The following is an 85,322-nucleotide window of genomic DNA, read 5'->3' as shown; positions in this document are numbered from 1 at the left end:
GATTTGGCACTTGAATTCAAAAAAGAAGTGGAAGAAGCTTTCCCAAATCATGAAGTCATTTGTGACCCACTTTCATTAAGTGTTGCTTGTCATATTGGACCTCATTCTTTAGCAATTGGCGCATGTAAAAAGATTTAACGGCTACTCAAAGAAGTAGCTTTTTTGTTAAATTCGTATCTTCTATTTGCATTTCACTATATTTTCAGTTATGATACAGTATGTCAATAAGATAGATTTTCATTTTTCAACAGTTTTTTATCATAATAATAGATAAAATAGAGAGCACTGATGAAAAAACATATGAAAAATGGTATAATATATATAAGTATAGATACTTTCATCATGCTGTTGAAAACTATCTCAAAAAGACATTCATTATAAATCAATAGAAAGAAAGGTGAGAATGAATGGCAGATATGCCTCAAAAACGTTCTTTTCAAAGAAGAACATCCTATAATAATAAAAACAAACACAAAAAAGAATCATTATCCACTGATACAAAAGTTTTTGCTTTAGGTGGTCTTAACGAAGTTGGAAAAAATATGTATTGCATTGAACACAATGATGAATTGGTCATTATTGATGCCGGTGTTAAATTTGCAGAAGATGGACTTCCTGGAATTGATTACGTCATTCCAGACTATACATATTTAAAACGTAACCAAAAGAAAATTAAAGCTTTACTGATTACACATGGACATGAAGATCATATTGGAGGAATTCCTTTTCTATTACAGGTTGTGAACATTCCTTTTATATATGCTTCACCATTAGCTTGTGCCATGATTAGAAGAAAGCTTGAAGAAAAACGTTTAACTCAAGCCACAAAATTGATTCAAATCAATAATCTATCACAGGTTAAAACAAAATATTTTAATATTGGTTTCTTTAAAACCAACCACTCTATTCCTGAATCTTTAGGAATTGTTGTGAACACACCTAATGGTCGCATTGTTTCGACTGGAGATTTTAAATTTGATTTAACGCCAGTTGGTGATCCTGCTGATTTTCAGGTTATGTCCTTTTTAGGTGAAACAGGTGTGACTCTTCTTTTAAGTGATTCTACGAATGCTGAAGTTCCTAACTTTTCCATTAGCGAAAAACAGGTTGCTTATAGTGTACAAGAAGAATTCAGAAAGACGGAAGGTCGCTTAATTGTTGCGACATTCGCTTCTAACGTCCACCGTGTTCAACAGATTATTGATGCGGCTGTTAAATTCAATCGTAAGATTTTAGTATTTGGTCGTTCTATGGAAAACAATATTCAGGTTTCTAGAAAACTGGGATATATTAAATGTCCGGACCGTTTCTTTATTAAAAATGATGAAGCTAAAAACTTACCTGATAATGAAATTTTAATTCTATGTACTGGTAGCCAAGGAGAAGCGCTTGCTGCATTAAGCCGAATTGCGAATGGAACACATCGTCAAGTTTCTATTAAACCAGGAGATACTGTTGTCTTTTCATCAAATCCAATTCCTGGAAATGCCAGCAGTGTCAGCAAAGTTATCAATAAATTATACCGTGCTGGTGCCAGAGTTTTAACTAATGAAGCCATCAATAACTTACATACTTCAGGACATGCCTCTCAAGAGGAACAAAAATTAATGTTATTATTAACACGACCTAAATATTTCTTCCCGGTTCATGGGGAATACCGTATGTTAAAAATTCATGCGAAGTTATTTGAAGAAGTTGGACTCACAAAAGGAAACGCCTTTGTTTTATCTAATGGTGATTCTATTCTTTTACACAATGAAGAAGCACGTCTTGGACCACGTATTCATGTTGATGATATCTATGTAGATGGTAATGATATTACTGGTTTATCTACTGCTGTCTTAAGAGACCGTCAGATTTTAAGTGAAGATGGTATGGTTTCAGTCCTTATTTCTATGGACTCTCGCGCTGGATGTTTATTAAATAAACCAATCATTATGTCACGTGGTTTTGTGTATATGCAAGATAGCAAGGATATGATTCGTGAAGCTGAGTTGTTGGTTAGTCGAGAACTTTCTAAATTATTAAAAAGAAAAACAACTTTTGGTGAAATCAAAAATACAATCAGGGATACATTGGCTCCTTATTTCTATCAGAAAACAAAAAGAAATCCAATGATTATTCCTGTCATTATGAATAAAAAAGTATGAAAAAGCTGATTAGACGATTAATTTTATTATTAATCGTCTTTGGTTTATGTTTTCTCGGTTATTATGTTTATGCCATTTCACCAGAAGATTATGAATTTCATGAACAAAAATATATAAGTTCTCTTGTTTCTTCACAATTAAATGGCTTTAAAATTGCTTTCATATCAGATGTTAATCTCACTGACCAAGATAGCATCACACGTTTTGAAAAAATTGTTGATGAATTAAATGAATATCCATTTGATATGGTTATCTTTGGTGGAGATTTATATGATGAACAAGTTTTTAAAGCTGATGAAGTTTCTCAAATCTTAAAAAAGATTCAATGTCAGTATGGTAAATTAGCTGTTCTTGGTGAACATGATGAAGCTTCATCATTAGAAGTCACACAAGTGTTGAATAATGGTGGTTTTGAAGTTCTCAGCAATGAAACAAGACCTATTTATTATAAGGAAACCAATTTTACTTTAGTTGCCTATGATGATGAATATGATTTTTCTCAATTCAAAACATCTCAAGATAAATTGATTCTTGGCATTTCACACCAGCCTGATACATTTACACAAGCCAAAAATGTTGTGGATTTACAATTATCAGGACATAGTTATGGTGGTTCTGTATATCTGCCTTATTTGGGCGCTATGTTCCCAATTGAGGGAGCTAAGACTTATAATCATGGAAAATATGAAGAAAAAAATGCGACATTAATCGTTTCTAATGGATTAAGCGGTCCTTCTTCATTCCCATATAAAGTGTTATGTCCAAATCAGGTGAATTTTGTTGTCTTAACTTCAAAAAGCAACGATACTTCTCAGTAATCGTTGCTTTTTTCATTGCTTTTCATACCGTATTTAAGATGATATAAGGCTTCTAATACTTCAAAGATATATGTAATAGAAAATTTACCAATCAATGAATGATGATCATTTCCTACTCTTAAAATCATATCGACCTTATCACTATATGGAAACTCCTCTAATTGTGTAATAGCAATCACATATGCTTCTGTCTTCACCAGTTCTCTCATTGTTTCAATATGATCTTTGAAAAAACCACCAGCAATAGAAGATACAATAATTAAATCACAATCCTTTAAAGTTTTATAAATGTTTTTTTGTTGTTCCAAAGGATACATAGCCACACAATCTTTACCCAAATAACAAAGTTCAATCTGTAATTGCATTGACACTGACTGAGTAAAGAAATTACCTGCAAAACAGATATGTTTGGCATCATGAATTTTATCTACAATATAGATCAAATCTTCATAACGAATATTATCATACGTATCCTGAAGATTGCGAATTACATTTTGAAAATGATTCTTAAAAATTTCTTTTCCTTCTCCTATTGTTTCAGGTGATGGAAGCTGATGATCGAAAAGTAATCTTTTTGCATCTTGATTAAAATAATGAAGATTCATTGTCACATCTTTTTTAAAATCAGCAAATGATTCATAATTCAATTTACGACAAAGTCTGGAAATAGTTGCTGTGGATACATAACACATTTTCGCAACATCAGTAATACTACTCTCTGGAATCTTATAAATATTCTGTAATATTTTCTTTGCTGCACCCCAATAAACATCATGAATATTTGTCATATTGATGAAGTTTATCAAATTATAGAAGGCACTTCTCATTGAGATTGTCCTTCCTCATATTTAATGACTGTAACCTCACCGTTTGTTAAACACAAACAATTCAGCTGACCTTTATTCCCTACTGCCAAACCACCATCAATTGCAATTTTATTATGATAATCTGGATCATACCAGATATCAAATGAATGATCATCATTAATAAAGCAACAAGGTGTATGTCCAAAGATGTACGTGTAATCTGGATTTGCTTCATTCAAATAGAAATATTCTCGAATCCATGCCAAAATTTCTTCATCATTTTCTTCTAATGGGATTTCTGGGTCTACCCCAGCATGTACCAATACATAGTGTTTTCCATTCAAATCTAATTCATAATAACTTGGCAATGAATCAATAAATGAAATTAATTCTTTGATAAACATACGTTTTAAATCAAAATACTCTTCATAAGGAATGTAATCTTTTTGTAAATACTCTCTAATACTATCAATTGTTTTATGCCCACCATTTTGTTTCCATAAACGATATGGGTTCGATCTTTCTGAATCCAAATCATTATATTTCAAAGCAGCCAGCATAGATTGACGCATCATAATTTCATGATTACCCTTAATCATATGAATATTATCCATCGCCTTTACAAAATAATAAATATCAATACTATTAGGTCCACGATCCATAATATCCCCTAATATATAAAGTTCATCATTTTCAGTAAAACCAATACGCTCTAATAACAATTGAAGCAATACAAATTGTCCATGAAGATCTGATATAACAAATATTCTTTTTTCCATATATCATCACCCCATTACATTCTATCATAATTATATTTTTTTATAAACTAAACCCACTTTTATTTTAAAAAAAATTATGTCTTTAAAAGAGAAATAGAGGTCAAAGACCTCTATTCTGTAATACGCACTTGGAAAACAATTTCAACAGTTGACATTGGATCAATAGATGGAATCACATAATAAAGTGTATGATTATCAATTGCGGGTGTTTGTTCATGACCATTAACATAAAATGAATCTTCCACATATTCCACATTTTCATCCATATAATCACTAAAGACAACTTGTGTTTCTTTTACCAATGATGGATTTTTAATTTTAATTGTATAAGTGAGTGTTTCTCCCTGACATGCTTCTTCTTTATCTACTTTTTTACAAATATGAAGTGGTTTTTTCACTAATGTTTCCACATCATTGCTGACACTTGTATGACAAGACGTTTTCACTTGTGCAGTATTGCACACACGAGAACGTTTCATAAATTTCCCTCCTTCCATTTATAAGTTATGCAAATTCATTGTGTTGTTCTGTTTATTTACAACGTTTCTTTTCTTTTTTTGTAAAAATTATCTATTTTTTAAAAAATAGTATATGATAAAAGAAGTAGGTGAGAAAATGATGTTTGATGAATTCTATCGTACAATTTATAATCAATTATTTTTTAAATGGATTCTGTGTCATGATAAGCAATACCAACAAGATCATATCCAGTATCATGTGGAAACAGAAAATGAAAAATTAAAAGTTATCTGTTTGTCTACAACAAAAGTGAAAGGGAAAATAACGATTTGGTATAATAATATCGTAGAAGAAGAGATTTTGCGTATCAAAGATGAAAAACTTGTCTTTTATTTACATTTTACGATTACTGATTTGGCACAATGTTATCACTTATTCCATAAATTTTATCAAACCATCATTCAGTATACCCAACAAAAAGAATGGAAAATTGCGCTCTGTTGTACTGGTGGTTTATCAACTTCTGTATTCATTGAAGAAATGCAACAAGTCTGTGAACTGGAAAACCTACATTTTCAGCTTGTTTCATTATCATTAGATCAGCTTTATCAAAATTATCAAAACTATGATGCCTTGTATCTGGCACCACAAATTGCACATATGGAACCTGAAATTCTAGCTTATACACAACATCAAATTCCAGTTTATTGTATTGATGCGACTTTATTTGCGACGAAAAACTATCGTGGCATTATTCAAACAATTCAAAAAAACATTCAAGCATAGATATATTCTATGTTTTTTTCATATCATTTTTACATGATTTTCCATATTTACTCTATGATTCTTTGTTATTTATTTTTTATATTTTAATAAAGGAGTTATTTCAATGAAAAGATTTTTACAAATCAGTTTATTATTTCTCTTTTTAATTGGTAGTATCATTTGCTTTATAAACAGGAGACAATATTCATAAACCTTTTGTTTATAAAAAATATTCATAATAAAACGGATAGCTCATTTTATTATAAACTATCCGTTTTTTTCATATATGGAAGATAACGCTGTTTATGTTTTTGATTCACATAAAAGCTGACATAGATTTCTTTTTCTAAATATTCAGTATGAAGTATTTCATATTGATATTCTATTTCACTAAAAATATGCCCTTCTTCATAAGGAATATAAACACTTATCAATTCATAATCTTTAAAGAGAATATCAATGATCATATTTTCTAAATCATCTAAATGCTTTTTCTCTTTCACTGAAACATCTATGCATATACCCTGTTCATGAACAATGGGCTGATGAACCAAATCCATTTTATTATAAACATAAATCATTGGAATATCCAAAGCATCAAGTTCTTTAAGAACTGATAAAGTTGTTTCTATTTGATTATGGTAATAAGGTGAAGACGCATCAATCACATGAATAAGCAAATCAGCATCTTTCACTTCTTCTAATGTTGAACGAAAAGATTGCACAAATGAATGTGGTAACTGATGAATAAAACCAACTGTATCACTCATGATGACATGATGCTTTTTCATATAAACACGTCTTGATGATGTCTGTAAAGTCGCAAAAAGCATATCTTTTTCATAGACCTTTTTAGAAGTCAAAGCATTCAATAAAGAAGATTTACCACTATTTGTATATCCTACTAAACAAACCACTTTTTCCTGGTGATGTTTTCTTAACTGTCTTTGTGTCTGACGCTGTTTTTCAATCATCGCTAATTCACGTTTAGCCTGCGTTAATTGACGACGAATACGACGACGATCTAATTCAATCTGCTTTTCCCCACTACCACGAAAACCCATACCTCCCTGTTGAGAATAAAGATTCTGTTTCATTCCTGCTAATCTGGGAAGTAAGTATTGAAGTCTGGCTATGCCGACTTCTAATTTGGCTTCTTTTGTTTTCGCTCTTGAAGCAAATATACGTAATATCAAATCACTACGATCAGTCACTTCTACCTGACATTGATCAGTTAAGTTTTTGATCTGCAAAGGTGTCAATTCTTCATTAAAAATCACAATATCATCTTGTTCTACTAATTCTTTAATTTCCATGACTTTCCCTTTACCAATATAATATTGAGGAGAAATCGTATCTAAGTTTTGTGTCACCACAGCTTTGACTTCAATATCACAGGCATAAGCCAATTGTTTTAACTCCTGCATAGATATATCAAAATCATATGGCATCTGTGGATATTGAACACCAACTAATATTCCTTTCATCTTTATTCACCTCTTTCAAATAAGGAGTCTTTATGAAAAAAGCTAATTATTATTTTACACTTTGTCTTGTTCTTTTTACAACTCTTTTTTCTTTTTTCAATATGTTCCAGATTGTCAAAGTATCTTCTCAGGTCATTCAGATTGTCCTTACTAATTTATTACCATCTTTATTACCCTTTATGATTTTAATTTCTTTATGTTTATCTTTAGGTATCTTTCAACTCATCAGTTATTTTATCCAATTTCTCTTTTCACCACTTTTTCATTTAACACCACATATGTCTTCTCTTTATTTTGTTTCTTTTTTCTGTGGTTATCCAACCAATGCAAAAATGTTAAGAGAATCCTATGAATTAGGTTATATTAATATTTCTCAACTACAACATCTTCTCTCCATAGCATCCTTTTCATCATTAAGCTTTATCTTTGTTTCCCTAAAACTGCCTTTTTCAGTTGCACTGATGATTTATATAAGTCATATTCTTCCAAGTATAATCAAAGCTGTCTTTTATCGTCAAGATTACCAATGGATGTCTTTTCATGAAAGTATTCAGCCAATCATTCATCCCCAGATGCGATTTGTAGAAGCCCTAAAAAAAAGTATTACATCTTCTTTAACAGCCTTTATATTTATTTTAGGCTATATGCTTGTCTTTCAATTTATTGGTTATAGCTTACAGACCATTGTTCATAACCCATTTCTTTTAAATATCATCAAAGGTTTTTTAGAATTCAGTTCCGGTTCTATTCAATTATTACAATATCAGCATCTGCTTGTCTATCCCTTTGTCAGCTTTTATTTATCATTTTCAGGATTATCAGTTTTAATGCAAGTGGATAATATTTTAGATGGTATCCCCTATTCTTTTAGAAAATATTTCATCGCAAGAGTGCTTCATGGACTCTCTTCATTTATTATTTGTTTACTTTTACAATACTTGATGATATAGAATGATTTCAACATCAGGATTATTTGACAATCATAGGATATATGGTATAATAATAGTAACCATTATTAATAAGGAGTGAGAGTATGTCTGAAACAAAGTTAAGATATTCTAAACAAAGGGAAACAATTTACGAAGTTTTAAAAAATGACTGGTCACACCCTAATGTGGATGATATTTATACACAAGTCAAACAACTGATTCCTGATATTAGTTTGGGAACTGTCTATCGAAATCTTAATTTATTAGCTGATCATAAAAGAATTGCACGCTTAGATATTGGTGATGGAGTTATTCATTTCGATGCACGTATTGAACCCCATTTTCATATGGTATGTGATGAATGTGGAACTATTCAAGATATCGTTTGTCAACAATCTACCCTGGATGAACTTATTAATAAGGTCAACGAACAATTCGAACATGATATTCACGGGGCACATATTTTGTTTCATGGAACATGTTCACATTGTTTAAAGAAAAAATCAAAGGAAGGAGGGCATTATCATGCCAACATTAAAAGGAACAAGAACTGCTAACAATTTATTACATGCATTTGCTGGAGAATCTCAAGCAAGAAATCGCTACACTTATTATTCTTCAATTGCCAAAAAAGAAGGATATGTACAAATTGCTAATATCTTCGAAGAAACAGCAAATCAAGAAAAAGAACACGCTAAAAGATTAATGAAACTATTAAATGCTGAATTAAAGGGAGAAGCTTTACATGTCGAAGGTGATTTCCCAATCATGCTTGGAACAACTGCTGAATGTTTAAAAGCTGCTGCTGCTGGTGAAAATGAAGAATGGACTGACATGTATCCTGAATTTGCAAAAATTGCTGAAGAAGAAGGATTCCCTGAAATCGCTAAAGTATGTCAAAGTATCGCTGTTGCTGAAAAAATGCATGAAGCTAGATACTTAAAATTATTAGAAAACTTAGAAAATGGAACAGTCTTCAAAAAAGACGAAGCTGTTATGTGGAAATGTAATAACTGTGGATTTATTTATGAAGGAACTGAAGCTCCTGAAAGATGTCCTGCTTGCGATCATCCACAAGCTCATTTTGAAGCTTATACTTTCTTTAAAGGATAAGAAATCACCCCAATTATGCTTGGCATAGTTGGGATTTTTTTATACAAAAATAAAATCTCTCAAATCGAGAGATTCATTTATATTAGATCAAATCATGTTGGTGTTTCAAGAAATCTTCAAATTCAGCATCAGTTGCTAAGACATAATGTGTATCCGAAACCTTATGTTGTGTACCAGCTTCATAATCAAGTCCACTATCTTCATAACTATAAGTTAGTGAAACTCTATTTTTTTCAACGTCTGGATTTGGATGAGGGATTGCTGATAACAACGATTTCGTATACGGATGTAACGGATTATTAAAGATTTCTTCTGAAGTTCCTGTTTCAACAAGATGCCCCAAATGAAGTACACCAATACGATTGCTAATATACTTAACCATTGACAAATCATGTGCAATAAATAAATAGGCAATATTTGTCTTTTTTTGTATTTTCTTCATCAAATTGACAACTTGCGCCTGAATAGAGACATCCAATGCTGATATTGCTTCATCAGCAATAATCAAACTTGGATTCATAATCAAAGCTCTAGCAATACCAATACGCTGTCTTTGTCCACCAGAGAATTGATGGGGGTATCTTGAAGCATGTTCTCTTGATAATCCAACCAATTCTAAGATTTGATAGACCTTTTCATTTCTTTCTTCAATACTGTTATAAGCTTTATGAATATCCAATCCTTCAGCAATGATATCTAAAACCTTTCTACGTGGATTTAAACATGCCATTGGATCTTGGAAAATCATTTGCATATTGGTACGTAAATTTGATAAAGCATCTTTATCCATTTTTCCAGAAATATCTTGGCCATTAAAGATAATACTTCCAGAAGTCGGTTTATATAGACGAATAATACTTCTTCCTGTTGTTGATTTCCCTGACCCTGATTCGCCTACAAGCCCATATGTTTCACCAGGATTGATTTCAAAAGAAATCCCATCAACAGCCTTTACAGTAAAATTACGATTGATTTTAAAATGTTGTTTTAAATCTTTCACAACAAGGATTGGTTCTTGCTTATCCATTTGTTAACCCCTCCTTTTTCATTTTTTCAATACGTTTCTTTAAAGATTCAGGCATTTCCACCTTCGGCGCCTTTTCATGCATCAACCAGCTAGCCACCTTATGACTCTCAGAACCAGGCACATCAAACATAGGCGGATCAAGTCTTAAATCAATATTTAAAGCATATTGATTTCTTGGTGCAAAGGCATCTCCTTTGATTTCTTGTGTTAAATTAGGTGGTGTTCCAGGAATCGTGTACAATTCATCATCTTGTGTATCTAAATCAGGCATAGATGATAATAATCCCCAAGTATATGGATGTCTTGGATCATAGAAAATTTCATTGATTGTTCCTGTTTCTACAATCTTTCCTGCATACATAACATTGACAAAATCTGCCACTTTCGCAACAACACCTAAATCATGTGTAATATAAATAACTGAAAGATCTTTCTTCTTTTGAATTTCTTGGATTAATTCCAAAATTTTTGCTTGAATCGTCACATCCAAAGCTGTTGTTGGTTCATCACAGATTAAGACATATGGATCACAAGACAAAGCAATCGCAATAACAATTCTTTGACGCATCCCACCAGAAAGTTGATGTGGATAGTTTTTCATTCTTTTTTCTGCATCTGTAATTCCAACTTCTTTAAGGAGTTCTACCGATTTTTGATAAGCTTCTTCTTTTGATTTTCCATAATGAAACATCATTGGTTCCATGATTTGTTTTCCAATCGTCATTGTTGGATTCAAAGAAGTCATTGGATCTTGGAAAACCATTGCTATCTTACGACCACGAATTTCTTTTTGCATTTCTTTTTGACTTAACTGTACAATATCTTTTGTAATGGCTTCCCCAGTATTTTCATCATGCCAAGTATATTCAATAGATCCTGAATCAATGCTTCCATTATTAGCTAAAATCCCCATAATTGCTTTTGTTGTCACAGATTTCCCTGACCCTGATTCACCAACAATAGCAACAGTTTCACCTTTATATAAATCAAAATTAACCCCTCTAATCGCATTAACCTTACCATTTCCTGTTTTAAAAGATATAGTCAAATCTCTAATTTTCAATATTCTTTCTCTTTCCATAGACTACATCTCCTTCATTGTTGGATCTAAAGCATCTCTTAATCCATCCCCAAATAAGTTGAAACTTAACATTAATACAGATAAGACAACGGCAGGTATTAACATCATATAAGGGTAAACAAGGAAACTTTCAAATCCATCGTTAATCAATGTTCCCAGTGATGCATTTGGAACAGGTAAACCTAAACCAACAAATGATAAATAAGCTTCATAGAAAATAGCATTTGGGATAGACATCATTATCATGATAATCATTTGACTATAAATATTTGGTAATATTTCTTTAAAGATAATAAAGAAACTCTTCGCTCCTAAAGTACGTGAAGCCAAAACAAACTCTTCTTCTTTCACTTTTAAAACCTGTGCTCTAACTATACGACTCATTCCAATCCACTCTGTCAAAGATAAAGCAAAGACAATCGTAGTTAAACTTGATTTCATAACCATTAATAATAAAGTTAAAACAACTAATGTTGGAATAGAGTTAATAATTTCTTGAATTCTTTGCATAACAGAATCAACCATGCCACCAAAATATCCTGAAATTAATCCATAAGTTGTTCCAACAATCACATCTATAAAGACAGCACAAACAGCAATAAACAATGAAATACGCGCACCTGTCCATAAACGTACCCATAAATCTCTACCATTTGTATCTGTTCCAAACCAGTGTTCTAAATTAGGAGAAATAGATTGTAAAGAAGTATTCAAATCATCAAATTCCCATGATGAAAGTATTGGTGCAAAAATAGCCAATAAAACAATGATTATAATCATAATCAATCCAATAACAGCCCCTTTATTTTGAGAAAAGATTCCAATTGCTTCTTTCCATGCTGGCTTAGCAGGAGCTACAACATCTATCGAAATATCCTGCTTATCCCCAACGAATTCAAAATCATCAGGTAAAAATTCAATATTTTTCAAATTTGCATCCATTATGAATCCTCCTTACCTAAACGTATTCTTGGATCAATAATTCCATAAGAAACATCAATAATTAGCATCATCACAATATACATAGCTGCATATAAGAATGAACAAGCCAAAATAATATTCACATCATTAGATAAAATACTATTGATAAGTAGCTTACCTAATCCTGGAACACCACAGATTTTTTCTACAACCATCGTTCCTGTCATCAAGTTAACTAAAATAGGTCCTAAAATAGTGACAACCGGTATCAAAGCATTTCTTAATGCATGCTTAAAAATAAGTGTCTTACTATCTAAACCCTTTGCCTCAGCAAGAGTCATATATTCACTATTCATAACAGAAACCATTTCTGTTCTTGTAAAACGTGCAACATTTGCAATGACTCCCACAGATAATGCCATAACTGGCATAATAGATGACCCAATTGGATTCATAGAACTATATTGCGTTGGAAAAATATGCAATTTTGATGCAAATAGTATTAATATCATCATTGCAAATACAAATGATGGAACAGATACACCAATAACTGAAATAACTGTAGCCAAAGTATCCCAAATTGTATTTTTATGAAGGGCCGCAAATACACCTAATAATGTTCCTAATATTCCCCCAATCACAACAGCACTTAATCCATACAAGAACGAAATTTTTGCCGCTGAACCCACAAGTGAAGATACAGGCATATCTTTATACATATTGTAAGAAACACCAAAATCCCCTGTCAGCATATTTTTTACATAATTCACAAATTGCGTTAATATAGGTTGATCCAACCCATACCTTGCTTCAATAGCTGCCCTTTGTGCTTCAGACAATCTTTCATTATTAATCGGTGACCCAGGCAATAATTTAACAATTAAAAATAAGACAACAAGTATGACAAATAGCGTGACTACTGATATGAGCAATCTCTTGCCAATATATTTTAATGTTGATTTACTCATCAAATCCCTCCTTTTAAAAGATAAACACAATATAGAAAACCATATTGTGTTTATCAGCTTTCATAACTTGAATTGTTTTATTCTGCCTTTTCTACATAAGTAAATGTATAAGGGACACCAACTGGTCTATGAACCAAACCAGAAACTTTTTGATTTTCTAATGCTGAAGTTCCTTTTTCAAAGACTGGAATATTTGGTAAGTCTTCCATAATAATCTTTTCAGCATCAATCATATATTGCCAACGTGTTGTAGCATCTGCTTCAGTTGAAACTTTTGCCATTACATCTTCATAATCTTTACTATAATATTTACCATAGTTATTAGCATTTCCATCTAATAATAAGTTTAAATATGTTGTAGGATCACCATAATCTGGTCCCCAACGTGTACATGCAATGTCAAATTCACCATTAGCCATTTTGTTATAGATTCTATCTTGTTTTGTTGTTGCAACCATTTCAACATTGAATCCATCTAATTTTGTAAGAGCATTTTGTAAATATTCAGCCATCTGATCCATTGGTGATTCATCAGTACCATAAGTTAATCTCACAGTAATTGAATCTTTACCAATTTCTTTTAATCCTTCAGCAAATAATTGTTGTGCTTTTTCCAAATTATATGTTGTGACATCATAATTACCTGCATCATCTCTAAAATCACTTCCTGTAGGACTGACTGATAATTCTCTAGGTACAAATCCTGCTGCAGCTTTAGAACCATCTTTTAAGATATTGTTTGCTAAATCATCTCTATCAATAGCCATTGAAATAGCTTGTCTAATTTTATTATTAGCTAAATCAGTATTCTTTTCATTAATTTCAAGATAGAATAAATAACCTTCATTAAATGAAACATAAGATTCATCATTCTTATATTGATCAACTAATTCAGAATTGATTGGTGCAAAATCAGTTTCACCATTTCCAAAGCTTGTTGCAGCAGTTTGTGGATCCTGAACTAAATTCATAACCAAATTTTGAATTTTCACTGCATCAGCATTCCAGTAGTTTTCATTTTTTTCAAAAGTGGCCTGTTTTCCAGGTTGCCAATCTGTCATGATAAAAGCACCATTAGATAAAACATTATCGGCATTCTTTGCGTATTGGTCACCTTTTTCTTCACAGAATTTTTGATTAATTGGATAATAACATGGGAAGGTCATTAATTCATCAAAATAAGAAACAGGTTTTGTTAATTCTACAACAAGTGTTTTATCATCTTTTGCAGTCACACCCATATTTGCAAAATCATCATCAGTTAATTCTTTTTGGCTACCCATTTTTGCTAAAATTTCATCTACACCTTTGATAGAAGCTGCATCACTACCTAACATATAAGCATAGTTACCATTATTCTTTAAGATTCTTTGCCATGCATAAATGAAATCATCTGCTGTTACAGGATCTCCATTAGCCCAGTTAGCATTTTCTCTTAAATAGAAAGTATAAGTTTTTTGATCAACACTCACATCATATTTTTCAGCGATAGCACCCGTAATATTTCCTTCTTCATCTAATCCCATCAAACCATCGATGCAAGCATGCATTGCATTAAATGACATACCATCATCAGCATCAGAAGAATCCAGATTCTTAATATCTAGTTCGCTTGAAAAAACGTAAGTATCATTAGCAACAGAACCACTGCCGCAACCTACAAGCATAGCTGCTGCCAAACACATCACAATTAAAGCTTTCAACTTCTTCATTTTTTCTCCCCCTTTTTTGAATCACAGGTTTTTCCTGTATGAGGGTAGTATATACTCAACAAATTTAAAAGTCAATATATTTTTATCTAAAAGACAAATATTTATTATAATTTTGTTTTAAACATAAAATATTTTAGAATATATAGACAAATGTATACAATTATTACATAATTCAAAGATTTTTATTCATCAAAAAAGCAATCCATTCAGGATAGATTGCTTAATAATCATATTTCCATTTTCCAATATAATAAATAACATACACCAAAACCAAAGCCCATACAATATCCATAAAAGCATGCTGTTTAATCATGACAGTAGACATACAAATCAATATCGCTAAAACGATAATCAATAAACACAACCATGTATGTTGTTGTATTCTATAACTTTTTAACAGGGATATACACATCATAACACTATTATATACATGAATGCTAGGACAGACATTTGTTGAAGAATCAACAGAATAAATAAAACTCACTAAACATTGAAAAATATTGTCATTATATAACTGAACTCTTAAATTTTGACCAGTAGGTATCAATGCATAAATAAGCAAAGATAAACTCATACCTAAAAACAAATAAAAATATGTTCTTTTAATACCAACCTGATCAATAAAAACAAAATAAGCAAAACCTAATACCATAAACACAAACCATAATATATATGGAATAACAAAATACTCATTAAATGGAATATAAGAATCAATCCATGAATCTGTAATAATCATACGTGATGAATGATGATTTTCTAATAACATAAAACCAATCATATAAGCAATAAAAAAATACAATAAATATTTTAAACCATTATATTTTTCTAAAAATGCTTTCATCTGCACAACCTCCTATGCTAGAATATATAGTAACATGATGGTTTAATTATGTGAATTTGATATGAACGGAGAACAATTTATGAAAAATATTATTTTCGATATAGGTAATGTCCTCTTAGATTTTCAACCTGAAGCATATTTACAAAAACATTTTCAGCCTTCTATTATGGGGGATTTGATGATGATTATCTTTTCCAGTGATGAATGGATAGAATTAGATATGGGGACAATGATGATTCAAGATGCCATCGAATCATTAACTTTAAAGCACCCTCATTACCATGATGAGATTATCTTCGTCATGAAAAATTGGACACATATGATGACACCTTTACAAAAAAATGTGGAAATTGTTAAAGAATTGAAAGAAAAAGGTTATCATTTATATCTTTTATCCAATTTTCACAAAGAAGCGATTCAAACAATGTTTCAAAGATATGAATTCTTTCAATTATTTGAAGGAGGCATTATTTCTGCCAACGAACAACTTGTCAAACCAGACCAAAAGATTTATCAGCTTCTATTACAAAGATATCATTTACAAGCTGAAGAATCACTTTTTATTGATGATATGCTTGCTAATGTGAAAATGGCTCAAGAATTGCATATTCACGGCCTTTATCTTCCTTATCAAAGTGATTTAAGAACAGAACTACAAAAACGTCATATTTTATAAACCTGTTATGTTCAACATAACAGGTTTTATATATTTTGTAGAATATTTTTTCTTTGTCTTAAATAAATCAAATATAATATAAGACTGATGACAAGAACTATACCTATAATCAACATCAAACAATGCATAAAAAATGTTTCTGGTAAAATAGTAATGACTGGATCTGTTGTTTCATCAAAAATCCAATAATCATTTCTAAATACAATTTGATGAAAAAGAATAAAAGCCTTATTAAAATCAATCGCCGCAAAAAATCCAATAACTAAAGGGATACCCACTGAAAACAATGACGTTAATCTTAAAAAACGATATTCATGCTGTTTTATACGATATATTCCCATTATAAGTGTCATGATTCCACTGATGACACAAATGATTTGAATCGCTTCGAAGATTCTTTTGACTTCTTCAAAATGAATACGTCCACTTGTCGACATAACAAAATTTGGTAGATTGAGATCTCCCTGATAAAAAAGACTCTGATATTGAATCAAAACATCATAATTATGACGAATGACATCAGCTGAAAGTCCTGTACTTTCACTCAGATTTAAAAAATCAATATCAAAATAATAAAGCGGTTTAAAGAAAACTGTAAATACTACTGCAAAACTGATAATGAAAATAGCGAAAACAACAGCTAAGAAAATATCACTTTTTCTATTCTTTATAAATGAAGTCAGCACCTTTTTGCACCTCTACTTTAGATAAACCAGGATAGCTTTGTTGGCGTAATACTTCGTAAATACCTATAGCGACACAATTAGAAAGATTTAAACTTCTAGCATCAGCATCCATTGGAATACGAACACATTCATCTAAATGCTGTTTTAAAATATCATGTGGAATTCCATCATGTTCATGACCAAAGATGATATATTGATCCTGGTCAGATACATAATTTTGATCACTATAACATAGTTTTGAATAACGTGTAAAAAAATGATAATCGCCGTGATTTTGACTCACAAAATCTTCCCAGTTTTCATATACCTGCATTTGTAAATCCTTAATATAATCTAACCCGGCACGTTTCATATGTTTATCATCTAAAGAAAAACCTAATGGTTTAATAAGATGCAACTTCGAATGTGTTGCTACACAAGTACGCATAATATTCCCTGTATTTTGAGGGATTGCAGGATGTACTAAAACAATATGATTCATGATTAATCTCCCTCACCTTTCAAAATTGTATATAGCTTTTTAAGTGCTTTGGCACGATGTGAATATTGATTTTTTTCTTCCAATGTCAATTGTGCAGATGTTTTATGAAGTTCTGGCACATAAAAAATTGGGTCATATCCAAAACCATTTTCACCTTCAATTTTATCATAAATTTCTCCATCAAAATATTCTTCAATCAAGATAGGCTGTTGATCAGGTCTGCATAAAGCCATAGCGCAAACAAATCTGGCACCTCTATCTTTACCCTTAACAGCATCAATAATGTACTGATTCTTAATATCATAACTTGTATCATGCCCCATAAAACGTGCTGAATAAATACCAGGTGCTCCATCTAAGGCATTGACTTCCAATCCAGAATCATCTGCCAATACAGGCTTATGAATCATATCACAGATTGTCTGAGCTTTAATTAAAGCATTTTCCTGAAAAGTCTTTCCATTTTCTTCAATATCTATGTCTTGATCAAACACATCTTTTAATGATTTGACTTCGATACCAATTTCTTCTAACATTGCTTTGATTTCTTTAATTTTTCCTTCATTTGTAGAAGCTACAATAATTTCTTTCATTTCTCTCACTCCATTTTCAAACTTTTCTTGACTTCTGATATAGGCATTTTCTGTCCCGTCCAAAATTCAAAAGAAACAGCACCCTGATAAAGAATCATGCCTTCTCCATTCATATATTCAAGACCTTTTTCTTTTGCTAGTGTTAATAACTTTGTTTCTTGAGGATTATAAATAATATCAGCCACCTTTAATGACTTATTGAGATAAGATTCATCAGGAATTAAACATCCATCAGTATGTGGTTCCATTCCTACATTTGTGGTTTGAATAAGCAAATAAGCATCTTTTAAATCATTTTTTAAAGATTGCATATCTTGCAAGGATTTTAATGTTATAGAACAATGACATTGTTGATTCATTTGTTCAACCCAATCCTTATGACTGCGATTATAAACAATAATGTCCTTAGCCTGTTTTGTCAGTGCAGCCACAATAGCTCTAGCAGCCCCACCAGCACCCAAAACAACAATTTTCTGTTGATGAAGATTCCAATGTTTTTCTTCACAGGCCTTGATAAAACCGATTCCATCACTGATATGACCAATCAGCTTACCATGATCATTTTTGACTGTATTGACAGCCTGACAGAGTTTAGCTTCAGGAGTCAATTCATCAAGATAAGATAAAATCTTCACTTTATATGGCATGGATACATTAAATCCCTTGATGGGTAATATTCTGGCACTTGTTATAAAATTGGCAAAATGATTTTCCTCCACCTCAAATGCCAAATAGACATCATCAATACCCAAGTATTGAAAAGCTGTATTATGCATCATTGGTGAAAAGGAATGTTTTATAGGATTAGCAACAATACCATATAATCCTGTATAACCCGTAATCTTATTCATCATAACCCTCCTTGATTTCTTTTCTATTATATAGCAATCATCTACAAGACTCAAAGAATTATTTTAAGAATATGAAAAAAACACTTCTATTTTTATTTTTCGAGTATAATCATGTATAGGAGGTAATTTTTTATGATTAATCAATTAATAGTGAATGCTGATGATTTTGGAATGACACAAGCCAATACCATTGGTATACTTGTAGGGCATAGTCAAGGCATTATTACTTCAACAACATGTATGATGAATATGCCCTATGCTGAGTTTGCTTTAAAAGAAGCTAAAAAATTCCCACAACTGGGAGTTGGAGTTCACCTGGTATTAACCGTTGGTCGTCCTTTAGTAGAAGGAGCTCAATCCTATACAGATCAAAATGGAGATTTTATTCGACCAAAAGATTATCCTGATGGAAAACCACATGCTAATCAAGATGAATTGTATCGCGAATGGAAAGCTCAGATAGAAAAATTTATTGAAATAGCCGGACATAAGCCAACACATATTGATTCACACCATCATGTCCATCTATTACCATGGCATTTGGATGTTACAAAGCGATTAGCTTTAGAATATGATTTACCTATTCGCCAACGTGAACAGGTTCTTGATACATATCCTTATATTCCTGTTTATGATCAGATGTATAATGATGATGCCAATTATCAATATTTTACACATGTTCTTTCATCCTATCATGGACCTTTGGAATTCATGTGTCACCCTGCTTATCTTGATCAGAGGCTCTATGATATGTCCAGCTATAACTTACCACGTATGAAAGAACTTGAACTTTTAACTTCACCAGAAGTCAAAACTTTCATACAAGAAAATCATATTAAACTTATTAATTTTTCTGATCTTCCACATAATCATTTATAATTTGACAAAAGACTCTTGCATTCTTGTAAAAAAATGTTAAAATAGATATGTCCGTAGAGATACGGATATGGTGAGGAAGAAGAGCAAGGTGGAAGTTATTTGGTAGAGAGATGGAGATTGTAGTTCATATAATACAAAACTTTCGAAAAATAATAACACAAAAAAGAGATTGTAAGTCGAACTTATAATCTCTTTTTTCTTTATTGAAAAGATTTTTATAACTTTTCATGACCCTCTATTTGATTTAATACCCCTAATATGGCTAAAAACAATCCTGGAACAATCAATCCCAAATAATCCACTCTTATCACCACCAAGGTTATTTTAACATTCCTTTCAAAAAGAAGTGTTAAAACAAGGTAAAAAGATTTTTCAAATTGTGTTATCTTCCATTTATTCATCTCTTTTTATGTTGCAAGAAACTCAATTTTTTCTTGCAACAATATAAAATCTATGAATTCTTCCTTCGATGACACCATTTTTTTCTAATATTTCTTGTGCCTTATATAAATTTTCTAAGCAAGATTTTACTGAAAAACCTACAAACTCCCATTCTATAATTTTAGCAAACCAAATAAGTGCTCCTACATCATAAAATTTTATTGGTCGATAGACTTCACCACTTTCAAGTATTTCAAAATGATTATCTTCCAATTCTTTTTTCTTGATATTCAAGTATTGATTTGGAAATGGACAAATGGCTTTTTTAGACAATAACAGTTCAACAAGTTCTCTATCATTTTGAGCGCCTACTTGTTGGGTAAGAAATAATCCACCATTCTTTAATACTCTTTTTAATTCTGTTATTCTATAATCTCCATGTTTATTTGTTACTATGTCAAATTGTTTATCTTCAAATGGTAATTTATCCAATCCATCAGCTTCTTTAAAATCAATCCCAAGTGGAAGTAAAACATCTTTACAATACTCTACATTTGGTTTATATCCTTCAATTGCAGAAATTAAATGTTTAGGATGCTCTAAACTTAGCAGAAATTCTCCTCCACCTGTTTCCATATCCAACAATTTCATATCATGAGATAAATATTTTTTTACTATCTCATAAAAATCCCAAGGCAAATCATCCTCTTCTTCATACTTTCCATAAATATGAGAAAAATCCCAGCCTTTTATTTGTGAATTTTTTTCTTCTTCCAACCATTTGTACAATAATTGTTCTTTATTCATTTAATAACTACTCCTTTCATACTTATATATCAATAGGTGCAGTTATCCTGATAACATATCATTTAATCTCGATGCAATCTGTTATCAGCTTTAAAACTGCACCGAGTATTTATCCCGAATAAATACCATAAATATTCTACTCCTTTTAATATTATCATACCTATATTATCAATTTATCTTACATCAATTACCATTTTTTATGAAGATCTTCTTTGGTAATAGGTCGAATCACCTGACATGGATTCCCTGCAGCGATTACATATGGAGGAATATCATGAGTGACAACACTCCCTGCTCCAATGATAGCACCCTGATTAATCTTAACACCTGGCAAAATAGTCACATTCCCACCTATCCAGACATAGTCATAAATTTTAACCGGACGTGCATATTCTAAGCCTTGCATCCTTTGTCCTTCATGAAAAGGATAAGAAGCAGTATAGATATTCACATTTGGTCCCATGACAACATGATCTCCAATCTCTACAAGTCCCTGATCTAAAATAGTGAGATTAACATCACTATAAAAATCAATACCAACCGTAATATGGTAACCATACTGACAATAAAAAGGTGGTTCAATCCATAATTCACCTTTACAATTCAATAATTTCTTTAATAAAACATCTTTTTCTTCTTTTTGAACAGGAGTATAACGATTATATTCATAGAGCATTCTTTTGCAAATTTCTCTTTCATGATATAATTCCTGATCATATGACTGGTATAAATGCCCAGCCTTCATTTTTTCTTTTTCACTCATTTATTTTCATCCTTTATTATTTTTTCTATATGTTCAATCATCGCTTGACAATCATAAGTAGCAAAAATAGAAGCATCTATATTATCTACTAAAACAGGTTTTAATTTTTGCGATAACTCATGTTGTTTATATCTGAGTTGAGGAGCGATGAGAATCAAATCATATTTTTGATAAACATTTTCTAACTGATAAACTGCTGTTGCATCAACATGATAAGGCAAATGATTTAACTGACAATATTTATTTAATTTTTCAGCAAAATATCCCGTTGTCATACCACCTGAACAACATAATAAAATATGAGAGTTTGGCTTTTCATCTTCAAGCAGTTTTTCCATCATATGATGAAACAGATTGGTTGCATAATGAAAGTTATAAAACTGATAATGTAAATAAAATAACAGTTCTTCTCCTTCCATAATCGCTTCTTCTACAATTCCTATAGGCCAAACAACAAATCTGGCAACACGATTTTTATAATAAATTTTATAAGTTCTTGAATCATATTTTTCTAGCTTTAAGCGAGGATCACTTGTCACCTGATAATAAACCCATTTTCTAAAGACTTCTAAATCTTCCTGTTTATAAAAAGTTTCCATTGCCCTCACCACCATATGTCTATTATACTAAACTTTCATCAAAATACCAACTACATAAAAAAGAGAAAATCTCATCTCGATTTTCCCAAATGATTTTTCTTCATCTATTTTCATGTTCCATGTTTTTCACATCTTCTCAAAGACGTTCTGTTGTTTATAAATTCCGTAACTTTACATAATCATTATAATCATAAACGACAAGGTTTCTATTTCCTCGGCAATATTTTATCATTTATACCACTTCTTGTATATTTAGGTATAAAAATGACACCTCTATCTACATCATACATAATGTTTAATCTTTTGATAATCGCATATTTCATATAAAAAAGAATGAATATTGATCATTCATTCTCTGTATCATTTCATATCGTTATGAGTCTTTTTTATGATTTAACTGATAAATCTTTCTTTCCAAAGACACAAAGAAATGTTCTTTGGGACTTTGATCAAAATGTATCAAATAGAAAGATAAAACAAGCCCGCCAATCACAGCAACCAGCATATCTGTCAATGTATCATGGACACCACTTGTCCAATGATTAATAGCATCATAGTTAAAAAAGACTAACAAAGCATATTCATAAAACTCCCATAATAAAGCCACTAAAGCATTAACAGCATTCAAAAATAGAAACATCAGACTTTGACGATGATCTTCTCTCAAAAAATATTTATAGATAAAATATATCAATTCACAAATGACAACACCACTGGCACAATGTATAAATTTATCATAATAGGGCGTTGAATAGCCTCCAAGGCAACTTCCCCAAAGACTGGCAAAATAAACAAAAACAAGATTAATGATATAAAATTCTAATGGAACTTTGATATGTAATATTTTCATGAGTACAGGTAAAATCCACGGTGTCAGACAGGCAACAAAAGTCATTCCAAAATACTTTCCTTGCCAATTGACATAAAAAGCATATATTAAAGTGACAATATAAATGATTAAACAGCTATACCATATGGTTTTTAATTTTTTCATAATGACACCTCTTTTTTATATTGTATCATTATTTCTTAATGTTTGTGACAAAAGAAATTTCTTTTTTGTTTATTTTTTAATAAAATCAATTTTCCAAATTCACCATCCGCTAATAAATCACCCTTTTTAAGATTCTTTGATGCAGCGAACCTTTCAAAGTATGTATATTCTGTTTGATTATCATAACGTTGACACTTAATCATATCATCATTCACAATTTCAACAATATACTGTGATTTTATCCCTATTTGTTTTTTTAACATCTTCATCCTCTTTTCCTGATTATATGTCTATGATTGATCATTCATATTACAATCATAGAATTTTTCAACAATACGCATAAAGAAAGGTGACTCCTGACGATTTTTATGAGCAATCATTTCCAATAGCACTACACATCCACCACCAAGTGCACAAAGCATATCTGTCATGGCATCATGAACACCTGTTGTGTAATGTAGAATACAGTCATTATTGAAAAAGACAAGCATAAAATATTCATAAAACTCCCAAATAACAGCAATTGATAAATTAACTGTCATCATAAATATAAAAAAAAGAATATAATCCTGCTTATTATAAATAGTGCGTTGTTTTTTAATCATGCAATAAAGAATCATTGCGATAATACTGGCAAGAATTCCACTGAAAAAATGGACAATCTTATCATAGAAAGGTAATGTATATCCAGCTAATGAACTTCCTACCAGTGAAGCAAAGTATATAAAAATCACATTAATGATTTTGAGTTCATCTGTCATTTTCAAATGAAACAAACGCATAAGAATTGGAAAAAGCCATGGTGTTATACAGGCAACAAAACACATCATGATATCTTTGAGATTTCCTTTTTGTATATTTAAAACAAAAGCAAATAAAAGCGTCACGATATAAATACCACTAACAAAATACAATAGTTTTGTCTGTTTAGTTTTCATATATCTCCTTCTCACTCCTTATTTACAAAAATAAATTAATAAAAATCTTTTGAATTTAAAACACAAAGAAATCATATCTTTTTGTATCTCAACTTCCATTTAAGGTATACAATATTGCATCACATATAGGCAATCAAATATAAAATGATGAAAATCTTTGACTTTTTTACAAGTACATAACTGATATAAACATAAAGCATACATTCAGTGAAAATACATGAAACTTCAATACTATAAAAATATATTCTTTCTACTTCTATAATTCCCATCTTCTACTATTCTAAGCAAAACGATAAGACTAGTTAAATCAAAAACGTCTTTAGTCTGTTCGCACTTTGATCTGATAACAACAAAATATACGACTGTGATAATCAATAAAACCTTAATCAATTTTTAATTTTCTTCTATCTACCATGGATTTCCTCTGCTTATAACATATAAGAATTTCAAATAAAATATGATACTTGCATTAAATATCTGCATTCAATTTTTCATCTCTCGAATATCAAGAAAAACAATTCCTTTCTCATTATTAATATATGATTATTTTTTTAATTTAATAGAAAAAGATATGAATCTTTCGCAAATTTTTAATCAAATTAGCTCAGTTCATATCTCTTATAAAAATGATTCAGCCCATGTTTTTAATGTATCCACATCAACCTGACTATCAAAGCGACGTCCTTGACATAATTTGGCATTGCCACAAGAAACTTTTAATTCCTGAGTGGTATTTCCCATACCACTGCCTCCTGATGTTGCAAAAGGAATAATTGTTTTACCTGATAAGTCATATTGTTCTAAAAATGTATTGATAATCGTTGGTGCCACATACCACCAGATTGGAAAACCAATAAAAATCACATCATAATCATCTATATTTTTAACTTCATTTTGAATAGCTGGACGATATGCTTTATTTTTCATTTCTTGGCTGCTGCGACTTTGTGGATTGGTCCAATTTAAATCAGCTTGACTATAAGGTTGAGCTGGTATGATCTCATGTAAATCCCCATCAATAGCTTGAGATAGTTTTTGAGCCACTCTTGCAGTGACTCCACTTGCTGAAAAATAAGACACTAAAATTTTTTTCATTTTCATCACTCCTATTCTCCAAAATATAAGGCAATCTCTTCCATTCTTTGCATTTGATCAACATGGAAAGGACAACGATGATTGCAATGTCCACATTGCACACAGGCACTTGCTTTCTTTTCTAAATGGTGATAATGATCTTTGGCTAAATCATCACCTAATAAAGATAAATCATAATATTTATTCATCAAAGCAATATCTAAGCCCATAGGGCAAGGATGACAATGTTTGCAATAAACACATTTTCCTTGATGTTCTACATCATCAAATGTTGAAATAACAGTATAATCCTTATCTTTATCACTGGCCTGTGTATATTTTAAAATTTCTTTTAAATCATCACGATTTCTAACACCAGGTAAGACAGTCACAACACCTGGCTTATCTAATGCATATTGAAGACATTGAATACGTGTTAAAGCCTGCGGGAAAGGTGATTTGTTTGCATCTAAGAGTTGTCCTGCACTAAAGGCTTTCATAACTGAAATAGCGACTCCTTCTTTTTCACAGCGCTGATATAAAGCCATTCTCTCATCAGTCTGTCCAATGGCATATTCTCCATGTTTATGATCATAGGCGGGATTAATACTAAACATCACCATATCTAATATATGCATATCTAAGACTTTATGCACAATTTCAGGAGTATGTGATGATAGTCCAATATGCTTGACAATCCCCTGTTTTTTTAATTCTTGAATATAATCAATAACACCCGCTTTTTCAATCGCTTTTAAATCTGCTTCTTCATCAATACAATGAATAAAACCAAAATCAATATAATTTGTCTGCAACATTTCTAACTGCCATTGAATAGATTGTTTGATCCTATCTAAATTTGTTGTCCATCCATATTCACCTGTTTCATAATTAGCTCCAAAATGAATCTGTAAATAAACTTTTTCTCTTTGTCCTTTGATAGCCTGACCAATTGCCTGAAATGTTTTAGCATGTCCACTTGCTAAATCTAGATAATTCACACCTTGAGCAATAGCTTCTTGAATCGTCGCAATGATTTCTTCATCATTTGATTCTCCAAGTGAACTGGTTCCTAAACCAATCACACTAATTTTTTCATTTCCATGTGGTAATTGTCTATATTCCATGGATTTCAACTCCTTTGCATATAAATAAATTGTAAAATCATCATCTCTTCGATACTGATCTAATCGTTTCATTTGATGATGATCATAAAATTCATAAGAACACCTTGTATCGGTATACAAAATATAATGGGAACAGTTTTCTTTTTTAAATAAATATTCTGCATACTCATAAAGCTTCGTTCCTAATCCCTGATGCTGATATGTTTCATCAACCATAAATAAAACAATCTCACCATCATAGTTTTGATGCATCTTGGGTAATAACTGTTCACAGTTTTGATGATAGTTTTGCATCATTTGACGATAGGAAGAAATCAAATGGAAATCATCATGTTGATGATAGAGATTATTCTGATATTCTTTTGGAATCAGAATTTTATCTTTTTTAGCTAAAGATAATGCTAAAAAGCCAACAATACGCTGTTGTCTGGTTGCTATAAATAAATCTGTGGAATGTAATAAAACATCATAAAAATATTCTTGTGAGAAAATCATACCATTTTTTAAACTTTTAAACATGCGATCTAATTTCCAGACCTGACAGATCATTTCTACAATTCTTGATGTCTCTTTCCATTGAAATCTTTCTATTTGCATAATGCCACCACAACTTTCATCTTTATTTTATATCAACCCTTTCTTCTCTTCAAATACTTATATTTCATATTCAATCATGCTTATAAAGCATAATAATAAAAGAATCACTTATAAAAGCGATTCTTATTCTAAATATTCTTTAATTGAACTCATTTTATCATCTAAATCATTACACATCTGTGCACATTCCAATAACTGATAAGCTATATAACTTTCTTTATCGTCATCAATGACTTTTTTATATCTCAATTTATGTTCTAGACTGGCCCAAAAATCCATCGCTAAAGTACGGAACTGAACTTCGACTTTCACCCATTTTTTCTCATTCTCTAAAAAAATCGGAACTTCAATAATCAAATGTAAACTACGATAACCATTGGCTTTAGGATTTTGAATATAGTCTTTTTTCTTGACCAAACGAATATCATCTTGTTGTAATAAACATTGAGCCAAATGATAGATATCCTGTTTAAATGAACAGACAACACGTAAGCCCGCAATATCATAAAGATATTTTTCCATTGTTTCAACATTAATCGGATAACCTTTTAACTTCAGTTTCTTTGTAATACTTGCATTAGATTTTAAGCGAGAGTGAATAGATTCAATAGGATTACGGTCATAACAAAGAGAAAGTTCTTCATTTAAAACTCTAAATTTTGTTTCTACTTCCATGATGGCACAACGATAATAAGCCATCATTTGTTTAAGTGGCAGAATTTCTTCCTGCCACTCATTGCTCATCACTTCATCAATAAATGCATCTTTAAACTGTTCAATAATCATGTAACTTTCCTTTCTTATGATTGTTTTGTTTGCATTTCTTTCATCTTATTTTTCATTTCAAAATAGAACATTGTTGATGTTGTTAAAACAGCAATTGTATCAGCAATAGGTTCTGCTAAAAAGACTGCAAAAACTTGATCTGATATAAACATAGGTAAAATATAAATCAAAGGAATTAAAACCAAGATTTTTCTAAAGACTGCCAAAAATGCACTCTTTTTTGAATTTCCAAAGGCGATAAATGTCTGTTGACATGAAATTTGGATACCCATTAATAAGACTCCAGCCATATAAATTCTTAATGCCCAAATTGTGATTTCTGTTAATTGTGGATCACTTGTAAAAATCGCAACAAATAAACTTGGGAAAATCATAATCAATAACCATAGTATAGATGAATATGAAAAACATGAAATCGTTTGAAGTTTAAATGCTTTTTGAACACGATCACCTTGTTTAGCACCATAGTTATAGCTGATGATTGGTTGTCCACCTTGTGTTAAACCTTGTAATGGTAACATGGCAAATTGCATAACACTTGATAAGATTGTCATAGCGCCAACAGCTAAATCCCCACCATATTTTAATAATGATGAGTTAAAGCATAATACCAAAACACTTTCAGTGGCCTGCATTGCAAAAGGAGCAACACCTAAAGCAATACATGGTAATAAAATATGAAAATTGATTTTTAAATTTTCTCTTTTTAATTTTAAAATCGTATTTTTTCCTGATAAGAACCAGAATGCCCAAATGGCACTTAAAGCCTGTGACATGACTGTCGCAACTGCTGCACCTTGTACCCCCATATTCAATCCAAAAATGAAAATAGGATCTAAAACAATATTTGCGACAGCTCCAATAACCACTGTTAACATACTGATTTTTGAAAATCCTTGTGCTGATATAAAGGCATTTAACCCTAATGTCAATTGTACAAAGATTGTTCCAATCGCATAAATAGTCATATAATCCATGGCATAACCAATTGTATTTTCACTCGCTCCAAAAAGATATAATAATGGTTCTTGAAAAATCAAAACCAAAACTGTCAATAAAACGGCAATAATCATGAGTGATGTTGTACAGTTACCTAAAATTTTTTCAGCCGTATCATTGTCTTTTTTCCCCATGAAGATACTAGCTCGTGGTGCTCCTCCCATACCAAATAAGTATGCAAAAGCAGAAATAATCATGATAATAGGAAAACAGACTCCTACCCCTGTTAAAGCTGCAGAACCAACTTCTGGAATATGTCCTATATACATACGATCGACCATGTTATATAAAGCATTGACAACCTGCGATGTAATAGCTGGTACAGCCAAAATAAACAATAAATGTCCTACGGGTTCTCTTCCCAAATCGACTTCCTGTGACATTTTTAATTTCATAGACATACCTCCTCATTTTTTTCTTTAAAGTGATCTCTTATTTTTATTAGCGTTTCTTCCATTTTTTGAATATCTTCTTTTGGAATTTCTGATAAAATATCTTCATTAATTTTTCGAATTTCTTTTTTTAAAATCTTTATCTCCTCAATTGCATCGGCTGTTAAATAAATATGTTGAATACGTCGATCAGTGACATCACTTTCTATACGAATCAGCTCTTTTTTCACCAAGCTTTCTACACTACGACTAATGAGTCCCTTAGAAACTCCTAAAAAGACATTTAACTGTGTACTTGTTGTAATACTTGGATTATTTGATAATAAAATTAAGATATTCATTTCATTAGGTGATAATTTCAAATCTTTTAATCTCTCATTTAAAACACGTGCATAATACTTTCTAATCTGTATTGAATAATCTAATAATGTTTCAATGTTCGTTTTCATATCTCACCTCATTAGTTTACTTGTATATTGTTTATAACTAAACAATATACTCTTATTTTATGAAAATTGCAACAAAAAAAGGTGTAACATTTCGTTACACCAATTGCTTTAATAACTTTTCAAATAAATCAATATCATCTTTTATCATATCAATAGAATTTTGCCAGAATGCTGGATCCTGTAAATCAATACCAACACTCTTACCCACATCTTCTAAACTCATTTTTCCTGTTAATGATAAGAAATGTTCATACGTATCAGCAAATGTAGCACCTTGTTTTTGATATAAACCATATAATCCTTTTGCAAGTAATAAACCAAATGCATAAGGAAAATTATAAAACGCATAATCAGCTTCATAATAATGTGGTTTCCATGTCCACATATAGGGATGTAAGTAACGATGATCCAAACCATGACCATAGGCTTCTTTTTGAGCTTCTAACATTAAATCCTTGATTTCTTCAACACTTAATGGTCCTTCTTGACGCTTTTCAATCAATCGACTTTCAAACAAGTAACGTGAATAAATATCCACAATCACCTGTGCACAATCACAGAGCTCATTTTCTAAAATAAACAATTTGTCTTTTGCATCAGCAGATTTGAGCGCTGCCTTTTTGATAATTGTCTCGCAAAATGTCGAAGCTGTTTCAGCAATAGGCATTGGATAGTCAGCATTTAAAGCTGTCTGTGTATTTAAACATTCACCATGAAATCCATGTCCAAGTTCATGACCTAAAGTAATAGTATCACCAAACTCATTTCCATAATTTAATAAGAAACGACTTTCCTGAATACAATGTAAATTATGACAGAAAGCCCCTCCAACTTTTCCCGTTCTTGGATAAACATCAATCCATTGATTTTCAATAGCCTTCTTGGCATAATCTCCTAAATGCTTTGAAAAAGTATAAAACTGTTCTACAACAAATTGACTACCTTTTTCAAAAGGATAAGACATATCACTTTCTACAATTGGAGCATATAATTCATACCAAGGCAATCCATCCGTATAACCTAACGCTTGAGCCTTTAATTGGAAATATCTTTCAAACATAGGTAAAGCTTTTTTCATTGTAGAAATCAAAACATCCAATGTCTTTTGTGACATTCTGGAATCTATCAAAGTACGCTGTAAAACAGAGTCATAACCACGAAGATTGGCACTTGTTATGGCTTCACCTTTAATTGCATTCAAAGCACTCGCAACACCTTGTTCTACTTGTAAATAAGATGCTATCTCGGCTTCATATGCTTTCTTTCTCACCTCTTTATCCTTTGAATAAGCCATATTTAAAACTTCTGTCAAAGGATACTCCTTACCATCCATAGATACTTTCATAAAAGCAATTAACTGATCTTTATATTTCAACCAGGCACTTGAGCCAGTTGTTTTCATTTGTGCCAAAATCTTTTCTCCCTCATCACTTAATAAATAACGATTATGTTCTTGTGTTTCTTTTAAAACAAAAAGATGTTCTTGAATATAAGAATCTTGAATATGATTCAAATCAAACTGACCAATCCAACGATCAATTTTTGCCTGTGCATCTGCAAAACTTGCTAAAAGATTTTCAATAACAGATGAATATTTCAAAGCATTCTGATTCGTTGTATCACTACTCATTGTCAATGATATAAAAGCATATATTTTTTCTACCAGATCCGAAAATTGATTGGATTGTTCTAAATATGACTTTAAATTGTCTTCTGTTTTTTCCTTTTGAGAATATTCCTGCATATCCTCTAACATATGTGTTAATGTTTCAATATCATTTAAAAATGATTGATCTTGAAAAGATAAATATAATTGATCTAAATTCCAACGTTTCTCCATAATAACCTCCTTACTTATATTCATTATATACTTTTTTCGTATTTTTTAATACAAAAAGAAGATGACTTACATCTTCTTTACTTACGATGAATCAAATAATCAATACCTAATGAAATAAAAGCAGTGATTGGAAAAATAATCCATCCTGGATGCCACCAGTTCCATGTCAATCCCATCACACAATATAGCATTGCTGCTAGAGGCATTGTGATTCCAAAAATACTACTTTGCTGCTTTTGAATTTGTTTATCCTTAACATACTCTTTATTATGAACAAGGAATTTATACACACCATCTAAAATTCCATAATAAATAAAGAAGAAAACAGCAATCGCAACACATAACATAAATTGAGCAGGTATCCATTGTGAGTTGGCAAAATGTGTTTCTGTTAATAACGCCACACATGCAAGTGAAACAATAATCAATAAAACACTACCAGCAATAGCTAAAGTCAAATGAGAGTGAAATTGATGATATTGTTCCTGTAACTCTTGTAAATCACTAAAACTCATTTTTATTTCCTGATCTTCAATATTCTGATATGGATTTTTAGAAAGAGCAGCTACCATGATGACAAAAATACTTATACCAATAATGATTAAGAAACCAAAACCACTCCATGTTTCATAAGGTGTATTTGAACATAAAATAGGAATGAGAAGTCCCAAAATCATGAATGATACAGATAATGCCATTTTTAATGCAAAACTTTTTTTGATTTGTATATAGTCGTCTATTTTTTGTTTTGACATTAAATAATAAGAAGTATCTGTTTTTTGAAAAGAATCATCATAATCTTCTTTTAATAAATAATCTAAACTCACTTGAAACAATTCGCTTATTAAAATTATCTTTTCCATCTCTGGATATCCATTTTGCGATTCCCATTTACTGACTGCCTGTCTTGATACATTTAATTGATAGGCTAAATCTTCCTGAGATAAACCTTTTTCTTTTCTTAATTGTTGTAACTTTTCTCCAAAACTCATATATCTCACCTCTTGTCTTAAGCATAGTCAAAATCAGCTCTATAAACCACCAACCTAGAGTTGTTTTTTGTCAACTAGAAGTTGCAAATAAGGGTTGCTACTTTATTTTAACATATTTTAACTCACAAAAATGTAAAGATTGCTTCAAACTCTTATAGATTAAAAAAATAAGTCCTCAAATCATCAAAGAGATATATTCTTTTTATTATCATCTAACTGTCCTATTATAGTTAATAAATCTATGATAGATTCATTTTATTCGATACTTACCCACACCTAATACATAGATATTGCATATTTTTATAATCAATAAATTATGCATTTTGCATTTTTTTAATATAAAATAAAATGTATTTTGCATTTTTTTATATCATTTCATGATATTTTGCTTATTATTTTCAGTCATAGTGACTTCATTAATCAATTTATTGCATCTTTTTTACGCTTATTTTCCTATATAACAGAGTAGAAATGATCTTTATAAACCACTAATCTAAGATTGTTTTTATCAACAATAAGCTACAAATAAGGATTACTATCTTTTTTAACACATTTTTACTTACAAAATGTAAAGATTGTGCTAAAGTATTATAGGGGTGTTCATAATGATAAAGGATTTTCAACAATTATTAAAAGATAAAAATATTCAATTTTATATTGTTCCTACTGATGATGATCATCAGTCTGAAACTGTAGGTGACTATTATCAGGCACGTGCTTATTTAAGTGGCTTTACTGGTAGTGCTGGAACATTACTTGTGATGCAAGATGAAGCTTATCTTTGGACTGATGGGCGTTATTTCATTCAGGCAGCTAAGGAATTATACGAAGGTATTACATTAATGAAAATGGGACAAAAAGGTGTCCCTACACTATTAGAATTTCTTATCCAACATATTCAAGAACATGATAAGATTGCTTTTGATGGTCAAACAATGGCTTGTCAATTTATTCTTGATTTGAAAAAACAGCTTAAAATTGATGACTCTCAAATAGAGTGTGTTGATCTTATGCAGGAATTTTGGAAAGATAGACCTCAAAGATCATGTGAAAAAGCTTTTCTTTATGATATTCAATATCATGGATTATCAACTCATAAAAAGATTGAAAAGATTTTAGACTACATGAAAGATCATAACTGTCAATCACATTTAATAACAACACTTGATGATATAGCTTGGATTTTTAATATCAGAGGAAATGATATTCCATGTTCTCCAACTGTCTTAGCGTTTGCTTTAATTACATTGGATCAGTCATATTTATACCTTCAAAAAGGAAGTTATGACTTAGATATGGTAAAAGCATTACAACAAGAAAATGTCCTTGTGAAAGATTATCAGGATATTTATCAGGATGCTCAGGAATTAAAAGGTCGTGTTTTACTCAGTACCAACCATATTAATTATGCTTTATTCCAATGCTTAAACTGTGAAATTGTTGACAAAATGAATCCATCTCAAATGTTGAAGGCTATTAAAAACGAAGTTGAAATTGAAAATTCAAAACATGCTCATATCAAAGATGGTGTTGCCATGACAAAATTCATGTATTGGCTAAAAAATAATTATGGAAAAATTGATATGGATGAGATGAGTGTTTCTGATAAAGTCTTAGAATTAAGACAACAGCAGGATTTATTTATTGAACCAAGCTTTACAACAATTTGTGCTTGGAAAGACAATGCCGCTTTAATGCATTATCATCCAACATCTACACAATTTACAAAGATTGATCAAGATGGCATGCTATTGATTGACAGTGGTGGACAATATATGGACGGAACAACAGATATTACAAGAACATTCGTATTAGGACAGATTACAGATATTCAAAAGAAACATTTTACTATGGTCTTACAAGGTATGTTAGCCTTACAAAATGCACATTTCTTACATGGATGTACAGGACAAAGTCTAGATATTCTAGCCAGAGGACCAATGTGGGATGAAGATATTGATTATCAATGCGGTACTGGACACGGTGTTGGTCATTTATTAAATGTTCATGAAGGACCACAGAGCTTCCGTTATAAATTGCGTTCTATGTCTGAAAATGTCATTTTAGAACCAGGAATGAATATTACTGATGAACCAGGTATTTATTTAGAAGGACAATATGGTATTCGTATTGAAAATGAATTATTATGTGTCAAAGGTCATGAAAATGAATATGGACAATTCTTACATTTTGAACCATTAACATTTGTACCTATTGATTTAGATGCTATTGATGTCAATATGTTAAGTCAAAAAGAAAAGAACTGGCTTAACCACTATCATCTAGAAGTTTATGAAAAAATTTCTCCATATTTAAATGATGAAGAAAAACAATGGTTAAAAGAATATACAAAAACCATTTAAAAACACAGGTCACATTTTGACCTGTGTTTTCTTCTAATCTAAATCTTCTCCATTTGTTTCAATCACATGTTTATACCAATAGAATGATTTCTTTTTCGCTCTTGAGAAATCTCCTTCATGGGCATTATTGTAGTTGACATAGATAAATCCATAACGTTTATCATATTCACCTGTAGAAGCTGAAACGATATCAATAGGTGCCCACATTGTATATCCTAATAAATCAACACCATCATAATCAACAGCTTCTTTCATAGCTGCAATATGTGCTGCCAAGTAATCAATACGATACTGATCATCGACAACATATTCATCATTATCATCAATATATTTATCATAAGCACCAAAACCATTTTCAACAATCATCATTGGTAATTCAAAACGATCATTAAACCAGTTTAGACACCATCTTAAACCAACGGGATCAATTTGCCATCCCCAATCACTGGCTTTGAGATATGTATTTCTGACATAATCTTCTTCAGAAAAATCAAATGAACGACCATATCTTCCAGTATATTTTGTCGCATAGCTCATATAATAAGAGAATCCTATATAATCTACACATCCTTCAGCCAATGCTTTTTCATCTTCTGGTAAGATAAAGTTATCATATCCTTTTCTTTCAAATTTCTTTAATAAGTGTTTAGGATAATGTCCTCTTGCATGAACTTCTACATACCAATATTTTTGATGCATTGCTTGTTGTGCATTTAAAACATCTTCAGGATTGCATGTTGCTGGATAAACACCATTCATACCAATCATACATCCAACTTTTGCATCGGGATCAATTTCATGTGCCGCTTTCACTGCCAATGCACTGGCAACTAATTCGTGATGTGCTGATTTATACATCATATATTCAATATCGTCACCTTCTTTAACAAGAACTGCACCTTCTTGAGCAAGATGATGTGCCCCCATTGATATTAACTCAGCCTGATTATTGATTTCATTAAAAGTCATCCAATATTTAACTTTTCCTTTATATCTTTCAAAACAAACTTTGGCATATTTCACAAAGAAATCAATACATCTACGATCCATAAACCCATTATACTTTTCAGCTAAATGATATGGCATTTCAAAGTGTGATAAAGTCACAATTGGTTCAATTCCTAAACGATGCATTTCATCAAATAAATCATCATAGAATTTTAATCCTTCTTCATTAGGTTGTTCATCATCACCATTTGGAAAAATTCTTGTCCATGCGATAGAAGTTCTAAAAGCTTTAAATCCCATCTCTGCCATTAAAGCTAAATCTTCTTTATAATGATGATAGAAATCAATACCCACATGATTTGGATAATCTTCACCATCAATAACACCATTTGTAATTCTTCTTGCAACACCATTAGATCCTGCTGTCATCACATCAGCAATACTAACACCTTTTCCTCCTTCATTCCATGCTCCTTCAGCTTGATGGGCAGCAATCGCTCCACCCCATAAAAAATCTTTTCTAAATCCCATTTTTTAATTACCTCCATTTCTATTTTTTATTATACTACAAAACAGTTTTGAAAAAAGAATATTTCATATAATAAAAGATTATTTTTCTCTCTTTGCAACCACCACATGAACAGAATCACCAGGTTGCTTGTTTAATTGTTTTCTAATAGATTTCAACATCCCAATAATATAACAGATTTGACCATATTCATCTTTCACTCCCATATTGACAATACTTCCATCATAGGGAACACCATCAAATGTGACATGAACTTTCATTCTTCCTTTTCCATATAATTGTCTTATATCATAGGGTCAAATCACATAAGCACCATCTCGATCCTCTACTTTATGAATCATGGCATCAAATTCAAATAAGTGACTCATTCAACAATCTTCTCTTGTTTTTTTGGCTAAATTTCTTTTCACTTCTAAACGATAATTCGTCCATCTTCTCAATAACTCATAAATAACTGAGAAAGTTGGTAATCCAAAAACCATTCCTGGTATACCAAACAATCCCCCACCAACACTGACTGCAAATAACACCCATAAAGCTGATAAACCAACTGAATTTCCTACAACATGTGGATAGATTAAATTGGATTCAAACTGTTGTAATAGGGTACTGAAAACAAGGAAAATCAATGCTTTCACAGGTGATACAAATAATATTAACACTGAAGATATCACTGCCCCAATAATAGGCCCAAAATATGGAATAATATTTGTAAAACCAATGACAATAGCCGCAATAGATGCATAAGGAATATCTAAAATCATACAACCAATATAACACAATACGCCAATAATAATTGATTCTGTTAATTGTCCAGCCAAGAAATTTTCAAAAGTTGTTCCTGTTAATTTGACAACTTCGCTGATATACTGATAATGTTCATCATTAAATAAAGCATGTGCAAATTTCTTCACCTGTCTGATTAGTTTATCTTTAGAGAAAATCATATAGATAGCCATGACAAATCCCATAAAAATATTAATGACACTTGTTGTGATATGGGAAACACCTGAAGCAATATTAGGTGCCCAAGCCGTTAAAGTAGAAATGAATGTTTGAGCAAAACGTGTTTGAAATTCATTGATTTTATCAAGAAGATCTGGTGATAAACGAATTTCTTCAAACACATAATTCAACCATTTTTCAGCCTGCGCAAAAATACTAGGTAAATTGTCTATTAATGTTCTTACATTTTCTATAACTTGTGGCACAACAACCATAACAACAAGTAATAATACTAATAAAATAAGTAACACTGATAAAATCGCTGAAACAACTCTACGTTTTTTCTTATTTTGTATAGCTAGTTTCTTTTCAAAGAACTTCATTGGAATATTAAAGATAAAAGCCAGAATAAAACCTATAATAAATGGTTGAATAATATTTAATAATTCCCCCAAATATTGAAAAATACTTTCAAAATAAATCACCCCTAAAACAAGTAAAGCGGTATAACTCAAAATAATGAATATATTTTTTAATGTCAAATCACGTACTTTTATGGATGTTTTCAAATCAATCACCTCATTTTTATTTTATATTGTCATTATGAACTCTTTATTTATCTTCCATAATATATTTTTGCATTAAAGATGGATTCTTTTCTAAGAATTTAAACACAAAGACACCTATCAATAATACAATCAGTTCCCCTATAAACACATACATAGCATTTATAAAAAATGGTAAATCCAATAAAAAATATAACTCTGCACCAACAATAATCCCATTAAACAAAGCGCCTAAAAAAGCTCCTAGAAATAAGTTAGAAATCATTGTCAATGATAGACAAGTTATAAGTGATGCTAGCGTACCAAATATAACATCATAAATGCCTAATGGAGAAAACGCATTAGCCAACATGCATCCTACAAGTAATCCCGGAATATAGCGACGATTATAAAAAGCTAAGAAAATCAATATTTCGGATAATCTTAACTGAATTGCACCATAAGAAAAAGCAGAACATACCAAAGTGAAAACAGCATATATACAGGCTATCATTGCATTTATCGCAACTATTTGTATTTTTCTTTTCATATCTCAACCTCACTTCTTTATTCATTATACCATATTTTTATATTTCTTTAAAAAAAGCTTTTCATTTATTCTTCCATTAATTAAACTATATTTAAAGATAGGAGGAATCATTATGACAACGCTTTATGTTTCTGATTTAGATGGTACACTATTAAATTCCAATCAGACATTATCTCCCTTTACCATCCAGACAATCAATCAGCTTGTTAGTGATGGCATGTTATTTTCTTATGCAACTGCCAGATCTTATCAGACAGCTAAGAAAGTCACACAAGGATTACAGGCGCCTTTTCCTTTAATTGTTTATAATGGTGCATGTGTGAGAGATAATGTATCAGGTGAGATCTTATTATCACATTGTTTCCAAGAAGATATTCATCTGCTTTTAGATCATTTTTTAAACAATCATCTTTATCCTATTGTCTATGCGTTTATTGACGGTGAAGAAAAATTTTCTTTTATTCCAGAAAAATGCACACCTGGAATGCTTGAATTTATTGAGTCTAGAAAAGGTGATCCACGAATCAGAATCATCCATCATCCCAAAGACTTTTATGTTGGTCAAATTTTTTATGTCACATTGATTGATGAAACAGATAAGCTTAAACCGTTTTATGAATATTATCAAAAACAATATCATTGTTTATTCCAAAAAGATATTTATACAAATCAACAATGGCTTGAAATTATGCCTCAAGGGACATCTAAAGCACATGCTATTGAACAATTAAAACATATTTATCATTATGATCGTCTTGTTGTTTTTGGAGATGGCGAAAATGATATTGAGATGTTTCAATTAGCGAATGAAGCCTATGCAGTAAATAATGCACATGAAAAATTAAAAGCGATTGCTACTCAAATCATCCCTTCCAATGATCAAGATGGGGTTGCTCAATTTTTAAAAAAGGCATATCAAAAGCTATAATATGATTTCACATTATAGCTATACATAGATAATCTTCACTTCAGATAAATTTATTTTTCCTTTTAAAATCATTGTATGTTCAACAATATTATGATCAAACATTTCCATATCAATATATGATAGTACACTATCTGTACAATTCTTCACTTTCCATGTCTTTGGAATATAAAGTTCTAACATGGCACAGCTCATATAAAGATAACAATTGATTTCCTGTCCTTTTATATCAGCCTGATCAAAATAAATCTTCATCATTCCTGCTCTATTGGTAATGGTTATATCTTCCATATTTTGTGAGTCAATATAACGAATACAGCTTCCAAAGCTTTCTTTAATATCAACATGCCCATCTTTTACAGTTTTTTTATCTTGAATATCCTGTGCGTAATGGGTATGTTTTTTTGATGATGGAAATAATATATGACAACCTATACTTGCTAATAAGGCAGCTATTAAGACTGTCCAAGGCGTAATGGCTTCTAAACCAAGTGGCTCATCATAAATGATGATTAAAAACGCTATTGAAAACAAGAATCCTGTTGCACGTTTATGTAATAAACTAGATAAAGCAGATACACCAAAAAAAACTGTCAGTAATAAAGTCCATATACTCATATGTATATTCACAAGACCTAATTGTGTCACAATCAATAAGACTGCCAAAGCAATAAACAAAACACCCCAAAACATTTTACTTTTTTTCATCTTATAACCTCTTTTCCTCTAATCTTATTTTTAGTGGTTTATAATAATGTCTAGATACATACACTTGCTTATGTGTATCTTCAAATTCAATAAGACATGGACTAGATATTGTTTTATGAATAGCATATATTTTCTTGACATTCAAAATAGTCGACTTTGATATTCTCATAAAATTTCCTGGTAACATTTCTTCAAGTTCATACAGTTTATATTTAATCTGATACATATCATTTTTGGTATGGGCATGAATATGATGATCACTGGTTTCAAAAAATAAAATATCGTCCAATGATAAATAATATTCTACTTGACCTTTATAAAAAATCATTGTTTTTGAACTTTTAGACATATCATGAATCACTTCTTGTATGCGTTGCACTTTTTCATTCAAAGATGGAGCTTTAATAACCACTTCTTCTTCCTGTAAACTCTCATCTATTTCTATTTTGACTTTCATATCTAATCTCCTTTGATATCTTTACTATAATAAGAAATACCAAAAAAGTAAATACTCCTAGCCTAAGTGGTTCATATGTCAAAGTAAGTGGTCAAAAAAAGGTATGTATCATGAAATGATATATACCTTCTTCATCCTATAATTCTTCACCGTTTGTTTCGATGACTTTTTTATACCAATAATAAGAATCTTTTGGAATTCTATTCAATGTTCCAGAATTTTCATCTTCTTCTCTATCAACATATACAAATCCATAACGTTTCTGATATCCATTTAACCAGCTTAATAAATCTGTATATGACCATGTACAATAAGCCAAAACTCGACATCCATCATCAATAGCTTTCTTTAATTCTTCAATATGTGCTTTTATATAAGCAATACGATATGGATCATGAACCTGTCCATCTTCAACCTTATCAAAAGCTCCTAAACCATTTTCAGAAATAACAACAGGTAAATCATAACGTGAAGTAATATCACGACAGCACATTCTGATTCCCATTGGATCTATTGTCCAATCCCAGTCAGTTGTTGGCAAGAAATCATTTGCCGGATTCTTATATAATCCTGGTACACCTTGAACTTGAGCTGTTCCTTTTTCACCTGTGTTGTTCATTGTATTCGTCATACCAACACCATTGATATCATTATATTCAGCAACACATGTCTGATAATAATTCACACCCATAAAGTCAACTAATGCAGCAGCTTTTTTCAAAATGTCTTCATCGCCATCTTCCATTTGTGGAGTGACTCCTTGACTTTCTAAATATGCCCAAGCACTTCTTGGATAACGTCCATAAGCATAGATATCCATCCACCAATAATTTTGTAAATCATCATAATCAGCTTTAGCCATTGCGTTTTCAGGTTTTCTATCATATGCATAACATGGACTGTAAGCAAATGAAGCACCAACTTTTGCGTCAGGATACATTTCTTTTAAAGCCAAAACTGTCTTTGCATGTGCCATATTGGCATGATGGTTAACCTGATAGAATGTTTTCATATCGTTTTCTTTTCCTGGTGGATGCATTCCTTTTAACCATCCAAATGATGTAAAGATATTTTGTTCATTCATTGTAATCCAGTATTTAACACGATCACCATATCTTTCAAAAAGTGTCTTGGCATAGTTTACATAATCATCAACAATCTGACGACTTTCCCAACCATGATATTGATCTTCTAAAGCTTGAGGCATATCCCAGTGATAAACTGTCACCATTGGTTCAATACCATATTTTAGTAATTCATTAATTAAATCATCATAGAATTGAAGTCCTGCTTCATTCACTTCACCATTTCCATTTGGATAGATTCTTGTCCAGGCAATAGAGAAACGATACGTTTTTAATCCCATTTCTGCCATTAATTTGACATCTTCCTTGTAACGATGATAATGGTCAACAGCTTTATCTCCTGTTGTTGCTTTAAAAGTCTTTCCTGGAATTCTTACAAACTTATCCCAATTGGAAACACCTTTTCCATCTGCATCCCATCCACCTTCTACCTGATAGGCAGCAGATGCACTTCCCCATAAAAAGTCTTGAGGGAAACCTTTTGATTTTTCAAAATACATATAAGTCCTCCTTTTTATATATTCTCATTCATAAACTCAATAAGAGATAATGAATAGGAATCCTGTTTATCTTTTAAATCATAAAGATGTTCTTCTTTGATTGGAAACAATAATTTCTCAGAAGCATCATGATTATATAATGGAAATACCATATGGAATGGCACATCCTGATCATTTTTAGAATGAATATAAACTGTTGGAATCTGATTTTTCTTAACCAGTTCTACAGTATCTAATTTTTTAATATCTAGCTTTAACTCATCTTTCACGACTTTTCTAATCATCATACCCGCTAAATATTTCGTTACTTTCATCTCTTTTTGACATTTCAATGTCAAATAGTGATAAACATTGTCATAAGCTCCTTCACTGATAATCAAATCTACATTCTTTAATTTACCAAGTCCAGAAGCATTTAAAATCGTATTTGCTCCCATTCCTTTTCCATACATAATCAAACGATGCTGATCTCCATACTTCTGTAATAAATACGTATTGAAATACATTAAATCAAAAACATCACGATAACCAAAACCACGAATATATCCATCACTTAAACCATGAGCATGTGCATCAATCATTAAAATATTATCATTTTCAAAAACGCTTTCTAAATATTCAACAGTCTGTGTTAAAGACTTCGCTGATGCCATTAATGCATGCAAACAAACAATTGTTCTTGTCGCATTTGGTTTTTCTATCAGATAAGCTTGAAGATATAAACCTTTATGATTTTGTATTTTGACTTTTTGAGCATTGATTTTTTCATACCAGTTTCCTTGATCTTCTTTATTTAAATGTTCACGATATAATACCTTTTTAGCAAACTGATTAGCTAAAGCTAAGCTTGCTGTTAAGGTAGAAGCCGTTAAAGTAGAAGCAACTGCTGTTGTAATGGCTACCTTCTTTTTCATTTATACCACTCCTTAAAATTATCCATTAATAATCTATTAATATTTGTAACCTGTTCAAATGAACTGAGGCGATAACTTTCATTTTCCATTCTTGCTGCAAAATACTGTATAGCTGTCACCAATTCATCTCTCACTTTTGGTTTCATGTTATCTGGGAAAGATTCAATTGGAAAACAAGTAAAGACAAAGGTATTATAATCTCTATGGAATAAATCCAGTAGGATCTGATATCCTTCTGCTTGAATAATAGAATTTCCTAATGCCAGATCCAAATCATGATTTGCAAAAGTTAACATATAATGAATAATATTACGCAACACATTCATTAAAACTTCATAATAATGATCATAATCACTATAAAAAATATAGTAAATATACGAAAAAACAAGATTCCCCTGATTTTCATCTTTCTTTTTATCAACCAATACAAAATCTTTCTCTATTAATGTAAATTCATCTTTAAATGTATCTATAATAGCTTTTGTCACATGGTATTGTGATAAAACCATTGATCCAAAATCAGTCATAATAGCAAATGTAAATCGTGAATTTAAGCATAATGTACGAATAGCCTTAAAAAGTTCATCAGGAACATTCTTATAAAATTTATCTAAATGGCGATAAACAATGCGTATGATTTTTCTAATATAATAAAGATGATATTGATATTCAGTATCTAAATATTTTGAATTGGTACCATCCCACTCATATTGATATAGCACAGATTCAAATAAAAGATTCAATGAATCAATAAAGTTTTTATAATTCTTATGTTTCAAATTCATCTTTAAACATGGTAAGAAAATTTTATAGAAATCATCCATTGTTTGTTGGTTAATTCCATGATGATACTTCATATAACTTAAAATATCACAGAAATCAATAGGGGCTAAGATATTCAGTTCACTTGATACTGTTTTGATAAAATTTTCATACAATGAATAATGCAAAACACGTTTATATCCTAGTTTTGCTAGTATTCTTGAAAGAGCATCTTTAACAATATAAAGCTTTTCCTGTTCATGTAGATCTTCTGAAAAAGTATACGTAATTTCATCCTGACAATGAATTTCAACAAAAATATCAATTTGTCTAAAATTCTGATCCAACATATAATAATGAACTTTAAACGTATGTTCTTCAGTGCGATAGCCACTATGATAACGATATTTTCCTACATACTGTGATTGATGATCAGCCATGAATTTTTCCATGACTGCTTTATCAAACGTCATATTTTATCCTCCTTTATGAGCTTTTTGAAAACGTGGTAAAAACTGATTACGTACATACTGCACGGCAATATAACGTATATTTTCTTTAGAAAAATCTCCTCCTATAGATAATGAAGTATCCATAATTTCTTCAGTCAATAAAGTTAATTCATGATCTGATAATTCTATTTTTTCCAAAGCAATAGTTGTTCTTACAATTTCTTTACAATCATCTATATAATTCTTTTTATCTATATCTGTCACATGTTCCATATTTTAACACTCCTCTTATTCATCATTATAACATGATTATATGTCTTTTTTATAGACAATTCTGTCTTTTTTTTAAGTCATTTTATGATGCTTTTCTTCATCATTTCTCATATAAAAAGATAGCTCTGTTCTATCTTCTCTACATCTCTTTTTCACACAGCTATCTTAAAAAAGTTATGTCTTCAGTTATGGATAAACCTAAGTTTTCTAAATGTTGTCGGGCCTGATGATACGTTTTCATATCCAGTAAAGATTGGCTTTCATGAGCATCAGTTCCAATAATGATACGATTGCCCACCTCTCTAGCTATTTTGAAAAAAGTATCATTAGGATAATGACGATGTGTTTTATATCCTAACAAATTAAATTCTAATGGTAAATTCATTTCCTTTGCCTTGATACATAATCTAAGCATTTCCTGCTTATAGAATGGATCCGATGTATCATAACGTGCCAAATCCGGATGTGCCACATAACTGTATAATCCAGTTTCCATAGCTTTTATGCAGCTATCAACATATTGAGATAATTGTGATTTTGTAAGAGGATGTCCAAAATATATGCCTGTTTCATCACTGCCATCATAATGATGACCTAAAATAATATAATCAATAGGATATTGTTTTAACATATCTCTTAAACCATCCATATATTTTTCAAAATATTCACATTCCAATCCTATTTTAATAGAAATTTGATGCTTATATTTTTCCTTTAATTTTAATAAAGTTGATACATAATCATCAATCTCATAGGCTTCCATACGCATCGTTGGATGAAATGAGGAATCATAAATCCAAGGGGTATGATCACTAAATCCAAGTTCTGTATAACCAGATTGAATAGCTGATAGAATATAATCTTCTTCACTATCTATAGCATGTTGACAACGTCTTGTATGAGTATGATAATTCTTCACTATGACTCAGCTCCTTTTCTTGATAATTATAGCGTAAATTGAATCATTTGAAAATAAAAAGGCATCTTATGAAGATACCTATTCATAATCACATGTATAACCACGCATATCTAATTCTAATTTTTCTACCTGCCAATCTTTCAACAAATCACCAAGCTCTTCCTTCATTCTTACAACACCTTTTTTATCACTTTCTCTAATCAATGCCATAATCGTTGGACCAGCCCCTGATAAATAGCATCCCAGTACATGATCATCCTGTTCCAAAACAGACATAATTTCATCATATCCCTGAATCAAAGTTCCACGATAAGGTTGATGCAGGCGATCCTTAAAACCAAGTTTAAGTCCATCATCATATCCATTGATTAAAGAGGCAACCATTAATGCTAAATGAGAAACATTCGCAATAGCATCCTGACGAGGCAACTGTTGTGGTAAAACAGCACGAGATTTTTCTGTTGATAAAGTAAATGGAGGTATGAAAGCAACAAAACGATAATCATGTTTGACAGGAATATTCAATGTTGTGACATGTTCTTCATTCATGACTGACACTGTCAATCCACCAAAGATGGCTGGTGCTACGTTATCTGGATGTCCTTCTATTTGTGTTGCCAGTTCTAATATTTCCTGTCGATCTTCACTACGGTCCATGAACGCATATGCACCGACAATACCTGCAACAATACATGTTGAAGAACTTCCTAAACCTCTTGTATAAGGGACATCTCCACTACATTCAATACGTAATCCTTGAAACTGCAATCCACAAGCTTTTGCACCTTCAACAAATGCTCGATAAGTTAAATTGTCCTGATTACAGAATTGTTGCGGACAGCCCGTAATTTCTAAGCCCTGATCCAGCAATTCAAAAACAAATGTATTGTATAATGTCACAGCAAGACCTGCAACATCAAATCCCGGTCCTAAGTTAGCACTTGTCGCCGGAACTCTCACTTTGACTTTCATAATGACATCTCCTTTATTTTTTGAGAAATCTCATGAATTATATCATCTTTATCAATAACTTTTTGATGTAAAATTTCTTTTTGATCAAGTTGAACTAATGGTTTTGGAATATCAACACCTGTTTTTTCATAAACAGCTTCAATCGCTTGATATTCAGATAAGCTTTGATCTGTTAAAGCTTTATAAACAGAATCAGCAAATTTATATGGTGAAGCTGTCGCTAAAATAATTGTCTTTGTTTCATCTCCCGAAGCCTTTTGATATTCTTTATAAACGCCATAACCAATAGCAGTATGTGTATCTAAAAGATAACCTGTCTGTTCAAAACATGTTTTGATTGTATCTAGTACTTCATCTTCATTAAGCCATCCTGCCTTAAATACATCCTGTATCTTTTCTAATAAATCAGATGAAATTTCATAAACACCATTTTGATTCAAATCATCCATATATGATTTTACCTTTTGACTATCCTGTGCCATCATATACACAAGTCTTTCTAAATTACTTGAAACAAGGATATCCATGGCAGGTGCATTTGTTTTATAAAATTCACGACGTGCATCATATTTCCCAGTACGGAAAAAATCAGTCAAAATATTATTTTTATTAGACGCTACAATAAATTTTTGGATTGGTAAGCCCATCTTTTTCGCTAGAACTCCAGCTAAACAATTGCCAAAATTTCCACTTGGAATAGTGAAATGAACACTCTCACCTAAACGAATCTCATTTTTATTAACAAGTGTCATATATGAATAAAAATAATACACAATCTGTGGAATCAAACGCCCTATATTAATAGAGTTAGCTGAAGAAAGGAAAACATGATGTTCATCACATAAATCTTTTAATGCTGATGATTGAAAAGCCTGTTTCACTGCTCTTTGAGCATCATCAAAATTTCCCTGAATTCCAACCACATCAACATTGTTTCCTGTCTGTGTTACCATTTGTTGTTTTTGAATAGGTGAAACCCCATCAACAGGATAGAAAACCTGAATATATGTTCCATCTACATCTTTAAATCCTTCTAAAGCAGCTTTTCCAGTATCTCCAGATGTTGCAGCTAAAATCATAACTTTTCTTTGTTCACCTTTTTTCTTAAGTGAATATGTCATAAAATGTGGCAATAATGATAATGCCATATCTTTAAAAGCGGCTGTTGGTCCCTGGAATAATTCAGCGATAAAAACATCTCCTGCCTGTTTAACAGGAACAACTTCCTGAGGAAATAAATTTTGTCCATAAGCTTTTTGACATAACGCTCTCATTTCTTCTTTTTCCTGTTCTCCCACAAAAGAAGTCATAATTTCAGTTGCCATGTCTACATAAGATAAATGTTGTAATGCTTTTAAATCTTTCTGATCCAATTCAAAATCAGGAACAAGCAATCCTCCATCACTACCAATCCCCTGTAAAATAGCATCACAAAAATCCAATGGTCTTTGTTGACCTCTTGTACTCACATATTTCTTTTCATTCATGATATACACCTGCTTTCCATATTTTTTACATTGTATACAATTTTAAAATACAAGTCAATATTATTAGAATATTTAAGTATAGTTCCTATTTATTTTATAAAATATCTAAAAATAACAAATATTTTATGATATTTTTAAAATATCATTTTGACTAATATTCTACAATATACTATAATAGCAATAATTATATAAAGGGGGAATCAAAAATGAGTCAAATCATTATACCAAAAGATTATCAACCACATCTTAATTTAATTGAAACTGAGGTTGCTATTAAGATGATTAAAGATACATTTGAAAGAAGATTAGCTGAACAGCTTCGTTTAACACGTGTCTCTGCGCCTTTATTTCTATTAAAAAATACTGGGCTTAATGATGATTTAAATGGAATTGAAAAACCTGTTTCATTTACTTCATTTGAATTGAATCATAATGATGAAATCGAAATCATTCATTCTTTAGCTAAATGGAAAAGAGATGCTCTTTATCGCTATGGTTTTGAACAACATACAGGTTTATATACAGATATGAATGCAATTAGAAAAGATGAAGAATTAGATAATATTCATTCTATGTATGTGGACCAATGGGATTGGGAAATGGTGATTTCCAAGGAAGATCGTACTTTAGATTATTTTAAAGCAATTGTTTCAAAAATATATAATGCTTTATTAGATGTTGAATTTCTCATGATCAGACACTATCCACAACTCGGTGAATCTATTTTACCTGATGAAATCTATTTTATCACTTCTCAAGAGTTAGAAGATTTATATCCAGATCTTTCACCTAAAGAAAGAGAAAAAGCTATCACAAAAGATAAAAAAGCTGTCTGCATCTTACAAATTGGGGATATTTTAAAATCAGGAAAAAAACATGATGGACGTGCACCTGATTATGATGACTGGAAATTAAATGGGGATATCCTTGTTTATAACACGCAATTAGATGATGCATTAGAAATTTCAAGTATGGGTATTCGTGTAGATGAACATGCATTAAAAGAACAATTAGAAAAAGCCAATGCAATGGAACGTTTATCTTTACCTTTCCATCAAAATGTAATCAATCATGTTCTTCCATTAAGTATTGGTGGTGGAATTGGTCAAAGTCGTTTATGTATGTTCTTTTTAAGAAAAGCTCATATTGGAGAAGTACAAGCTTCTTTATGGGATGATGAAACTATGAAATTATGTAAAGAAAATCACATTCATTTATTATAAAAAAATAAACTATAATCAATCAGATCCGGTTGATTATAGTTTTTTTATGTCATCACATATTTTCTAAGATTGTTATAACATCCAATAATGATGTCAAAACACCTTGTGTCTTTTGTACATAGTCTTCACCTGGTTGCTTTAAATCAGGAATACAATAGACAGGCACTTTCGCATCATAAGCTGCCTGTATACCTGCTTCACTATCTTCTAAAACAATAGCCTCTGACGGCAAAACATTTAATCTTTCACAGGCTTTTAAGAAAATATCAGGATACGGTTTCCCTCTTTGGACATCACTGCCACAAATGATTTCATCAAAATAATGTAAAATATCATGCTCATCTAAAATGCTATGAGCTCTTGATGACAGACTTGATGTTGCCAGCGCAATAGAATATCCATGTTCCTGTAAATACTTTAATAATTCTTGAGTTCCTTTTTTCAATTGGACACCATCTTCTTTCATATATTTCTGCTCTAAATGATGAAACAATTGGAATTTTTCCCTAATATCATAATCCAAATGATAATGTTCTTTAATAAACTGCAAAGATACATTTAACTGCTTTCCTGGATAATCCTGAATATAATCTTCCATCATAAATGAATATCCATAACTTTCAATCAGTTCCTTATAACAGCGATAAGAAATCACTTCACTATCAATCAATAATCCATCCATATCAAAAATAACTACTTTTATCATAATGATCCTCCTGTATCGCAATTTTGCTTTCTACCTTCAAAGCAACATTTTTTAAACCATCAAATACACTTGACAAATAAAATTTTTCTTTATTACAAATTATGAATGATATATAGCATTTGCATTGATATTATCAATAATACTTTTTATACCTGCCCATACTGTTATATCCGAAAAGACATCTACAATGCTCCCTCGATTGGTAAATGGAGAATCCTGAAGAACTGAAAAATCCTTCATTATTCCATTTCTAGCAATATATTCTATGATTTGATTAACAAAATAAATTTGATCACTATTCAAGTAATTACTATTTAAAAATTCTGAAAAGGCATCTTTAGCAACATCCAAATCTAATCCAACTATTTCCCTTACAAATTCACCCAACGGTTTTTCTCCATATTCAGTATAGTATTCTTCTTTCGTACCTAAATCATGCCACAAAATATCTTCTAATTTCTCTATATCTTTACTAGTAAGTACCTCATTTTTTTTAATTTTTCTAATCACTGCTTCATCTTGTTGATGTTGTCTAATAAAAAACTCTGCTTTTGCTTTATATTGTTTTAAATCGTCGTTTTGTAATTCTGATTCTTTCCAATCCACAGATAAAATATCATCATCCAATGTAGTTTCATACATTACTAATGGTTTAGGGATATATTTTACCAAATCCCTTATACTCTTTCTTATTATTTCAAAATCATTAATATCAGCTTCATCAAGATAATCAGTATTCAATATTTTATTTATTAATTCTGATTGAATTTGAATTTCCGGTATATTTGCAACACCTGAAATACCTTTTACTTTCTTTAGTAAATCCGAACGCGCTTTATTATATTTTTTACCTGATAAATATGCCAATTCGATTCCATACATCAATGCATCGAAACGCACAGCCCTAATTTCATCATCTTCGGGTATAATCAAAGGCGCTACTTCTTCTTTAATAAGCAATGTATCTTCATAAGACAAAGAGTTATAGTTATGACTATCAGAATATTTATCAATATATTTCAGGTGTTGTCTAATTGCAAAATTTTCTCGATCTAATTCTTGAATTTTAATCACCATTTCATCAATAAGCTGTTTTCTAAATAGTTGTAAATCATCTGTTTGATAATTTATATCTTGTAATTTATAAACTATTTGAAACTTTAATGAAAATATAGCTCCCTGTACGGCTATCATATTTGCGGAAACTTTTCCCTTATTCATTCTAAAAAATTCAAAATTTCCACAAAAATCAAAAATATAAAACTTATTTTTATCTTTCCCATCGATAAGATATGGACATAATCTTGTTCCTCTACCTATCATTTGCCAAAATTTTGCTTTACTCATTACTTTTTTAAAGAAAACCAAGTTAACAACATCTGGTACATCAATGCCTGTATCTAGCATATCTACTGAAATAGCAATTTGTGGTAGTTTATTCGCATCAGAAAATTCATCAATAAGACTTTGAGCATAATTGATATAATTATCTATAATTTTCGCATAGCCATTTAAATGTGGATATGTTTTATTAAATATTTCATATATTTTCTCAGCATGTTTATGACTTTTTGCAAAAATAACAGTTTTTCCAATCTTTTGTCCATAATCAATATATATGCCATTTTGCATTAATATTTCCAATGCTTTTTTTATAGTATCTTCATTAAAAATCCATGAGTTCATTGCTGATGATTCTATTTTTTCAGGTAGATGCCCATCTTCAGTTGTAAAAGTAGATTCATACTTCTGCTTATCCTCATCTGATAATTCATCATAAGTAATTCCATTTTCAATGAACTTAAGAGTTGTTTCCACAGATAAATAATCAACTAAATAGCCGTCTTTAACTGCCTGTGATAATTCATATCCATATGTAGGAACTCCATTTTCTAGACCAAATATTTCATAAGTATTTTTATCTATATCGTCTTTAGGTGTAGCTGTTAAGCCAACAATAAGACTATCAAAATATGTAAAAATATCCTTATATTTATTATAGATAGATCTATGTGCTTCATCACAAATAACCAAATCAAAATGCCCACATGTATATAGTTTTTTTTCTTCGTATTTTACCGAATCTATACAATTCATCATTGTCTGATATGTAGAAAATACAATACGTGCATTATAATTTTCTTTATCTTCTACCAAATTTGTTACTGACATTTCGGGAAGCATATTTACAAAACTTCTTTTTGCTTGTGTAACAAGTGAATTTCTATCTGCTAAAAACAAAACATTTTTAATCCATCCTGCTTCCATTAAAACTTTTACAAGCCCAATAACTGTTCTTGTTTTACCAGAACCTGTTGCCATCACTAGTAATGCTTTCCTTCTGTTTTTCGCTTCAAAACTTTCGCATATAGCTTTAATAGCACCTTGTTGATAATATCTCCCCGCAATATTTAAATCTACTTTGATATTACTCAATTTTCCTTTCATTTTTCTAAGATTATATATTTTTTCTAAATCTCTTTTTGAATATATTGATGCCACTTTTCTTTCTGGATATTGATGATCGTCAATCCTTGTATCAAACCCATTTGTTAAAAAAATAATTGGACGTCGTTTATACTTCTTTTCTAATAAATCAGCATATAATTTAGCTTGTTGTCGTCCCTTTGAAGGATCAACACAAGTTTTCTTTGCCTCAATAACAGCAAGCGGTTTATGAGCATCATCAAATAAAACATAGTCAGCATATCCAACTTTTCCTTTATTTGGCATACCATATAACTCAACTTCATTTAACCAATCTTTTCCTTCAATCCACCCAGCATCTCTAAGCATTGAATCTATATATAATTTTCTTGTTTCAAACTCACTTAATTCTAATGGTTTAGGGACATAATTTTGTTTTTGAGCCTCTCTTCTTAACGTTAATTCTTTCTTTAATTTTTGATTTTCTCTAATAAGCTTTTCTAACTCAATTTCAATTATTTCATTTTCTGATATTGATTCCTTTGTTTTTACATTCAGTAATGATTGATCATAATTTTTTTCAACATATACATCACTATAACAACAAGAAATAAAATCCATAAAATAAAATAGATTTTCTAAACATAATTTAGCAACATCATTAGATAGTTTTTTATTATCATGCGCTGCCATATTCCCATTAATAAGTATAAAATCTAAACGTTTATACAAATTTTCATCAATAATATCCTGAAAATCTTCTGAACGCATTAAACTATATAATGTACTTTGATATGGCATTTTTAAATCATTATCAATTGAATACATCCATTTAATAGCCATTTCCATTGCTCTACGACAATTTAACGTACATGTTGAAGCATCAATTTGATAACTTTTTTCTGCAATAATAGCAGCATCAGCAAAACTACTAAATTTTGGCTCATTTTTCAAATAATCGAAATTAGTCATATTCCTATCTCCCCTTTCCATAAACAATTTATCCTTTATTTATAAATTTTGATTTATCGACTTGTTTCGTAAAATTTACAAACTCGCTTTGCAATTGTATTGGTGGAACTATAACCTCTACATTGCTTAACGTTTTTAAGTTTAAATTCTTCTGGGCAACCTGTGTAGCAAGTGCTTCTAATGAACTCTGTAAAAAACTAAACCAATAATGAACAAATACTGTTTCAACTCGCTCTCCAGCAATAAAGCCTACTACACTGTCCGGAAAACATGCATCAAAAGTTAGTATTGATGTTTGAGCAATATTAGCGGCTATCGTTATACATAGTGTTCCTTTTGGCCACATCTTACTCTGTTTTAATCCTAACTCAGAGTACGTACTTAAATATGATGTAATATAAGTATCAGCATTAGCCACTTCCCCTGTTTGAACTAATGGATATGGTCCTCCAAGTAATTCAACAGCATTTCTTGGTCTATGCTTAGATATACCTCTTGCAAGTAATCCCAAATCCATTAATTTCACTTGTTTCCAACCTTTATCATTTTTTATTGGATCCCCAAACATCTCGACAAATCGGGCTTTGATTAAACACTCTAATTGATCCAACTCTTTTTTTTGCAATTCAATAATGCTAGACACAGTATCTAATATTTTAACTATTCTATTCTGAGTTACACTATCAGGGTATTTAATGCTTGATTGTTTCAACCACTTAAAATGTCGATTATATCCTGTATTTGGAATATAGACATTTTTCAATGCATAAAATAGATACTTATAATTTGCATTTTGAAACTTACATCGTAATATTTTAACCCCATCTGCACCTATATAAAATGGTTGATCAATATATTTAAGTATTCTCGTATGGTCTCCAAAAATAATTACCGGCAGTTCCGAAAAAAATCCTTCTTTTTTATCCGTATAACCAGCGATTAACTCTTGACCTTGATCTACAATTAAATATTTTCCTTGTTCTTCATACTCATCCGTTTTTAACTTAGTTCCATATTTTGTTTTGTCTTCGAAAATTTCACTAAAATCCATCACATTTTCATCCCCACAAATCCGAATTTACCATCTGTCAATCATATATTTTATTTCACTTTTGAAATCTTCACTAAAATCATTTAAATCATCAAAAGTTATAATATCATCTTTTAATAAATCCCATATATTTTCATGCATCTTTGATCTTCTCATATCAATAGCTACCCCAACACTTCTTTTATCCTTATAAATTCTTCTTTCTAAATCCCAAAAGTTTTTTGAAGCATCATTATCTCTTTGTAATATCTCAATATATTCATTATTTAACTTCTGCATATAGTTTTCTTGCCATATAATTATTTTCTTTCTAAATATTTTCCAATCTCTTTCTTTTACATCAAACATAATATTCTTCCTCCTATGCCACATACTTTCTATGTGATTCTTTAACATTATTTTGATTAACCATTGCATAATGCATCGTTGTATCGATTTGAGAATGCCCCAGTAAACTTTGAACTTGTTCTATTGGCATCCCTTTATCGATAGCTTTAGTAGCTACTGTTCTCCTAAACTTATGTGGATGGACTTTATTTATTCCAAGCTTCCTTCCTAATGAACGTAATCTTATTTCAACACCACTTATTTTTAATCTATCATGTGGTTTGTCCAATGATACAAATAAAGCAGGATTATTATCTGTTCGACTATTCAAATAATTCTTTAAATGAATTTTTGTTCTAGCATCAAAATAGACTGGCCTTTCCTTATTGCCTTTACCAAATACAACACATTCTCTATTTTCAAAATCGATATCATTAATATTTAATTTAACTAATTCACCCACACGCATTCCTGTTGACGCTAGTAAATCTATAATTGCTAAATCTCTCAAATTATTACAATTATCACGTAAGCATTCTAATGATTCATCTGATAAAATCTCCTTAATTATTTTGTCAGTTTTTATTTTATGTATTCTTTTCATAGGACTCTTAAGAATATAATTTTCTTCCTCTAACCACGAAAAGAAACTACTGAGATTTCTTCTTATATTATCAATACTTACTTTAGAACAATTATTGATTTTCTGATAATTTGTTAGATATTCTCTTAAATTATCTGTTGTCATATGTGTTACATGTATACTCATTCTGCTATCTAACATCAATAATGTAGATTTATAATACTTAATTGTTCTTTCAGAACATCCTTCTATTTCTTTTGCTGCAATAAACTTATTTATTAATTCAATATTAGTATAATCATAAATATCGTCCATTTCATTTTCTTTAATTTTAATTTCAACATTCTCTAAACAATGTTTTAAAGTTTTATGCAATTGTTCCATTTGTGCATTATCTAAATAACGTAATAATTGTTGTTCAATTTCTTTAATAATAGTTTCATTCATGTTAGTAACCTCCATTACCAACATCACTACAACCATTTTATTTATCCAAAATATTTTTGCATTAAACTATCATATAATTGTTGTGTTTTTTCCAATGACTTTTGAACTTCAAATTTTGATTTATCTACCTGTTTCACAAAGTTCACAAACTCCTTTTGAAGTTTCATTGGTGGAAGAAAAATCTTCGTTTTCTTTATTTCACTTAAATGCAAATTAGGTACCCCTACTCCCTTAATACTTGAATCAAATTGTCTTTTTGTTTCCGGGTTATTAATTACACATCTAAAAAATATTGGATCTATCATTTCCTTAGGCCTAAGCAAGGCAAGACTAACATATATATCAAAAACTTCATCTGTATCATTAATAGCAGCAACTCCATAATTGACACCATTTTTAGACATTAAAATATCATTTCTTTGTGGCTTGAGTGTTGCATAAAGTTTTTCATGTAAGTCTGCAGGAATATATTTAATCTTACTCCAATCTATTTTTTGAGACATTACATCCTTTGATGATAAAAATTTATATCCTTCTTCTTTATCTTCTATATATTGAGGTGTTTGATGAGTACCATCTTTTATCAAAGAACAAACATCATCAATAATAACAACATCAAACCCGTTTTCATTATCGCTAAGCGTACCAAACATCTCGACAAATCGGGCTTTGATAAGTTCATCGAATAATTTTAATTCATCATTTAAATTTGTCATTATTTTTTCTATTACTTTTAATTTATGTACAATTTGCTTTTGCTTTTCAAAGTTTACTAAATCAAATTGTTCATTTTTATAATCTTTAAAATATATATGTGGTATTGTTGCTCCAGAAAAATATTTTTCTAGATGTCTTGCCTTTATTACATAATATAAATATGCAGGTAAAATATTATCTTTGGGTAATAAATATTGCATTGTACCTATAACAGACGATTTTGCCGGAAGTAACATAGTTCTACCTATTCCCGCTCCGTCTTTCACTATTGCCACATATGGCTTTGATTGATGAAATGTATCTATTTTTCCTAAATACCCTGCTGCACCAAAAACTGGAAACAACCCTTTTTTATTCATAACATCAGATTGTTTTAAATTTGATGTTGCTTTATCACAGACATCTTCTATTTTTACCCTCATTTACTCTACAAATCCGAATTTATTAATTCAGATGACTCCTTTCTTTTAATCTTCTAATAAATCACTTAATTCTTTTAATTCTTTAGCAATCTCATTATTTATCTCCAGAATTTCTTTCATAATGTCTCTTGTAGGAGGATACTCAATTTTTTCATACTCTATTTCCTTATATTTATTAATTGATAAATCATAATCATTTTCTACTATTTCCTTTTTAGTTACAAAGAAGGATTTATCTGTTCTTTTCCTTTCTTTTTCATTATCTAAAGCATTAAAACGTTGAATAATATCTGGTATATCATTTTCACTAACTTTTGTACGTTTATCATCTAAACTGTAACCATCTGCAGTCATATTGTAAAACCAAACATTGTCAGTACCACCATGATTTGTTTTTGTAAAAATTAATATTCCTGTAGATACCCCAGCGTAAGGTTTGAAGACCCCTGATGGCATTGAGATTACCGCTTCTAATTTATTATTTTCAATCAATTCTTTTCGTATTGCTTTATGTGCCTTTGAAGAACCAAATAAAACTCCATCAGGAACAATGCAAGCACAACGCCCTCCTACCTTTAGCATCTTTAAAAATAAGGCTAAGAATAATAGTTCCGTTTTCTTTGTTTTACAAACTTTTAATAAATCTGCTGATACTGAATCAGCATCCAGGCTTCCTTTAAATGGCGGATTTGCTAAAATCAATGAATATTTATCACGGTCTGGATTTTGATCAGATAAACTATCTCTATATTCAATGTATGGCGATTCTACACCATGAGTCATCATATTCATCGCCCCTATTCGCAACATAGTTCTATCCATATCATACCCATAAAACATATGATTCATATAATGATCCTTTTTTTGTCTATCAAAATAAATTTCTTCTTTGAAATTTTCACGTAGATATTCACTTGCGGTCACTAAGAATCCTGAAGTTCCACAAGCAGGGTCACATATTATTTCATTAGGTTGTGGTTTCATGAGTTCAACTATCATACGAATGATATGTCTAGGTGTTCTAAATTGTCCATTACGTCCCGCAGTAGCTATCTTTGATAATAAATACTCATATACATCACCACGAATATCTATATCTTTTTCTTGACTCATCAAATCATATATTTCATCTAAGGAATCTACTACTTTAGTTAACAATAATGGTGTAGGTACTTTAAAAATAGCATCATCCATATATTTTGAATACGCACTATTTTTATCAGCATGTAATGTTTTAATAAATGGAAAGACCCATTCTTGAATAATAGAATACATTTTATCAGCAGGCATATCATGAAATACAGACCATTTTAATTGCATTCCATCAATTGTTCTATCTCCTATCACCACATCATCATTAAATACACTTGTAAATGGTAATCCTAACATTGCACATTCTTTGGATTTTTTATTATCAGATTCATCTAAATCATGTATGAACATTAAATAAGTAATTTGCTCTATAACCTCTAAAGGATTAGTGAGTCCTCCTGTCGCAAAAACCTCCCATAAGGTATCAATCTTATTTTTTAATTGTCCAGTAATCATTATTTTTCTTTCCTCCAATTCCAAGTATACGAAGTATAACGTCCACCACCAATTTTGGTGATTTGGCCATTCTCCAGTAAATTATTTAAAGTTCTTTGTACTGTTGTTTGACTAATATCGGGACACAATTTCATTATTTCAGATTTTGTTATTTTTCCTATATGTCCCTTGATAATTTCAGATATTCTTTCAGATTTTGAAACATTAACTTTAGAAACCAATATAACTCTAGATTCAAACTCACGATATGCACTTACAATAATTCCTAAAGTATATCTAACAAAAGGCTCATAATTATTTTCATTTTCATGCCAGCCATATGAACTTTCCTTTAGGACCTCATAATAACTTTCTTTTGAGTTTTCTATAATTTTCTCTAAACTTATGTATTTTCCAACAATATATCCTGAACGATATAACAAAAGTAACATTAATAACCTACTCATTCTTCCGTTTCCATCATCAAAAGGATGAATGCATAAAAAATCTAATATAAACATCGGTATCAGTAACAATGGATCTACATTTTCACTTTCTATAATCTCATTAAACGCACTGCACAAATCATTTATTGATTCAGCAGTTTGCCATGCTGGAACAGGTTTAAATCTAATACTTTTTTTCCCATTTCTACCTACTTCAGCAATAATATTATCCGAAGATTTAAATTTCCCACCATAACCTTCACCAGAAAACTTATACAAATCTCTATGCAATTGTAATAACATAGACGGAATAATTGGTATATATTCATAGTTTGCATGAATTGTATTTAAAACATCTCTATATCCTGCAATTTCTTTTTCACTTCGAGTTTTTGGCATTGTTTTATCCAAAACGATTTGTTTTAATCTATCGTCAGAAGTATATATTCCTTCTATTTTATTAGAATATTCAGTACTTTGAATTTTAGCAATTTCTAACAAATCAAGCAATTTATCAGAATTAGCTTCAATAAATAAAGCTTGCCTACCTTTAAATTCATGAATAGTCGTTAATAATGATACAATTTGTGGAGTTAATAGTTTTTCCCACTTTTGTATATAATTATAATCTCTCATATAATCACCTTACCTTTTTTATATTATATATTAATTTACTCATCGTTACAATTCAATTTAGTCTTTTTTTAAAAAATGACTAAATTGAATTAAAGTGATATAATTGAAACATACCAAAAAAGCATATATAATATACCTTTTTCATAAACTTATTACAATTTTATTTATTTAAAAGATGATAAGCAAAAAAATCCTCGTTATTTGAGGATCTTTTATTCAATTTCAATATGATAATCTAAAATATAGACTGTAACGAAAGTTAAAATCACATTGAAAAATAGATCAATGAACATAAACGTAACTGGAATTCCATACCATTCAATAGATGTGATACTCATACCTGATAAAACAAATTGTATCCATGAGAAAATAATTCCCAAAACTATCCATATACAAATCCCGACAGCCAAACGATGATGACGACATAAAGCTGTATGTGCTAACGTTAAAGCAAAATAAATAGATATAATAAGCGCATATGTTTCTACAATCATATAAATAAGACTTAACAATGATTCACCAGGCTGATTCATGAACATCTGTCCTAATCTTTTGAACACTTCTGGAATTCCCTGAAAAATCTGCATGATTGACATATTATGTGTCAACAATGACATCATAACTCCCATCAATAAAACCCCAAACATCAATGCAATTCCGCCAAGAATAAGCCATACAAATGAAACAATAAGCTTAGAAATAATTAACTGCAAAGATGATACAGGTAAAGTCAATGTCAGATAAGCTGGTCTTTTAAACATAGAATGATAATAATGTGTAAAAATACTGACAAATAATGCAATACTAATTCCCATAACTAAAACTGTAAATCCAAAAGCCATCATAAAGCTTAAAATAGGAATATCTAGAATTAGTCCTTCTGTAAAAAATGGTAATAATAAACATGCACCCCAGAAAACACAAAACGAGATGAAAAAGGAACGCATAGAATGAATAAATTCATATTTCATTAATTTTAACATTTGAATTCCTCCTTAAAAATATCATTAATAGAAGCTTGTCTTTTCATTCTTAAGTCCTCACTATTTTCATGTAAGATAATTTCACCATTTTTAATAAAGATCACTTCATCAAATATCTTTTCAATATCCGCAATCAAATGTGTTGATAATAAAACAAGTGCATCTTCAGCATAATTATTTAAAATAGTATCTAAAATAAGTTCTCTTGCAGCCGGATCAATACCACCTAATGGTTCATCTAAAATATAAATCTTTGCTTTTCTAGACATAACCAATATCAACTGAAACTTCTCTTTCATTCCTTTTGATAATTCTTTAATCTTCACTTTCTTTTCAATATTCATTCTTTCCATTAAAGATAATGCCTTATTCAAATCAAAATCATCATACATATCAACAAATAAATTTAATGCATCACTGGTTGTCATCCAGTTTTCAAAATAAGGTTCATCTGGTAAATAAGAAATGATTTTTTTAGAATGAATACCTATAGCTTGCTGATCAATTTGAACATCTCCATCATATTCTTTCAATAAACCATTTAAAACTTTAATCAGTGTTGTTTTCCCACTTCCATTAGGTCCAAGTAAACCCACAATCTGTCCACCATGTAAAGTTAAATTCACATTTTTTAAAACTTGTTTCTTTCCATATTTTTTATTTAAATCTTGGATTTTTATAAGTTCACTCATGATTTTCCTCCTTTAAATAAGCAATAATATCTGCTTTTGTAATGCCATAACGCTCCATTTCTTTAACAAACTGTTGAATCGTTTCTTGTATTTTGTTTTGACGACATGATTCAATAAAATCAATGTCTTCACTAACAAATCTTCCTACTGCCCTTTGTGTCACAATAAATCCCTGATGTTCTAATTCCAAAAAAGCTCTTTGAATGGTATTAGGATTGACTTCCAATCTTGATGCCATTTCTCTGACTGATTCTAATTTATCACCTGGATGTAACTGTCCACCAAGAATTTTTGATTTGACTTCTTCAACAACCTGTAAATAAATAGGCGTATCTGTTTGAAAATGATTCATAGCCATTCCACCTTACTGTATTAATACACTAATACAGTAACACAGTATAATTCTTTTGTCAATATTCACACACAAAAAAAGATAGCTTTTCACTATCTCTTATCTCAATCAAATAAAGTTTTCCAATTAGGATGACGATAGGCCTCAAAACACATATGAATTTGTTCTTCATTGTTTTTCTCAGTAGAAAGCTCAGGTAAATGATCTTCATCAAAATATCTAGATTCTACTGTTTCTACATTTTTCTCAAACTTTCCACCTATTTCATAACAAAGCACAAAAATTTTACAAACGCCATAAGCATAAACTGGAACATTATGTTGAGCACGATCTTGTACAGCAATAATTCTATCAGCAATCACATCTAAACCAGCTTCTTCTTTCACTTCTTTTATTGTATTCTGTTTAACTGATAAGTTCACATCTACCCATCCACCAGGAAGTGACCATTTTCCATTATTCTCTTTCACTAAAAGAATTTGATTATCTTTAAAAATAGCTGCACGTGTATCTCATTTAGGTGTCTGATATCTACTTTCATTACAAAATAAATCTTTCACTTTTTCTAAAGGAATATCATTTTGATACGCCATGATTTCAGCCGATATTTCTCTTATACGTTCATATCTTTCCTGATCGTAAACATCATGACCATAAGTTAATCCTGCTTGTGCCAAACTTTGTAATTCAATAGCCCAATCCACCCATTTTTTATTATTCATTTTTTCCACCTCTTTATTTTTATTATATCTTTGGTAACCATTATTTCAATGAAATGCATAAAATTGATGATATTTATAGTCATGGCATCACTAGTATATAAGAATGAATATCCATTTGCTTGAAAATGATAGTTATGGTGATATAGTCATAACATCACTTTTTACCAATAAATATCAAAACATTTCTTCAAAAAGGTATATACCAGATAAATTTAAACATTCTGTATAGTCATGGAGTCTTTTCAATCAATAAATACTAATATATACCAAATCAAAGTTATAATCTGTATACTCATGGTGACTTTTCAATCAATAAATGCTAAGATATAAATATCTTTTTCATATAATCAATTAAATGGAGGAATATTCATGAAAGATGGATTTATAAGAGTAGGTTGTGCAAATTTTGAAGTATTGTTAGGTCAAGTTCAACACAATACACAAAAAATCATATCTTATGTTAAAGAAGCTAATGAAAAGCATATCAAGATTCTTGTTTTCCCAGAGCTTTGTTTAACTGGATATACAATTGAAGATTTATTTTATCAAAAACGTGTTTTAAACGAAGTCAACAAACAAATCACTACTATATGTGAACAGACAAAAGATTTAGATATATTGTTCACTTTTGGTTGTCCAATGGTTTTGAAAAACAAACTTTATAACTGTGCCATAACAGTATGTCATGGAGATATATTAGGTGTTGTTCCTAAAACATATATCCCTACATATCATGAATTTTATGAAGGTCGTCATTTTGCCAGTGCTTTAGACAATGATGAAGTCATTACAATCAATGGTCAGACTTATCCATTTTCTTCACGTTTATTATTTGAATGTCAGAGTCATCCTGAATTAAAAATCGGTATTGAAATCTGTGAAGATTTATGGGCACCTTTACCACCAAGTACCTTACATTGTTTAAATGGTGCAACATTAATTTTAAATCCTTCTGCCAGCAATGATTTGACATCAAAATCAGATTATCGTCGTCTATTGGTCACTTCTCATAGTGCCAGACTCATTTGTGGCTATGCTTATTGTAATGCTGGATTAGGTGAGTCTTCTACTGATGTTGTTTTTAGTAATCATCATTTGATTGCTGAAAATGGAAGTCTTTTAGCTCAATCTCAACAATATAGTGAAGGTATCATCTTTGCTGATATGGATATGGAAAAAATAGTCAGTGAACGTGTGGAAATGACAACTTATGATAATCGTCAGGATCATTATCAGATCATACCTTTTACATTAGTAGATGAAGATATTGAACTGACACGCACATATGATCCACATCCTTTTGTACCAAGCAATAAGGATCAACGTGCAATGCGTTGTCAGGAAGTTTTTGATATTCAAATTCATGGTTTGATTCAAAGATTAAAAGCTGCACATATCAAAAAAGTCGTCATTGGGATTTCAGGTGGTTTAGATTCTACACTTGCATTACTTGTTGCTAATATGGCTTATCAAAAATTAGGATATCCATCTAAGGATATTATTGCAGTGACAATGCCATGTTTTGGAACAACATCTCGTACTAAAAACAATGCTTTAAAAATGATGGAAGAATTAAATGTCACTTCCTTAACAGTGGATATTGGGGATGCTGTTAAGCAGCATTTCAAAGATATTCATCATGATGAAAATGTTCATGATGTCACTTATGAAAACTGTCAGGCGAGAGAAAGAACGCAAGTCTTGATGGATATTGCCAATCAGGAAGGTGGTATTGTCATCGGAACAGGAGATTTATCAGAAGTCGCTTTAGGATGGTCTACTTATAATGGTGATCATATGAGCATGTATGCGGTCAATGTTTCAGTTCCTAAAACATTAGTTCGATATTTAGTAGATTATGTATCTTCATTGTATGAAGGGCAGCCTCTTCATGATACATTACAGGATATCTTGAATACTCCTGTTTCACCAGAATTACTTCCTGCCAAGGATAATGAAATCGTTCAAAAAACAGAGGACATTGTGGGTCCATATGAACTGCATGATTTCTTCTTATATCATCATGCCAGATTCCATTATGAACCAAGAAAACTTTATCGTATTGCCTGTCATACTTTCCAAGATCAGTATGATGCCCCAACAATCAAGAAATGGCTGACAACTTTCTATCGTCGTTTCTTTACACAACAATTTAAACGTTCATGTATTCCAGATGGTCCAAAAGTCGGTAGTGTTGCTTTATCACCTCGCGGAGATTTAAGAATGCCTAGTGACGCTAATGTTGCATTGTGGTTACAAGAATGTGAACAATTATAAACAAAGTGATGGAAACATCACTTTTTATAATGCAAAAAAGGAAGATTTCAATCTATTTTTAAAATCTTCCTCCATCATCATTCACGACGTTTCCAATATTCACCTACAGGAACCTCAGGATGTTCTTGATCCCATGGGGCTTCATGTCTTTCAAAATAACCAATCACTTGCCCATCAACTCTAACAGGCACAAAAAATTCTCTTTCACCTGTTTTTTGATTATAAAGTTCAAACATTTCTTCTTCACCCTGATCAGCCCTCATTAAAAATTCTTCAATCTTGTAACGTGAATTTTCATTATGACACTGAAATAAACTTTGACCAATTTGAACTCTTTGTCCATATCTTTGTTTGGCAGTCTTATTCATATATTGCACAATATGATTTCTATCTACAAAAACAATTTCATAAGCATAGGCATCTAAAATACCTAATAAAACATCCTTTGTCAGTTCCATCATTTAAATCTCCTTATTTTTCTGACTTTCTTTTTTTAAACATAATAGACTCAAAAAACAAAAACATCCTCCTAAAATCATCACCCATTGAATATTGATATCACCAGCCACTCCAAAACTCATATTCATCACAATTCCTACCATATTCATAATCATTGAATAAATTGATAACATAGTGACTCTTAAAGCACCCTCAACACGTTGATTCATAAGCGACTGTGATAAAGGAGAATAAAAAGCTTCTACTAAAGTTAAAATCATAATCCCTGCAATAGAAACATAAGGATGATGACTCAATGCCAATATGATACAGGTGATCATGGAAACAAATACCAATAAAAACATTAATGTCTTTTCACGAATATATTCGACTATTTTTCCTAAACTCGCCCCTAAAAGAGGTATGGCTGTCATAAAAATAAAAATGAGTCCAAAATAGACAACTGGAATATGACTGGCTTTCCATTGCAGCTGACTATAAAACACACTGATTGTATGTGTTGTTTCTAATAATAATGCTGAAGCAATCAAAAAAAGAATATGTCTTTTTTGTTGAAACAATAATGAAAATGCATCTTTGATTCCCATATGGGAACTTCCTTCCATAGGAATATCTTCCAAAAAGAAAGATAATAGAAACGCTATAAGATAAGGAAAGATTGTACATAAAGCAGCTAATTCCATATCATGAATCCATAATGAAAAAGCCATTGATGACATCATCATGCCTGCTACACCACAGGCATGCAGATATCCAAAAACACGTGGATTTTCTATCTTGCCAGTTGACAGATACAAAAATGCACTATCACAGCCAGAAAGTCCTGATACTGTTATTGCTAATAATAATCTTTCTAATAAAAACATCGAAAATCCATAAGCCTGATAGAATACAATCTTTGATAAAAGATAGATTCCATAACAGCTCATCATTGTTTTTTTATATCCTAAACGATCACATAAATATCCCATAGGGATTTCCAAAATAAAAACAAGTATTGAAAACAGGCTTTCAATCAATCCCATTTCAACTAATGTCAATCCATGATTTTGACGATATAAAGTTGCAACAGAACTATAAAAAACCATTCCTTGTAGCCATTCAATCGCAAACAAGAGATAGATATTTCTTTTTTTCATAAATCAAATAGTCCTTTCTCAGTATGATAAAAACATCTACATCAAAATGTAGAAAAATCTAAAATAGAAATTGTTTTTATCAAATTCGAAAAAGCACCATCTCTATCCCTCCATTTTTTTCATTATACAATAATCACAAATGAAAAAACAAGATATCAAAAGTATTTACTTTTTCATTTCCCATCTTTTCATGTATAATAGAAAACGAGGTGAAAAGAATGCAAATCATCAGTGGCTTAAATCAAGATTATAAACGTCATCAAATCATTCAAAAGTATGTTCAAGAAGCTCAAAATCATCCTTTTGAACAATATATTTATATCTGTGATCAACCAGCTTTTATTGAAAACATATTTTTTCAATATACGCATTGTTTGGTCAATATTCAAATTATGAGCTGGAATCAATATTTAAAACAATTACAGCTTCAATATCATTTAACGCAACACCATTTACTTTCTCAAGTAGAATGGGTTTATCACTTAAGAAATATCTTTAATGAAGAAACATTTCATTGTTTTGATATGGAAAATCCATTACCTTTCATCAATGAATTAATTCCACTTATCAAAGATTACGAACTTTACCAAATCAACTACCAAGATATTCACCATACGAAACTTCAAGATTTCTGGCATATTTACCAATCACTTTTATCACGTCTTGATAGTTATACACATTTGACATTAGAAAGTTTATTTCAAAATATCACCTTTCATGAACAAGACCATCTCATCATTGAAGCTGATCATCTTTATCAAAAACAACGTCAAGATATTATTCAACGTTTATCAAAAACATGTGATATCACTTGTCTTTATACTTATCAACATGATGAGCGTTTATTCAATTTACCTTATCATCATTTATGTCAAACAAGTCAAGTCATTGATCAACCGACTTATTTCACACAACATCTTTTTAGTCAAGAACCCGTTTCAACAAAGGAAACACAACACATGTACAGCTTTGTTGCAGGAACACCTTATCAGGAAATTCAACGTGTTGTATATACAATTTATCAAAAGATTGTGGATGAAAATCTTCATTACCAGGATTTTACAATCATTTATCCTAATCAAAATTATCAGGATGATTTATTAACCATTCTTGATGAATTACATATACCTCATTCCTTACCTTATCAACAAGAGCGCTGTTATGAGCGAAGTTATCAACTGATTTTACAACAATTCAAACAATGTCAAGGAGATACTTTCCATGAACTTGCAGTCGAATTACTTGCATTGGAACTTGACAAAGACTATCAGGACTATCTTCAAAAAATAAGCGAACTTGATGGTCAAATATCTCCACAAGAATTCATAGAGTTTTTCCAAATGACATTTCCAAAATCTAAACAGACTTTAGAAAAAAGACAAGATGAAATTCATGTTTATATGATTGGACAAGGTGAAGCGATGCCTTCAACGCATTTATTTATCTTAGGAATGAATGAAACCATCTTACCTCAAAGCATTAAAGATACATCTTTATTATTAGATGAAGATATTGAATTGTTAAGAAAAGAAAATATCTCAACCCCTCTTACAACCAGTGAACAATTAGGTGTTCATGAAAATGATATTTTTAAAATACTGACAACACCATTTTCAACATTAACTGTTTCATTAGCGATGAACTCATTATCCGGAGAAACCTTGCTTCCTTCTTCTTTATACAAACAACTGACTCAAATGTATATCTTCCAAAAACTTCCTCCACTTCAATTTCTACCTTTAGATCAATACTATATAGCCAATGGAAAAGCAACTCATAAAGAAACTTTGAATCAAAACATTGCACATTATTTATCATCACATAATCAACCAGATTCATTAACACCTGAGTTGACACAGTCTTTATATAGTTCATATCTTTCAGTCAGTCAAATTGAAACTTATAATCAATGTCCTTTCCTCTACTTTATTCAATATGGTTTAGGCATTTATCCTATTCAAGATCAAAAATTATTACCGAATGAACTTGGTTCTCTCATTCATTATGTTTTATCTATGAATATAGATCAATCTTATGATATTTCTCAACTTGTTGATCAATATCTTCAAGATCATGAAACACTTTCACAAAAAATAGCTCACTCCCATGTCAATCAATACTTTATTGAACAATTAATTCAAGATCTGCAAATCACTCTAAAAGTACTTAAACAATTCTTAAATACGGGCAATTTCCATGTTCAATATAAAGAGAAAAAAGTCAAAAATACAATTCATGATATCAATTTTAAAGGTATTGTTGATCGTATTGATGTCTATGAAGATTATGTCTCTATTATTGATTATAAATCAAGCGCCAAAAGCATTGATCTCAATCTTGCTATGCAAGGTTTTCATATTCAGATGCTTGTCTATTTAGATATGGTGACAAAAATGATGGATAAAAATCCAGGTGCTGTTTTATATTTCAATACGAAAAAACGTATTTTAAGCGTACAACAAAGTATGCATGAAGCCATTAATGAAGATGACTGGATCAAACAATATCGTTACAATGGTTATATCGTTGATGATGGCAGTCATCAAAGTCTTTTGAATTTAGACCCTACTTTTGATAGACGTTCTGCGTTGATACCAGTCTCTTATGTCAAAAGCAGAGATGAATATAAGGGACAAATTCTTTCTACTGAACAACTTCATATTTTATTTGAAAAGATCAGCGATCATATTTATGAACTTTATCAAAATATGATGGATGGACATATTGATATTGCGCCAAAAGGTAGTGATCAAAAAGCAACACATACATTAGTGAATCCTTGTTTTTATTGTCCATATCATAGTATTTGTGGTTTTGATGTTTTCTATAATGATTATCAGCTTGTTGAATTCTTAGATGTTGAAAAAATATTAGGAGGTGAAGACGATGCCGTTTAATGCTGGACAATTAAAAGCTATCCAACAAAGAGATTCTTCTATTTTAGTCAGTGCTCCTGCGGGAAGTGGAAAAACAAAAATTCTTGTCAGTCGTATTATTGAATTATTAAAAGAAGGATATGAAATTTCAGATTTCCTGGTGGTGACATTTACACAGGCAGCTGGTCATGAGATGAAACAAAGACTGACTGAAGAACTCAATGAACTTGTATCTTCACCTATTGATGAGAAATTAAAAATACATTTACAACGTCAAATTTTTAATCTTCCTCATGCCTATATTACAAACTTTCATGGTTTTTGTAATTTATTATTGATGAAATATGGATATCTTGTTGGTGTTATGCCTGGATTTGAAATCAACAGTGATCCTACCATCATCAAAAAAGAAGTTCTTACAGAATGTTTAGAACAATGGATTCAAGATGAAAATATTCGTGATTTTTTTTCCTTATATTTTCCTGGTTATTCTTTAGATGATTTTCAATCTTTATTATTATCTATTGATAATATTTCTCATTCTATTGATCATTTTTATGATTTTATTGATCAGATGAAAACAAATAACTATGATAGTCTTTCCTCATCTTTAGAAGATTGGCCTTTGTTTCCTTATTTAAAAAATATTTTCTATGATGAAGTCACAATGGCTATGAATAAATTGATTGAACTCCAAATATTCTGTGAACAAAATAATCTCACTGATTTTTATGAAAGACCTGATGAACAGACTGAAAAGAATCAATTATTAAAGGTTCCTTTTGATGCTTATTATGATTATTTAGATGAACGTCTTCAGGCATTATCACATGCTATCACTTATGATACTATGGTTTCTTTAATCAAGGCTCCTGTTGATAAAGCCTATAATATGTCTTGGAAAGAAGTCGATCCACAGATCAAAAAGACTTTTACCAAATTGAAAAGTGATATTTTATCTTCTTATCAAAAATCAGCTGATGCCTATTTAGAAGATCATAGTGAAGATTTGATTCAAAAACTTCAAGTCAGCTATCAGGCTATAGATATGTTGCTTTCTAAAGGTCAACTGTTGGATCAATTCCAACAAGCTTATCAACAAAGAAAAAAAGAGCTTAATCAGTTAGATTTTGCTGATCTGGAAAGTTATACACATCAGTTATTATCATCTGAATATGGTATTGTGGATATTTTGTATCATCGCTTAAAAGAAATCATGATTGATGAGTATCAGGATACCAATCAGATTCAAGAATCACTCATTTCACTAATTTCTAAATATCAAAAACCTTATATTCCTCTATTTATGGTTGGTGATATGAAACAGTCTATCTATCGTTTTAGACAAGCTGATCCTCAAATCTTTCTTGATAAATATAATCATTTTTCATTAACTGATGAAGAATGTTTAAATAGTCAAACAAGAAGAATTGATCTTGTCTTTAATTATCGTTCTTCTAAAATTGTTTTAGACTCTATCAATTTTATTTTTAATCAAATTATGGATACACAAATTGGTGGACTGGAATATTATTTAGATGACAGTGCCCGTTTAAATTATGACTATGATGGCAAAGAAGCAGGACATCAAAAAGAAGCACGTGAACGTTTCTTTCAAGATGATATGCGTCAAACAGAAGTATTGATTGATATCTATAATCCTCAATCTTCTTTAGATAAAGAACAATATGAAGCTCATATGGTTGCACAGAAAATATTACAACTTAAAGAAACGATGCGTTTAGATGGAAAAAGAGTATCTTATAAAGATATGGTTGTTTTAATGCGATCAACAGTTTCCTTTTTAACATTTAAAAAAGTTTTTGATCAATACCACATCCCTAATCATATCGTTTTATCACAAGGATTTTTAAAGGCAAATGAAATTGAAAATATGCTGACATTTTTAAAGGCCCTTGATAATCCTCACAATGATATTGCCTTATTAAGCGTACTCAATCAGCCTTATACATGTTCCTATATTCCTTTAGATCAGATTGCATCATTACGTGCAAACCATAAAGATATATCTCTTTATGAAACATTACAATTATCATCTGATCAACAAATCATCCAATTTTTAGAAGTCTTTGAAGAACTCAGAGCTTTTAGCTGTCAACATTCACCTTATGATTTATTGAAAAAGATCTATGAAGTCACAGACTATCCACTCTTTGTCTGTCAGCTTGTCAATGGTGAACAAAGAAAAGCAAATTTACAGTTGTTATTGGAAGTTGTTAAACAATATCAACAACAATATCCTTATCTTCATGATATCATTGATATGTTTGAACAATCAGCTGATTTAGCACCAGCTATTGTCGCTTCACAAAATGATGATTATGTTGAATTCATGACAATTCATAAATCTAAAGGTTTAGAATTTCCGATTGTTTTTGTCTGTCAGACACACAAACAATTTAATACACAAGACAGTAAAGAACGCTTTATGATTGATAAACAATTAGGTATTGCAGTAAAACCAAGATGTCGTGTTCCAAGTGAACAATATGGAGAAATCACAGTTGAATATGAAAACTGTTATCGTAATATGATTGCCAGACATCAATTAGATGAATCTATCAATGAAGAGATGCGTATTTTATATGTTGCTTTGACTCGTGCTTCTCAAAAGCTCATTTTAACGGGTGTCATCAAAAGCATTGATGAAATCAAAGATATAATGAACAAATTAATCATCAATGAACATCCTGATATTTATCATAAGAAAAATGCTGAACATGTACTACTTTATAATCGTATTCGCAAAACAAACAATTATCTTTCATGGATTTTAGCTGCTATTTTCCGTCATCCTCAAATTATTCAACAATGCTTCAATCATGAGGAATTAAAGCGTTTAGCCAAAAAACTTCAACAATATCATTTTGAAAAATATCTGACTTTTGATTCAACTGAACATGCTATGTTCTCCTTGACACTAACAAATGATCAAGACATTGAAGAAAAAATAATTCAAACATCCAAACAAAATGAAATGACTGATAGTCAAATACAAAAACGATATCAATCATTCCAATACCCTTATGATACAAGCAAACCATTAACTCTAGCAGTGACAAAACTTCCTCATATTCAAGATCAAAGCCACGCTTCAATAACAGACGACAATGAAAGCTTCTCTATGAGTGCCAGTGACAAAGGAACATTAGTTCACTTACTTTTAAGTTATCTGACATTCAAAGAAGATCATATCGAAACATTGATTCAACAACTTTATCAAGAAAAATTAATTGATGATGATGGAAAAGATATACTTGATCAATATCAAGGTAAAATACAAGGATTCATTGATAGCCCTTATTATCAAATGATTCAAAAAGCAGAATATATCTATAAAGAAAAACATTTTGCCTATTATGATGAAACACTCCAACAAACCATTCATGGTATTTTCGACTTAGTATTTATTTATCAAAATCAAATTTATGTCTTAGACTATAAGACTGATCGTGTTTCACAAAATAGTGCTGATGATATTTTAATACAAAAACATCTGATTCAATTAGATTATTATAAAAAAGTCTTGATGGATATGTACCATCAAGATGTCAAAGCTATTGTCTATTATTTACATATCAACCATGGTGTAGAATTTTAAAAATCATAATCAGCCCATAAGGTCATCTCAATGATGACCTTTTCTTTATACTTATTTATATATTCTCACTCTTTAATCAAATAATGCTCTGTGTTTTTTTACACAGAGCATAAAACTATCCATTATTGTTAACAATATTAAAATAGAGCAAAACTGTAGACATCAGCTACAATGCATTTTTTGCTAATGTAGCAATAAATATAAGCTTATATTTAAAAAAATCTGTTGAAAAGGAAAGTATTTTTATATTAAGAATAAAAAGGAACAAAATTTTGCCCCTTTTTATGAATGTTCTTTTAATACCCACATTAATTCCCTACATTTTTTTAAGGATAATTTATTGTTATCTTCTTTATAAAAGAAAGCATCAAAGTTTCCTGAATTGACTTTTGCCAGCTTGCATAATTGATAAGCTGTTATTTTTGTTTTCTCTTTCATATTGATAATACGTCTCCTATAAGTATTTTTCTTTTCTGTTTCATTGCGTCGCATATTTTCACTCATAAAGGAGTGATAATATTTCTGACATTCTTCATCATCGCAGTTTTGTAGATATAACAATATATTATCTTCTGAAACTTGTGAATACATATTGTTTAACATTTCTAAATGATAAGAAAGTTGTGTGTTATTATTAACATCTTTTTCATTAAGATAACACCAGCATAATAATGGAACGAATAATCGAGAATTCTGCGTTTCATATTCTTTAAGTAACTTTTTTAAGCTTAAAGAATGACAATAACTCATTCTTTTTAAACTGTAAGTATTATAAGTTCTTAATGATAATTTCCTCATGTCCATTCACCTCCACAAAATAATTATATCTTGATAAAAACCATTGGTATTGTCTATCATTTAATAAACTATCTTCCATTTCTAAAGCACATATCTTTAATAATGACCAGTTAATACGAGATAATAACTCTTCATTTTTGAGATGCTCCCAATCTTTTCCTCTATCAGCTTGAATTTTAGCTACAACAATATCTTCTAAAGAAAGAATATAATAATCTGCAATAAATGTTTTAAGATTTAATTTTATAATTCTATCCTGATAATTATAGGGAAAGAAGTTTTCTAACCCACCAACTCTTGTATTCATATCATATTTTTCTAATAACTCTTCTGATATATAATTACTTATTTTAATAATATCTATATCTTCTGTTTTCTTTATATGAATATTATTGAAGACAAGAGCAGAACTGCCTGCAATAACAATATCTAAATGCCTGATTTTAAGATTTTTCTCATCAATATAAGCATCTATATCTTCATCTAACTGATATAATCTTTCATATAAATCAGCTTCTTCTAATTTTGGATTATAATATGTCATTTTTATCACCAACTCTATTATATACGAAAATCACAAAACAATAAACAATTTTAAATAAAATTAATATTATTATTTTTATTTAAAAATATCTTAGAAAGTTGACGGAGATTAATGAACTGTGATGAGTCTACATGAAATATAGAAAAGAAACAATGCGCCTGATTAAAAATGATACATCTCATCTTTTTTCTGTATACAAAGAAGAAAAGTAATGTACTGTCTATCACTTTTTTATCTTGCTTAACAAAAAAATTCCTATAATATAAAAAAGAATCAATTCCATATATACTTGATTGATTCTTCTATAAAGATTGTTATTGATACTAAAAATATCTTCTTCTTTTATTTCTAAATGAATACTTATATGTCATTGTATAACGAGGATGATTTTGATAAATCATATAAAGATTTATACACTCTATAGGTATAAGTAAAGCCAATACACGAGTCAAATCAGGCAAAATCATTAAATGCTGATTAAATAGTCCTAATAAGAAAGCAACTACAAAAATACAGATAGTAAGAATCTTACCAAATTTCATAAGCACTGTTCCTTCAGCTTTTTTTAAATTTAAAAATTCTAATCCAATTAATAATCCTATAACAATAGCCACAATAATCTCTTCCATAGCAACACTTTGCATCAAAATAACACCTATAATGATGATATATGGTATAACCATCCCTAAAATTTTATTCATCCTAAGCACCTCATCTTTTCTATCATTATAATTGACATATCTTGTCGTTTCAAGTCTAAGATGTGAAAAGAGTTCTACTTGTCTATCATCTTTTCATTAAAAAAGAAGGAAGTCTTTCCTTCTTTATAATTATAGAATATGAATTTGGAATTCAACGCCTTTTTCACTATTACACACATCATATTGGAAACCATGTAATTCTAAAATAGAACGACATATCGCAAGACCTAATCCAGTTCCTTGACGATCACTTGAAACATAAGTATCCCAAATTGTTTCTTTTTGTTCATGGCTCAAAGGTTTTCCTTCATTTTCAAAACTTAAAATACCTTGATGATACTTAATATAAATATGTCCATTTTGTGATGTATGCTTTATTGCATTACTCATAAAGTTTTGAAAAACAGTTTGAAGTTCTTTGATATCTCCTTGAATATGTGGAAATTCATCTTCCATCACAACATGAATATGTTTCTTTTTTAGAATAGGCGCAAATGTTTCTACAATTGACATTAATAAATCCTCTAAATCAATATCTTCCTTATGTAATTCCACTTTACCAGATTCTAATCTTGATAAATCTAACATTGCCATAATCAATTGATTAATATGTTCTATTTCCTGATGAATGGCACTTAAATATTGTTGTTTCTTAAGATCATCTTTCCCCGCTTCAATTAATTCTATGTAACCATTAATAATACTTAATGGGGTTTTAATTTCATGAGTAAAATTCGCAATAAACTCTTTTCTCATACCTTCTAATTTTTTTACATATTCTATTTCATCATTTAACTGTTGAATTGTTGTTTTTAATTGTTGACTCATCTGATTAATATTATGTGATAATACACCTAATTCATCTTTAGATTTTTCATTGAGATGAATATCAAAATCATTATTCGCAATAGCCAAAGTACATTGATTAATCTTCTTAATACGTCTTGTCAGTATATAAGAAATCAGTAAAGATATTACAATACAGACAATAAAAGATATCACATAAATAATCATTTTAGAATAAATAACCTGTTGTGTAATTCTGCTAATTGCATTAAGCTCATGTGTATAGAAAACAAGATATCCATCTACATCTTGAACATCATATTCTTCATACATATCCATCTCAACTGGTTTGGCATTTTTAGAAATTAATGGTATAGAATGAATAGAATAAAAAGTGCCATCTTTTTCCTCCAAGCTACTTATACCTGATGAAAAGGTTTCACCATGTTGAGGAAACATCGAAGATACACAATCTCTAATAAACGCATCATGTTTTTGATAATTATCTTCATGAGAATCATCATATTCATCTAAATACAATCCCTGGGCAGATAAAAGACAATTCGCACTTTCATACGATTCAAAATGCATTGTGTGAATCTTTTCATTATTTTGTCTATGATCTAAGAAAATCTGGCCATTAATAGATAAATAAGAAAGATCTTCAATCGTCATAGAAACATTGTTACCCACAAGATCATATGTAGGAGAGGCAATATCTATAGTCAAAAAATAATCATCAACATGTTCTCGAAGAATATTTTCCATTTGCTTTTGCATATCCAATGAAATCTGAGACAAATCAAATATTAATATTGTTATATATTCTTCATATTCATTTCTTAATGTTAAATATGTCTTGTTTTGTTCACGCTGATTATACACCATTTCAAAATCTGGATTTAATACAAAAACTGATTCTATTTGATATCCATCTTCAGTTTTTAAAGACTGTGATATTTCTTCATAAAAAGAAGGATTCAACTCATCATATTTTTGACTATAAAGCACAGATAACTGCTCACACATTTCATTGACATTATACATATTATTAATTTTAGAATAGACATGAGATTTTTCTCGATGAAAATCAAGAGTCACATTCAAAACTTGAATCAATACAAAACTCATGAAAACTAATATAAAAATCTTTTTACCTAAAGTCCATCTCAGTATCTTTCTCACTGACGTTCACCACCTTTAACATATATCCTGTTTTGATGACCGTTTGAATATAACAGGCATATTTTCCTAATTTCTTACGTAATTTTTTGATATATGTATCAACTGCTCTTCCATCTCCATAATAATCATATCCCCATATATGATCTAAAATTTGCTGACGTGTCAATAACTGGTTTACATGCATACATAAATATTCTAACAATTCATATTCTTTATGTGCTAATGTGATTTTTTGTTGATCTATAATTAAAATACGATTGATACGATCTAATTGAAGATGGCCAACAGTTAATATATTTTCTTCTTTTTTCTGATCACGTTTAATCATGGCGATAACTTTGGCATGCAGTAATGATAACTGAAAAGGTTTGATGATATAATCATCCGCTCCTAGTTGATATGCCATTAGCTGATTTTCCTCTTGTGATAAAGCACTCATAAAAATAACAGGTTTTCCTGTTTTTAATCTTAATTGTTTACAAACTTCATAACCATCAATACCCGGCATCATAATATCTAGTAATATCAAATCAATTGTTTCATTGATCATACTTAATGCTTCATAACCTTGTGTTGCTTCAATGACTTCAATGCCTTTTAATGAAAAATAATCTTTGATAATCTGACGAATATGAAATTCATCTTCGATGATTAGTACTTTATACATCTTTTTCACCTCAATCTTATCTTAACATACTTTTGTGGAATTGAAGTGGAATCGAAAATATAAATAAGCTCCGAGAAAAAACGTGACATTTTATGACAAATTATGTTAAAATCAAGACGTTTTAATAAATATGAGGAGAGGAAAAATGAATAAAGAAGAAATTGTAACGACCGTAAGTGAAGAAAATATTTATAAGCTTAATGGACGTGTACCATTGAAAAAAGCTATTCCTTTTGGTTTACAACATGTTTTAGCTATGTTTGTTGCAAATCTTGCGCCTGTTATTATTGTTTGTGGAGCAGCTGTTGTCAGAGGTTCTGGTGAGCATTTGACATCGGCTGAAATTACTTCTATTTTACAGTGTGCTATGTTTACTGCTGGTATAGGAACTTGTATGCAACTCTATCCAGTTTGGAAAATCGGTTCTAAATTACCTATTGTCATGGGAGTCAGTTTTACATTCTTAGGAAGTTTATTAGTTATATCAACAAATCCATCTTTAGGTTATGAAGGTATGATTGGCGCTGTTATTCTTGGTGGTATTTTTGAAGGGTTAGTTGGATTAAGTGCAAAATACTGGAAAAGATTTTTAACACCTGTTGTTTCAGCTTGTGTCGTGATTGCGATTGGATTATCACTGCTATCAGTTGGAATGGATTCTTGGGGTGGTGGTTCTGGTGTTGAAGACTTTGGTGCCTGGTACCATCTTCTTGTTGGAACTTTTACGCTTGTTGTATGTTTAATATCACATTATCGTTTAAAAGGTATTTATAAAAATTTAAATATTCTTGTTGGTTTAATTTTTGGATATTTATTATCTGTTATTTTGACAGTCACAGGAATTGCACCAATGGTGGACTTTTCTAATATTGCGGAAACGATTCATCAAATTGGATATTTCAGTATTCCAAAATTAGTATTCTTTACAGAACATATGCCTGTCTTTGATTTAGGAGCTTTCTTTACTATTGCAATTGTCTTTTTAGTTTCAGCTGCTGAAACGACTGGCGCAACAACAGCTGTCTGTAAGGGAGCTTTAAATCGTGATATTCAAATGGAAGAACTTCAAGGTTCATTAGCTGTAGATGGGTTTTCAAGTGCTATTTCTGGATGTTTTGGTTGTCTCCCTTTAACATCTTTTAGTCAAAATGTTGGTTTAGTCACAATGACACAAGTCATCAACCGTTTTACTATTTTCATGGGAGCTTTAATCCTGATACTAGCATCGTTATTTCCACCTCTAGGGGCTTTCTTTCAATCATTACCTCAATCAGTTTTAGGTGGATGTACAGTGATGATGTTTGGTTCTATCATGTATGAAGGTATTAAAATGTTAAAAGATAATACTTTTGATGAACGTACAATGATCATTGTTTCACTTGCCTTTTGTATTGGGGTTGGTGTCACTCAAACTTCAGGAAATTTCTTTACATATTTCCCATCAGTTGTTGGAGAAATCTTTAATGGAAATGCAGTTGCTGGAGTCTTTGTTGTATCATTATTATTAAGTTTAGTTTTACCGGAAAAGAAAAAAGGAAATGAGAATATGTAAAATGCATATTCTTGTTTCCTTTTTATATACTATCAACAATCATACTTTGAATCTGAAAAATAAAACTCTACACCAGATTCAACATTTTGAACACCATAATCATAATGATGAAGTTGTAAAATAGCCTGACATATAGCTAAACCTAAACCACTGCCTTGATGATCATGTGTCACAAAAGTATACCAGATATCTGATAAGTGTTCTTCATCAATATGTGAACCTTCATTGATGATAGAAAATCCGTGATCAATCGTTATATAAATATGTCCTTGTTCTGGAGTATGTTTTAAAGCATTGGATAAAAAATTATGTATGACTGTTTCTAATAGCTTACGATCACCTTGAATCATAGGATGTAGAACTTTGATATCCACTTGAATATGTTTTTTCATCAATAAGACTTCATATTCATCAACAATTTCTGTTACACTATTTTCTAAATCAAATTCTTCTTGATGAAGCTCTACTTTTCCAGCTTCAAGTCTTGAAAGTGACAACATGGATTGAATCAGCTGATTGAGTCTTTCTGTTTCTCGATGAATGATTGATAAATATTTTTCTCTTTCTTCTTGACTTGTTGCTTCTTCAATTAATTCACTATAACCATTAATAATACCTAGGGGTGTTTTCATTTCATGCGTAAACTGATTTACAAAATCTTTTCTCAATCCTTCCAGCTTTTTAACATGTTCAATTTCCTGATTCAACTGTTCCATTGTGTTTTTTAACTGAGAAGACATACTTTGAATACTTTTCGCTAATGAACCAATTTCATCATGAGAACGGATATTGATTTCTTCATCAAATTGATTATTTTTAATTTTTAATGCTACTTTTTCTAATGCTCGAATAGGTCTGCTGATTGTCCATGACACCAATAATGATATACATATGACAATACAAAATGCTCCTAAAAATAATCCCCAATTCTCTTCAAAATACTGTCGAGCCATAAGACTGTCAATATGCGCCTGGTCTTCCACTCCAATAACAACTGCATATAAATCCTGGTCTTGGTCTTCCCAATCTGTGAGTCCTGTCATACCAATATAATAGTAATGTCCATGATAGCTTGTGTAATAGGCCATCATGTACCCATGGTGTTTAAGTTGAAGGACATGTTCAAGATCTTTTTGTTGGCTTAAAAACAATTGAGAATATTGACTTTGAATTGATTTTTCGCCATCTATACAAAACTGAACAACACTTGCTGATTGAATTTGATGCTGTCCTAATTGACCATAACTGTCTTCACCCCATTGAAGATAAATCAATTGTTCATCGTCTAATACATATTTGACTTCAGCTTCACCTGGAATAGAATAATTATAATCAGTTAATTTTTGCATCAGATATGTCTTTAAACTTTGTCTTTGTTGTATAGATAAATCGGCAATAGATATGTAGATTGATGATTCATCATAAATATGAATATAATTATCTAAATAAGGACTTACAGAAAACCATTTGACAACTTTATCATCTTGTTGAATTAAACATTGATAAAGGTTATAGTTTTCACTGATATAATCAATAGAATTCATTTTTTTCATGACTTCATCATATTGAAGATAATGATCATATTCAATACCTAATTGTTGTTGGAGGTTATCAAGATCATCAAAATCAATGATACGTTGAAGAAGATAATGATTTGTAGAGTCAATACGATTTTGAATATTGATTTTGGTAGATACAGCTAAAATCATAATAAAAGCTAACATGATCAAAAGAAAAATCTTAACACTAATCTTTGTTTTCATTTTCTTCACCATCCTTAAATAAATATCCAACCTTAAAAACTGTTTGAATATAATATTGATATTTTCCCAACTTTTTTCTTACTTTCTTGATATATGTATCTACGGCTCTCGCTTCTCCATAGTAATCATATCCCCATATAGCATCTAAAATTTGTTCTCTTTCTAATAAACGATAAGGATTTTTCGTTAAGTATTCTAATAATAAATATTCTTTATGGGTGAATTCTATGTGTTGACTATCAATGTAAACTTGATGATTGGTATAATCAATCTGTAAATGATGAAAAGTTTTGATATTGGATGCTTGTGGATCTTGTCTTTTACAGATAGCTAAGCATTTTGCATACAAAATAGATGGTAAAAATGGTTTAGTTATATAATCATCTCCACCTAACTGATACGCTTGAAGCTGATTATCTTCCTCACTTAAAGCACTTATAAAAATAATAGGGCATTGATATTGATAGCGAATCTGTTGACAAACTTCATAACCATCAATACCAGGCATCATAATATCTAATAAAACAAGCTGAATTTGAGAATGCATAAGTGATAATCCCTGATGTCCATCACAGGCTTCAATAATCTGGATTTCTCGCTTTTCAAAATAAGTTTTAATGATATGCCTGATATCAAAATCATCTTCAATAAGCAATACCTGATACATACTCCCACCTTCTTTACTTTTATCATAAAAAGAACTTGTGTAAAATTTGTGTAAATCTTCTATTCTTATTTTATCATAAAAAGAAAAGACGTTTATATCAAAACGCCTTTATAAAGATAAACCTTTTTCATATGCTTCCTGTAATTTTAAAGGTGGAATATAGGGTTGATGTGATTCATCATGACAACCTCCAACGAGAACAGATCCTAAACTTTTCCAGCCTAGTGCCTTTGTATAAAAAGAATAAAAAGATAAGGCCTGTTCAAAAGTCCAAAAATGATCATCCCCAGCACTCATCAATAAGAATGTTTCTTTATATGGATATTCATCGTTTTGAGAAATCGCATATAAACGATCAATAAAGCACTTTAATCTTCCTGAAATAGACCAGAAATAAAGGGGTGAAGCCAGTACCAATGTATCAGCCCATTCAAACATGGCATAATATTCCTGCATACTATCTTGAATGACACAGTGATGTTGATTGATCTGACAAGCACCACAGCCTTGACATCCCTGTAAATTTTTTGATAGTACAATTCGTTTCACTTCATGCCCAGCCTGAATAGCTCCTTTTTCAAAAGCTCTAGCCAACTGATCCGTATGCCCATTTATATTTCCACTTCCAACAACAATAAGTATTCGACGCATTCTTTTTCCCTCTTTTCCTATTTGTATCATATCACTCCCTCTCCCCTATAACAAATACTTATACTTTATATAGTTATATGCTTACTAAGCATATAGTGTTATAATATAGCTAAAGGAGTGAACGATTATGGAATTACGAGTTTTACAATATTTCCTAGCTATTGCCAGAGAAGAAACAATATCAGGAGCAGCGCAACAATTACATATCACACAACCCACTTTATCTCGTCAAATCAAAGAATTAGAAGATGAACTAGGGAAAACTTTATTTGTAAGAAGTCATAAAAAAATCACATTAACAGAAGAAGGCATGATACTCCGTCAACGTGCTGAAGAAATTGTGAATCTGGTAGATAAAACGGAACTGGAAATAATGTCTACTGATTCTCATTTAAAAGGTGAAATCTATATTGGTTCAGGTGAATCTCATGCTTTAAAAATCATTACTAAAGCTATCAAAAAGATACAGGCCCAATATCCTGATATTCAATTTCATATACATAGTGGTAATGCTCCTGATGTGATAGAAAAATTAGATAATGGTTTGATTGATTTTGCATTATTGACACCCAATTCTAAGATTAATGATTACAATCATATGTTATTGCCACTTTCACATCATTGGGGTGTCCTTATGTTGAAAGATGATCCATTAGCGCAAAAAGAAAGTATTACATTTGAAGATCTTCGAGATAAACCATTGATTGTATCTAAAGAACTACAACAGATATCAGATTTGGTTGAATGGTTACATAACGATATTGAACATCTTCATATTATTTCATCCTATACTTTGTTGTATAATGCTTCATTAATGGTAGAAGATGGACTCGGATACGCTATTTGTTTTGATAAACTTATCAATACAACTGGAGATTCTTCACTTTGTTTTAGACCACTTTCTCCACATATTGAAGTTCCTTATTATTTTATATGGAAAAAATATCAAATTCTCACAAGAGCATCTCAATATTTCTTAAATATTGTTCAAGACACCATTCAAGAATTGAGTCAATAATGACATATAGCTATAAAGAAAAAATATGTGGAGCCAATCAACAGGCTCCACATAATTATTTCCACAACACATCAAAGTACAATTGATTTTGTTTTCCCCAAGTTGCTTCATTATGTCCACCATTTCTCACTATATGTATATAACTTTGAGCCGCGCGGCGGACAATTTCATCATTAAATAACTGAATGTTTTTTAAGAAATATTGAACATTGGAAACTTCACCTGTTCCAAAACTCCAATAAACACGTGTATCTTTATTCAAATCATGATGATTCATTTCTTCTTGTAGTTGATGGATACATAAAGAAAGTGCCGGAGATAAACAGGCTGCTTTAGAAAAGAGTTGATTATAATGGATGACAGTATAAAAAGCCATTAATCCACCCATAGAACTTCCTCCAATACCTGTACACTCTCTAAATGGTATTGTTCGATATTTTTGATCAATCATCGATTTTAATTCATTCACAACCCAATCCATATAGATTTGACCTTTTCCAGTAATAGGACCAAAAAATCCATTTTCAACATCATATGGGCAATATTCATTTAATCTTTCATTTCCTTCATGATTACATTCCATGCCTACAATAATAAATGGCTTATCATAACGATCTAAAAACTCACCTAGTCCCCATGATTTTCCATAAGTTGCATCCTGATCATTAAAAAGATTATGTCCATCATACATATACATAACAGGATATCTTTCATCACTATTATGATAATTTTGAGGTAAATAGATATGCATAGTACGCCACGATTCAAGTGGCTGTATATAAACATTCAATTTTTCTATCATGAATAAACACCTCCTATCATATAGGTTTATTTTAATTTTTTTCCATCTCTATGTCCAATACTTTCCAAGTATGATGAAAAATACTTTTTAACTATACTCAAAAAGCATAACTATCCATTGATTATAGGTATTTGATATATCATTATTCTTTTCATATAATAATGATAGCTAAAGGAGGAATAAAAATGTTAGGAAATTTTGAATTTTGCAATCCAACAAAACTGTATTTTGGAGATGAATCATTAAAATATTTAAATACGGAATTACCAAAATATGGTTCTCGTATTTTACTCATTTATGGTGGTGGTTCTATTAAGAAAAATGGAATTTATGATGAAGTCATCACTATTTTAAAAGACAATAACAAAGACGTTTTTGAAGTTTCAGGAGTTATGCCTAATCCAACTATTGATAAACTTTATGAAGGTGTACAAATAGCCAGAGACAATCAAATTGATTTTATTTTAGCTGTTGGTGGAGGTTCTGTTTGTGACTATGCCAAAGCTGTTTCTGTATCTATCCATTGTGATGAAGATCCTTGGGATAAATATTATTTAAGAATGGAAGAACCAACATGTCAAATCGTTCTTGTCGGTTGTGTTTTAACTATGGTTGGTACTGGTTCAGAAATGAATGGTGGTGCTGTTATTACAAATCCAAAACAGAAATTAAAGATTGGTCATGTTTTCGGTGACAATGTGATGCCTAAATTTTCTATTTTGAATCCAAAATATACTTTAACTTTACCACATTATCAGATGGTTGCTGGTTTCTATGATATTATGAATCATATCTGTGAACAGTATTTCTCTGGTGATGATGATAATACAAGTGATTATATCAGTGAAGGTCTAATGAAATCATTGATTCATTCTAGTCGTATTGCGATTAAAGATCCTCAAAACTATGAAGCAAGAAGCAACATCATGTGGATTGCCACTTGGGCATTAAATACATTAGTTGCGAAAGGGAAATCTACTGACTGGATGGTGCATATGTTAGGTCAAGCTGTTGGAGCTTATACAGACGCCACTCATGGTATGACATTAGCTGCCGTTTCATTACCATATTATCGTCATATTATGCCTTATGGATTAGATAAATTTGTGAGATTTGCGACAAATGTATGGAATGTCAATCCAGAAGGAAAATCAAAAGAAGACATTGCGAAAGCTGGACTTGATGCAATGGAAGAATGGATGAAAGAATTAGGACTTGTGATGAATATCACTGATTTAGGTGTTACTGAAGATATGTTAGAAGGTCTTGCAAGATCAACAATTGTTCTTGAAGGTGGTTATAAAGTTCTTAATCATGATGAAATCATTCAAATCTTTAAAGAAAGTATGTAAAAACATGAGAAAAATCTCATGTTTCAGGCTGTTGACAAAGTGGTAGAATTTTTTATTAAATCTACCACTTCTTTTTATTTTTTATGCAAATTGATAAATTTGTACTATTTTCCTTATATGTCTTTCTTTTTTGTTC

Annotated in this window: 81 protein-coding genes; 17 read left to right on the top strand and 64 right to left on the bottom strand. The window is 30.6% G+C overall.

Annotation, left to right across the window (positions count from 1 at the left end):
• Positions 1-407 precede the first annotated feature (407 nt).
• Positions 408-2,150 carry a ribonuclease J1 gene (gene rnjA / locus B5E48_RS02315; RefSeq protein ID WP_087303959.1) on the top strand — a complete coding sequence of 581 codons (1,743 nt, stop codon included), beginning with the start codon at positions 408-410 and terminating at the stop codon, positions 2,148-2,150.
• Positions 2,147-2,968, top strand: a complete 822-nt coding sequence (locus tag B5E48_RS02310; RefSeq protein WP_087303958.1) for a metallophosphoesterase — start codon at positions 2,147-2,149, stop codon at positions 2,966-2,968. The genes rnjA and B5E48_RS02310 overlap by 4 nt, the downstream gene beginning before the upstream one ends.
• Here B5E48_RS02310 and B5E48_RS02305 read toward each other — a convergent pair.
• The 3 genes from B5E48_RS02305 to B5E48_RS02295 all read right to left on the bottom strand — a co-directional run bounded on the left by B5E48_RS02305 (position 2,962) and on the right by B5E48_RS02295 (position 5,032).
• Positions 2,962-3,795: a MurR/RpiR family transcriptional regulator gene (locus B5E48_RS02305; RefSeq protein ID WP_087244496.1), complete on the bottom strand. Its 834-nt coding sequence runs from the start codon at positions 3,793-3,795 to the stop codon at positions 2,962-2,964. The two genes, B5E48_RS02310 and B5E48_RS02305, sit on opposite strands and share 7 nt — an antisense overlap.
• The gene (locus B5E48_RS02300; protein WP_087244495.1) at positions 3,792-4,553 is read right to left on the bottom strand and encodes a metallophosphoesterase; all 762 of its coding nucleotides are present in this window, start codon (positions 4,551-4,553) and stop codon (positions 3,792-3,794) included. The genes B5E48_RS02305 and B5E48_RS02300 overlap by 4 nt, the downstream gene beginning before the upstream one ends.
• 110 nt (positions 4,554-4,663) lie before the next feature.
• Complete coding sequence (locus B5E48_RS02295) at positions 4,664-5,032, bottom strand: DUF11 domain-containing protein (protein ID WP_158097248.1); 369 nt, start codon at positions 5,030-5,032, stop codon at positions 4,664-4,666.
• A gap of 139 nt (positions 5,033-5,171) precedes the next feature.
• On the opposite strand from B5E48_RS02295, the gene B5E48_RS02290 reads away from it, so the two are divergent.
• Positions 5,172-5,798, top strand: coding sequence for a PTS sugar transporter subunit IIB (locus B5E48_RS02290; RefSeq protein WP_158093999.1), 627 nt, complete (start codon positions 5,172-5,174; stop codon positions 5,796-5,798).
• 239 nt (positions 5,799-6,037) lie between these two features.
• On the opposite strand, the gene hflX is transcribed toward B5E48_RS02290, so the two are convergent.
• Positions 6,038-7,264 (bottom strand): GTPase HflX, encoded by a 1,227-nt coding sequence (hflX, locus tag B5E48_RS02285; protein ID WP_087303956.1) that lies wholly within the window; start codon positions 7,262-7,264, stop codon positions 6,038-6,040.
• Positions 7,265-7,296: 32 nt separating this feature from the next.
• Here hflX and B5E48_RS02280 point away from each other — a divergent pair, with 32 nt between their 5' ends.
• The 3 genes from B5E48_RS02280 to rbr all read left to right on the top strand — a co-directional run bounded on the left by B5E48_RS02280 (position 7,297) and on the right by rbr (position 9,306).
• On the top strand, positions 7,297-8,214 hold the full coding sequence (locus tag B5E48_RS02280) for a hypothetical protein (protein ID WP_087303955.1): 918 nt from the start codon (positions 7,297-7,299) through the stop codon (positions 8,212-8,214).
• An 83-nt stretch (positions 8,215-8,297) separates the two neighbouring features.
• Positions 8,298-8,750 (top strand): Fur family transcriptional regulator, encoded by a 453-nt coding sequence (locus tag B5E48_RS02275; protein WP_087303954.1) that lies wholly within the window; start codon positions 8,298-8,300, stop codon positions 8,748-8,750.
• Positions 8,719-9,306, top strand: a complete 588-nt coding sequence (rbr, locus tag B5E48_RS02270; RefSeq protein ID WP_087244489.1) for a rubrerythrin — start codon at positions 8,719-8,721, stop codon at positions 9,304-9,306. The genes B5E48_RS02275 and rbr overlap by 32 nt, the downstream gene beginning before the upstream one ends.
• Before the next feature lie 82 nt (positions 9,307-9,388).
• Here rbr and B5E48_RS02265 read toward each other — a convergent pair whose 3' ends face one another.
• The 6 genes from B5E48_RS02265 to B5E48_RS02240 all read right to left on the bottom strand — a co-directional run bounded on the left by B5E48_RS02265 (position 9,389) and on the right by B5E48_RS02240 (position 15,856).
• Positions 9,389-10,333 carry an ABC transporter ATP-binding protein gene (locus B5E48_RS02265; protein WP_087303953.1) on the bottom strand — a complete coding sequence of 315 codons (945 nt, stop codon included), beginning with the start codon at positions 10,331-10,333 and terminating at the stop codon, positions 9,389-9,391.
• Positions 10,326-11,414 (bottom strand): ABC transporter ATP-binding protein, encoded by a 1,089-nt coding sequence (locus tag B5E48_RS02260; RefSeq protein ID WP_087303952.1) that lies wholly within the window; start codon positions 11,412-11,414, stop codon positions 10,326-10,328. The genes B5E48_RS02265 and B5E48_RS02260 overlap by 8 nt, the downstream gene beginning before the upstream one ends.
• 3 nt (positions 11,415-11,417) lie before the next feature.
• On the bottom strand, positions 11,418-12,356 hold the full coding sequence (locus B5E48_RS02255) for an ABC transporter permease (RefSeq protein WP_211962054.1): 939 nt from the start codon (positions 12,354-12,356) through the stop codon (positions 11,418-11,420).
• Positions 12,356-13,303, bottom strand: coding sequence for an ABC transporter permease (locus tag B5E48_RS02250; RefSeq protein WP_087303951.1), 948 nt, complete (start codon positions 13,301-13,303; stop codon positions 12,356-12,358). Before B5E48_RS02250 ends, B5E48_RS02255 begins: the two co-directional genes overlap by 1 nt.
• A gap of 77 nt (positions 13,304-13,380) precedes the next feature.
• Positions 13,381-15,015 (bottom strand): peptide ABC transporter substrate-binding protein, encoded by a 1,635-nt coding sequence (locus B5E48_RS02245; RefSeq protein ID WP_087303950.1) that lies wholly within the window; start codon positions 15,013-15,015, stop codon positions 13,381-13,383.
• A 220-nt stretch (positions 15,016-15,235) separates the two neighbouring features.
• Positions 15,236-15,856 (bottom strand): phosphatase PAP2 family protein, encoded by a 621-nt coding sequence (locus B5E48_RS02240; RefSeq protein ID WP_087303949.1) that lies wholly within the window; start codon positions 15,854-15,856, stop codon positions 15,236-15,238.
• 79 nt (positions 15,857-15,935) lie between these two features.
• Here B5E48_RS02240 and B5E48_RS02235 point away from each other — a divergent pair, with 79 nt between their 5' ends.
• Positions 15,936-16,532, top strand: coding sequence for an HAD family hydrolase (locus B5E48_RS02235; protein ID WP_087303948.1), 597 nt, complete (start codon positions 15,936-15,938; stop codon positions 16,530-16,532).
• A 26-nt stretch (positions 16,533-16,558) separates the two neighbouring features.
• On the opposite strand, the gene B5E48_RS02230 is transcribed toward B5E48_RS02235, so the two are convergent.
• Genes B5E48_RS02230 through aroE form a run of 4 tightly spaced genes read right to left on the bottom strand, consistent with a single transcriptional unit; the run spans position 16,559 to position 19,143 of the window.
• Positions 16,559-17,218, bottom strand: coding sequence for a TIGR01906 family membrane protein (locus B5E48_RS02230; protein WP_087303947.1), 660 nt, complete (start codon positions 17,216-17,218; stop codon positions 16,559-16,561).
• Positions 17,193-17,699: a tRNA (cytidine(34)-2'-O)-methyltransferase gene (locus B5E48_RS02225; RefSeq protein ID WP_087244485.1), complete on the bottom strand. Its 507-nt coding sequence runs from the start codon at positions 17,697-17,699 to the stop codon at positions 17,193-17,195. The genes B5E48_RS02230 and B5E48_RS02225 overlap by 26 nt, the downstream gene beginning before the upstream one ends.
• Before the next feature lie 2 nt (positions 17,700-17,701).
• A complete protein-coding gene (locus B5E48_RS02220) occupies positions 17,702-18,292 on the bottom strand; it encodes an XTP/dITP diphosphatase (protein WP_087244484.1) in 591 nt (196 codons plus the stop codon).
• Positions 18,293-18,297: 5 nt separating this feature from the next.
• A complete protein-coding gene (aroE, locus tag B5E48_RS02215; protein WP_087244483.1) occupies positions 18,298-19,143 on the bottom strand; it encodes a shikimate dehydrogenase in 846 nt (281 codons plus the stop codon).
• Positions 19,144-19,275: 132 nt separating this feature from the next.
• Here aroE and chbG point away from each other — a divergent pair, with 132 nt between their 5' ends.
• The gene (gene chbG, locus B5E48_RS02210) at positions 19,276-20,022 is read left to right on the top strand and encodes a chitin disaccharide deacetylase (RefSeq protein WP_087303945.1); all 747 of its coding nucleotides are present in this window, start codon (positions 19,276-19,278) and stop codon (positions 20,020-20,022) included.
• 423 nt (positions 20,023-20,445) lie between these two features.
• On the opposite strand, the gene B5E48_RS02205 is transcribed toward chbG, so the two are convergent.
• The 13 genes from B5E48_RS02205 to B5E48_RS02145 all read right to left on the bottom strand — a co-directional run bounded on the left by B5E48_RS02205 (position 20,446) and on the right by B5E48_RS02145 (position 32,760).
• The gene (locus B5E48_RS02205) at positions 20,446-21,210 is read right to left on the bottom strand and encodes a class I SAM-dependent methyltransferase (RefSeq protein ID WP_087303944.1); all 765 of its coding nucleotides are present in this window, start codon (positions 21,208-21,210) and stop codon (positions 20,446-20,448) included.
• 187 nt (positions 21,211-21,397) lie between these two features.
• Positions 21,398-21,973: a sugar O-acetyltransferase gene (locus B5E48_RS02200; protein WP_087298095.1), complete on the bottom strand. Its 576-nt coding sequence runs from the start codon at positions 21,971-21,973 to the stop codon at positions 21,398-21,400.
• The gene (locus B5E48_RS02195; RefSeq protein ID WP_087303943.1) at positions 21,970-22,572 is read right to left on the bottom strand and encodes a PTS sugar transporter subunit IIB; all 603 of its coding nucleotides are present in this window, start codon (positions 22,570-22,572) and stop codon (positions 21,970-21,972) included. Before B5E48_RS02195 ends, B5E48_RS02200 begins: the two co-directional genes overlap by 4 nt.
• 373 nt (positions 22,573-22,945) lie before the next feature.
• Positions 22,946-23,566, bottom strand: coding sequence for a DUF2238 domain-containing protein (locus B5E48_RS02190; protein ID WP_087298097.1), 621 nt, complete (start codon positions 23,564-23,566; stop codon positions 22,946-22,948).
• Between the two features lie 35 nt (positions 23,567-23,601).
• Positions 23,602-23,829, bottom strand: a complete 228-nt coding sequence (locus tag B5E48_RS02185; RefSeq protein ID WP_087303942.1) for a hypothetical protein — start codon at positions 23,827-23,829, stop codon at positions 23,602-23,604.
• A gap of 27 nt (positions 23,830-23,856) precedes the next feature.
• On the bottom strand, positions 23,857-24,504 hold the full coding sequence (locus B5E48_RS02180) for a DUF2238 domain-containing protein (protein WP_087303941.1): 648 nt from the start codon (positions 24,502-24,504) through the stop codon (positions 23,857-23,859).
• Between the two features lie 618 nt (positions 24,505-25,122).
• A complete protein-coding gene (locus B5E48_RS02175; RefSeq protein ID WP_087303940.1) occupies positions 25,123-25,599 on the bottom strand; it encodes a flavodoxin in 477 nt (158 codons plus the stop codon).
• Between the two features lie 11 nt (positions 25,600-25,610).
• The gene (locus B5E48_RS02170; RefSeq protein ID WP_087303939.1) at positions 25,611-27,302 is read right to left on the bottom strand and encodes an aldo/keto reductase; all 1,692 of its coding nucleotides are present in this window, start codon (positions 27,300-27,302) and stop codon (positions 25,611-25,613) included.
• A 123-nt stretch (positions 27,303-27,425) separates the two neighbouring features.
• On the bottom strand, positions 27,426-28,088 hold the full coding sequence (locus B5E48_RS02165) for a GTP pyrophosphokinase (RefSeq protein ID WP_087303938.1): 663 nt from the start codon (positions 28,086-28,088) through the stop codon (positions 27,426-27,428).
• A gap of 14 nt (positions 28,089-28,102) precedes the next feature.
• Entirely contained in the window at positions 28,103-29,482 is a 1,380-nt protein-coding gene (locus B5E48_RS02160; RefSeq protein ID WP_087303937.1) for an MATE family efflux transporter, read from the bottom strand.
• On the bottom strand, positions 29,479-29,928 hold the full coding sequence (locus B5E48_RS02155; protein WP_087244473.1) for a MarR family winged helix-turn-helix transcriptional regulator: 450 nt from the start codon (positions 29,926-29,928) through the stop codon (positions 29,479-29,481). Before B5E48_RS02155 ends, B5E48_RS02160 begins: the two co-directional genes overlap by 4 nt.
• A 94-nt stretch (positions 29,929-30,022) precedes the next feature.
• Positions 30,023-31,768, bottom strand: coding sequence for a M3 family oligoendopeptidase (locus tag B5E48_RS02150; protein ID WP_087303936.1), 1,746 nt, complete (start codon positions 31,766-31,768; stop codon positions 30,023-30,025).
• A 77-nt stretch (positions 31,769-31,845) separates the two neighbouring features.
• Positions 31,846-32,760 carry a helix-turn-helix domain-containing protein gene (locus B5E48_RS02145; protein WP_087303935.1) on the bottom strand — a complete coding sequence of 305 codons (915 nt, stop codon included), beginning with the start codon at positions 32,758-32,760 and terminating at the stop codon, positions 31,846-31,848.
• A gap of 605 nt (positions 32,761-33,365) precedes the next feature.
• On the opposite strand from B5E48_RS02145, the gene B5E48_RS02140 reads away from it, so the two are divergent.
• Positions 33,366-35,123 carry an aminopeptidase P family protein gene (locus tag B5E48_RS02140; protein ID WP_087303934.1) on the top strand — a complete coding sequence of 586 codons (1,758 nt, stop codon included), beginning with the start codon at positions 33,366-33,368 and terminating at the stop codon, positions 35,121-35,123.
• Positions 35,124-35,156: 33 nt separating this feature from the next.
• Here the strand turns inward: B5E48_RS02140 and B5E48_RS02135 are convergent, their stop codons facing one another.
• From B5E48_RS02135 to B5E48_RS02120, 4 genes are all read right to left on the bottom strand, one after another.
• Positions 35,157-36,602 carry a 6-phospho-beta-glucosidase gene (locus B5E48_RS02135; RefSeq protein ID WP_087303933.1) on the bottom strand — a complete coding sequence of 482 codons (1,446 nt, stop codon included), beginning with the start codon at positions 36,600-36,602 and terminating at the stop codon, positions 35,157-35,159.
• Between the two features lie 78 nt (positions 36,603-36,680).
• Complete coding sequence (locus B5E48_RS02130; protein WP_343286324.1) at positions 36,681-36,887, bottom strand: DUF1905 domain-containing protein; 207 nt, start codon at positions 36,885-36,887, stop codon at positions 36,681-36,683.
• Between the two features lie 81 nt (positions 36,888-36,968).
• Positions 36,969-38,114 carry an AI-2E family transporter gene (locus B5E48_RS02125; protein ID WP_087303932.1) on the bottom strand — a complete coding sequence of 382 codons (1,146 nt, stop codon included), beginning with the start codon at positions 38,112-38,114 and terminating at the stop codon, positions 36,969-36,971.
• A 43-nt stretch (positions 38,115-38,157) separates the two neighbouring features.
• Positions 38,158-38,640, bottom strand: coding sequence for a QueT transporter family protein (locus tag B5E48_RS02120; protein WP_087296928.1), 483 nt, complete (start codon positions 38,638-38,640; stop codon positions 38,158-38,160).
• A gap of 112 nt (positions 38,641-38,752) precedes the next feature.
• On the opposite strand from B5E48_RS02120, the gene B5E48_RS02115 reads away from it, so the two are divergent.
• Positions 38,753-39,568, top strand: coding sequence for a Cof-type HAD-IIB family hydrolase (locus B5E48_RS02115; protein WP_087303931.1), 816 nt, complete (start codon positions 38,753-38,755; stop codon positions 39,566-39,568).
• An 18-nt stretch (positions 39,569-39,586) separates the two neighbouring features.
• Here the strand turns inward: B5E48_RS02115 and B5E48_RS02110 are convergent, their stop codons facing one another.
• From B5E48_RS02110 to thrC, 9 genes are all read right to left on the bottom strand, one after another.
• Positions 39,587-40,273 carry a LiaF transmembrane domain-containing protein gene (locus B5E48_RS02110; RefSeq protein WP_087244464.1) on the bottom strand — a complete coding sequence of 229 codons (687 nt, stop codon included), beginning with the start codon at positions 40,271-40,273 and terminating at the stop codon, positions 39,587-39,589.
• Position 40,274: 1 nt separating this feature from the next.
• Positions 40,275-40,730 carry a LytTR family DNA-binding domain-containing protein gene (locus tag B5E48_RS02105; protein WP_087244463.1) on the bottom strand — a complete coding sequence of 152 codons (456 nt, stop codon included), beginning with the start codon at positions 40,728-40,730 and terminating at the stop codon, positions 40,275-40,277.
• Between the two features lie 136 nt (positions 40,731-40,866).
• Positions 40,867-42,315, bottom strand: a complete 1,449-nt coding sequence (locus tag B5E48_RS02100) for a glycoside hydrolase family 1 protein (protein ID WP_087303930.1) — start codon at positions 42,313-42,315, stop codon at positions 40,867-40,869.
• A 14-nt stretch (positions 42,316-42,329) separates the two neighbouring features.
• Entirely contained in the window at positions 42,330-43,229 is a 900-nt protein-coding gene (locus B5E48_RS02095) for an alpha/beta hydrolase (RefSeq protein WP_087296924.1), read from the bottom strand.
• The gene (locus B5E48_RS02090) at positions 43,226-44,464 is read right to left on the bottom strand and encodes a hypothetical protein (RefSeq protein ID WP_087296923.1); all 1,239 of its coding nucleotides are present in this window, start codon (positions 44,462-44,464) and stop codon (positions 43,226-43,228) included. The genes B5E48_RS02095 and B5E48_RS02090 overlap by 4 nt, the downstream gene beginning before the upstream one ends.
• A gap of 3 nt (positions 44,465-44,467) precedes the next feature.
• Positions 44,468-44,716 (bottom strand): hypothetical protein, encoded by a 249-nt coding sequence (locus B5E48_RS02085; RefSeq protein WP_087244459.1) that lies wholly within the window; start codon positions 44,714-44,716, stop codon positions 44,468-44,470.
• 160 nt (positions 44,717-44,876) lie between these two features.
• Positions 44,877-45,635 carry a histidinol-phosphatase gene (locus B5E48_RS02080; protein WP_087303929.1) on the bottom strand — a complete coding sequence of 253 codons (759 nt, stop codon included), beginning with the start codon at positions 45,633-45,635 and terminating at the stop codon, positions 44,877-44,879.
• Between the two features lie 78 nt (positions 45,636-45,713).
• Positions 45,714-46,607 (bottom strand): homoserine kinase, encoded by an 894-nt coding sequence (gene thrB, locus B5E48_RS02075; protein WP_087303928.1) that lies wholly within the window; start codon positions 46,605-46,607, stop codon positions 45,714-45,716.
• On the bottom strand, positions 46,604-48,094 hold the full coding sequence (gene thrC / locus B5E48_RS02070; protein ID WP_087303927.1) for a threonine synthase: 1,491 nt from the start codon (positions 48,092-48,094) through the stop codon (positions 46,604-46,606). Before thrC ends, thrB begins: the two co-directional genes overlap by 4 nt.
• A 206-nt stretch (positions 48,095-48,300) precedes the next feature.
• Here thrC and asnA point away from each other — a divergent pair, with 206 nt between their 5' ends.
• Positions 48,301-49,317, top strand: a complete 1,017-nt coding sequence (asnA, locus tag B5E48_RS02065) for an aspartate--ammonia ligase (protein WP_087303926.1) — start codon at positions 48,301-48,303, stop codon at positions 49,315-49,317.
• Between the two features lie 52 nt (positions 49,318-49,369).
• Here asnA and B5E48_RS02060 read toward each other — a convergent pair whose 3' ends face one another.
• The 13 genes from B5E48_RS02060 to B5E48_RS14010 form a co-directional block, all read right to left on the bottom strand.
• Positions 49,370-50,023: an HAD family hydrolase gene (locus tag B5E48_RS02060; protein ID WP_087303925.1), complete on the bottom strand. Its 654-nt coding sequence runs from the start codon at positions 50,021-50,023 to the stop codon at positions 49,370-49,372.
• Positions 50,024-50,122: 99 nt separating this feature from the next.
• Positions 50,123-53,422: a DEAD/DEAH box helicase family protein gene (locus B5E48_RS02055; RefSeq protein ID WP_087303924.1), complete on the bottom strand. Its 3,300-nt coding sequence runs from the start codon at positions 53,420-53,422 to the stop codon at positions 50,123-50,125.
• Between the two features lie 28 nt (positions 53,423-53,450).
• Entirely contained in the window at positions 53,451-54,473 is a 1,023-nt protein-coding gene (locus tag B5E48_RS02050; RefSeq protein ID WP_087303923.1) for a restriction endonuclease subunit S, read from the bottom strand.
• Positions 54,474-54,500: 27 nt separating this feature from the next.
• A complete protein-coding gene (locus B5E48_RS02045; protein ID WP_087303922.1) occupies positions 54,501-54,821 on the bottom strand; it encodes a multidrug transporter in 321 nt (106 codons plus the stop codon).
• A 13-nt stretch (positions 54,822-54,834) separates the two neighbouring features.
• Positions 54,835-55,830, bottom strand: coding sequence for a site-specific tyrosine recombinase/integron integrase (gene xerA, locus B5E48_RS02040; RefSeq protein ID WP_087303921.1), 996 nt, complete (start codon positions 55,828-55,830; stop codon positions 54,835-54,837).
• Between the two features lie 41 nt (positions 55,831-55,871).
• On the bottom strand, positions 55,872-56,969 hold the full coding sequence (locus B5E48_RS02035; protein WP_087303920.1) for a restriction endonuclease subunit S: 1,098 nt from the start codon (positions 56,967-56,969) through the stop codon (positions 55,872-55,874).
• A gap of 45 nt (positions 56,970-57,014) precedes the next feature.
• On the bottom strand, positions 57,015-58,517 hold the full coding sequence (locus B5E48_RS02030) for a class I SAM-dependent DNA methyltransferase (RefSeq protein WP_087303919.1): 1,503 nt from the start codon (positions 58,515-58,517) through the stop codon (positions 57,015-57,017).
• Positions 58,517-59,578 (bottom strand): Fic family protein, encoded by a 1,062-nt coding sequence (locus B5E48_RS02025; protein WP_087303918.1) that lies wholly within the window; start codon positions 59,576-59,578, stop codon positions 58,517-58,519. The genes B5E48_RS02030 and B5E48_RS02025 overlap by 1 nt, the downstream gene beginning before the upstream one ends.
• Before the next feature lie 212 nt (positions 59,579-59,790).
• Entirely contained in the window at positions 59,791-60,561 is a 771-nt protein-coding gene (locus B5E48_RS02020) for a hypothetical protein (RefSeq protein WP_087303917.1), read from the bottom strand.
• Complete coding sequence (locus B5E48_RS02015; RefSeq protein WP_087303916.1) at positions 60,555-61,253, bottom strand: ABC transporter ATP-binding protein; 699 nt, start codon at positions 61,251-61,253, stop codon at positions 60,555-60,557. Before B5E48_RS02015 ends, B5E48_RS02020 begins: the two co-directional genes overlap by 7 nt.
• Entirely contained in the window at positions 61,246-61,605 is a 360-nt protein-coding gene (locus B5E48_RS02010; protein ID WP_087245594.1) for a GntR family transcriptional regulator, read from the bottom strand. The genes B5E48_RS02015 and B5E48_RS02010 overlap by 8 nt, the downstream gene beginning before the upstream one ends.
• A gap of 104 nt (positions 61,606-61,709) precedes the next feature.
• Positions 61,710-62,102 (bottom strand): NUDIX domain-containing protein, encoded by a 393-nt coding sequence (locus tag B5E48_RS14015; RefSeq protein ID WP_343286323.1) that lies wholly within the window; start codon positions 62,100-62,102, stop codon positions 61,710-61,712.
• A 15-nt stretch (positions 62,103-62,117) separates the two neighbouring features.
• Entirely contained in the window at positions 62,118-62,327 is a 210-nt protein-coding gene (locus B5E48_RS14010; RefSeq protein WP_343286322.1) for an NUDIX hydrolase N-terminal domain-containing protein, read from the bottom strand.
• A gap of 369 nt (positions 62,328-62,696) precedes the next feature.
• Here B5E48_RS14010 and B5E48_RS02000 point away from each other — a divergent pair, with 369 nt between their 5' ends.
• Positions 62,697-64,604, top strand: a complete 1,908-nt coding sequence (locus B5E48_RS02000; RefSeq protein ID WP_087303915.1) for an NAD(+) synthase — start codon at positions 62,697-62,699, stop codon at positions 64,602-64,604.
• Between the two features lie 77 nt (positions 64,605-64,681).
• Here B5E48_RS02000 and B5E48_RS01995 read toward each other — a convergent pair whose 3' ends face one another.
• The gene (locus tag B5E48_RS01995; RefSeq protein WP_087303960.1) at positions 64,682-65,062 is read right to left on the bottom strand and encodes a PAS domain-containing protein; all 381 of its coding nucleotides are present in this window, start codon (positions 65,060-65,062) and stop codon (positions 64,682-64,684) included.
• A 3-nt stretch (positions 65,063-65,065) separates the two neighbouring features.
• Positions 65,066-66,202, bottom strand: a complete 1,137-nt coding sequence (locus B5E48_RS01990; protein WP_087303914.1) for an MFS transporter — start codon at positions 66,200-66,202, stop codon at positions 65,066-65,068.
• Positions 66,203-66,420: 218 nt separating this feature from the next.
• Between B5E48_RS01990 and B5E48_RS01985 the strand changes: the two genes are divergently transcribed.
• Together B5E48_RS01985 and B5E48_RS01980 are read left to right on the top strand one after the other, a co-directional pair.
• Complete coding sequence (locus B5E48_RS01985) at positions 66,421-69,099, top strand: PD-(D/E)XK nuclease family protein (RefSeq protein WP_087303913.1); 2,679 nt, start codon at positions 66,421-66,423, stop codon at positions 69,097-69,099.
• Complete coding sequence (locus tag B5E48_RS01980; RefSeq protein ID WP_087303912.1) at positions 69,089-72,700, top strand: UvrD-helicase domain-containing protein; 3,612 nt, start codon at positions 69,089-69,091, stop codon at positions 72,698-72,700. Before B5E48_RS01985 ends, B5E48_RS01980 begins: the two co-directional genes overlap by 11 nt.
• A 282-nt stretch (positions 72,701-72,982) precedes the next feature.
• Here B5E48_RS01980 and B5E48_RS01975 read toward each other — a convergent pair whose 3' ends face one another.
• The 5 genes from B5E48_RS01975 to B5E48_RS01955 form a co-directional block, all read right to left on the bottom strand.
• A complete protein-coding gene (locus B5E48_RS01975) occupies positions 72,983-73,498 on the bottom strand; it encodes a hypothetical protein (protein ID WP_087303911.1) in 516 nt (171 codons plus the stop codon).
• A complete protein-coding gene (locus tag B5E48_RS01970) occupies positions 73,470-74,042 on the bottom strand; it encodes a DUF6036 family nucleotidyltransferase (protein WP_087303910.1) in 573 nt (190 codons plus the stop codon). Before B5E48_RS01970 ends, B5E48_RS01975 begins: the two co-directional genes overlap by 29 nt.
• A 323-nt stretch (positions 74,043-74,365) precedes the next feature.
• Entirely contained in the window at positions 74,366-74,743 is a 378-nt protein-coding gene (locus tag B5E48_RS01965; protein ID WP_087303909.1) for a hypothetical protein, read from the bottom strand.
• Between the two features lie 129 nt (positions 74,744-74,872).
• Positions 74,873-76,714: a HAMP domain-containing sensor histidine kinase gene (locus tag B5E48_RS01960; protein WP_087303908.1), complete on the bottom strand. Its 1,842-nt coding sequence runs from the start codon at positions 76,712-76,714 to the stop codon at positions 74,873-74,875.
• On the bottom strand, positions 76,683-77,381 hold the full coding sequence (locus tag B5E48_RS01955) for a response regulator transcription factor (protein WP_087303907.1): 699 nt from the start codon (positions 77,379-77,381) through the stop codon (positions 76,683-76,685). The genes B5E48_RS01960 and B5E48_RS01955 overlap by 32 nt, the downstream gene beginning before the upstream one ends.
• Before the next feature lie 145 nt (positions 77,382-77,526).
• On the opposite strand from B5E48_RS01955, the gene B5E48_RS01950 reads away from it, so the two are divergent.
• A complete protein-coding gene (locus B5E48_RS01950) occupies positions 77,527-78,933 on the top strand; it encodes a uracil-xanthine permease family protein (protein ID WP_087303906.1) in 1,407 nt (468 codons plus the stop codon).
• Positions 78,934-78,965: 32 nt separating this feature from the next.
• Here the strand turns inward: B5E48_RS01950 and B5E48_RS01945 are convergent, their stop codons facing one another.
• The 3 genes from B5E48_RS01945 to B5E48_RS01935 form a co-directional block, all read right to left on the bottom strand.
• Complete coding sequence (locus B5E48_RS01945) at positions 78,966-80,696, bottom strand: HAMP domain-containing sensor histidine kinase (protein ID WP_158097247.1); 1,731 nt, start codon at positions 80,694-80,696, stop codon at positions 78,966-78,968.
• Positions 80,680-81,363, bottom strand: a complete 684-nt coding sequence (locus B5E48_RS01940) for a response regulator transcription factor (protein ID WP_087303904.1) — start codon at positions 81,361-81,363, stop codon at positions 80,680-80,682. Before B5E48_RS01940 ends, B5E48_RS01945 begins: the two co-directional genes overlap by 17 nt.
• Before the next feature lie 108 nt (positions 81,364-81,471).
• Positions 81,472-82,044 (bottom strand): flavodoxin family protein, encoded by a 573-nt coding sequence (locus B5E48_RS01935; protein WP_087303903.1) that lies wholly within the window; start codon positions 82,042-82,044, stop codon positions 81,472-81,474.
• Positions 82,045-82,141: 97 nt separating this feature from the next.
• On the opposite strand from B5E48_RS01935, the gene B5E48_RS01930 reads away from it, so the two are divergent.
• Positions 82,142-83,032 carry a LysR family transcriptional regulator gene (locus tag B5E48_RS01930; RefSeq protein WP_087303902.1) on the top strand — a complete coding sequence of 297 codons (891 nt, stop codon included), beginning with the start codon at positions 82,142-82,144 and terminating at the stop codon, positions 83,030-83,032.
• A 55-nt stretch (positions 83,033-83,087) separates the two neighbouring features.
• Here B5E48_RS01930 and B5E48_RS01925 read toward each other — a convergent pair whose 3' ends face one another.
• Entirely contained in the window at positions 83,088-83,834 is a 747-nt protein-coding gene (locus tag B5E48_RS01925; RefSeq protein WP_087303901.1) for an alpha/beta hydrolase, read from the bottom strand.
• Positions 83,835-84,019: 185 nt separating this feature from the next.
• Here B5E48_RS01925 and B5E48_RS01920 point away from each other — a divergent pair, with 185 nt between their 5' ends.
• Entirely contained in the window at positions 84,020-85,186 is a 1,167-nt protein-coding gene (locus tag B5E48_RS01920; protein ID WP_087303900.1) for an iron-containing alcohol dehydrogenase, read from the top strand.
• Positions 85,187-85,322: the final 136 nt, after the last annotated feature.

This window comes from Massilimicrobiota sp. An105 (assembly GCF_002161155.1).
Classification (GTDB): Bacteria; Bacillota_I; Bacilli_A; order Erysipelotrichales; family Coprobacillaceae; genus Allocoprobacillus; species Allocoprobacillus merdigallinarum.
This window is presented reverse-complemented; position numbering and strand designations above follow the sequence as displayed.

Bases quoted from the DNA above. Each gene is read 5' to 3' on its own strand.
- rnjA (WP_087303959.1), top strand. From the start codon at position 408: ATGGCAGATATGCCTCAAAAACGTTCTTTTCAAAGAAGAACATCCTAT.
- B5E48_RS02310 (WP_087303958.1), top strand. From the start codon at position 2,147: ATGAAAAAGCTGATTAGACGATTAATTTTATTATTAATCGTCTTTGGT.
- B5E48_RS02305 (WP_087244496.1), bottom strand. From the start codon at position 3,795: ATGAGAAGTGCCTTCTATAATTTGATAAACTTCATCAATATGACAAAT.
- B5E48_RS02300 (WP_087244495.1), bottom strand. From the start codon at position 4,553: ATGGAAAAAAGAATATTTGTTATATCAGATCTTCATGGACAATTTGTA.
- B5E48_RS02295 (WP_158097248.1), bottom strand. From the start codon at position 5,032: ATGAAACGTTCTCGTGTGTGCAATACTGCACAAGTGAAAACGTCTTGT.
- B5E48_RS02290 (WP_158093999.1), top strand. From the start codon at position 5,172: ATGTTTGATGAATTCTATCGTACAATTTATAATCAATTATTTTTTAAA.
- hflX (WP_087303956.1), bottom strand. From the start codon at position 7,264: ATGAAAGGAATATTAGTTGGTGTTCAATATCCACAGATGCCATATGAT.
- B5E48_RS02280 (WP_087303955.1), top strand. From the start codon at position 7,297: ATGAAAAAAGCTAATTATTATTTTACACTTTGTCTTGTTCTTTTTACA.
- B5E48_RS02275 (WP_087303954.1), top strand. From the start codon at position 8,298: ATGTCTGAAACAAAGTTAAGATATTCTAAACAAAGGGAAACAATTTAC.
- rbr (WP_087244489.1), top strand. From the start codon at position 8,719: ATGCCAACATTAAAAGGAACAAGAACTGCTAACAATTTATTACATGCA.
- B5E48_RS02265 (WP_087303953.1), bottom strand. From the start codon at position 10,333: ATGGATAAGCAAGAACCAATCCTTGTTGTGAAAGATTTAAAACAACAT.
- B5E48_RS02260 (WP_087303952.1), bottom strand. From the start codon at position 11,414: ATGGAAAGAGAAAGAATATTGAAAATTAGAGATTTGACTATATCTTTT.
- B5E48_RS02255 (WP_211962054.1), bottom strand. From the start codon at position 12,356: ATGGATGCAAATTTGAAAAATATTGAATTTTTACCTGATGATTTTGAA.
- B5E48_RS02250 (WP_087303951.1), bottom strand. From the start codon at position 13,303: ATGAGTAAATCAACATTAAAATATATTGGCAAGAGATTGCTCATATCA.
- B5E48_RS02245 (WP_087303950.1), bottom strand. From the start codon at position 15,015: ATGAAGAAGTTGAAAGCTTTAATTGTGATGTGTTTGGCAGCAGCTATG.
- B5E48_RS02240 (WP_087303949.1), bottom strand. From the start codon at position 15,856: ATGAAAGCATTTTTAGAAAAATATAATGGTTTAAAATATTTATTGTAT.
- B5E48_RS02235 (WP_087303948.1), top strand. From the start codon at position 15,936: ATGAAAAATATTATTTTCGATATAGGTAATGTCCTCTTAGATTTTCAA.
- B5E48_RS02225 (WP_087244485.1), bottom strand. From the start codon at position 17,699: ATGAATCATATTGTTTTAGTACATCCTGCAATCCCTCAAAATACAGGG.
- B5E48_RS02220 (WP_087244484.1), bottom strand. From the start codon at position 18,292: ATGAAAGAAATTATTGTAGCTTCTACAAATGAAGGAAAAATTAAAGAA.
- aroE (WP_087244483.1), bottom strand. From the start codon at position 19,143: ATGAATAAGATTACGGGTTATACAGGATTATATGGTATTGTTGCTAAT.
- chbG (WP_087303945.1), top strand. From the start codon at position 19,276: ATGATTAATCAATTAATAGTGAATGCTGATGATTTTGGAATGACACAA.
- B5E48_RS02205 (WP_087303944.1), bottom strand. From the start codon at position 21,210: ATGAATAAAGAACAATTATTGTACAAATGGTTGGAAGAAGAAAAAAAT.
- B5E48_RS02200 (WP_087298095.1), bottom strand. From the start codon at position 21,973: ATGAGTGAAAAAGAAAAAATGAAGGCTGGGCATTTATACCAGTCATAT.
- B5E48_RS02195 (WP_087303943.1), bottom strand. From the start codon at position 22,572: ATGGAAACTTTTTATAAACAGGAAGATTTAGAAGTCTTTAGAAAATGG.
- B5E48_RS02190 (WP_087298097.1), bottom strand. From the start codon at position 23,566: ATGAAAAAATTAAAAACCATATGGTATAGCTGTTTAATCATTTATATT.
- B5E48_RS02185 (WP_087303942.1), bottom strand. From the start codon at position 23,829: ATGTTAAAAAAACAAATAGGGATAAAATCACAGTATATTGTTGAAATT.
- B5E48_RS02180 (WP_087303941.1), bottom strand. From the start codon at position 24,504: ATGAAAACTAAACAGACAAAACTATTGTATTTTGTTAGTGGTATTTAT.
- B5E48_RS02175 (WP_087303940.1), bottom strand. From the start codon at position 25,599: ATGAAAAAAATTTTAGTGTCTTATTTTTCAGCAAGTGGAGTCACTGCA.
- B5E48_RS02170 (WP_087303939.1), bottom strand. From the start codon at position 27,302: ATGCAAATAGAAAGATTTCAATGGAAAGAGACATCAAGAATTGTAGAA.
- B5E48_RS02165 (WP_087303938.1), bottom strand. From the start codon at position 28,088: ATGATTATTGAACAGTTTAAAGATGCATTTATTGATGAAGTGATGAGC.
- B5E48_RS02160 (WP_087303937.1), bottom strand. From the start codon at position 29,482: ATGAAATTAAAAATGTCACAGGAAGTCGATTTGGGAAGAGAACCCGTA.
- B5E48_RS02155 (WP_087244473.1), bottom strand. From the start codon at position 29,928: ATGAAAACGAACATTGAAACATTATTAGATTATTCAATACAGATTAGA.
- B5E48_RS02150 (WP_087303936.1), bottom strand. From the start codon at position 31,768: ATGGAGAAACGTTGGAATTTAGATCAATTATATTTATCTTTTCAAGAT.
- B5E48_RS02145 (WP_087303935.1), bottom strand. From the start codon at position 32,760: ATGAGTTTTGGAGAAAAGTTACAACAATTAAGAAAAGAAAAAGGTTTA.
- B5E48_RS02140 (WP_087303934.1), top strand. From the start codon at position 33,366: ATGATAAAGGATTTTCAACAATTATTAAAAGATAAAAATATTCAATTT.
- B5E48_RS02135 (WP_087303933.1), bottom strand. From the start codon at position 36,602: ATGGGATTTAGAAAAGATTTTTTATGGGGTGGAGCGATTGCTGCCCAT.
- B5E48_RS02120 (WP_087296928.1), bottom strand. From the start codon at position 38,640: ATGAAAAGAAAAATACAAATAGTTGCGATAAATGCAATGATAGCCTGT.
- B5E48_RS02115 (WP_087303931.1), top strand. From the start codon at position 38,753: ATGACAACGCTTTATGTTTCTGATTTAGATGGTACACTATTAAATTCC.
- B5E48_RS02110 (WP_087244464.1), bottom strand. From the start codon at position 40,273: ATGAAAAAAAGTAAAATGTTTTGGGGTGTTTTGTTTATTGCTTTGGCA.
- B5E48_RS02105 (WP_087244463.1), bottom strand. From the start codon at position 40,730: ATGAAAGTCAAAATAGAAATAGATGAGAGTTTACAGGAAGAAGAAGTG.
- B5E48_RS02100 (WP_087303930.1), bottom strand. From the start codon at position 42,315: ATGTATTTTGAAAAATCAAAAGGTTTCCCTCAAGACTTTTTATGGGGA.
- B5E48_RS02095 (WP_087296924.1), bottom strand. From the start codon at position 43,229: ATGAAAAAGAAGGTAGCCATTACAACAGCAGTTGCTTCTACTTTAACG.
- B5E48_RS02090 (WP_087296923.1), bottom strand. From the start codon at position 44,464: ATGACGTTTGATAAAGCAGTCATGGAAAAATTCATGGCTGATCATCAA.
- B5E48_RS02085 (WP_087244459.1), bottom strand. From the start codon at position 44,716: ATGGAACATGTGACAGATATAGATAAAAAGAATTATATAGATGATTGT.
- thrB (WP_087303928.1), bottom strand. From the start codon at position 46,607: ATGAAAGTCAAAGTGAGAGTTCCGGCGACAAGTGCTAACTTAGGACCG.
- thrC (WP_087303927.1), bottom strand. From the start codon at position 48,094: ATGAATGAAAAGAAATATGTGAGTACAAGAGGTCAACAAAGACCATTG.
- asnA (WP_087303926.1), top strand. From the start codon at position 48,301: ATGAGTCAAATCATTATACCAAAAGATTATCAACCACATCTTAATTTA.
- B5E48_RS02060 (WP_087303925.1), bottom strand. From the start codon at position 50,023: ATGATAAAAGTAGTTATTTTTGATATGGATGGATTATTGATTGATAGT.
- B5E48_RS02055 (WP_087303924.1), bottom strand. From the start codon at position 53,422: ATGACTAATTTCGATTATTTGAAAAATGAGCCAAAATTTAGTAGTTTT.
- B5E48_RS02050 (WP_087303923.1), bottom strand. From the start codon at position 54,473: ATGGATTTTAGTGAAATTTTCGAAGACAAAACAAAATATGGAACTAAG.
- B5E48_RS02045 (WP_087303922.1), bottom strand. From the start codon at position 54,821: ATGTTTGATGTAAAAGAAAGAGATTGGAAAATATTTAGAAAGAAAATA.
- xerA (WP_087303921.1), bottom strand. From the start codon at position 55,830: ATGAATGAAACTATTATTAAAGAAATTGAACAACAATTATTACGTTAT.
- B5E48_RS02035 (WP_087303920.1), bottom strand. From the start codon at position 56,969: ATGAGGGTAAAAATAGAAGATGTCTGTGATAAAGCAACATCAAATTTA.
- B5E48_RS02030 (WP_087303919.1), bottom strand. From the start codon at position 58,517: ATGATTACTGGACAATTAAAAAATAAGATTGATACCTTATGGGAGGTT.
- B5E48_RS02025 (WP_087303918.1), bottom strand. From the start codon at position 59,578: ATGAGAGATTATAATTATATACAAAAGTGGGAAAAACTATTAACTCCA.
- B5E48_RS02020 (WP_087303917.1), bottom strand. From the start codon at position 60,561: ATGTTAAAATTAATGAAATATGAATTTATTCATTCTATGCGTTCCTTT.
- B5E48_RS02015 (WP_087303916.1), bottom strand. From the start codon at position 61,253: ATGAGTGAACTTATAAAAATCCAAGATTTAAATAAAAAATATGGAAAG.
- B5E48_RS02010 (WP_087245594.1), bottom strand. From the start codon at position 61,605: ATGAATCATTTTCAAACAGATACGCCTATTTATTTACAGGTTGTTGAA.
- B5E48_RS14010 (WP_343286322.1), bottom strand. From the start codon at position 62,327: ATGAATAATAAAAAATGGGTGGATTGGGCTATTGAATTACAAAGTTTG.
- B5E48_RS02000 (WP_087303915.1), top strand. From the start codon at position 62,697: ATGAAAGATGGATTTATAAGAGTAGGTTGTGCAAATTTTGAAGTATTG.
- B5E48_RS01995 (WP_087303960.1), bottom strand. From the start codon at position 65,062: ATGGAACTGACAAAGGATGTTTTATTAGGTATTTTAGATGCCTATGCT.
- B5E48_RS01990 (WP_087303914.1), bottom strand. From the start codon at position 66,202: ATGAAAAAAAGAAATATCTATCTCTTGTTTGCGATTGAATGGCTACAA.
- B5E48_RS01985 (WP_087303913.1), top strand. From the start codon at position 66,421: ATGCAAATCATCAGTGGCTTAAATCAAGATTATAAACGTCATCAAATC.
- B5E48_RS01980 (WP_087303912.1), top strand. From the start codon at position 69,089: ATGCCGTTTAATGCTGGACAATTAAAAGCTATCCAACAAAGAGATTCT.
- B5E48_RS01975 (WP_087303911.1), bottom strand. From the start codon at position 73,498: ATGAGGAAATTATCATTAAGAACTTATAATACTTACAGTTTAAAAAGA.
- B5E48_RS01970 (WP_087303910.1), bottom strand. From the start codon at position 74,042: ATGACATATTATAATCCAAAATTAGAAGAAGCTGATTTATATGAAAGA.
- B5E48_RS01965 (WP_087303909.1), bottom strand. From the start codon at position 74,743: ATGAATAAAATTTTAGGGATGGTTATACCATATATCATCATTATAGGT.
- B5E48_RS01955 (WP_087303907.1), bottom strand. From the start codon at position 77,381: ATGTATAAAGTACTAATCATCGAAGATGAATTTCATATTCGTCAGATT.
- B5E48_RS01950 (WP_087303906.1), top strand. From the start codon at position 77,527: ATGAATAAAGAAGAAATTGTAACGACCGTAAGTGAAGAAAATATTTAT.
- B5E48_RS01945 (WP_158097247.1), bottom strand. From the start codon at position 80,696: ATGAAAACAAAGATTAGTGTTAAGATTTTTCTTTTGATCATGTTAGCT.
- B5E48_RS01940 (WP_087303904.1), bottom strand. From the start codon at position 81,363: ATGTATCAGGTATTGCTTATTGAAGATGATTTTGATATCAGGCATATC.
- B5E48_RS01935 (WP_087303903.1), bottom strand. From the start codon at position 82,044: ATGATACAAATAGGAAAAGAGGGAAAAAGAATGCGTCGAATACTTATT.
- B5E48_RS01930 (WP_087303902.1), top strand. From the start codon at position 82,142: ATGGAATTACGAGTTTTACAATATTTCCTAGCTATTGCCAGAGAAGAA.
- B5E48_RS01925 (WP_087303901.1), bottom strand. From the start codon at position 83,834: ATGATAGAAAAATTGAATGTTTATATACAGCCACTTGAATCGTGGCGT.
- B5E48_RS01920 (WP_087303900.1), top strand. From the start codon at position 84,020: ATGTTAGGAAATTTTGAATTTTGCAATCCAACAAAACTGTATTTTGGA.